Source organism: Myxococcus sp. CA051A, from assembly GCF_013336705.1.
Classification (GTDB): domain Bacteria; phylum Myxococcota; class Myxococcia; order Myxococcales; family Myxococcaceae; genus Myxococcus; species Myxococcus llanfairpwllgwyngyllgogerychwyrndrobwllllantysiliogogogochensis.
Map to the genome: position 1 here is coordinate 56,143 of NZ_JABUMS010000017.1, position 114,466 is coordinate 170,608.

The window sequence follows — 114,466 nt, forward strand, 5'->3', positions numbered from 1 at the left end:
GTCAGGTACTTCACCAGGCTGTTGTGCTTGCCCAGGTACGTGTCGAAGCGGTTCACCCCGTCCTCGAGCATGCCCGCCTTGTCCAGTTCCTCGTGCATGACGGGCAGGTTGTAGAAGGGCACGGACGGGAAGGCGTGGTGCGTGAGGTGGTAGTTGCAGTTGAGCGGCGCCACGAAGAAGTTCTCCAGCAGCGTGCCCTTCACGTCGCGCGTCTCGCGCGTCTCGTCGCCCTTGATTTCGGCGTCCAGCGGGTGCTCGCCGAGCGCGCGCATCCGGAAGAAAGCCATCATCACCGTCGTCGTCGGCAGCACCCACAACAGCAGCCAGTGCAGCCACGCGCCCGTCATCACCAGCGTGGTGAGCAGCGCGGCGACGTAGATGACGTAGCGCACGTGCTCGGCGGCGGAGACCTTGGGCTTCGCGCCGCCCAGGAGCCGGCCCCAGTACGTCCAGGGCAACACCACCTTGAGGTGGTTGGGCGCGTACAGTCCCAGCGCGTCGCCCATGAACACCGCAGCGGCGCGCATCGGCGTGCGCGGGAAGTGCCAGGACGGGTCCTGCTGCATGGAGGCCCAGTACGGGTCCTTCGCCGTGTTGACGTGGCGGTGGTGCTCCATGTGCTGGTGCCGGTAGCCCGCGGTCGTCATGTTCAGCGGGAAGGCGCACAGGAAGTCGGCCACCACGTCACCCACCTTCCGGTTCGACAGGAAGTGGTAGTGCGCCGCCTCGTGCATCAGCGCGAGCATCGCGTGCTGACGCGTGGCGATGACCAGGGCCGCGATGGGCCAGGCCCACCACCGGTCCACCCACACCACCGCGGCAAACGCCGCGACAATGACGAGCCATTGCGTGCCGAGCGCCCACAGCGCCCTCACGTTGCTCACACGGGACATCTCCCGGGTCATTTTCGCCAGCGCCTGCCGGTCGACGCGCCGCGCGAACTGCACATCCGCTTCGTCTATGACCTCGGCGTACATGGGGGGCTCCTTCGTCTTTACGAGCAAGCAGGGTATTCCAGGACTCTTTCTCGCAAGAACGGCCAGTATGGCAAGAAATTTCTCTCTGTAACGTACGCACGCCCGTTTCAAACAGCCAAGTGAAGTCCGCCGAAACCCCATGAGGGTCGACAGTGACTCCGACTCTGGCCGGAAGCCGGGTGCGAGTGGACCGCTTGTGGGAGGCACGGGTCCACTGAAGTCAGAGCCCAGACATGCGCCGGGCCCTGGAGACCGATGAAGGTCCGCAGGGCCCGGCTCATGACATGGATGGGGAGGCGCGGGAAGCGCCGATTTCCCGGAGGCGGTGGCTACGGGATTGCCGGAGACGGTGTCCACTCCACCTTCAGGTGCCGCATCTGGCGCAGGACGATGCTCTGCCAGGTGCCGTGGTCCTGGTTGGGGACCATGCGCGGGTCTTCCAGTGCGTCCAGGAGGACGTTGGTGGTGATTTGCGCCTGGAGCCGGGCCAGGGGCGCGCCCAGGCAGAAGTGCGTGCCACGGCCGTAGGTGAGGTGCTGGGGCGGCTTCTCGCGGTCCACGTCGAGCTTGTTCGAGTGGGGGCAGAGCGACTCGTCCCGGCTGGCGGCGGCGTACAGCATGAGGAGCCGTGAGCCCTTGGGCAGTTGGACGCCGCCGACCTCCACGTCCTCCAGGGCGGTGCGAATCATCGCGTGCTGGACGGAGTCGTAGCGGCAGCCCTCCTCGATGAACTTCGGGACGAGCTCGCGGTTGTCCCGCAGGCGCTTCCAGAGGCCGTGCTCCAGGGCGAGCTTCCAGGTGTTGGACATCATCGCCGTGGTGGACTCGTGGCCGGCGGACAGCATGGACGCGCCAATGGCCATCACCAGCTCGTGCAGCGTGAGCGCCTCGCCGTCGGCCTCGATTTCCACCAGGTAGCTGATGAGGTCTTCCTGGGGTGCCTTGCGCCGCTCCTCGATGAGCTGGATGCAGTAGCGCTGGAACTCAATCACGCCGCGAGCCATCTCCGGCTGCTTCTCCGGCGGGACGTGCTCGAAGGTGAGCTGCTGCCAGTCCGCGCTCCAGCGTTTTATCTTCCAGACATCCTCCTGCGGCACGCCCATGACGCCGAGGATGACGTGGGCGGGCAGCGGATAGGCCAGCTGCTCCACCAGGTCCGCGTGACCTTCCTGCGCGAAGCGGCCCACCAGCTGGCGCGCCATCTTCTCGATGAAGGGCGCCATGCCGGAGATGCGCTGCGCGGTGAAGCCCCGGTTCATCAGCCGTCGCAGGCGGGTGTGCTCCGGCGGGTCCATGCCCAGCAGCACGTGGGCGATGGGAAAGCCCTGCGCGAGGATGCCCTTCGCCTCCTCCGTGAGGTGGGTGCCGCTCACCAGCATGTCCCGGTTGGAGAAGCGCGACGTGTCCTTGAGTACCTGGAGGACGTCGTCGTTCCGACTCACCAGCCACATGCCCAGCATGGGGCTGAAGCTGACCGGCTCTTCCTTGCGCAGCTTCTCGAAGAAGGGGTGGGGGTTGTCGACGTGCGGCCCCGCGAAGGGGTTGTACTGCGCCCCCAGGTGAGGGCATCGCGAGGCGGGGGCGTGGGCCGGAACACCGGTCTCTTCCTGCTTCTGAACCGTTACGGGCATGGCGTCACTCGTCAGTTCGAGCGCGGGCCCCCCCAGCTCACCGCTCGGACAAAGGATGGTTGAGGCATGGGGCACAGCCGGCTTCCGGAGCCCTGACTTGGAATACCGGGCGCGATGGGGGCTCCAGAATGACCGCCTATACCTCAATTTCCCGGGTTTATGCCAGTATGGTGCGATTTTTTTAGTGAAACTGGTCTCTTGTGACACCACGAAGGTTTAGTATTTATAGAATCCGCCTGATTCCGGAGGGTTGGCCGGACGCACGGACGTCGCATCGGCTTGGATTGTGAGAAATCCAGCAGGCACCAGGGGTACGGGGAGCGCGTCCTCGGAGAGGAAACAGCGCTCAACCCGGTTACAGGCGCGAGCTGGGCCCGGGGGGGCGGCGGGGCCCCGGAAAGGGGCCACCGCGAAGGTTGAAGCAGACGACGGAAAAGGCGGACCGGGTGCGCTCAGCCGCTCTTGCGGAGGTTGGCGCGGCGCTGCTGTTCCACCCAGGCGTGGGCCTCGGCCATCGTCTTGACGAACTCCGTCTTGAACTCCGACTTGCCCGTCAGGAACATGCCCAGCGAGATGACCTTGCCAAAGGTCTGCTGGACCATGTCCGCGCCGACGTAGACGCAGCCCTTGAACCACTCCGCCTTGCTGTTGTCGGACAGGTACCGGCGGGCTTCCGCCTGGAGCTGCGAGTTGCCGATATCGGCAATCATGTAATAGCCGCCGCTCTTGGCGACCTGGCCGTAGATTTCAACGGCCCGCTTCATGTCCTCCAGATTCAGCATGCCGCTGAACACGGCCACCACCAGGTCCGGGGCCTCGTGGCGAATCTGGTGGGCACCGAACTTCCATTCCTGTTGCTGCATGGGCGCTCCCTTGGGCTGACGACACAAGCATACCGCCCGTGGCAACAGGGAGCGAGAATCCAGTCTTCCCTCCCAAACCAGGACTTTCGGAGGGGGCCTGGGTCTGGAAGGAGACAGCGGGGGTGTCAGACTTCACACAGCCCGTGAAGTGAGACTCAGCCGGCCTTTCGCTGGGAGCGAGCGCGGTTCTGCTGGACCCAGGCGCGGGCGTCGTCGAGCGTCTTGACGAAGGTGGTCTCGAAGCTGGACTTGCCGGTGAAGAGCATGGCGAGGGAGATGGCCTTGCCGAAGGTCTGCTGGACGATGTCGGCGCCGACGTAGACGCAGCCCTTGAACCACTCGGAGCGGTTGTTCTCGGACAGGTAGCGGCGGCCGGCGGCCTCAATCTGGGAGCGGCCGATTTCCGCGAGGATGTAGTAGGGGCCGAGGACGGTGAAGACCTCCTTGTAGATTTCGGAGGTGCGCTTCACGTCGTCCATCGTGATGGGGCCCTCGAAGGTCGCCACCGCGATGTCTGGCGGCTCGATGCGAACCCGATGCGCGCCGTACTTCCACTCCCGAGCCTTCTCCACCATGTCATCCCCCACCCAGAGGTCCAGTCTGTCGGAAGGATAACGCCCGTTCCCGGGGTGAAGGCAAACGGACGCCCTGGGTTTGGTCCCTGGAGTTCCAGAGGGGCGTTTTTCTCCAAATGGGCACGAATTACCCGACGTGGGGCCTCCGAGGTGCTCGTGGGGGTGTTGGGGTGAGAACCGTGGGTCGTCGGAGTGGGTTGACGGTGGCGTGGAGGGTTGGAGACATGCCGGGCACCCATGGTCCGCTCGTTCTTCGTCGTGTTCGTGTTGGGTGTCGCGGTGCTGTCGGCGGGGTGCCGGCGGGGCGGCTCGGGCTCGGACGAAGGGCGTGAGGGGGCGGGGGCCACGCGGCTGGTGCTGAAGTACCAGCCGCTGTGGGGGCCACCGGAGCCCTTCCGGGAGTTGCTGGCGGGCTTCGAGCGGGACAACCCCGGGGTGACGCTCGTCACGGAGGCGCTGCCGAACTCCTCGGATTTGGCGCACCAGTTCTTCCTCACGTCGTTGGAGGGCGGGGCGAAGGACTTCGACGTGCTGGTGGCGGACGTGGTGTGGGTGCCGGAGTTCGCGCGCGCGGGGTGGATAGCGGACCTGTCCGCGGAGTTCCCGCCGGAGCGGCTGCGCGCGGAGTTCCTGCCGGGTCCGGTGGAGGCGGTGGTGGTGGAGGGGCGGACGTACGCGGTGCCCTGGTACCTGGACGTGGGCGTTCTGTACTACCGGACGGATTTGGTGCCCCGGGCGCCGCGCACGTACGCGGAGCTGGAGCGCTTCGCGCTGGACGCGAAGGCGAAGGTGCCGGGCATCCAGGGCTTCGTGTGGCAGGGCCGGCAGTATGAGGGGTTGAGTTGTAATGTCTTTGAAGCGCTGTGGGGGCACGGCGGGCACGCGATGGGGGAGTACGGGCGCGTGTTGTTGGAGACGGAGGCGGCGCGCGAGGCGCTCGCGTATCTGCGCGGGTTGCTGGTGAGTGGGGTGTCACCGGAGACGGTGATGGGGTTTGGGGAGGAGGAGGCGCGGCGCATCTTCCAGGAGGGGCGCGCGGTGTTCATGCGCAACTGGCCGTATGCGTGGAGCGAGGCGCAGAAGGAGGGCTCGCCCATTCGCGGCAAGGTGGGGATGGCGCCGTTGCCGACGGTGAGTGGCGAGCCGGGATTCGGGACGCTGGGTGGGTATCAGCTCGCGGTGAACGCGCACGTGTCGCCGGAGCGGCGGAAGCTGGCGGCGAAGCTCATCTCACACCTGACGTCGCCGGAGGCGAACCTGGTGCTGGCGGTGCATTACGCGCGCAATCCGCCCCGGGCGTCTGTGTATGACGATGCGAGGTTGAAGGAGAGCTCGCCGTTCATCGCGGGCCTGCGGGAGATGGCGGAGCGCGCGCGGCCGAGGCCGGTGACGCCGTACTACAACCTGATTTCAGATGTGTTGCAGAGCGAGTTCTCCGCGGCGGTGGCGGGACTGCGCTCGCCCGAGGCGTCGCTGAAGCGCGCGCAGAAGCAGGTGGACCATTTGATGGGGGAGGGGCGATGAGCGCGGGGGCATCGGGCGGACGGGTACGGGGCTTCGAGGAGGCGGCGCGATGACCTCCGAGGGGCGAGGGGCGCGTGCGAGGGGCTCGCTGGAGCGGGAGCGGAGGCAGGCGTACTGGTTGGTGGCGCCGGCGGTGCTGGTGCTCGCGGCGGTGGCGCTGTATCCGATTCTCGCTGCGGTGTGGCTGAGCCTGCACCGCTTCATCCTCGTCTTCGGTGAGCGGCGTTTCGTGGGGTTGGGGAACTACGCGTACCTGCTCGGGGACGCGAGGTTCTGGGCGGCGCTGGGGAACACGGCGTACTTCACGGGGGTGGCCGTGGGGGTGGAGCTGTTGCTCGCGGTGCCGCTGGCGCTGTTGCTGCAACGCGCGTTTCCGGGGCGAGGGTTGCTGCGCGCGGCGGTGCTGGTGCCGTGGGCGATTCCCACGGTGGTGAGCGCGAGGCTGTGGGCGTGGATGTTCAATCCGGACTACGGGCTCATCAACCGCCTGCTCCTGGGGAGTGACATCAACTGGCTGGGCGCGCCCGGGTATGCGCTGCACGCGGCCATCCTCGTGGACGTGTGGAAGACCACGCCCTTCGTGGCGCTGCTGGTGCTGGCGGGGCTGCAAGGCATTCCGGAGGACCTCTACAAGGCGGCGCGGGTGGACGGTGCGTCGTCGTGGCGGACGTTCCGCTCCATCACCTTGCCGCTGTTGAAGCCGGCGTTGCTGCTGGCGTTGCTGTTCCGCTCGTTGGATGCGTTCCGGGTATTCGACGCCATCTACGTGCTGACGGAGGGAGGGCCGGCGAACACGACGGAGACGCTGAGCATCTATGCGTACAAGACGCTGATGCGCTCGGGAGACTTCGGGTACGGGAGCACGCTGTCGGTGGCGACGTTCCTGTGCGTCGTCGTGCTGGCGGCGGTGTGGCTGCGATTGCTGGGGCGGCAGGAGGAGGCGCGATGAGACAACGCGCGGGCCTGGGGACGGCGCTGGCGGTGGTGGCGTTCCTCACGTTCTTCCTGGGGCCGTTCTTCTGGCAGGTGCTGACGAGCCTGTGGCCGGATGGCGAGCTGACAAGGCCGTGGCCTTCGCACCTGACACTGGAGAGCTACGTGAGCGTGCTGTGGGGGAGGCCATTCTTGCGAGTGGTGTTGAACTCGCTGGTGGTGGCTGCGCTGACGACGGTGTTCTGTCTGGTGATTGGCTCGGCGGCGGCGTTCGCCCTGGCGAAGCTGGAGTTTCGAGGCAAGGGGTTGCTGTTGAGCGCGGCGCTGGCGGTGAGCATGTTTCCGCCGATTGCCACGGTGAGCCCGCTGTATCTCATCCTGCGCGCCGTGGGCCTGAGGGACAGCCTGGTGGGACTGGCGTTGCCCTATGCGACGTTCGCGATGCCGTTGACGCTGTGGGTGCTGACGTCGTTCTTCCAGCAGCTCCCGGATGAGCTGTATCGGGCGGCGCGGGTGGATGGCTGCACGCCGTTCCAGGCGTTCCGCCGCGTGTTGTTGCCCCTGGCGGCGCCGGGGCTGGCGACCACGGCGATTCTGGTCTTCATCTTCGCGTGGAACGAGTTCCTGTTCGCGCTGACGTTCCTGACGACACCGGAGAAGAGAACGGTGCCCGTGGCCATCAGCCTGTTCGCCAGCGAGTACCGCGAGCCATGGGGCGAGATTGCCGCGGCGTCCGTGGTGGCCACGCTGCCCCTGGTGGTGCTCACCGTGCTGTTCCAGCGAAGAATTGTGTCGGGACTCACGGCGGGCGCGGTGAAGGAGTAGGTGGAGGCTCTCTCGTGACTGGTTGGCGGACTCCTTGCAGTCCGGTGAGGACCGAGGCTGGAGAGCCACATCCATGGAAAGACACACATACCGGGTCGCCCTGGGCGTCATCTTGTTCCCTGGCCTGTGCTGGGCAGAGGTGCTGGACAAGCAGCTGGCCCCCTGGGAGCCCGTTCCGGTCATTGCGACTGTCATGATGTCCGCGCTCTGTGCGCTGCTGGTGCTGTGGCGCCGAGACGGACTGTGGCGCGTGGCCTGTGCACTGTCGGTCCTCTGGGTCTTCGTCTGGCTCCAGAACGACTTCTTCAGCGCTGACGTCGGCCCGATGCTCCGGGCCGAACTCTCTTCGCCCGAAGCGCGGGCGTACCTTGTTCTCTTGCTCGTCGAGACACTGCTTCCCTTCATCGTGACGCTGGGGGGACTGATGCGACGGCGCCTGCTCCCACGGGTGGGCTTGAGCTTGTCAGCATGCAAGCCTCGCATGTGACGCCGCCAGGGGAACACTCGCGACGTCAGTCCACGATGAAGAGTCTGGCCCCTGTCTCTGTCGATGAGCGGTGGGCCCCGTCGTCGTCCGCGACCTGGTAGCTCATCATCGGCCCGAGCTCGAAACGCCGTCCGTCCTTCAGCTCCGTGAGCAGCGTTCCCTCGAGCACGAGGAGGATGTGGCCGCGGCTGCACCAGTGGTCCGCCACGTATCCGGGTGTGTACTCAACGAGCCGGACCCGGATGTCTCCCGCCTGGAGAGTCCGCCAGAGCGCCTTCCCAGAGACCCCCGGGTGCTCCGTTGGCTGGAGCGCGCTCCAGTCCGTCGTGCAGAAGGGAATGTTCGAGATCTTCAGGAACGGCTCCTTTCAGAAACAGGGCTCGTGCGGCAGGGGGGCGGCTGGGCCTTCACTCTACAAGGTGTTGGACGGACGGCTGCTGCCGAAAGGCGTTGAGCACCGGCCCACGGTGCAACCCCTGCAACACCGAGCAGCACTTGCACGGACCTCCTCGTGAAACAGTGCAAGACCTGCATCATCCCTACGTCACGGTGCCCCCAATCCCTTGGCACCTGAGTTGCTCTGCGTATCCCCGCTCCGCGATGACACAGGTCCGCACCCCGCGGCCCGCGTCACGGGGACACCGTCGGCGTGCCCTGCGCATATCACCGCGCTCCAGCACGTCGCAGCGACTCACTCACAAGGAATGGGCCCACTCATGCACTCGATGTGTTCACGACAGGCCGTGCGCAACCTGCTGTTCGCACTGCCACTCACCGCCCTCACTGTCGGCTGCGGCGGCGAGCCCCTGGAGCAGCCCACGGACACCGCACCCGTCGCCGGTGACGAGTCCCCGGCGCAGGTCGAGCAGGGCGTCGCCCTCGGCGGCACGTACTGGTGGGGCACCTCCACCAACGGCTTCACCTCCACCGCCATCGGCACCGCCACCAACCGCACCTGCTTCCTCTCTGGCGTCCAGGGCAACCTCGTGCCGCGCGTCACCGGTAGCTGGAGCGGAACCGGCACGTTCATCAGCGGCGGCAACTGGACCGTCTACGTCAACCAGAACAACAGCAAGGCGCTCTCCACGGGTATCCAGTGCCTCGCCACCGCCGCCAACCGGACGGCCGTGGTGTCCTGGTACCAGGGCTCCGCCGCGAAGCTCCTCGGCGCCGCCACCGCGCAGCGTCGCTGCTTCCTCACCTCCATCGAGGCCTCTGGTGGCTTCAACTCCAACTCGGACTATGTCCGCGTCTGGAGCGACGGCCTCAACTGGTACCTCGGCGGAAACCTCGCGGGCGATGGCGGCGGCAGCGCCGTGTGTGTCGACGTGCCCGAGAACCACGGTGGCTGGCTCTGGGTCGCCGGAGATCCAGGCGGCTTCACCGAGAACCTCGCCTACAACCCCGACAGCGTCGCCTGCCTCCTCTCCGGCATCGGCGGCCACTTCAACACCAGCAGCTACACGGACGGCGTGAGCATCGACTACAACGCCGGTACCCGCTTCTGGGAGATGACCGTCGTCAATGGCAAGCGCGGCTGGGGCAACTGCGTCAAGTAACCCCTGCCCACGACTCCAACCCACGCAACGCCCGGCATCCGGAGCTCACCGCCGATGCCGGGCGTCCTGCCCGCGACTACTTCGCGTCCAGCGCCGCCGCCCAGATGTCCTTCACTCCGCCGATATCGTCGAACACGCAGTGCCCCGCTCCCGCGATGACTTTCTCCACCAGCGGCACCTCGAACCTGCGGTACTCCGTCATGCTGGCCCGGATGTCCGGGAGATACTCATCCTGGTCGCTGTACAAATAGAACAGCTTCGTCGGTCCGCGCAGCTCGGGCCGAGTGCTGTCCCAGTCCAGCGCGCCACTCCACGGCGCCTCGCCGCCACACCCCAGCGCGTAGATGCCGCGATAGCGACTGCCGTACTTCGGCAGGAAGCTCGCAGTGAGGAACACCGAGCCCCCCGAAGACCCGCCGAACAGGATGGGCTCGTTGTTGAGGTCCCAGCGCTTGCGCAAGGTGTCGATGACCTCCGTCAGCGCCCGCGCATTGTCTCCCGCGACATCCCGGTCCGCGGCTGTCGCGGTGTCCGTACACGTCGTCAACGAGGGCTTCGTCCACCACGCGCACTTGTTCGGCGCGAGCGCTGACACATAGAGCGTGTCGTGGTCGAACGCCCACGGCGCCTGCAGGCGCGGCGCCGTGTTTCCCGTGTGCGCCCGAGCCCCGTCGCCATGCAGGTAGATGGCCAGGTTCAGCGGCACGGGGACGATGCCCGCGCGAGGCTCGACAATCTTCAGCTCGACGCCCGCCACCTGCGCGACACAGAACGTATACGTCTGGTTGGTGTCGTCCACCACCGTGCCCGTCCTGTCACACGGCAGCTTCCCCGTGCCGTGCGAACTGCCCGCATCCGTCCAAGGCCCAGGCCCCGCATCCGAGCCCGCATCCGTCCCGGCATCCGAGCCCGCATCCGTGTCATCCGGAACGCCCGCGTCCGCGCCGGCATCCGTCGGCGGAGAAGGGTCGGGGTCATCCGAGCATGCAGCGAGGGACAGCGAGAGCAGGGCGGCGATGAGGAGACGATGCATGGGGTGTCTCGATCGAAGAATGAGCAGGGGCCCACGCTACCGCGTCCACGTCAAAACGGCGCCCAGACCCGCCACTGTGTTACCCATGCCATGTTCGGACAACACTCAGCGCGCCCGTGATGTCGTGCTCGCCGCGGCCTGTTCCACCAGGAAGACGGTGGGCGTCGCGAGCAGGAGGGGCGAAGCGCGCGGCCACTGTGCGGCCAACCACAGGTCCACGGCGCTCGCGATGGTGCCTGGGGCTGATCCATGGATGTGCGGTTCCGCCGCGAGGCCATGGCGCGAAGGCGCCGCCGAGGACCTCGATGGGCCGCCCGCGCATTACAGCGTCGCCGGCCTCGAACCGTGAGGTGGTACCGGGAGGAACTCCGGGTGGGTGCGGGGTTCTTTCTCTCGAAGAAACCGCAACTGGGAACACCGGGTGCGCGATAACCCAGTCACGTCGTTGTTTTCCCTGGAGACCACACCCCATGGTTGCTCCGCTTCAGCGCTTTGTTCAGAACACCCTCCTGCGTCCCTTCAGGTCCGAAGAGCCGCGTCCGCCTCCGCCGCCGCCCCAGCCGACGGCGGGCCCTACGCCGAAGCCGGTGGACAGCTTCGAGCAGCCGAAGGCCGCGCGCCCCACGCCCTCTCCGAGCCCGGGCCCGTCCCCCACGCCGCCGCCCGCGCCCGCGGCGCCGCAGCCGCTGACGCCCATCTCCACGGACCCCACCAACCCGACGCCGGAAATGGTCGTCCGCCCCTCCAAGAACTTCAATGACAGGCCCGCGGGACAGGACATCGACTCCATCGTCCTGCACCACACCGCGGACCCCTCGGATGAGAGCAGCCTGGAGACGCTGACGGGCAAGCCCACGTCGGTCATGGGCTGGCTCGAATCCAAGTACAAGGACCTGACGGGCCGGGGCGACGTCAGCTCGCACTACCTGATTGGCAAGGACGGCACCATCTACCAGCTCGTCGGCGACGAGAAGCGCGCGTGGCATGCTGGAGAGGGCTCGCTGCCGGGCAAGCCGGGCGATGTGAATGATCGCTCGATTGGCATCGAAATCGTCAACGAGGGCGACGGCAAGGACGGCTACACCGAGGCCCAGTACAAGGCGCTCGAGCAGCTCGTGCCCTACCTGGCGAAGCGCTACGACGTGCCTGGGGACAACCTGGTCGGTCACAAGGACATCACCGACAAGAAGCAGGACCCCTCGCCCAACTTCGACTTCGACCGCATCCGCCGCGCCACCGAAGCGAAGAACTGACGCGCGACTTCGACGAAGTCACCTCGGGTCCGGGCGGAGTCTCCGCTCGGGCCCTTGGTGTTTCTGGAGGCGCGCGCGGCGGGCACTCTGTTAGGGCCCCTACGTTTCGCACTGCGAATCCGTTCGCCTGGTTGGTTTGATGTGGCTCCCAGAATTCTGGTGAGACCATTCCGTGGGCAGGCGAAGCCCACATGTCAGACATTGCGGGGTGCCTGGTTTTCACCGCGTGTCGCTGCGAGGCGTTGCTGCGCGTCCCTGCCAGTCTTTGCTCTGCATGCGGGCAGGCCTGTTGGTATCTAACGCCTGTTTCCGGATAGGACTCATTCAGCAACTATCCAGACCCTCAGGAGTGTCGGAGGAAATCGTTTTCTCATTCCTCCGATAATGAGGTGTCGGTTCTGACGAAAAGGGGATGTTCCATGGGCGGTCTGTCACCTACGGGTGGTGGTTCTGGAACTTCGAGCGCTGCAGCGGCCGAGGCCGCGCGTCGCGCCGAGGAAGCTCGGCAACGAGCAGAGGAAGCGCGCAAGGCCGCGGAGGCCGCGCGCAAAGCCGCCGAAGCCGCGCGCAAGGCCGCGGAGGAAGCACGCAAGGCCGCGGAGGCCGCACGCAGACAGCAGGCCGCCGCGCAGAAGGCCGCCGCCGACGCGCAGAAGAATGCGCAGAAGCCCGGGCAGAAACCGGAGGATGCCCAGAAGACGAAGACGGCCGCCGCCAACGCCGAGAAGGCGAAGCAGGCCGCCGCGCAGAAGGCCGCCGCCGCGGAGAAGCAACTCCAGGCCGCCGAGGAGAAGGTGGCCCTCACCGCGAAGAAGGCCGAGGAGGCCATGGGCAAGGCGAACACCGCCGCCACCCAGGAGAAGAAGACTCCTCCCTTCACCCAGAAGGACATCGACAGCGTCAAGCCGAAGAAGAACGAGCTTGTCTCCGCGTTCGAGGGCTCCAGTCGCACGGCCGAGCTGGAGAAGCTGCTCGGCACCACCGCTCCCCCGAAGGCGGAGGTCCCCGCGCCGAAGCCCGTGGACGGGTCGCCCGCCTCGCTCGACGCGGTGGATGCGAAGGACGTCCAGGACGCCTCCAAGCTGGCGGACGGACAGAAGTTCACCGACCCGTCCTCGGGCGCGAACTACGACGTGAAGAAGAACGCGTCCACCGGCGAGACGGTGCTGTCCGACGCGAAGAGCGGCAACACCGTCACCATCAAGCCCGATGGCAGCTACACGTCCACGGTGACGGCGAAGGAGTCACCGAAGGAAGGTGGCACGAGCGAGACGACGTGGACGAGGTCGTCGGATGCGCAGGGCAAGACCACCAGCCTGGAGTCGCGCAAGAGCCAGACGACGCAGAGCCCGGAGACGGGCGCCACCACCACCACGTCCACCACGAAGTACAACCCCGCTACGGCACTGCCCCAGTCGCGCTCCGAAGAGGTGCGCATGGAGAAGCCCTCGGCGGCGCTGGTGGGACGGCCCAACACGCCCCAGGGCCCGACGACGGTCACGACGGACACGGAGTTCAACGCGCAGGGCCTGCCCGCCAAGCAGGTGAAGAAGACGGAGATCCACACTCCGGGCTTCGACGCGAACGCCGTCAGTGACTTCGAGGCGAAGCAGGGCAAGGCCCTGAACGACGCCTCCAAGGGCGAGGACCACCACGACACGAACCGGGACCCCACCACCCTCAAGCCCGGCGAGTCCAGCCTCACGCTGACGGAGGAGACGCGCTTCAACGCGCAGGGCGAGCCCGCCACCTCCACGCAGAAGACGGAGTCGGTGTCCACGCAGCCGCTCGCGTCGGACAAGAACGGCAACGGCGTGCAGGTGGCGCGCAGCCAGCAGGAGGTCACCTACGGGCCCAAGGACGCCGCGTCCACCGACTCGCTGCCCGCCCTCACCAAGCAGACGCAGGGCAACATCACCAGCAACACCACCGTGACGGGGTATGACCCGGACGGCAGCCGCTTCGACGACGGCTACGCGAACCGGACGCAGACGGTGTTGAACTCCTCCGGCACCGTGGGCCCCGACGGCCAGCTCCAGATGAAGCACGAGCCCACGCAGGTGAAGAGCCTCCAGGAGGCGGACGACAACCGGTGGAAGTACGACCACGTCGAGTTCGAGACGGGCGCCGACGGCAAGGTGGCGTCGGGCGCGAAGCCCAAGGAACTCGACAAGGAGCGCCAGCTCCCCTGGTACCAGGACGCGAAGGACTTCGTCACCGAGGGGCTCGGGGACCTGGCGGGCGCGGCGGGAGACTTCGCCAAGGACGCGCTGGGCTTCGCCAAGGACGCGGTGCTCAAGCCGATTGATTACGTCATCGACCAGGTGACCGCGCCCATCGAAGGCGCGGTGGCGGACGAAATCAAGAAGCTCAACAGCCCGGGCGACACGCTGACGTTGAGCGGCAACCTCGACGTCAAGGTGGGCCTGAAGGCCGGCATCGAAGGCGAGGTCGAGGTCGAGAAGACGGCCGACGGGAAGTACCAGCTGTCGGCGGAGGTGACGGGTGATGTTGGCGTGGGCCTGGTGGGCTCGGCGTCGGTGTCGGCCGGTGGCCGCATGGAGATGACGTTCGACACGCCGGAGGAGGCGGCCAAGGCGGCCGTCATCCTGGGCAAGGGGCCCGCGGCGCTGGCCTCCGGTGGAGAGGACCACAAGTTCCTCCTCGACCACCTGTCGGCGATGGAAGTGAACATGGGCGCGGAGGCGGAGGCGGGCCTCGGCGGGAAGCTGGGTCCGGCCAGCGCGGAGCTGTCGGCCAGCATCGGCGCGACGGCGAGCTTCCGGGTGGAGTTCGAGAACGGCAAGCCCACGCATCTGGTGCGGTCGCTCGAAATCGAGGGCTCCGGCGCGGCGAGCATCGCCGGAGGACTCAAGGGTGACGCGGGGCTCAACATCGGCGGAGAAGTCACCGGCTCCGTGAGCCTGGAGACGAAGATTCCGCTGGATGCCAGCAAGCTGGACGCCAAGGACGTGCTGGCGTTCATCGCGAGCCCCGCCACCGCGGCGTTCGCGGGGCCCGCGGAGACGAGCATCTCCGTGTCGGGCTCGGTGGACGCGGGGCCCGAGGGGAAGTTCTTCACCGCGGAGATCAGCGGGCTGAAGGGTGAGCAGCTCCAGCAGGTGACGAAGAACCTGATGGACGGCAAGTTCGACAACGCCTTCGACGGCCTGGACCTGGAGGCGAAGTTCACCTCGGGCTCGTTCAAGGACCGCGAGCTGGGCGTGGGCGCGAAGCTGGGCGTGGTGGACTTCGAGGTCAACGCCCGCCACCGCGACGTCACGGCCGAGGGCGCCAACGGCGGCGCGGGCACCACCGTCAGCGTCGGCGGACGCAGGCGCGACGGGACGTCGGGGAGCAACGGCTCCAACGGGTCGAACGGTACGAATGGCTCGGATGGCACCAACGGCTCGACGGGCAATACCGGCACCACGGGCGGAACGGACCGACCGGGCACGACGACGACGGGCACGAACAATCGACCCGGCACGACGACGCCGGGCACCGACACCCGGCCCGGCACGACGGGTGGACCCGAGCAGACCGGGCGGCCTCCCCAGAACACGGTGGAGAATCGTCCCGCGCCCACCGAGTACCGGGTGAACCCCGCGACGGGACAGCTCATCCCCGTGCCCCCGACGGCAGGCCCGTCGCGCACGGACCGGCCGGGCGCCACGACGCCCGCGCAGACGCCCGAGGTGGGAACGGACAACACGGGACGCCCCCCCGTGCCCGTGGTGCGCAACCCCGAGCTCCAGGGCCGCACGACGCACGTGCGCTACGACGACGGCAGGGTGCGCATCGAGGCGGGCCCGGAAGCGACGGCCGAGGACATCCAGGCGCACATGGAGACGGCGCGGGTGCTCCAGCGCTACGAGGGCGCGGTGGGCAAGGCGCGCCAGCTCATCGATAAGGTGAAGCAGGCCATCACCGGCATGCCGGGCTACGGCAGCCAGGGCTTCGAGTCACGGCTCGAGGTGCAGAAGCTCTCCAACATCCTCCGGAGCCTGGAGGCCGCGCAGGCGACGCTCAATCAGGGCATCGCGGGTGCCACGGGCAATCAGACGCCGACCACGGCCGCGCAGCTCGCGGACATGGAGCGGCAGATTGCCAGCGTGGAGAGCCAGCTCAACGCGCATGCGGCGCAGGTGGACTCCCTGACGACCGGCCGTGGATACGTGGCGCGCGAGGATGCGCCCACGTCCGCGAACGGGCGCCCGCTGCCGGAGGGCGTGCAGCAGGCGGTGAACACGGCCTGGAACAACCTGGGCCCCGAGGACCGCAGGACGTTGCAGACCGTGCTCGACAGCCAGGGGTTCGCCGGCCTCCAGGGCAACGAGCAGGAGGCGCTGGTGCGCCTGGCGGGAGGAAACAATCCGCAGCTGTCGCAGCCCATGCGGCAGTCGCTCTTCAACAACGTCAATCGTGGCTACCTGGACCCCAACGAGCAGAACGCCACGGAGCAGACCGACTATCTGCGGAGGTTCCTGTCGAGCCCCACGGGCGGTGACCGCGCCGGTGTTCCCCGACAGGTGCCCACCGTCCCGGAGCAGGGTGAACCTCGGCCTCTGGAGAACCCGACGAAGCTCCTCGGTACGCGGCCGTCGGGCACCACTGACCACCGCGTCACCGTGGGTGGGCGCGACTACATCGTGACCATGCCGCCCCCCAATCAGGTGCCTGCGGGAATGCACCTGCCCACCCTGGAGGAGGTCGCCCGGGGAATCGAAGCGCTGCCGCCCTGGGCTCGGGAAAACCTCAAGAATGTGACGGTGAGCAACCAGCCGCACAAGGATGACGCGAAGAACGCCCGGGCCACCGGCAATCCCAACTTCCGCGCGTACATGACCGCTGACCAGAATGGGCAGGTGTCCATCCATCCCGTGCCCGACAAGCGCACGCAGGACCAGGTGAATGGAACCCTCGTCCACGAGCTGGCTCACACCATCTCCAAGAAAGAGTGGGGGGGGCCGAGCAGTCAGCAGTGGCAGGACTGGGCCGCCGCCGCCGAGCGCGACGTGGTGATTCCGTCCAACTACGCCACGGACTCCGCCGAGGAGGACTTCTCCGAGACGGTCAAGCTCTACGAGCAGGTCCGCGGCACGCCCCACGAGGAGGAGATTCGGGCCCTGATGCCGGAGCGGTTCCGGCTCCTCGACCAGTACTTCCCCAAGGTGACGGGCGAGACGCGCTGAGCGCGAGGCCCTGGCTCCAGGCCGGCACGTGGAGAACTCACGCGCCGGCCGCCGCCACCTCCTGCCACAGACTGTCCCCTTCGAGCACCGTGTTCAGCGGTGCTCGCTTCTGGGCGACATGCAGCAGCACGGCGGCCAGCTGGTCCAGGTGGATGGGCCGCAGCCCGCCCAGCAGCGGCAGCTTCGAGAGCGTGCGCAGCAGCGCGGGCGGGCGGTGGTACTCGCCCTCGAACGCGGGCGGGCGCACCACCGTCCAGGGGATGCCGCTCTCGCGCACCAGCCGCTCCGCTTCCGCCTTCGCCTTCAAGTAGGCCCCCACCGGCCGGCCCGCGCCCACCGAGCTGAGCAGGACAAGGTGGTCCACCCCCGTGCGCTTCGCCGCCTCCACGAGCTGCCGCGTGGTGCCGATGTCGCTCGACTCATACGTGTCCCCCGACGCGAAGCGCTTGCGCATCGTGCCGATGAGCTGGAGCACCGTGGTGCTCCCCTTCATCGCCTCGGCCAGCGGCTCGCCGCTCGCCAGTTCGACGACGGCCTTGCGCGGCCAGCTCCGCGCCGGCTCGGTGTCCGCGCTCTTGGGGCGCACGTGTGCAATCAACGGCACGTCGCGCGCCAGGGCCTGCTTCACCACGTTGCGCCCCGTGGCGCCCGTGGCTCCGGCGACGAAGAGAAGGCGGGATGGCTGCGTCATGGCGGCGGCTCCAGCGGCGGGAAGGGGTGGCCCCTCTTCAGCACACTGTCGCGAGGCTGCCCAGTCCGCCCACGAAGCGACGCCGCCTATCGGACGTGTCGCGCTTGCTCAGCGCCGCGCCTGCCCGGAGTCACCCACCTCGCGTGCGTGTGTCAGGTCCTCCAGGAAGAAGGCCTCCATCTGCTTCGCGGCGTCCAGGTCCTCCAGCACCAGCGAGCCCTCCTCCAGCACATTGAAGGACAGCGGGTCGTAGTTGATGGAGCCCACCAGGACGAGCCGGTCATCCACGAGCATCGTCTTCGCGTGCATCATCGACGGCTGGTATTCCCAGACGCGCACGCCCGCCTCCAACAGCGAGGAGTACGTCGCGCGCTGCGCCACGGTGATGATTTCCTGGTCGTTGAGGTCCCCCGGCGCCAGCACGCGCACGTCCACTCCCGCGCGCGCCCGCTCCTGCAAGAGCTCCGACAGCGGCCCGTTCGGCGTGAAGTACGACTGGGCAATCCACAGCCGCTTCGTCGCCGCGCGCACCATCAACTGCGTCAGCCGCTCCGCTCGCGTCACCTCGGGGTTCGCGGTGCTGCCCACGAAGGCCGCCCAGCCCGCGCCCGCGTCGTCGAGCCCGGGCACCGGCTGCGCCAGTGTGGGGAAGTCGCTCACGGGCAACAGCTCTCCCGTCGTCTCCTGCCAGTTCTCCGCGAACGCTTGCTGCATCTGCTCCACCACCGGGCCCACCACGCGCGCGTTCGTGTCGCGCCACTCCTCCTCACGCAGGCCCTCGCCCAGCCACTCGTCCTGAATCGCCAACCCGCCCGTGACGCCGACGCGGCCATCCACCACCAAGAGCTTGCGGTGGTTGCGCGCCAGGTTCTCGTCCGCGGGCAGCGGTCGGAACAGGTGCGCCCGGCAGCCCGCCGCCTCCAGGCGTGGCTTCACGTCCGTCTCGAAGCCCGCGCTGCCCAAGGGGTCCACCATCACCCGACACGCCACCCCCGCGCGCGCCCGCTCGGCCATGGCCGCCACCATCCGGTCCGACGCACGCCCCGGTCGCCAGATGAACATCACCAGGTGCACGGAGGAGCGCGCCTTGCGAATCTCCTCCTCCATCACGTCGAACACGGCGCCGTTGTTGGCCCACGTCAGCCGGTTGCCCGGCGCCATGCGCACACCCACCGTCTGATACAGCGCCACCGCGAAGTCCGGCCCGTGCGAGCCCACCTCACCCGTGAGCTGGAACGGCTTCGGTCGCTCCTCCGTGCACGCGACGGGGCACCCCGTCAGCACCCACGCCGCCACCACCCAGGCCACCCACCCGCGCATGCGCCTTCGAGATAGGCACGCGCACTCCCTGGGTCATCCCCGAGGACGAGACAGATGTTCACCAGTGGATGTTTCAGTTCCCGCGAATTCGGCAACCTGCCGGATGCGGAGCGCGGTGTCCTGTGTCTAGCATCCGCCCGCCTTGGACACCCGCGAGCCTCTCGTCTTCCCCCAGAGCTTTGAAGGCCTCATCCGCGCGCTGGGAGACCAGCTCGATGAGCGCTGCGTCGGCCGGCTCAAGCAGGTGGGCATCGACACGAACGGACGGCTCGCCCCCGCCTATCCGCTGGAGGTGTGGCTGGGCGCGCTGAAGGTGGCCGCGGACACGCTGGCGCCGCAGATGCCGCTGGAAGAGGGCGCCGTCGTCGTGGGCCGCCGCTTCGTCGAGGGCTTCGGCTCCACGCTCATCGGCAGCGCGCTGCTCACCACCGTGCGCCTGTTGGGGCCTGAACGGATGCTGGCGCGGATGACGCGCAACCTGCGCACGGGCACCAACTACCTGGAGGCGTCGCTGGAGCCTCGGGGGCCCGGGCGCTACGCGCTCACCTGCCGGCCCGTGGTGGTGGCGGGCTTCTATGTGGGCCTCTTCCTCGCGGGACTCGAGGCCAGCGGCGCTCGTCACCCCTCCGTACAGGTCGTTCGTCGGGAGGGCGAGGAGGCGGTGTACGACATCGCCTGGAGCTGACCACGGGCCGGCCGGTCGTGGTAGTCAGCGGGCGTCCATGTCCACGCCCTCGTCGTCCTCGCCCTCCGCTCAGTTCTCCGACACCCAGACCCAGTTGTCCGCCACGTTGCGGTCCCTGGCCGCGCGGCTGCCCGAGTCGCTCACCGTGCGCGAGCTGATGCAGTCGTGTGGCGAGCAGGGCCTGCTGCTCTTCTGCTGCATCCTCACGTTCCCCTTCCTCCTGCCCGTGTCCGTCCCGGGCGTCTCCACCGTGTTCGGCGCGCTCATCGTCCTCATCGGCGTGGGCGTGACGTTCAACCGCGTGCCCTGGCTGCCGCGCAAGCTGATGGACAGGAAGCTCGCGCGCGCGTCGCTCCAGCCCGCGCTGGAGAAGGGCGCCGACGTGTTCACCAAGGTGGACCGCTTGAGCAAGCCGCGGTTGCTCGCGCTCACCCACGGCGCCAGCACCAACCGCTTCAACGGCTTCATGCTGTTCGTCGCCGGCGTGCTGCTGATGGCGCCGTTCGGCCTCGTGCCGTTCAGCAACACCCTGCCCGCGCTGGCCGCGCTGTTCTTCGCCATCGGCATTCTTCAGCGTGACGGTTACGCCATCCTGGCGGGCCACGGCATGACGTTGGGCACCATCGGCTACTTCGGAGCCCTCATCTTCGGCGCCATCCAGGGCGGCCGGGGCCTGGCGAGCCTCATCGGCCGCTGAACATTCCGGCAGGCGGGCCCTCCTACCCCGGAGGGCAGTAGGAAAGGCGCCCGGTGCCGGGTGTGTAACAACCCGTGTATCACCCGGGTGAAAGCAACCCCCCGGATAACCTGAATCTTCGTTATCATGCCGGCGGGCGGCCCCCCGCACATGCGTTCAATCCCACTGGATGCGACACAGCCTCGGCTCGAGGACCCGGCGCGCCGTCTCTTCGACGGCGAGGTCGTCGGGGGGCGCTACCGGATTGCCGACTTCCTGGGGCGGGGCGGGGCGGGCACGGTGTGGCGCGCGCAGGACTTGCTGAACGGCCCGGTCGCCATCAAGCGGCTGCACAAGACGGTGGAAGACCTGGTGAAGCCGCCCGTGGGCGAGAACACCCCGTCCTCCGCCGCGCGCCATGAGCTGGCGCTGTCGCTGGCCCACGAGTTCCAGACGCTGGCGTCGGTGAGACATCCCCACGTCATCAGCGTGCTCGACTACGGCTTCGACGCCGAGCACCGGCCGTACCTGGCCATGGACCTGCTGGAGGATGCGCGGCACCTGGTGCAGGCGGGCGTGAATCAGCCGCTCGACGTGCAGGTGGACCTGCTGGTGCAGACGCTCCAGGCGCTCGCGTACCTGCACCGCCGAGGCATCATCCACCGCGACCTCAAGCCCGCCAACGTGCTGGTGGCGCGTGGGCAGGTGAAGGTGCTCGACTTCGGGCTCGCCGTGGGACGCGAGCAGGTGCACCGCGCGCAGCCGGGCGGCACGCCAGGCTATCTGGCGCCGGAGCTGTTCGAGGACCAGCCTCCCTCGGAGGTGACGGACCTCTTCAGCGTGGGCGCCATGGCGTGCCAGATGATTTTCGGACGGCTGCCCTTCGACGGGAAGGCCCCGCCGGCGCCCCCGGACTTCCCGGAGGCGCTGCACGAGGTGCTGGAGCGCCTGGTCTCCAAGGACTCGCGGCGGCGGCCTCGCAGCGCGGACGAGGTGATTGCTGCGCTGTGCGCGGCCACCCATCGCCCGGTGCCCGCGGAGTCCGTCACCACGCGCGAGAGCTTCCTGCAGGCCGCGCGCTACGTGGGCCGCGCGCGCGAGCTGTCGCTGTTGTCCTCCGTGCTGGACGCGGCGCTGCTGGGGCATGGCGGCGGGCTGCTGGTGGGTGGAGAGAGCGGGGTGGGCAAGTCGCGCCTGCTCGACGAGCTGCGGCCCCTGGCGCTGGTGCGCGGCGCGGTGGTGTTGCGCGGCCAGGCGGTGGCGGCGGGCGGCAGTCCGTATCAGGAGTGGCGCCCGGTGCTGCGCTGGCTGTCCATCCTCACGCCGTTGGATGACCGCGAGGCCAGCATCCTCAAGCCGCTGGTGCCGGACCTGGAGCTCATCCTGGGGCGCGCCGTGCCGGACCCCGCGGAGCTGGGCGCGGAGATGGCGCAGGCGCGCCTGCTGCAAGTGGTGGAGGACATCTTCTCCCGGCTGACGCAGCCCACGGTGGTGCTCCTGGAGGATTTGCACTGGGCCCACGGGGAGTCGCTGCTGTTGCTGTCTCGGCTCGCCGCTCGCGCCACGGGGTTGCCGTTGCTGCTCCTGGGCAGCTTCCGCGACGACGAGGCGCCCACGCTGCCCACGCAGCTTCCAGGCCTGGACGTGCTGCGGCTGCCCCGGCTGGACGCGGGCGAAATCGCCGTCCTCAGCGAGTCGATGATTGGCCCGGCCGGTGGGCGGCCGCACCTGGTGGAGCTGTTGCGCCGCGAGACGGAGGGCAACCCGTTCTTCCTGGTGGAGGTGGCGAGAGCGCTGGCGGAGGAGGCGGGCGGGTTGGACCGGCTGGGCGACATGCCGCTGCCGGAGCGCGTCTTCGCGGGCGGCGTGCGACGGCTGGTGCGGCGGCGCCTGGAGAAGGTGTCCGCCAGCTCGCGGGACCTGCTGCGCGTGGCCGCCATCGTCGGGCGACAGGTGGACGTGGCGCTCTTGAGGCACGCGGCGCCCGGCGTGGATGTGGAGCGCTGGCTGTCGTACTGCGCGGCGGCGGCGGTGCTGGACGTGGCGGACGGACACTGGCGCTTCGCGCACGACAAGCTGCGCGAGGGCGTGCTGGAGGAGTTGGCCGCGGCGGAGCGCCCGCTGTTGCACCGCCGGGTGGCGGAGGCGATGGAGGCGGCGCACCGCGATGGCTCGGAGCGGACGGCGGCGCTCTGCTACCACTGGGGCGAGGCGGGCGACTCGACGCGCGAGGCCGAGTACGCGCAGCGCGCCGGTGAAGAGGCCCTGCGGGTGGGTGCCTGTCGCGAGGCGCTGCCCTTCCTCGCGCGTGCGCTGGAGCGGGTGCCCGCGCGCGACGCGCTGCACCTGGGCCACCTGGAGGCGCTGCTGGCCGAGGCGCGCTTCCAGTTGGGCGAGCTGGCCGCGTTCCGGGGACACGCGGAGCGGGCGCTGCGGCACTTCGGCTGGCCGGTGCCCACCACGCGCATGGGCTGGGCCCTGGGCACGCTGGTGCAGGTGGGCCTGCGGCTGGCGCAGAGCGCGCGGCCGGACGCGTACGACGTGGAGACGGAGGAGCGGCGGCGGGTGCGTCGCGTCGCTGGCCGCTTGTTGATGCGGCTGACCGACGCGTTCATCTACGGGCAGGAGGCGCTGCCCGTGCTCTGGGCGGGCCTGCGCATGCTCAACCTGTGCGAGCCCGCCGGCGCGTCGTCGGAGCTGGCGCGCGGCTACACCAACATGGCGGTGGTGGCGGGCACGGTGCCGGTGCGTCCGGTGGCGGAGGCGTGGGTGGGGCGGGCGCGCGAGGTGGCCGAGCGCATGGGCAACCCCGCGGACCTGGCCTACGTGCTGTGTCGCAACGCCGTGTACTCGACGTACATGGCGCGGTGGGCGGAGGCGGAGGCGTGGCTGGAGCGGGCCATCGGCATCGTCGACTCGGTGGGTGACCTGCGGCTCGCGGAGGAGTGCCGCGCGCTCCTCACGGTGGTGTCCTGCTACCAGGGGAAGTTCCACAAGGGCCTGCCGCTGATGGACTGGCTGGAGCACTCGGCGCGGCGGCGCGGGGCGCTCCAGACGCAGCACTGGGCGCTGCACTACCAGGGGTACATCCATCTGCGCCTGGGGGAGCACGCGCGCTCTCGCGCGGCCCTGGAGCAGACGGTGGTCTGGACGGAGGCGCAGGGCGGCCTCACCGACCGCATCATCCTGGATGGCTCGCTGGCGCTCCTGCGGCTGCGCGAGGGAGACCTGGCCGGCGCGCGGGTGGCGGCGGAGAAGGCCCTGGCGAAGCTGGTGGCCGGAAAGTCGGTGGCGCACTTCATCTACTTCCCCGTCACGGCGGTGGCGGAGGTGCTGCTCACGCTCTGGGAACTCGAGGGGGGCCGCGACGTGTCGCTGCTGGAGAACGCGCGGGCGGCGTGCCGCGCGGTGGAGAGCTTCGCCAAGGTGTTCCTCTTCGCGCAGCCCGCGGCGAAGCTGTGGCGCGGGTTGGAGGCGTGGCTGTCGGGTGACGCGCCTCGCGCGTACGAGGCGTGGCGCGAGTGTGTCGCCATGTCGACGGCGAAGGAGACGGCGTACGAGGAGGCTCGCGCGCGGTTCGAGCTGGCGCGGCACCTGCCGCCCGAGGACCCGGCGAGACGTCCGCACCTGACACGCGCACTGGAGCGCTTCGAACACATGGGCGCGCAGGACGACCTGGCCCGGGCGAGGGTGCTACAAAGTCCGGGTGCGTAGCGGATTGGAAGCAGGGGACGTCGCGTTGCTGGCCTGCCCGGCCTGCGCCGGGACACTGGTGTTCCACGGCCAGCAGGAGGAAGGCCGCCTGTCGTGGGGCTGGCTGCGCTGCGGAGGGTGCGGTGAGGCGTGGCCGGTGAAGCGCGGACTCGCGCGGCTGTATCGCGAGGAGTCGGTGCGCGGCACGGACCGGCTGATGCGCGTCATCTACGACGGGCTGCCGGCGCTGCATGACCCGCTGACGAAGGTGCTGACGCCGCTGCTCCAGTCCGTCACCGAGTCGAAGATGCGCGCGGGCTACATCCGGCGCCTGGAGCTGGGCGCCTTGCCCCCCTCGTCGGACGATGGAGCGCCCCTTCGCATCCTGGAGGTGGGCGTGGGCGCCGGAGCGAACCTGCCGCTCATCCGTCGCGAGCTGGGCGCGGGACAGGAGGTCCAGGTCTGGGGCGTGGACCTGAGCGAGGGGATGCTGGGCCGCTGCCAGCATCGGCTGCGCAAGGGGAGCTACCCGGGCGTGCGGTTGATGATGGCGGACGGGCACTCGCTGCCGTTTCCCTCGGGCATGTTCGACCGGGTGCTGAGCGTGGGAGGAATTGGCGGCTATCGAGACCCGGCCGCGGGACTGCGAGAGCTGGCGCGCGTGGCGAAGCCGGGCACGCCGGTGGTGGTGGTGGACGAGCAGCTGGACGCGGCCCACCGACCCTCGCTCCTCCAGCGCGCCGCGTTCCGAGCGATAACGTTCTACACGCGCGACGCGCACTGTCCCCGGGAGCTCTTGCCCTCCCGCGCGACGGACGTGCTGGAGGAACAGGTGTCGCCGTTCTTCTACTGCCTGCGCTTCCGGATGCCGAAGCTCGCGGTGGTTCCCGTCACGGGTTGAGCACCAGGTCCAACAGACGCAGCGTCATGCCGCCGGTGAAGTCGATGGTGGCGCCGTTGAACCAGCCCGCCTCGTCACCGGTGAGCACGCCGACGAAGTTCGCCACCTCCTCCACCGTGCACATGCGTCCCGCGGGATTCATGCGCGCGTGGGCCGCCTCCAGTCGCACCAGGGCCTCGGGTGAGTACACGTGTTTCAGCGCGGGCGTGAGCACCGTGCCGAACTTGAGCAGGTTCACCCGGTGCCCCTTGCCGCCCAGCTCCATCGCCAGATAACGCACGTACATCTCCAGCGCCGCCTTCGACGCGCTGATGAGCGCCGTGTTCGACAGGTGCGTCTCGTCCAGCGAGTTCTGCAACCCCAGGAGCCGCGCGTCCGGCGCAAGCATGTCCTCGGCCACCAGCGCCTGCGCCCAGTACACGAACGAGTGCGCCATCGTGTCGAACGTCCTGCGCATGCGCCGCGCGTGGAGCCGGTCCTCGCCCTCCGACAGGAACCGCCCCACCGATGCGCCTGCAATCGAGTGGACGAAGAGCTTCACCGAGCGCGGCCCCGCCACCTCGCGCAAGGCCTGCACACCCGCCTCCGCCGCCTCGGGCGTGGACGCGTCCGCCTGCCACAGCAGCGCGCGTCGTCCGGCCTCCTTCACCTGACGTTCCACCAGCGCCGCGTTGTCCACGTAGCGGCCCCGGTGGACTCCAAACACATCCAGCCCCGGCTTGCGCGCCACCGCGTTGGCAATCGCCGCGCCGGTGCCCGAAGAGGCCCCCAGGATGAGCGCCCATGGTCGCTCTCCCTTGCCTCTCTCCTCCTCCGAGTCGCTCATCGCCCCTCTGCCTTCCCTGCCTCGCTCAGTCCATCGCCTCGGGCCGCCGGCCGCGTGCCCGGTCCAAGAGCGCCTGCACGGCGCCCGCCACTTCCTGGTGTGCTGCCAACATCGACTCTCGCTTGCCCGCGTCGAAGCCCGGCTCCAGATGACGCGTCAGCGGCTCCCCCACCCACTGCGTCATCTTCACGGGAAAGGGCAGCGACAGCGGCCACACCCCCGTCGCGCCCAGGCCCAGCCACAGCGGCAGCCGCGCCGGCATCCCCATGCGTCTGCCCAGCGCGTACCCGTCATTGAGGCCCAGGTATGCGTCATCCATGCCGCTGCCTCCCACGGGGACGATGGGCAGCCGGTAACGCACCGCCAGCCGCAGGTAGCCCAGCCGCTCGCCCCAGCTCACCTGGTAGCGATGCCGGTAGCTGCGACATCCCTCGCGCGTGCCTCCAGGTTGCAACAGCACGTGCTCGCCTCGCGCCACCGCCTCCGCCAGCCGGGGGTCATCTCCGGTGACGAAGCCCAGCCCGTCCACCACCGCGCGCATCCCGGGGATGCGCTCGAAGGCGCCGTGCGCCACGCCGTGTGGCAGGTAGCCCAGGTGCTCATGCAACGTCACCGTCAACATGCAGAGGTCCACCGCGAGGGGGCGCCCGTGGTAGCCGACGATGAGCTTGGCGCCAGGACGCAAGAGCGGCTCCAGGTTCACCACCTCGTAGCGGTGGTAGCGCCGCAGCCACCCGAAGGCGCCCAGCCACGCGGCGAGAGGCAGCCCACCGGCGCGCGTCATCCTCCCACCCGGTACAGCACCGCGCCGTGCGCCACGCCCGCGCCCACGCCCACCATCAGGACGCGGTCCCCGGCCTTCACCGGCCGCGTGCGCCACAGGCGGTCCAGGCTCGTGGGCAGCGACGCGGAGCCCACGCTGCCCACCGTGTCCACGACGCGCACCCCGCGCGCCGCCTCCACGCCCATCGCATCCAGGACGACCTCCAGCATCCGCCCGTTGGGCTGGTGTGTCAGCACCCACTCCACGTCGCGCAGGGCCACCTGGGCCTCCTCCAACACCGTGCGCGCGGCGCGCAGCAGCGCGTCCAGCGCCACGCGCGTCATCTCCTTGCTGGGCGTCAGGAAGCGCATCCGCTCCGGCTTACCCGTCGCGTGCGGGTTCTCCAGCACCACGTCCGTCGGCAGCGAGCCGTCGTTGCCCAGCGCCACGCCCAGCACGCCTTCCCCGGGCCGTCCGGCCCCGAGCACCGCGGCGGCGGCGGCGTCTCCCAGCACCAGGTAGGGCCTGGGGTCGTCCGGCGTCGTCGTGCGCGACAGCAGCTCCACCGAGACGACGCCCACCGGCCCCAGCCCCGTCGCCACCGAGCGCGCCGCGAGGTCGAACGCGCTCAGGAAGCCCATGCACGCGTTGCTCAGGTCCATCGCGTCACAGCTCCCCGACAGGCCCAGCGCCGCGGCCACCCGGTTCGCCGTGGCGGGCGTGGTGACATCCCCGCCCATGGACGAGACGCAGAAGATGCGCCGCAGCGCCTTCGCCTCCAGTCCAGCCGCGACGAGCGCGCCGTGGAGCGCCTCGGCCGCGACGTCCGCCGCCTTCGTCCCCGGTGGCGCGAAGTGCCGCGAGCGGATGCCCGTCTTGCGCAGCACCTCCGTCGCGTCACGGCCCACGCGCGCGCACAGCTCCTCGGTCGTCACGGCCGGGCCGGGCTGCAGGCTCGCCGTTCCCAGGATTCGCACGGGAATCATGCCGCCTGCTGTCCTCCACAGCGCCGCCCGTGGGGACCGCAGTGCAGGCGCATCTGCTCCCAGTGGGCGCGCAGCTCCGTGAGCTTCCAGGCCAGCGCTTCATCCGACGCGGCGCGCTTCAGGATGTCTCGCGCCTTGGTGAACTCCATCGCCGTTCTCAGCGGAGTGTCCGCTGACTGGATGTCGTAACTCACGTCCGCCATCAAGCTCTCCGCGTCACCGCTGCGATGCAACAGCAACACACCGCTGGCAACAAGGTCCAGCGCCCTCGATACAGGATTGAGACCCGCGAGGAATCGGCCCACCCGGCTCTCCGGCATCCAGGCTGTTTCACGCAGGCCGAAGGGAAAGATGTTGCTGGAGAACACCAGGTCCGCGCCCGCGCTCACCAACACGCTCGCGGGCACCATGCTGGTGAAGGCTCCGTCCACGTAGCGTGCGGGAGGCACCAGCGTGGGCGCCCAGAGTCCGGGCGCCGAGCCACTCGCGCGCACTCCCCGTGCCACGGGGCCGCGCTCCAGCGCCACGCACTCGCCGCTCGTCAGGTCCGTCGCCACCGGCAGGAAGCGGATGGGCAGCTCCTCCAGCCCCACGGCTCCCAAATCTTGCGTCACCAGGTGCTCCAGCGAGTACGTGGTGAAGACCGCCGCCATCGCCGCCAGCGACAGCCGGTGGCTCATGGCCCGCTCCTCCAGGCGGTGCAGGCCCTCCAGGCCGCTGTGGCCATCCAGCGCGGTGCCGCAGAAGTAGGCCCCCACCAGCGAGCCCATGCTGGAGCTGCTGATGAAGTCCACCGGCACGCGGTGCTCCACCAGCCAGCGCAGGATGTGGACATGGTAGAAGCCCCACACTCCGCCGCCGCTGAGCGCCAGTCCCACGCGACGGTGGGTGATGGCCCGGGCCCAGCGTGACAGCGCGTCCCGCTCCGCGGGGCTCAGGCCCACCTCCGTCAACGGCCTTGCGTCCACCTTCAGCGTCGCCAGTCGTCGCAGGTCCATCCGCAGGCGACAGGGCGGCAGGACATGCGCGTCCGCGCGGGGGCCTTCATGGGGTCGGCCTCGCAGCTCGGCTTCCCGCGTCGGATGTCTCGGGTCGATGACCACCGTGGGCAGCACGCGGTCCTTTCCAGGGCGCGGCACCCGGGTGTTCTCATGGTGTGTCACCAGGAGCACGTGCTTGTCCACGAGCGGCGCGCTGCCCGTCACCTGACAGCCGTCCAGGAAGACGTAATGCGGGTCGTGCTCCCGGGCCAGCTCCCGCAGGCGCGCCACGCTCAGGCGTCCCGGCGCCCCTGGTTCGGACGCCGGCACCGTGGCGCGCAGCACTCCGTCCGCGCCCTTCACCGGCAGCTCGTCCGAGCCCGACTCCGCCGTGCGCACCAGCAACACCCGGTCCTTGAAGTCGTGGGTGATGACCTTGGCCACCAGCTCGATGAGCTCGGACAGCGGCGTGTCCCGCACCTCGCTCGCGAACGTCACCACCTCCACCTGCGGCAGCGGGTCCTCCTGCTTCGGTGGCTCCGCGTGAGCCAGCAGTCGCTTCAGGTCCTGCCTCAGCCCCGCGCGTGCCTGGACGAGCGTCCACACGCCATCGCGTGGAAAGAAGAGGCCCTTGCAGGCGGTCGCCGCGCGCGCGGTGACGGAGTAGTGGCCGCCCATCAGCGCCTCGAACCCGAGTGGGGTTCCAGGACGCAGTGTCAGCAGCAATTCGCCGTCACGGTGTGCCTCCAGCTCTCCTTCGAGCAGCAGGAAGAAGCCGTGGGCCTCCTGGCCTTCCTCGCACAGCACCGTGTCCTTGGCCCAGGTGACATCCCAGGCCACATCCAACATCTGGAGGAGGACGGTGTTGCTGGTGTGCCGCAATGCGGGAGCGCGCTTGAGCGCGTACAGCCGACGACGCTGGACGTCGAGGGGCATGGAGCGGGCCATGAATCGCCGGAGGATAGCGAACCCTCCGGCTTGGGATATTGGGTCGTATCGGCCCCGCCACGTGGCTCAGGCCGGCTGTGGACGCGGCGGCTCGTTGGGCGGTGGTGTTCCTCCGCCATCGGGCCGTGCGTGTTCGTGCCGCTTGAGGAGTCGGGAGCGCGTGGACTCCACCACCGCGTACAGCACGGGGATGAAGATGAGGTTGACGAAGGTCGACAGCAACATGCCGCCGAACACGGTGGTCCCCAGGGACTTGCGCGCCGCCGCGCCCGCGCCCGAGGCGAGCACCAGCGGCACCACGCCCATGAGGAAGGCGAACGACGTCATCAGGATGGGACGCAGGCGCGTGCGCGCGGACTCGGTCGCGGAGTCCATCACGCTCTTTCCCTCGTGACGCAGCTGCTCGGCGAACTCGACGATGAGGATGGCGTTCTTGCTGGAGAGTCCGACGAGCATCACAAGCCCCACCTGGCAGAAGACGTCGTTCTGCAGGCCGCGCAGATTCTGGAACCCGAGCGCACCCAGCATGGCCACCGGCACCCCGAGGAGGATGACGAAGGGCAGCGCGAAGCTCTCATACTGCGCGGAGAGGACCAGGAACACGAACACGATACCGAGTCCGAAGATGAGGAGCACGCGCCCACCTGCCTCCTTCTGCTCCAGCGACAGGCCCGTCCACTCGTAGGTGTACCCCTCCGGCAGCACCTCGCGCGCCGCGCCCTCCATGGCCTCCAGCGCCGCGCCGCTGCTGGAGCCCGGGGCCGCCTGCCCGTTCAATTCCGCGGAGCGATACAGGTTGTAGTGCTGGATGTTCTGCGCGCTGGTGATGGGCTTGATTCGCACCAGGGCCTCCAGCGGCACCATGTCCCCGCCCGCCGAGCGCACATAGAGCGCGCCAATGTCCCTGGGCTCGCTGCGGAAGGGCATCGCCGCCTGCACGTACACGCGATACACGCGGCTGGAGAAGGTGAAGTCGTTGACGTACTGGCTGCCCAGGTACACCTGGAGCGTGGAGAAGAGCGAGTCCAACGGCACGCCGAGCGACAGCGCCTTCTCCCGGTCCACCTGGATATCGAGCAGCGGCGTGTTGGCGGTGAAGGAGGAGAACACCCCGCGCAGCACCGGGGCCTGGTTGGCCTTGCCCACCAGCGCCTCCGTCGTCTTCGCCAGGTCCGACAGGGAGCGTCCGCCCAGCTGGTCCTCCAGGACGAACTCGAAGCCGCCCACGCTGCCCACGCCTCGGATGGCCGGAGGCTGGAAGGGCAGCACGCGCGCGCCGCCAATGCCGATGAGCGGACCGCGCAGCCGCTCCACCAGGCCCGCCACGCTCTCCTCGCGCGTCTTGCGCTCGTCCCAGGGCTTCAGGTTGACGAAGAGGGTGCCGTAGTTGGCGCCGGTGCCCAGGAGCGAGAAGCCGCCCACGGTGAAGATGTCCACCACTTCGGGCTGCTTCTTCAGTACGTCCTCCGTCTGGAGCAGCACCCGCCGCGTGTAGTCGAGCGACGTGCCCTCCGGGCCCTGCACGGCGACGATGATGTAGCCCTGGTCCTCGTCCGGGATGAAGCCGGAGGGCGTGGCCCGGTACACCAGCACGGTCCCGACGAGGCACAACGCGAACACGATGACCACCGGCCACTTCAGCGGGCCGATGAGCTTCTCCAGGAGCCGGCCATAGCTGTCGCGGAAGCGGTCCATGCCCTTGTCGAACTTGCGGAACGCCAGCCACTTCTGGCCCTCTTGAGGCCGCAGCAGCCGGGCGCACAGGGCGGGGGAGAGCGTCAGCGCCACCAGCGCGGAGAGGCTGATGGAGAAGGCGAGGGTGAGCGCGAACTGGCGGTAGATGGAGCCGGTGGTGCCCGGGAAGAAGGACACCGGGACGAACACCGCGGACAGCACCAGGGCGATGGCCACCACGGCGCCGGCCACCTGCCGCATGCCCCGCTGCGTGGCCTCGCGCGGCGAGTAGCCCTCCTCCATGGTGCGCTCCACGTTCTCGATGACGACGATGGCGTCGTCGACCACCAGACCCGTGGCCAGCGTGAGGCCGAAGAGGGTGAGGGTGTTGAGCGAGAAGCCGAACGCGCTGACGAAGAGGAAGGTGCCAATCAGTGACACCGGCAGCGTGGTGGCGACCACCAGCACGCTGCGCCAGCCGTGCAGGAAGATGAAGATGACCAGCACGACGAGGAGCACCGCCTCGCCCAGCGTGACGAGCACCTCTTCAATCGACGCCTGCACCGCGACGGTGGTGTCGAAGGCTGCCTCGTACTTCATGCCCGGGGGGAAGCTCTTCTGCAGGCGGTTGAGCTCCGCGACGACGCCGTCGCGCACCTCCAGCGCGTTGGAGCCCGGGAGCTGGAAGATGCCCAGGCCCACGGCGTCCCGGCCGTTGAAGCGCAGCAACTGCGCGTAGTTCTCCGCGCCCAGCTCCACCCGGCCCACGTCCCGCACCCGCACCAGCGAGCCATCCTGGCCACGCTGCACCACGATGGCCCCGAACTGCTCGGCCGTGGCGAGCTGCCCCTGCACCTGCAACGTGAACTGGAAGTTCTGCCCCGGAGGCGCCGGCTCCTGGCCCACCTGTCCGGCGCCCACCTGCACGTTCTGCGTGCTCAGCGCCGCCACCACGTCGGAGGCCTGCAGCCTGCGCCGCGCCAGCTCCGTCGGGTCCAGCCACAGCCGCATCGCGAAGCGCCGCTCGCCGAAGATGCGCACATCGCCCACGCCCTTTACGCGCAGGAGCGCGTCGCGGATGTAGACGTCCGCGTAGTTGCTCAGGAAGCCCGTGTCGTAGCGGTTCTCCGCGTCGAACAGGCCAAAGGCCATGAGCAGCTGCGTCTGCGCCTTGTTGACGGTGATGCCCAGCGCGTTGACGGCGGCGGGGAGCTGCGGCGACGCGGTGGCCACGCGGTTCTGCACGTCCACCGCCGCGATGTCCAAATCGCGGTCCTGGTCGAACGTCACGGTGATGCTGCTCTGTCCCGTGTTGCTGCTGGTGGAGGAGATGTAGCGCATCCCCTGGACGCCGTTGAGCTGGCGCTCCAGCACCGTCGTCACGGCGCTCTCCACCGTCTCCGCCGACGCGCCGATGTACGTCGCCGTCACCTGCACTTCCGGCAGCGACAGGTCCGGGTACTGCTCGATGGGCAGCGAGGGGATGCTGATGGCCCCCGTCAGCGTGATGAGGATGGACAGCACGCTGGCGAAGATGGGCCTGCGGATGAAGAAGTCAGTGAACATGCCGTCCTCTCACTGGCCCGCGTCGGAGGCGCCGCCCACACCCTGGCCCTCGGGCTTCGCGGGCGTGGGTTTGATGGGCTGGCCATCGCGCAGCAACTGCAACCCCGTCACCACCACCTGGGCCCCGGCGTCCAGCCCTCCCGTCACCTCGTAGTCGTTGCCCGTGACTTCTCCCACGTCCAGTGGCGTGCGCTGCGCGACGGTGCCTCCGTCGGCCGAGCCCACCAGGTACACGAAGGACTGGCTGCTGATTTGCGTCACCGCGACGGTGGGCACGGTGAGCGCCTCGCGCGATGCGTACACCACGCGCGCGCGCACCAGTTGCCCCGCGCGCAGCCTGCCCGTGTTCTCGAAGGCGGCCTTCACCTCCACCAACTGCGTCGTCGCGGCGGGCGTGGGCGCCACGAAGAAGGCGGGCGCGGACACCAGCACCTTGCCTTCCGTGTCCAGCACCTCCAGCGGTGTCTTCCCCACCTGCACGCGCTGGGCGCGGTCCACCGGCACCTGCACGGACAGCTCCAGCACCTTGCTCTGGTCCAGCGAGGTGAGCCGCGTCTGCGGCGTGACGTAGTCGCCCACCTTCACCGGGATGTCTCCCACCACGCCCGCGAAGGGCGCGCTCACCTCGTAGAAGCCGAGCTGCACGCGCTGCGACTGGATTTGCGCTTCAATCGCCCGCGCGCTCGCCTCCGCCTGCTGCGCCTGCGCCACCGCCTGGTCATAGTCCTGGCGGCTCTGGAGCCCTTCCTTGAGCAGCTGCGCGCTGCGCTCCCGGGTGCGCCGGGCGAACTCGCGCTGCGCCAGCGCCGACGCGCGCTGGGCCTGGGTGGCGCGCAGCCCCGCCTGCTCCCTGCGTGGGTCCACCACCAGCAGCACCTCGTTGCGCTGCGCACGAGAGCCGGGGCGCACCGGAATCGCCTGCACGTAGCCGGCGACCTGGGGATACAGGGAGATGCTGCTGCGGGAGATGAGCGTGCCCACGTACTCGCCGGCCTCCTGCACTTCGCCGGGCGACAGCGCCAGCGTCTGCACGGACAGGGCCGTCCCCGCGCCGGCCTGCCCGCCCTGGGGGGCGTCTCCCTCCTTCGAGCCCTTGCACCCCGCCAGCGCCAGCGCCACCGCGCACCCCGCGCCCCATGTCCTCACCAGTCGCATGCCGCCTCCGCAAGGAATGCCTCGACGCGCGCCTGCTCCAACTGGAACTCGCGCACCACCAGCGCCAGCTCCGCCTGTCGCAGCGCCGCCGCTGTCTGGATGAGCTCCAGGCTGGTGCCCGTGCCCACCTCGAAACTGCGTCGGGTGAGCCTGTCGTTCTCCTCGGCCAGTACCCGCTCCTGCGACGAGATGTCCCGCGAGGCCTGGGAGACCTTCACGCCACGCCGCGCCTGCGTGACTTCCACCGTGACGGAGCGCTCCAGTTGAACCACCTGCTGGCGCGCGACCTCCGCCTCCGCGCGGGACTGTCGCAGCAGTCCCTCGCGTGCCCCGCCGTCCCAGAAGGGCAAGAGCAGGCTGGCTCCGATGTTCCAGATGGGCACGTTGACGAAGTCTTCCTCCACGGTGAGGGCAATGGTCGTGCTCGTCAGCGATATCGAGGGCGCGTACTGCGCCTTCACCGAGCTGACCTGCCGCTGCGCCACCCTGAAGCGCGAGCGCGCCGCCGCCAGGTCCGAGCGCCCCTCCAGTTCTGGAAGCTGGCGGCAGTCCTTCCGCGCGCTCTGGAGCAGTTCGTCCACGCGCACGCCCTTCGCCAGGCCCACCGCCTGCGGCAACCCGAGTGCGAGCCCGAGCGCCTCGCGCGCCTGTCGCAGATTCTCGTCACCCAACACGACGAGGGCGCGCGCGGACTCGGCGTCCTGCTTCACGCGCACCACGTCCAACCGGGTGCCCGCGCCCAAATCCAACCGACGCTGCGCGAGGGCGAGCCGCTCCAGCGCGGTGCGCAGGTTGACGCGGTTGACCTCGGCCAGTCGCTCCTGCGCGGCCACCTGCACCAGCGCCCGGGCGAGCGCGCCGCTGAGCTGACGCCGCGTCTCCGCGAGCGACCACGCCGCGGCGCGCTGGGCCTCCCGCGCCGTGCGCCGTGCGTCAATGGCCTGCAGGTCGAACAGCGGCACGGAGGCCGAGAGGATTCCCGCGAACGGCGGCTGCGTGGGTCTCAGGGCGCTGTCCGTCCCCGTGCCCCCGCCGACACCGCCGCCAATGCCTCCCCCCACGCCACCGCCCACGCCACCCCCCGTGCCGCCGCCGATGAAGGTCGTCGAGTCGGGGTCCAGCACGTTGTACTGCACGCCCACCGTGCCGGTGATGACGGGCAGCAGGCCCGCCAGCGCGATGCGCGCCTGTCCCGCCGCGGACTCCACCTGGGCCAGCGCGGTCCTCAAGTCGGTGGAGCTCTGCCGCACCATGTCCAGCGCCTCCTCCCAGGACTTCACCTGGATGGGCGCGGGCGGCATGGGCGTCAGCAGCGGGTCCGACACTTCGGGCTGCGGTGGCTCCGGCGGGTCGTCGCTCGTCCCGGTGTCCTCACCGGGCCCTGGGGCGGACGTGTCCCATTGCCCCTGGGGAGGGGTGCCCCGCCGTGGCGCGCCGGGCGCCTGTGACGGCGCTCCCGGGGGCGTCACGGGAATGCCCTGTCCCTGGGCCGACTGTGGCCTGGGATTCTGGATGGGCAGCACCTTGGGCGCGCCGTGTCCCTGGGGCCGCTGTCGCACGGCGGACGGCGGCCGGGCCTGGGCGAGCGGCACCCCTGGCTCGGAGCCAGGGTGCGAGAGGAGGAGGGCGAGCAGCAGGGCGTTCATATCGGGTGCCCTGAGGTAGGGGAGGCACCCGATACCGGCCACGTACCCCGGGGCCGGTCCCCGCCTGTCTGACAAAAGGGACGAGAGCCTGCTCAGCAGTGGATGGAGCGCCAGCGGGCTCGCGTCCTCCGCTCAGCGACCCTGTTTGAGCATGGACAGACGCTGCTTCGCCGCGCGGCTCTGTGGGTCGAAGCGCAGCGCGTCCTCGAGCCGCTCCTTGCCCTTCTCCACCTGTCCCTGGACGACATAGAGGTCGGCCAGGCGGACGAGCGCGTCGGCGTTGTAGGGCTGCAAATCCAACGCCCGCTCGAACTCGCGGATGGCGGTGGTCAGGTCCTTCCGACGCACGGCGAGCTGCCCGAGCATGATGTGCGGTTGGACCAGCCCGGAGGTCTCCGGCCGCGACGCCAGCGCCTCCACGGCCGCGGTGCCGCGCGCGTCGCCGAAGCTCGCCAGCGTCAGCGCCGCGGACTGGCGCACCCACGTGGAGCCATCCTGGAGCAGCGCCGCCAGGTCCTCGGTGGCCTCCTTGCCACCCACGGCGCCCAGCGCCTCGATGACGTCCGCGCGCAGCAGGCTGTCCTGCGTCCCCTTCAGCGCGGCGCGCAGGGCGGGCACGGCCTCGCGCTTGTATCGACGCCCGAGCACCTTCGCCGCCACGCCACGCAGCGACGCGGCTTCCTTCGTGTCCGCGAGCACGGCCTCCAGCGCGGGCCGGCTGGTGTCCGCGGTCTTGTCGTCGAAGGCGTCCGCCAGGCGCACGCGCCGCTCCTGCCGCTTCGCGGAGTCCGGCCACATTTTCGCCAGGGCCTGGTCCATGGCCTCCGGCGTCTCCTTCGTGTGACATGTGTTGCAGGCATTGGGGATGCCGTGGCGCGTGGTGTTCTTCGGCGCGGGCACGTCGAGCGCATGGTCCGCGAACTTGTCGAGCACGCCGGAGACGACGGGCGGCATGTGACAGGCCACGCAGTCCTGCGCGGCGCGCCCGGTGTGCTTGGAGTGTTTCGCGCCCGCGGCGAACAGGTCCGCGTGGCATTGCTGACAGGTGGCCGAGCCCACGGAGATTTTCGCGGCCGTCTTCTCCGGCAGGTTCAGCTCGTTGGGCGCGTGTGGCTCGTGCGGCGCGGTGTGACAGGTGAGGCAGGTCGCATTGCCCTGCAGATGGCACTGCGACTGGATGAGGGCCTGGTACTCGAAGCTGGAGGTGCTGGGGCGGCCGTCGGTGAAGTAGTCGCCGGAGCGCTCGTTGCCCACGAAGAGGACGATGGGTTGGTAGAAGTCTTCATACTTCTGGCCCGGCTGGAAGCGGTGCGCCAGGTCGAGGATGGGGAAGAGGGGACGGCGCGGGCCATGGCACTGCGCGCACACCGCGAAGCCCAGCTCCGAGGACAGCTTCGACGGCTGGACGATGTCCTTGGGGTCCTGCGTGTCGGCGTGCCTGGCACCGGGCCCGTGGCAGCTCTCGCACGCGACGCCCGCGTCGGTGAAACGCGTGGTCCACGTGTGGGTGGCGCGGTCGTGGCGCGCGTCGAGTCCGGTGACGTGACAGTCCAGACACGCGTGCTGCGCGCTGCGACGGAAGTTGGCCCAGAAGAACGGGTGGTCCGGCGTGAGCGCGCCCTGCTTCGTCTCCGAGTAGTCCACCCACTCGCCCTTGCCGGTGACGTGGTAGTAGACGGGCAGCACCTGCCAGCGACCGTCTGCGAGCACCGTGACGGGGTCCTGCATGCGCTTGCCGCCCACCACCCACTGCACCGGGAACTCCGCGAGCTGCCCGTCCGCGCCCTTCGTGCGCATGAAGTGGTGCTCACCGTCGCGACGCATCCACGCCTCGCTGGAGTCTCCCTTGAAGTGCGTGTTCTTGCGGTAGTCGCCCACCACGAACTTCGACGTCGCGGGGGACAGCGCGCGCGAGTGCCAGCCCTTGCTCCATTCGGCGTGCTCGTCCTCGTGGCACTCGCCGCACGCCTCGGCGCCGGCGTAGACGCCGCGCGGCGGGTGCCCGTCCTTCACTTCGGCGGGCGGTGGCGTGGCCTGGGCCACGGGCTTGGGCGCGGTGGGAGGGGAGGCGCTCGCGGTGGCCGGTGTGGAGGCCGGGGGGCGCAGCGCGTAGGTGACTCCCGCGGCCGTGCCAAGCAATGCGAGGAGGACGAGGGCGAGCAGGGCGGGACGAGCAGGGCGCATGTCGGAAGTGCCCTGAGCCTGCCTGTCGCGCCCTGTCGTGACAAGCCGGGCTCCCGGGGATGGCGGGACTGGGCCGTCCTCCCGGGTTGGGCGGGCCGTCACTCCGCCCCGCGTGCGAGCCGCGGAGCGGGCGCGGCCGGTGGGTCGCTACTCCTTGGCGGAGTAGAACTCCGGCGGTCCGGCGAGCCACACGCTGGTGCCCTCCGTGCGCTCCAGCAGCTCGTCCGCCAGCTTGCTCCAGTCCTCGGAGGGGCCCATGGCCTCCATGCTGGAGGGCACGAAGCCGAGGAACTGCTGGGGACCCACGGCGAGGACCGTCGCGGTCGGCGCGCGGTACGAGCCCTCGTGGTGGTAGCCGAAGAGGCCCCAGGTCTTCCAGGAGCGGCTCAGCGCGTCGTAGCGCAGCGGCGCGCAGCTCGTCTCGGCGATTTTCTGGGCGTCCTCGTCGCTCTCCCCCGAGCAGACCTGAAGGCTGTCACCGAGCTTCACATCCTGGAGAGGACAGGAGACCTGAAGGGAGTGCTTGCAGTGGCCAATGGGGTTGGGCGCGCCGCGGTCGCTCCAGTAGGCCTGGACGAAGGCCGCCGCGCCCTTCGGGTCCTCCCACTGGATGGACTCGCCCATCCCTTCGAGGAAGACCCAGGGGACGGAGGTGGCCTCCACGAGCGCCTCGGCCAGATGCTCCTTCTGCTCGGCGTGTCCGATGGGCTCCAGGCTGAAGGGGACGAACGCCACATAGCCCCCCGACTCCACGGCCGCCAGGGTGCCGGCGCCGCCGAGCGAGATGCCGCCATTCGTCGAGCCCCCTGGGCGCCCCGCGACACCGCCGTTGTTGTTGCCGTTGCCGGCCCCCGGCGAGTCCTTGGCCGCCCTCGCACAGAGGTTGGTACAGGAGTTCAGCGCGTCCCTGTCAGCCCACGCCTGGCTCTCGTTGGAACAGCCCATGGCGGAGTCGAAGTTGGCGACGGTAGGGGGCGGGCAATGACAAGGTTTGTAGACCGCCGTGTACTTGCAAGCCGTATCGACCCAGGGCGGCGGGCCTTGATGGTCGTAATACCCGACGCCGATGACGCCCCCTGGCGTCCGCGCCTGGGCTGGCGTGCTCCAGGTGACGGCACCCAGGGCGGCCAGGAGCGCGAGCAATGAAATCCTCGAAGTGAAACGAATCAGGCGCGGCTGCGGGGACATGAGTGACCTCCGTCAATGCGTTGCACCAGCAGCCTGACTGTCTCAAGAATTGTTCACAATGGGTGTTGATTGACTTCTCCGAGAGTAGCGTTTTGTGTCACAGGCAGGGTTGACCCTGGCGTGTCCGAGGGGGAGGCTGGTGGACGATGCTCAAGCTCCAGTGGCTCCAGGTCCACCAGTTCCGCTCCGTGAACCCCGGCACGCGGCTGTCGTTCAGTCCGTCCTTCAACGTGCTGCTGGGCCGCAACGGCACGGGGAAGACCTTGCTCCTGGACCTCCTCGCGGCCGTCGCCAGCTCGGACTTCACGGCCATGGCCCTGGAGCCCTTCGAACTGGAGTACGCGCTGAGCGCGGACACCGGCCGAATCACGGTGCGGGTTCGGAACGTGCCCGTGATGCCCCAGGACGGGCCCGCGGGCTCCGGGCTGTCCATGGACATCGTCGTGTCGCCGCGCGACATGGCGTGGCCGCTGGTCATCCGTCGCGAGGGGCTCCAGGTCACCGTCTCGCGCGAGGGTGACACCTCGCTCGTCGTCCAGGAGCGACTGGCTCCCGAGGTCGCCGGCCGGCTGTGGCTGGTCCTCATGTCCGGAGGCATCGCCTGGGTGGAGAAGACGGGCGAGGGCACGGCCACGGTGGAGCCGCTGCTGGCCATGGCCCGCGAGGTGTCCGCCCTGGCGGGGCTGAGCCGCTTCGACGAGGGGCTCGCCTACTTCGAGCAGCTCTACCAGGTGGAGCTGCGCCTCTCCCGGCGGGCGGAGGGTGTGCTCGCCACGGGCACGGGGCTCGCGTCGGAGGCGCTGCTGGACGGGCTGCGGCGGCTGGCGGCGGCGCAGTGGGGCTCCGCGCGGTATGTCGTCCCGTCGGACGCCGTCCCCTTCCTTCGCGACGCGTCGCGGTTGCTCGGCTTCACCTCCGCGGAGGCCAGCCTCGTTCCCCTGGAGGCGTCGCCCGAGGGCAAGTACGAATCCCTCACGCTCGGGGGCCTGGAGCTGGACTTCCTAGGCCCCGGAGACACGCGGGTCTCCGCGCGTCAGCTGGGTCATGGCCAGAAGCGCCTGCTCGCCCTCCAGCACTACCTGGCCCGGGCGCGCGCGGTGGTCGTCGTGGATGAGGTGGCCCACTCCCTCCACCCCCAGCTCGTGCGGGCCAGCGTGGAGCCGCTCAAGGGGCGGCAGAGCTTCTTCACCAGCCAGAGTCCCGTGCTGATGGACCTGCTCGCCTTCGAGTCCGCGGAGCACGTGCGCGCGAGCCTGGTGGTGTGTCGTCGCGAGGAGGACACGGGCCTGCTGACCTGGGAGGACCCGTCGCCGGAGGTCGCCGAGCGGCTCTTCACCGCCAGCGCCGCCGCCCCCGGACAGATGGGGGCCCTGCTCCAGGCCCAGGGGCTCTGGTAACCCGGGCACGTCCGTTCTCCCACGGCGTCCGCGAGTCGACAGCCGGCGCACCGCGGCAAGACGGGTGCCGTGTCGCGTCACGAGCTGGCCTATCCTGCGGGACGTGGGGAGGGAACCGCCATGCCGATGTTGACCGTGAATGGAACCGAGTTGCACTACGAGGATACGGGTGGCTCGGGTGAGCCCATCCTGTTCAGCCATGGGTTGTTGTGGAACTCGCGGCTGTTCGACCCGCAGGTGGATGCGCTGCGGAGTCGCTATCGCTGCATCGCGTATGACCACCGGGGGCAGGGGCGCAGCGCGGTGCCCGAGGCGAGCACCATCGACATGGAGACGCTGTACCTGGACGCGGTGGGGCTGATGGAGAAGCTGGACCTGGGGCCGTGTCACTTCGTCGGCCTGTCCATGGGAGGCTTCATCGGGATGCGCATCGCGGCGCGCCGGCCGGAGTTGTTGCGCTCGCTCAGCCTGCTGGATACGTCGGCGGACGCCGAGCCGCTGGCCAACGTGCCGCGCTACACGTTGCTCAACCTCATCGCTCGGATGGCGGGGTTGCGGCCGGTGGTGGACCCGGTGATGCGCATCATGTTTGGCCGGACGTTCCTGACGGACCCGAACCGCGCGGAGGAGCGGGCGCTGTGGCGGGCGCGGCTGCTGGAGAACCGTCGGGACATCTGGCGCGCGGTGAACGGTGTCATCCGTCGCAACGCGGTGTCACACGAGGTGCCGAACATCCGCGTGCCCACGCTCATCGTCGTGGGGGAAGAGGACGTGGCCACTGTTCCGGCGAAGGCCGAACGGCTCCACCAGTTGATTCCGGGCTCGCGGCTGACGCGGCTTCCGCGCGGGGGGCACTCCTCCACGGTGGAGGAGCCCGCGCTCGTCAACGCCGCGCTCGGCTCCTTCCTGGAGTCGCTGGTGAGACCGCACGTGTCGTCACGCGTGGGGTGAGTTGGGGCTGTGCGGTGTTCGCGCCGGGGACTGAGTGCGCGCCCCGGCGCGGCGTTGGCCTGCACGGCGTTGCGGCTAGGTCTTCACCCCGAGCGTCTTCTTCGCCTGACGTGAGAGCGTCTTGTCCCCGGCGGCATCGGGGATGTCGAGCAGTGCCGCCGCCACCACCTTGCCCGCGCCGTGGATGTTCTCGTTCGCGAGTTTCAGGTACGTCCCGAAGCGCGTGAGCCGCTCGGGGTGCGCGCGCGCCGCCTCCACGTGGGCCAGCAGCACCTTCGAGAGCGCGTCCGCCGGGAATCGCTCGAACAGGTTGCGCAGCGCTTGTCGCTCCAGCGCCTCCGGCCGCGTCTCCGCCAATCGGACGGCCGGCTCCAGCATCGCCAGCCCGAAGGTCTTCAGCGAGTCGGACACGACGCCCGGCTTCCACCCGTCGACGAACGCCGCCAGGAGTGTCTCCGCGCCGCGCACGTCACCCAGCACCCCCAGCGCGTACACCGCCGTCTTGGCCTCCTCGTCGTCCGTGTCGCGCGCCTCCACGCTGTGCACGTACTTGTCCAGCACCTCCGAGTCCCCCAGCCACGCCAGGGCCATGGCCGCGCGTCGCCGCACCTCGTTCGACGGGTCTCCGTAGAACACCTGCCGCAGCACCGGCCACGCCTGCGTGAGCCCCAACCCCTCGAGCTGATCCACCGCCGCCAGCCGCGCTTCCCGAGTCGGCTCCGACAGCGCCCGCTGCGCGAGCGGCCGAATCCTCCCCTGTCGCACCTTCGCGAGCGCCGCGATGGACGCGGGCCCCGTCTCCCGGGCCTGCACATCGTTCAACACCTCGCGTGCATGGAGCCGCAGGCCCGCGTCGTGGCCCTTGCGTGTCATGCCGTCCAGCAGCACTCGCGCCGCATGGACCTCCAACTGCCCCAGCACCTGGATGGCGGTGCGGCGCACCATCCGGCTGTGATGCTCGGACAGGGCCTGCTTCACCACCTCCAGCACGCGCTCCTTCGGACGTGCCGCCACCGCCCGGGCCACGAAGGTGCTCGCCGCGCCGTCGCTCCACGCGGGATACAGGGACTCCAGCAGCGAGTCCGCGTCCAGGCTCGCGTAGTAGTGCGCCGCATGGGCCGCGGCCTCGTAACGAGACAGCTCTCCTCGAGCCCGCTTCAACAGCGCCTCACCCGGAGGCAGCGGCGCCGCGGGCTTCCGGATGTGGATGCTCGGGTGCGTGGGCACCGGCTCCAACGTGTCCCCCTGGACCTGCGCCGCCCCCGCCAGCCGCACCAGGGCGATGCCGAGCACCTGGTACACCTTGACGAAGTCATCCAACCGCTCCGCCGCGTCGGGACGCTGCGCCAGCGCTTCCAGCAGCGCTCCGGGCTTCTCCAGCCCCAGCTCCCTCAGTCGGGCCACCAGCGGCTCCACCGCGCGCGGAGACAGCGAGGACAGCCCGTTGGAGAACTTCTCCGCCAGCTCATCCCGCACCTCGGCCAGGGCGATGGCCGCGCGAGACGCCCCCGCTTCGCGCGCCGCGTCCGCCCATCCGCTGCGAGGCACCGCCACCGGCGCCTCCGGCTTCGCCCGACGACGCCGACGCCGCGTGGGCTCCTCCGTTGCCTCCCGCAGCCCCAGTCCGCGCAGCTCCAGCCCCTCCGGTGTCTCCACCACCACCGCGAGCGGGAACAGCGTGGGGAGCGCCGCCTCCAGCCCCACGTCCCCCAGCACCACCTTCAACGTGGCCCCTTCCAGTGCCGCGGCGAAGGGCTCCTCCAGCCGCGAGTCCGCCGGGAGGAACAGCCCCCGGTCTCCCGAGTCCACCAACTGTGAGCGCTGCCCGCTCGCCAGGAGCGTCTGCACCCGCAGCGCCACGGGGAGCAGCTCCGGCGCGAAGACGTCCTTGCGGTGCTCCTGGAAGGCCGCCAGCGCCGCCCCCACGTCCGGCAGCGCCATCTTCACCAACAGCCGCAGCGCCGAGTCGTCCTGCGGATGCGTCGACTTCGCGTCCTCCAGGTCCAGTCGCCGAGGCGGGAAGCCCGGGTACTGCCCACCCTTGGCCTCCTCCAGCACCACGCCCGCGTGGCTCTTCTTCGGCTCCACCGTCTTGAGGAAGGCGGGGAGGATTTGCTTCTCCGTGTAGTGGGCTCCGGTGCCCAGCTCCAGGAAGCGACTCTCCCGGACGAGGAAGTTGTCGGGCGTGGTGCGCGTGGTGAAGGCGTACTCCACCAGCGTCAGCCCCTCGATGGGAGCCCGGTCCTTCTTCGTCCACGTCTTGCCAATCAGCTCCTCGACGTAGCGGTCCTCCAGGGGCTCACCGCCCAGGTGCTTCTCCACCTTGCGCGCGGTGAGCAGCATGTCCGCCACCAGGTCGGTGAAGACGGGGGGCTCGAACGTGCCCGTGCGCGCCGCCGCCTGCTCCAGCAGGGCCGCCACCTCCACCGTGCGCGCCGCCAGCCGGCGCAGGCCATTGGCGCGCAGCGACTCACCCAGGGCGCGCACCTGCTCGGCGCGGTCCTCGGACAGGGACGTCACGCCCGACAGGCCCAGCTCCCGCACCAGCGTGGACACCTGCGCCACGCCCGCCTTCATCAGCTCGCCCGTCTCCGTCTTGCCCTTCTTCACGCTCTTCTTCGCCGGGCCTCCCGCGCCCGCCGGGGCCGTATCGGTGGTGACGAAGGCTTCCGGCGCGCGAGCCCACGCCACCAGCAGCGCCGCCGCGTGTTTGCAGAAGGGCCGCGAGCGCGCGGCCACGCAGGAGCACTTCCCCTTCACCTCACGCCCGTCACCGAACACCAGCGACACTTTGTAGGGCGACGCCCCGGAGCCCAGCGCATCCGCGAACAGCCGGTTCTCGAAGCGGGACAGGTGGGTGATTTGCTTGTCGTCGAAGATGCGAGTGCCCTTCGCGACCTCCGAGGGGTCTCCGATGATTTCCGTCAACCCTCCGCTGCTGGCAGCCACCTTGCGAGGCTCAGCCATGGTGCGTCTCCTTGTCGGCGGTCAGCAGCGGTGTCAGGTCCTGGTTGCGCATCACCCGCTCCACCACATCCACCAGTCGTTTGGGCGTACACCCGAAGCAGGGAATGCCCAGCGCGGTGAGCCTCTCCGCCATGGCGTGGTCGTACGTGGGCTTGCCTCCGTCCGACAGCGACAACAGGCACAGCACCTTCGCCCGCGAGTCCACCAACTGACGCAGCCGCGCCACCAGCTCCTCCGCGTCACCGCCTTCATAGAGGTCGGTAATCAGCAGGAAGAGGGTCTTCTCCGGCCGTTGCACATGGTTCGCCTGCGCATAGGCCACCGCGCGGTTGATGTCCGTTCCGCCGCCGAGCTGCGCGGTGAACAGCACCTCCACGGGGTCCGTGAGCAGGGGCGTCATGTCCACCACCTCCGTGTCGAACAGGATGAGGCGCGTGCGCAGCACATCCAGTGACGCGAAGATGGCCGCCATGACGGAGCTGTACACCACGCTCTGCGCCATGGAGCCGGACTGGTCCACCACCAGCGTCACATCCCACTCGTGATGCTTGCGCTGGTTGGGCCAGAAGTAGAAACGCTCGGGCACCAGTCGCTTGTGCTCCGCGTCCCAGCCCTTCAGGTTCTGCCGAATCGTGCGCTTCCAGTCGATGTTGCGCGCAATCGGCAGCGGGCTCGTCCTGTCCCTGCGCAGGGCGCCGAACACGGCCGTGCGGACGGAGGACTCCAGCTTCTTGCGCAGCTCCTCCACCACCTCGCGGACAATCTGCCGGGCAATTGCCTTCGCCTCGTCGGGGATGAGCCCGCGCGCGCTGACCAGCGTCGTCACCAGCTCCACGTTCTTGTCGAGGAAGGGCAGCGTCTCTGGCTCGAAGAGGAGCTGGGTGAGCCCCTTCTTCTCGATGGCGTCCTTCTGGACGAGCGCAATCACGTCGTCGCGGAAGAAGCTCCGCAGCGCACCCAGCCACTCGGGGATGTAGGGGCGCGAGCCGGATGAGCTCGCGCGCTTTTCCCCGTAGACGAAGGAGAGCGCGTCATCCAACGCCTCCAGGTCTCCGCCGCCCACGCCCACCGAGCCCGCCTGGGTGCTCAGGGCCCGCAGCGAGGGACAGGCTCCCGTCTTCTCCGCCGTCGGGCCGAGCGCGAGCCGCCAGCGCAGCAGGGCATCCCGGTCCTTCTCCGCCAGTTCCTTGGGGTCCACGCTCATAGCAGGTCGTCCAGGTCGTCGAGCACCTTGCCCAGCTCGGCGCTCATGTCCTTGAGCTTCGCTGTGTCCTTCTCTTCGAGCACCGTCTTCACGGCCCGGCCCTTTTCTCCGAGCTGCCGCACCGCCACCACGTTCTCCATGAGGTAGCGGCGCTCGGTGGTACCCAGCACGCCCAGTGCCCTTCTCAATACCGGCAGGGTCTGACGGAAGCGCTCGGGGTCGATGCTGGTCAGGAAGTCGTCCAGGGCCTTCACCACTTCGCGGTTCTTCACCAGCACCAGCGCGTTGACGCCCAGGAAGCCCTCCAGCCAGGACGCGCCTTCCTCGGGAGCCACCGCCAGCGACAGCCGCAGTCCGACGATGAGCGCCACCTCCGCCTCGCTCAGTTCGTGCGCCAGATACAGCAGGCCCGTGGCAAGGCCCGACGTCGCCGGGTGCACGGTGGTGCTGTCCATCAGCTCGCGGGCCTCCGCCAGCCAGCCGGCCTTGTCCGCGAGCGGCTGGGCCAGCGCCACCTCGTGCAGGGTGCGCAGCGCCTCCACCACGGAAGGCAGGGCGTCCGGTGCGCAGGCACAGGCCTCGCGCACGCGCAGCAGCGCGCGGGAGTACGTCTTCTGGCAGAGCACCGCCACCGCCTCGTCGCCCACGTCCGTGTGCGCGCGCGAGGTGCCATAGGCCACCAGTCCGGACAGCGCGCGCGCCGCCGAGGCGAGCGAGGGCAGGTCCACGTCCGTGGCCGCGTGCGTGTCACAGGCGCGCAGGGCCGCGGCCATCGTCTGCGGGCAGCCGGTAATCACCGACTCCAACAGGACGTTCGCGGCGGCACCCGTGGTCTTCGCCGCGTCCAGTTGCTCCTGGAGGACGCGGGTCGTCACGGCTTCCAGCGAGTCGCCGAGGACGATTTTCTCCACCAGCGCCACGTCCGTGGACGGCGTCCACTGCGCCTGCCACGACTCGCGCACCCGCGTCAGCGCCGCCTGTCCGCCAGCCTCTTGCGGCGAGGCGCGCTGCTGTCCCGTGGCCGCGAGCGTCGCATAGGGAATCCCCGCCACGCGCAGCCGGTGGAGGAACACCGAGGAGCCGACCTCCACCGTGTTGGTGAGGCGCAGCGTGAAGGTCTCCGCGCTGTCGGTGCTCGGCAGCCGGCGCGTGTCCAGCTCCCGCCAGAACTCCGCCTGGAGCGAGTTCTTGCCGATGCGACTGGCCACCCGTCCCACTTGATGACCGACGACGCTCTTCCACAGGAACGCGTCGACATGCGTCGCGTCGCCCCGGCACAGCGTGGCCACGGTGGCCTCGCGCAGTTCGTCCAGTCCTGGAGCGCTCTTCTCGCGCAGGTCCGCCAGCGTCATCGCCAGTCGGTAGGCCTCCAGCACGTCCGACAGCGACGCGGTGAAGCCGCGCATGCGCAGGTGCGCGGCGAAGTCGATGAGCACCTCCAGCGTCGCGCGCCGGAAGTCGCACTGGGCCTCGTGGGCCTTCTGGTAGAAGTGCGGCGCCCGATTGCCCGCGCCGTAGCCGAGCTGCTCGGACAGCCGGGGGAAGCTGTACGGAATCACCGTCACCGCGCAGGGCACCGCCTTGGGGAGCTTCGCCTCCAGCGCGGGCTCCACGTCCCGGGCCAGGAAGGCCGCGATGTGCGCGGCGCCCGCCACCACGGCGACCTTCTCCGGCGCGACGCCGCTCGCCACCACCTCCAGCACCTTGCGCGCCATGAACGCATCGCGCCAGCGGTGGTAGTCCTGGCGAGGCCCCGCGTTGAGCACGTCCGCCCAGGCGAGCAGCACGGGGCGGAAACCCTCGGGCGTCCAGTCGGGCGCCTCGAACAGCGCCTCCCACAGCTCCTCGAAGGAGCGGTAGCCCTGCTCGCGAGCGAACCGCTCCGTGAGCGGCTCTTCGTCATGGAGGTGCTCGTGACGCTCGCCCTCCGGGACCTCCTCGCTCTCGACACCGGCCGTCTCGTCATGGCGGTCCATGCCGAGGCTGACGCCGACGGGGATGTCGATGAACAGCGCGCGGGCGCGATTCACCTTCGCCCAACGCAGGGCGGCGTACTCGGGGGAGTAGTCCGCGAAGGGCCACAGCGCGGAGCCCGGCGTGTCATCCGTGCGGTAGCCGAGCAGCGCGATGGGCGGCTTCGTCTCCGCGTCACACAACACGTCAATCAGGTCGGAGGCATCGCAAGGCCCCTCGATGAGCACGACCTCCGGCTTCACGCGCTCCAGCCAGCGCCCGAGCACCGCCGTGGTGCGCGGCGAGTGGTGGCGCACCGGGAACAGATGCACCCGGGAGAGCAGGTCCAGGTCCATCAGCCCCTCAGGAGCTTCTTGCTGGCGGAGTACAGGTCCTTCCACGCGCCGGTGCGGCCCTTGGCGACGGTCTCCATGTATTCGCGCAGGGCCTTCACGTCGTCCTCCTGCTCCTTCACCACGGCGCCCACCAGTGACGCGGCCAGCTCGTGGGGGGTGACCTTCCCGCCGCCGAACTGCTCCGCGAGGATGGAGCTGTTGAACAGCACGCTGATGGCCTCCGCGGTGGACAGCACGGCGCCCGGGGTGCGGACCTTCGTCTTGCCGTCCTTCGTCACGCCCTTGCGCAGCTCCTGGAAGAGCGTCAGCAGGATTCGCGACAGCTCCTCCGGAGGCGGCACTCCGACCTGGTAGTCATTGCGCAGCTCCGCCTCGCGCTTCGTCACAATCTGTATTTCCTGTTCCAGGTCCTCGACCACGGGGACGGTGACGAAGTTGAAGCGGCGCTTGAGGGCGGCGCTCATCTCGTTGACGCCCCTGTCCCGCGTGTTCGCGGTGGCGATGAGGTTGAAGCCGCGCTGGGCGCTGACCACCTCGCCCAGCTCCGGGATGGAGACCTGCTTCTCCGAGAGGATGGAGATGAGGGCGTCCTGAATCTCCGGGGACGTGCGGGTGACTTCCTCGAAGCGGGCGAACTTGCCGGAGCGCATGGCGCGCAGGACGGGGGAGGGGACCAGGGCCTCGGGCGTGGGGCCCTGCGCGAGCAGCAGCGCGTAGTTCCACGAGTACTTGAGGTGGTCCTCGCTGGTGCCGGCGGTGCCTTGGACGATGAGAGCGGAGGTGCCGCTGACGGCGGCGGACAGGTGCTCGGACAGCCAGCTCTTCGCGGTGCCGGGCTCGCCCACGAGCATCAGCGCGCGGTCCGAGGCGAGGGTGGCGATGCAGACCTGGATGAGCCCCTTGTCGCCGACGTACTTGGGCGTAATCGTCACGCCGCCGACGGGCTTGGACCCGCCGAGGATGTACGTCTCCACGGCGCGAGGCGACAGCGCCCATCCAGGGGGACGGGGCTTGTCGTCATAGGCGGCGAGGGCTTCCAGCTCAGTCTTGAACTTCGCTTCGGCGGGCAGTCGGATGTCCGGCATGCATGCAAGCTACCGGTTCGGTCTGACACGCCGCAATCCGAGGGGTTGTCTTGGATACCCCTCGCAAAACCGACCTTGAAGGGCGCATGCCTCCGGGTGGGCGGCGCATGGAGGCAACTCACTCCGCGCACGGAAACGCGGTGTCCAGCTTCTTGCTCCCGTTGACGCCCGGGCCCGACAGCGTGGCGACCACCTTCACGGTGGAGGAGCACTCGTAGGGCATCAGGAATGGCACCACGGTGACGCCGCCCTCCGCGAGCACGTGCAGTTCGCGCGTCTGCGTCACCTTCCACGCGCGCCGCTCACCCGCCTCCGACTCCTCCTTCGGCGCGCTCACCACGAGCTTCAGCTTCAGCGGCTTGTCCCCCTCGTACTTGCCCTGCACCTTCACCAGCAGCAGCGCGTCCACGTTCATCCCATACGGGTCCGAGGCCTCCTCCACCGTGACGATGGAGCCCTTCTGCCGGTCGAAGACGCGCAGCTCGACTCCTCCCAGCGACACGCTCGGAGCGCTCGCGCTGCCAGCGGTGGAGGACAGCAGCAGGACACCACCGACGAGCAGCGAGCGCAGCTTCGTTCGCGACGACATCTCCACCTCCGGAATCTTCGGGGAAAATCCGCCGCGCGACTGTACGCCAGCCTGGTGTCCTCCCGCGCCAGGGTGGCGGGCGTGAGGGCGGGCCCTGGCTTGGGGCTTCGTCGCTTCCTCTGCAATTCCTCCCACCCATGACCAGCCTGCGGAGGAACCCTGTCCGGCGCGGGACCTCCGCCCGCGAGGAGTCATTTCCATGAAGACCTCCGTTCCCTCTCAGATGAAGGCCGCCGCCATCGACCGCTTCGGCGGACCGGAAGTTCTCGGCACCAAGACCGTCCCCGTTCCCCAGGTAGGCCCCGGCGAGGTGCTCATCCAGGTGGAGACCGCCGGCATCGGCCAGTGGGACCCCGCCGAGCGCGCGGGCGAGATGGAAGGCTACAAGCCGGGCAGCAAGGCCTCCTTCCCATACGTGCTTGGCACGGATGGCGCGGGCACCGTCGTGGCCCTGGGCGAAGGCGTCAAGAACCTCAAGGTCGGCGACAAGGTCTACGCCTTCGGCTTCCTGAACGAGAAGGGCGGCTTCTACGCGGAATACACCGCGGTGAGGGCCGCGGACACCGCGCCCGTGCCCAAGGGGCTGAGCGCGGAGCAGGCGGGCGTGCTCGCGGCGGACGGAATCACGGCCCTCCAAGGCGTGGAGGACACCCTCAAGGTTGGCCAGGGCACCACGCTGCTGGTGTACGGCGCGAGCGGCGGCGTGGGGCACCTGGCGGTGCAACTGGCGAAGCGGCTCGGAGCCAAGGTGCTCGCGGTGGCCTCGGGCGCGGACGGCGTGGAGTTGATGAAGAAGCTCGGCGCGGACAAGGCCGTGGATGGCCGCTCCGACGACGTCGTGAAGGCGGTGCGGGACTTCGCTCCGGACGGCCTCGACGCGGCGCTGGTGCTCGCGGGCGGAGACAAGGTGAACGAGCTGCTCAAGGCCGTCGTGAAGAAGGGTGGCCACATCGCGTTCCCCAACGGCGTCGAGCCCGCGCCCAAGGGCCCCGAGGGCGTCAAGGCGACCGCCTACAACGGCGAGGCGAACCCCAAGGTGCTCGGCCGCCTCAACAGCCTCATCGAGTCCGGCCCCTTCCACGTCGAGGTCTCGAAGGTCTACCGCCTGGATGAAGTCACTCGCGCGCACGAGGCCGTGGGCAAGCACCACCTGGGCAAGCTGGCCCTGCGCATCCACTGAAGCCTGTCGCTCAGGCCGCGGCGCGGGCCTGCTGAATCTCCTCCGCGCCCGGCCGCCACAGCACCTTCCAGCGCGCCTCGGGGAGCTGGGGTGGAGGAGGCTTCCCCTCCGATACCCCCGCCACCTCGACGTGCATCCCGCCACCCCAGGCGAGGATGCCCGCGAACAGGCCCAGGACTCGCATCGCGGGATGGAGGGGCCCCTCGTAGCGCCGCGCGCGCCAGTGACGCAGGCGTGGCGCCGAGGGACCTCGGGCACTGGGCTGCAGGGAGAGCTTGCCGGGCGCCGGGGCCCCGGGGACCGGGAAGAGCGGCACGATGAGCAGGCCCACCTCTCCCGCCTCCAGGTGGACCGTCGTCTCTCGCGGATAGCGCAGCCGCGACTCGGGAGGCCCGGACAGCTTCAGCGTCAGCGCCCGCTCCGCGTCCACGCACCCCTGCGCCATCAGGTGCAGCTCCAGCGGCGCGGACCCCTCTTCCGTCACGGCCAGTCTCACGGCGAAGTGCACGCCGTCGACCTCGAGGATGTCCTCGGCCGGCGCCCATTCGAGCAGCACGTTGGGCAATACCTCCGCCCGCCGCCAGTCCTTCCACATCCGGACCCCGATGAACGTGGTCACCGCCGCGCAGCCCAACGCGAGCCAAGGAGGAAGTCCGCTGAAGTCGGAGGAGGCCACCATCCAGATGCCCAGTACGACCGCGGGCATCCCGAAACAGAACAAGAGCAGCCTGGCCGCGCCGTCGGCGTCGCGCTTCCAGAAGGCCCGAGCGCTCCACGTCGCGAGCAGCAGCCCTCCCACGAGCCACGCCAGGGCGGGAGCCGGCGGGGCCCGATAGCGCAGCGTCACCCCGGCGATGCCCGCGGCCGTCAGCCCCACCAGCACCAGAAGCCCCAGCAGCACATGTCCGCGTGTCGCTCTCATGGCACCACCCCGTCCCGCCTCGGCTCATGGCGAGGGGGCCCAAGGTAGTCCACTCCGCGTGCCTCACGGGTTGGGAAACCGGAGGCCGCTGTCGCCCGCGCTCCGGCACGGCGCCGGAGGCGGGTTGTCTTTGGGGACTACTCGGCGCGGCAGACGGCCGGCGCGGAGAGGTTGGGGCGAATCATCTTGAACGGCTGGAGCAGGTCCGGGACGCGGAGCAGCGCGTCACGGCAGCCCGTCTCGTCGTTGCCGGAGATCTCCACCTTGAAGCTGCAGTCCTGCGCGCCCTCGCAGACCGTCTTGGCCAGCCGCGCATAGCAGTCCACGGCGCGGGCGCAGGTGCCCTCGCTCAGGTTCACCGACGCGGAGGAGGACGTCGTCGTGGCCGAGGCCGTGTTCGTGTTCGTCGACACCGACGCGCCGGCCGTCACGGTGTCCGCCGAGTTCGCGCCAGGGGCGTTCAGGTTGATGGTGACGTTCGTCTGGGAGGGCTCATGGGCGGGGGCGGCCACGAAGCGCGGGTTGATGCGGTCCTGGGCGCAGAGGTACAGCTCCTCGCCCTTCTTGCGCACCGTGGTGAGCTTCGTCTCCAGCTCCGCCGGAGGAACCTGCTTGTCGTCCACGGAGACCTGGAAGGTGTACGCGTCGTTACCATTGTAACGGTAGTACATCGTGGAGGTCGCATCGTAGGTGACGGCGATGGCCGTGTTGTCCACGGAATGCGACTCGAGGCCACTCTCCAGGGCGCAGACTCCGATGGACGTCTTGGTCGCCGAGGCATCGTTCGCCGCGACGGGGAGCGTGTAGAACTTGCTCGCGCCACAGGCCACCAGCGAGAGACACAGAGACGTCAGGGACAGTCCCTGGATGAGCCGCTTCATGAGGTTTGCTCCTAGGATGGGAATGGGTCCGCGCTGGGGAAGCCCGGCGGAGTGGCGCATCGACGCGTGCACCGGTTGCACATTCAATCCTGACACGAAACAGCCCGCCCCCGGAAATCACGGGGACGGGCCTGTCGCGGGGTGTTTCTCGAAGCTTGGGACTCGTGCGGTGTCCGCGGCTCAGGTCGTCAGCTTGGAGGTGATGTCGATGGATGCGGGGCTCGTCGGCACGGCGAAGGTCTTGCCGTTGGCGCCCTTGAAGTCGAGCGTCTTGAGGTTCACCGAGTAGATGAGCAGGTCCTCGTAGAAGCGCACGTTGAGGACGGTGTGGGTGAGGTCCTTGACCACGGTCCACTGGGTGTAGTCGTCCTCTTCCTTGAGGGATTTCTCATCGAGCGAGCGGACCGTGCCGCGAGGGATGTCGACGGTGTTGAGCAGGTGGAAGGCGAGGCTGGTGGCCTCGGTGGCGTTGGCGACGGGCCGGGCGAACTGCTTGAGGTACGCGGCCCGCACGAAGCGGGAAGGTGGCATCGGGTCCCCGGGCAGGCCGCGCAGGCCGCTGCCGTGGCCGGGCTGGGCGAAGGTCTCCGAGCCCAGCTCCACCCGCTTCGCGTCCCAGGGGGACAGGCCCACGTAGTCGCGCAGGTTCTGGAGTTGGACGGGGAAGGGCGGCGCGTTGGTGAGCACGGCGACGGGGTTGTCGTGCAGGTGCATCTCGCCGTCGAGGAACTCGACGACCAGGCTGTTGCCCTGTGCGTCGTGGATGGGGAAGTGCAGGGGCAGGTATTGGGCCAGCCAGTCGCTCTCCCAGACCTGGGCCTCGCCTTCCTGGAGGGCGGACTTCACCTCCGCCACGGTGGCGAAGTTGCCGAGCACCCAGCCGGGGAACTGCGCCAGGGTGAGGGCCTTGGCGTTGTCGGTGACCTTGGGGTAGCGGGACTCGGGCAGCCACAGGCTGCCGGTGGACAGGCCGGCGGTGTTGAGCCCGTCGACCATGATAGGGAGGCTGCCCTTGGCGGTGAGGCCGACGTAGCCGTAGGTGGTCGTCCACGTCAGGCCGTTGAGTCCCTTGGGGGAAGGGGAGACGAACTTCTCACCGGGGGCTCGGACCAGGAGCTTCGAGTCGAGGTCGACGCCGAACTCCATGCTGCGGCCATTGACGACGCTCTTGTCCGAGGCGACGACGAGGAAGTCGGTGCACATGTGACGGCTCCTTGTGTGGGGTTGGCGAGGGCGGCCCTGTGCAGCCGCCGCGCCATCCGCCGTCCTGTCAGCGATTCCCAGCGGTTGAAATCGCACGCGGGTCTCGTGCCCCCGGGCGTGTTGCCTATCGCACGCGAGCGGCCAAGGCGTGCGTTCTCGCGGAAGGCACGTGCGTCCCCGATAAACGCGGCGCCTCCGGGGAATTTCCCACCAGGCGGGCGTTTGTGATGTTCATGTCGCCCATGTCGAAAGTTCCTCGGGTGGTGGCCATCGACCACCGTGATTCCGCGCTGCAAGCGGCCTTCTGTGAGTACGTGCCCCAGGTCTTCCGCACGGTGGACTTCCGCCGCTGGTGCGCCTGGGGCGAGTGGACGGACGACTACCGCGCGTTCAGCGTGGTGGACGAGGGCCGGGTGGTGGCGAATGCCTCCGTGATGCGGATGTGCCTGCGCGTGGAGGGGCGCGAGGTGGTCGGCTATCAATTGGGCGCGGTGGGGTGTGTGCCCGAGCGTCGGGGGCAGGGCCTGGCGCGGGTGGCGATGGAGGCGGCGATGGAGGCGTGTGGGGACGCGCCGGTGGTGCTGTTCGCGAACAAGAAGGTGCTCGACTTCTATCCGCGCTTTGGCTTCGAGCCCCGGGAGCAGACGTTGTTCGGCGTCACGTTGGAGGTGACGCCGAGGGGGGAGCCTGCGCCGGTGTTGGATGTGTCCGAGGCGTCGGTGCGGGCGAGGCTCGTCGCGTTGGCGGAGGAGGGCGTCCCGGTGACGGAGCGCTTCGGTGCGCGCCGGCACGGACACATCGCGACCTGGTACGCGGCGGCGAACTTCGCGCGGCCCTTGCGCAAGCTGAGCGAGGACGCGTGGGTCTTCGCGGGCGTCGAGGACGGCACGCTCTACATCGAGGATGTGTTCGCGCGCGAGGGCTTCGATTTGCGTCCGCATTTGTCACGATTGGTGGACGAGCCCGTGAAGGCGGTCCAGTTCGGCTTCACGCCCGAGCGGTGGTGGCCTGGGGCGGAAGTGATTGGCGAGGACATGGAGGCGGACCTCTTCGTGCGCAACCTCTCGCTGCCCGCGGGAGCCAATCGCTTCCCGGTGATGGCGCGGACGTGATGGGCTTGGCCCATGCGAATCCCTTATGTCCAATGGCTTGCGTTGGTCGCGGTGTCCTGGCTGGGCTGTTCCACGGTTGAAAAGCCACCCGTGCAGCAGGCCTGGGACGAGGCCGAGCTGGAGTGTCAGGCACCAGAGGAAGACCAGTGTGTAACCCTGCTGTGCCTGGGTGACACCTGCGGCTTCTATCGCTGCGAGGACACGCCTGTAGCCGTGGAGCTGGCGCGCTTTCCTCCGTCGAGACCACCCGCTGCAGCGGCGGCACCGGGCAGTGGTCCTCGGAGAAACTGGGGCGGAGCGCAGAAGCTCCCTCCGGGTTCCATCATGACGTTCCCCAACTGGAACGGTGCTCCGGACCGAGTCATCCCTCCGTCACGCCAGCTCACGGCGGGGCGTTGGGAGAAGCACCACATCTTTCCGCAGGCGAATGACCTGGCCGCGTGGTTCGAGCGTCAGGGTGTCAAGATTCATCACTACACGATGCCCATTCCACTCTCCGTCCACCGGCGCATCCATGATGGCACGGGGCGTGGAGGTGCCTGGAACGATGCGTGGCGAGCATTCCGGAAGGCGAACAGTGGTGCCTCTCCCGAAGAGATTTTCAGGCACGCGGGCGAGCTTATCCACCGCTTTGAGCTGATGGGTGGTCCTATCCGTCCGTACTACTCCCGCCCAGGAGCGTAGGTGCGCATGAGCCGTTTCTTCTTGTTGGACGAAGACAAAGCCGCAATGGCGAAGCACGGCAACGAGCTGGATGGGAGCCACAAGTGGGGGCTGCCTGGCTTGCGATGCCACTCCTGTGGCGCGACCTGGAGCTCCGTGGGGCACGACTACCCGTCCGTCGATCTCTCCGGGCTCCCAGAGCACGACGAGTTTAAAAGGCCCAGGCCCGAGCCCTTCGCTGAGTTCGTGCGCCTGCGCGAGCTGGTGCGTCCCCTGGTGCCTCCAGACGTGTCCCTTCCTCCTGGGACAACCTTCGGACCTCTGGTGGGGCGTGCCTCTGGGAGCTTCGGGTCCATTGACTGGCTGGGAGGCATTCGCCTGCTGATGCGCCGTGAAGCACTGGAGCTCCTTCAGGCGGAAGGACTGCGAGGCTTGCTCGGCTGCCGCACGGAGCTGCGGTTTCGCCAGAAGGCCCCGCCCGAGCTGCTGGAACTCCAGGTGGCTCCTCGAGGACGGCTTCATCCCGACTGCATGCCGCCAGGACATCCACCGCCGTGCCCGACCTGTGACCGGTTCAGTCTCCGATGGCCCGATGAGCCCATCCTGGACGCGGCCACCCTGCCCACGGACCTGGACCTGTTCCGACTGGGCAACTTCGCCACCATGGTCATCGGCACGGAGCGGTTCAAAGACGCCGTGCTCCGCCTGGAACTCGACGGCCTCACGTTCCGCGAGCTGCCAACCCGCTGAGCCCGAGTTCCCCCACTTCCGCCGCGGGCCGTGCGCTCATGCTCAGGTCTCGTTGACGGAGGGCCACCACGAGACATCGGAGCCATCGCATCAAGGAAGGTCAATCCAGAGCGCCGAACTCGCGGTGTCCGCTGTCACAGTGACGGCGCCCTCGCCGAGCACGGCGCCTTCGCCGAGCGCCAGGTCCACACCCGAGCCTCCTTGGAGCGCCTCCACCCGGAGCGGTCCCGTCGTCGCGAGCAGGTATCCGTTACGGGCGCGGTCGAGCGTCAGCCGCTCGGGCCGGCCCGCGACGAGCGGGAGCCACCAGACCCGCACGTCGGCGCGCAAAGGCATCCCTTCGTCGCCCGCGATGAGCTGACGCCCGTCATCCGAGAGCTGGCGCGAGTAGTAGGCAGGGGGGCCGCCGTAGGTGTGTGGCCGGAACCACAACTGGAGCATCCGCGTCGGCCGGTCTGTGTCGTTTCCTTCGGCGTGCATCATCCCGCTCCGCGCGGAGATCAACTGCGCGGTCCTTGGTCCCATCGTCGCGCCGTGCGCCTGGTCTCCGTGATGCGAGAGCGTCCCGTCCACGACGATGCTGAGGATCTCCATCTCCTCGTGAGGGTGAAGCGGGAACCGCGATTTCGGCGCGAATGTCGCATCCGCGAGGACGAGCAGCGGCCCCAGCGGTCGACCCTGGCCGGAGTGGGGTCCCACCGTCGCGACGAAGTGGTCCCGGAGCGAGAGCCACGAAAGCGTGGTGCGAGGCAGCGATGCGAGCGTGCGGTGTTCGAGGCGCGGCATGGGCAGGTTCCTATCGGTATGACAACCGGAGAGGGCCACGGCACTTCCGGCGACGAACGTGCGACGTGAGAGCTTCACGACGTGGGCCTCGTCAGCGGCGGCGAGAAGCGAGTCGTCGGCGTTGAGCCGGAGGAGCGCATCGACGTCCTCGCCTTGAAAGGGGCGGTCCCGGTGTCTGCCCATGTTCGTCTCCTCCCGCGCTGGGATGCGCGGTGAAGGAGTTAGCCCGGCCCGGCTCGTTTGACACCTCCGGATGGATGCACAGAAGATGTGCGAGAATGCACATCTCCTGGGACGAGCTTCAGACCATCGAGGCGCTGGTTCGCACTGGCAGCGTCGAGGCCGCCGGACGCGAGTTGTCGCTCCGACATTCTTCGGTGTCGAGGCGGGTCGCGGCGCTGGAGGCACGCCTCGGCACGGCTCTGTTCGCGAGGGGCGCGCGACTGGTGCCGAGCGCGCTGACGCTGCGAATCGCGGAGCGGGCCGCGGCGATGCGCGTGGCCGCGAGGGACATCGAGGACTTCGTAGGGGCGGAGAGACGGGGCCGGGAACGAACCGTGGTCATCACGACGAGCGACGTGCTGGCCCCGCTCTTGTTCCTCGCGCTCGCGAAGGCCAGGCCCGCGCAGGCGGTCGAGGTGCTCGTGAGTGACGACGAACTGGAGCTGCTGCCAGGTCAGGTGGACCTCGCGCTGCGTCCCGGTCAAAACCCGAGCGGGGCGCTGCGCGGTCGACGGCTTGGACGGTTGAAGGTCGGAGTCTATCGCGCTCGCGGCGGAGCGCCGGATTGGCTGCAGCCGAGCGTTGAGCTGCGCGCCAGGGCCTCGATGAGCTGGTGGCGCGAGGTCCCCAAGGACGTACCGGGTGCCGTGACGTGCAGCTCACTGCTGGCCATGCGCGATGCGTGCTCCGCTGGCCTGGGACGGGCCGCGCTCCCGGCCTTCCTCGCGCACGGAGACGCCCGGCTCCAGTTCGAGAGGGAGCTCGACGCGGGGCCACCGCTCTGGCTCCTCGCGCCGATGGCCCGTGGCATCCCGAAGGAGCTTCGCGAGGTTCAGCGGGACCTCTTCGCCGCGCTGCGCGCGACGGAGGGCGCCTTCGTCGAATGAGTCCTTCTCACGAACCCGAGCGCGCCCGAGCAGGCATCCCGAACCGGCTCGGAGGTTGTCCCGTCCACCGCCGGAACGCGCGGGTGAACGTACTCACATCAGAGAAGCCCAACAGATACGCAATCTCACTCACCGAACGCCCCGGCTCGGAGAGATACGACAGGGCCAGCGTCCGGCGAGTCTCCGCGAGCAGCTCGCGAAACCCCGAGCCCGAGTCCACCAGTCGCCGCTGAAGGCTGCGCGCGCTCATATGCAGCCGCTCCGCCACCTTCTCTTGCGACGGCTCTCCCTGGGGCAACAACTCCAGCAGCACCGCGCGCACCCGAGCCACCACGTCCTGCCCCGCCTGCCGGGCCAGGTGCCGGGTGATGAGCTCATCATTGATGCGCGCCAGCTCCGGGTTCGCTCCCGGCAACGTCACCTCGAACGGTGGCCGCTCGTACACCAGCACGTCCGCGTTCGCTCCAAACGTCACCTTGCAGCGGAACAGCTTCGCGTAGGGTGTCAGGTCCGAGGGCTCCGGACGGCGCAGCAGCACCTCGCGCGGTGACAGCTCCTTGCCGTACACCACCCGGCAGAAGCGCACGAGCAGGTACGCCACCGCGTCCGTCTCCTCCTCGCACAGGTGCGGCCCCTCGCCCCCGTCGTAGAGGATCACCTGATAGCAGTCCCCATCCCGGGTGAAGGCCGGCCGGAGCGCGTCGGAGACCAGCGCCACCGCGTGCACCAGTCGCTCGAAGGCCTCGCGCAGCGTGCTGGAGGCATTGAGCCGGTAGCCCACCGCATGGAACGTGGTGGGACTCACCTGCCGCGCCATCGCCAGTCCAATGGCCGGCTCTCCCGAGCGCTCTACCGCCAGCCGCCACAGCCGAGTCATCCCTTCCTGCGGATAGCGCGCGTTGGCGTCTCCCAGCAGCCCCGGGTTCAGTCCCGCCTGCACGAACAGCGCATGCGAGTCCACGCCACGCAGCTCCAGCGTGCGGTGGAGCGCCAGCGCCCAGCTCGTCAACATGGTCGCCGGAGAGCTCATGTTGTCGCCTTTGGTCAAAGGAATTGGCGGAACGGAGCAAGCACCCAAGGCGCCTCCCCCAGTACCTTGTCTTCCTGGGAATCCTGCCATGTCGGAGGTGAGGATGCTTGCCCTCGCATCGTGTGCCCTCCTCGTGACGCGTCGCATCATGTCTGTCTGTAGACCGCCTCAAGCGTAGCGGTTCAAAGGCTCCACGCTTTTCCACCCCGCTCACATTCTGGCTTCACCCCTCCGTCGGCAGATGCCCCGCCGCGCCCTGGTCGGCGTGTGCGTCGTCCCCCTCGTCATACCCAGAGGTCTGGCCTCCCCATGACTCCCCCGAGACTCAGAAGCATCCAGAAGTCCTTGCTGGCGGCGCTGTCGCTGCTCGCCGTCATGTCGCCGGCCTTCACCCCGGCGCACGCGGCGACTCCGTCCTTCATCGCCTTCGAGAGTGGCCATGTGCGTCCGCTCGCGCTGTCACCAGATGGCACGCGGCTGTTCGCGGTGAACACGCCGGACAACAGCCTGTCCATCTTCACGGTGGGGGCCTCCGGGCTCGCGCTGCAGGCGAAGGTTCCCGTGGGACTGGAGCCGGTGGCCGTGGCGCCGCGAGGCAACAGCGAGGTCTGGGTGGTCAACCACCTGTCGGACAGTGTCAGCGTCGTGTCTCTCTCGGGGACACCGCGCGTGGTGCGCACGCTGCTGGTGGGTGACGAGCCGAGAGATATCGTCTTCGCGGGCACGGGGGGCCGGGCGTTCATCACCACGGCGCACCGTGGACAGCACCGCACGCACGCCTCGATTGCGGGCGTGCCGGGTGCGGGAGATCCACAGCTCACCACGCCGGGCGTGGGGCGCGCGGACGTCTGGGTCTTCGACCCGGCGAACCTGGGCACGACGTTGGGTGGCACGCCGGTGCGCATCCTCAACCTGTTCGGTGACACGCCTCGCGCGCTGACGGTGAGCCCGGATGGGCAGACGGTGTACGCGGCCGTGTTCAAGTCTGGCAACCAGACGACCTCCATCATGGAGGAGGCGGTGTGTGAGGGCTTCAATCCCTATCTGCCCTGTCTGGTGAATGGCTCCATCTACCCTGGCGGCAGCCCGGGCCCGGCCACCAACCACCAGGGCGTGCCCGCGCCCGAGGTGGCGCTCATCGTGAAGTACAACAACCAGTCCAGCCAGTGGCAGGACGAGCTGGGGCGCAACTGGAACAACGCGGTGCGCTTCCGGCTGCCGGACCAGGACGTCTTCGCGCTCGACGCGAACACGCTGGGCCAGAAGGCCGCCTATCCGCACGTGGGCACCACGCTGTTCAACATGGTGACCAACCCGGTGACGGGCACGGTGTACGTGTCCAACACGGAGGCCTTCAACCACGTCCGCTTCGAGGGCCCCGGCAACTACGGCGGCACCACGGTGCAGGGCCACCTGGCGGAGACGCGCATCACCGCCATCCTCGGGGGCAGTGTGTTGCCCCGGCACCTGAACAAGCACCTGGACTATTCGAAGCTGGCGAACGAGCCCGGGTTCGACCCGGCGGCGAAGGCGCACAGCCTCTCCATGCCGTTGGACATGGTGGTGAGCCGCGATGGCCGGAAGCTCTACGTGGCCGCATACAGCTCCAGCAAGGTGGGCGTGTTCGACACGCAGGCCCTGGAGGCGGACAGCTTCAACCCGACGTTGAACAGCGCGGCGTACATCCCGGTCAGCGGTGGTGGGCCCAGCGGCCTGATTCTGGATGAGGAGCGCAACCGGCTCTATGTGATGACCCGCTTCGACAACGCGGTGAAGGTCATCGACCTGGCCACGCGCGCGGAGCTGGGCAAGCAGGTGCTGGCCAACCCGGAGCCCGCGGCGGTGGTGCAGGGGCGGCCGGTGCTCTACGACGCCACGACGCTCTCCGCCAACGGCGAGGCCTCGTGTGCGAGCTGCCACATCTTCGGCGACATGGACGACCTCGCCTGGGACTTGGGCAACCCGGATGAGGACGTGGTGGAGAACACGATTCCGGGGCGCCTGCTGGGGGCGGCGGAGCTCTTGAAGCCGCACATCAACGGCTCGGGCAACGTGGAGGACTTCCACCCGATGAAGGGCCCCATGACGACGCAGACCCTGCGCGGCATGGTCAACTCCGGAGCCATGCACTGGCGAGGGGACCGCTCCAACGGCTTCTTCGGCGTGGGGCAGCTGGACCCGAACCTCTCGTTCATGAACTTCATCGTCGCGTTCGAGGGGCTGCTGGGCCGGGCGAGCATGCCCACGGTGGCGGAGATGCAGCGCTTCACCGACTTCCAGCTGCAAGTGCAGTTGCCGCCGAACCCGGTGCGCAACCTGGACAACTCATTGACGGCGGCGCAGCAGCGGGGCCTGAACTTCTATTCGGGCTCGCGTCGCGCGGACGGCATTCCGTTTGGAGAGGGGTTGGGCTTCACGTGTGAGGGGTGCCACCGCATCGACGCGTCCCAGGGTTTCTTCGGGACGGATGGTCGGGTGAGCTTCGAGAACATCCCGCAGATTGTGAAGATTCCGCACCTGCGGAACATGTATCAGAAGGTCGGCATGTTCGGGAATCCGACGACGCCCTTCTTCCTGGCGCGGGACAGTGGTTGGACGGGGGACCAGGTGCGAGGCTTTGGCTTCGTGCATGACGGCGCGGTGGACACCGCGGCGCGGTTCCTGTCGGCCATCGTGTTCATCCCGAGCATCGGCGTGGGCTTCCCGTTGAACAACCCGGATGCGACGCGGCGGGATGTGGAGCAGTTGTTGCTCGCGTTCGACACGGACCTGGCGCCGATTGTCGGTCAGCAGGTGACGTTGACGAACACGAACTCCGCGAGCGTGGGTCCGCGCATCGACCTGCTGTTGCAGCGCGCGCGCACGCCGTTCACCTCGAAGGTCCTGGGGGGAGCGGTGACGGAGTGCGACCTGGTGGCCAGGGTGGCGCTGGGGGGGCGTGTGAAGGGCTTCCTCTTCAGTCCGGCCGCGAATGCCTTCACGCCGGATGACGGGACGGCGGCGAACGTGACGGACGCGACGCTGCGCAACTACGCGAAGACGGCGGGCCAGGAGGTGACCTACACCTGCGTGCCGCCGGGCTCGGGTCCGCGCATCGGCCTCAATCGCTAGCAGTCCGAGGGCCCCCCCGCGAGGAGACTGTCGGGCTCCTCGCGGGGCTTCAAAGACGGACGCGTTGTGTGGAAGGCCGCGCACAGGACGTGGATGGGAAGGAATGCTGACGGCGCCTCGTGGAATAGTTGCGTGAGGAAAGGATTCCGCGGGGCGCGTGTCTGGGTCTTGGGACGCCAGGAGTTGGCTGTGCCATCCTGTGCGGCATGCAAGCAAAGCATGTTCATGCGGGGATGGGGCTCCTGCTGCTGGTGATGGCGGCGGCGTGTGGTTCCTCGAGTTCGAAGGATGAAGGGAAGCGGGACTCTGGGCCGGGCGTGGTGGAGGACGGAGGGGGAGATGGTGGCCACCGCGAGGATGGAGGAGAGACCTTCACCGACGGTGGACTGGATGGTGGCGGGGGAGGGGATGGTGGCACTCCCGAGCCAGACGCTGGCACCCCCGAGTCGGATGGCGGTGTGGAGCCGCTGGCATGTGAGAAGACGCGCGGCGTCTGCGCGGGGGCCAGGCGGGCGTGGGTGGACGGTGCCTATGAGGCGGTGTGTACCGGGCGCTCGTATGGCGCGGACTATGAAGACGTGTCCGAGACGCGCTGCGATGGACTCGACAACGATTGCGATGGCGTGACGGACCCTCCGAGCTGGTCGCGCGTCACGAGTCTGGAGACGGCGTTCGGGCGCGTCTCCAGTCTGAAGACGGACAGCGGCGTGTTCGTGAGCATTGGTGACAGCAACAGGGTCCTCATCCTGAGGTTGAACTCGGAGCTGGCCATCCAGGGGACGGCGAGCGTGTCGATGCCGTGGATTCGGACGGAAGCCCCTGAAGGGAGTCTCCAGAACGCGCAGCTCGTGCGCACGCAGACGGGCTTGGCGCTGCACTACGCCACCGTGGCGCGCAATGGGTCGGCACCGCTCCGGGCTTACCTTGTTCCACTCGACGCCCGGGGCGCGCCGACACCGCTGCCCGAGGGAGGGTTGGTGGAGTACCCACTGCTCGACAGGGAGTTCGACAGTGGGAGCACTCGTGCGGCGACGTCCGTCGCGGATGGCCGGGTGGTGGTCATCTGGCGCGCGGGTTCCGCGCAGTCCCCTCCGATACAGGTGATGGGGACGGTGACGGATGCGCAGGGGCAGGTGCTCACGGCGCCCAAGGTGCTCTTCACGAGCGTGGGGGACGTCACGCAGAAGCTGGCGAATGTCCTGTGGCTGCGCAATGGGGAGATTCTGGTCGCCATGAGTGATGAGAAGTCGGGGCTCGCGGGCGACACGGTGCGCCTGCGTCGCTTCGATGCCAACCTGGACCCGGTGGGCGACGAGCGCTCCTTTGAAACCCCCTATGCGGCGATGCCCTTGCTGGTGGACCTGGGCTCCGCGCGCGGTGGGCCCCTGGCGTCGCCCGTGCTCATCCTGCGAGTGGGGACGGCGCGCGTGATTCAGGTGGTCCAGAATCTCTTCGGTGGAGGGGTACCGGAGACGTGGGCGGAAGCCCCCTCCCCGGCTGAGGTGCTCTGGTACGGCGCCCTCGCGGACGAAGGAGTGCTCCGCCTGGGATGGATTGCTGAGTTCAAGGACCATCAGGCGCCGCCGCCGGGAGGTGTTGACTATCTCGGGTGGAATGGGCGGCTATGGACCTTGGACGAGGGGCAGGCCGCGGTGGACCGGTCTCCGGGCTCCGAATACCTGCCACTGCATCGGTATGCGCAGTGGGTCCTGATGGAGAAGCTCGCGCCCCGCCGCGTGGGGGCCATGTACATGACGACCACGCTGGACGGCAGCTACCTGGACTCGGTGCGCTACTGCACGCCGTGAACCTCATGGGCTCTATCTGGGTTTGTTGAAGGGGCCGTGAGTTCATTCCCCGCGAGGCAGGTTCGCTCGCTCCTCGCGGGGGTTCTGGTGAGAAACATTTGTTAGGGGTCGCGGATGGCGATTCCGTGCCACGGTATGAGACATGACAGCAAAGTGGCTTTCGGCGGGAGTGGGACTCCTGCTGGTGGTGGCGTCGTCGGGGTGTGAGTCCTCGGGCCCGAAGCATGAGCCGGTGCCGGACTCGGGGACGGTGGAGGACGGGGGGCCGGGTGGTGAGGATGCTGGCTCGGACGCAGGCGTGGACCCGCTGACCTGTGAGAAGCAACAGGGCGTCTGCGCGGGAACCAGGCGCGCGTGGGTGGACGGCGCCTATGAGCAGGAGTGTACCGGGCGCTCGTACGGCACCGACTTCGAAGCCGCCGAGACGCGCTGCGATGGGCTCGACAATGACTGTGATGGCGTGACGGACCCCGAGGTCCGGTCTCGCGTCACGAGCCTGGAGGCGGGGTTGTTCGCGGGGTACGCGTCGAGCATCCAGACAGAGCATGGCGTTTTCATGGCCGTGGGCAGCCCCGATGATGTCCGCATCCTGCGGCTGGATTCGAAGCTGGTCCTCCAGGCCACGACCCGCGTGCCGATGCCGTGGGTGCGGACGGGAGGAACCCCTGAGGCGCTCCAGCGCACCCAACTCGTGCGCACCGCGAATGGACTCGCGCTGTACTACTCCACCGTGGCGCGCGATGCGGGGGCACCGCTCCGTGCCTATCTCGTTCCACTCGATGACCTGGGTGCGCCGATACCTCTGCCCGAGGGTGGACTGGTGGAGTACCCGCTCCTCGACAGGCCGCTCGACCAGGAGTCCACGCGTGTGGCGACTTCTCCCTCGGGTGACCGGCTGGTGATTCTCTGGCGCTCGGGTTCCGCGCAGTCCCCGCCGATGGAGGTGATGGGGACGGTGACAGATATCGAAGGGCAGGTGCTCACCGCGCCCAAGGTGCTCTTCAAGAACGTGGTGAACATCAGCCCACGACTCGGGAGTGTCATCTGGCTGCGCAATGGAGAGGTGCTCGCCGCCATGGTTGATGTGCGGCATGGGAATCTGGGGGAGGCCGTGCGACTGCGCCGCTTCGACGCGAACCTGGACCCGATAGGTGAGGAGCGGTCATTTGAAACGTCTGCGCATTTCCCGGCGACTCCCTTGCTGGTGGACCTGGGGGCCGCGCGGGGCGGACCCCTGGAGTCGCCCGTCCTGGTGATGCGCATGGCTGGCGCACCCGATTGGATTCGCAGGATTCAGGTGGTCCAGAACCTCTTCCACGGAGGAAGCCCGGAGGACTGGGTTACAACTCCTACGCCCCATGTCGCCTGGTTCGGTGCGTTCGCGGATGAAGGGGTGCTGCGACTGGCGTGGCTCTCGTATTTCAAGGACTTCAGTGCGCCGTCGCCGGGGGGGAACATCAACCTCGGGTGGAGTGGGCGCCTGGGGACGCTGGACGAGGGGCACGCTCAGGTGGAGCGGTTCGCGGAGTCCGAACCCCTGCCGCTGCACGGCTATTCGCAGTGGGTCCTGATGGAGAAGCTCGAGCCCCGGCGCATGGGAGCCCTGTACATGACGGCCACCACGGACGGTGTCTCGCTGGATGCCGTGCGCTACTGCACTCCGTGAAGCGGACGAGCCCGGACCCTGTCTGGGTTCGCCGCACCGTCAGTGAGATTGTTCCTCGTGAGGAGTCTGTCGCGCTCCTCTCGATGATGCTTGTCGGGACTCAACTGTTGTTGGCCGCGGAGGGATGCTCCGTGCCACTGTATGAGTCATGACAGCAAAGTGGCTTCAGGCAGGAGTGGGGCTCCTGCTCGTGGTGGTGGCGTCGGGGTGCGAGTCCTCGGGCGCGAAGGACGAGCCGGTGCCGGACTCGGGGACGGTGGAGGACGGAGGAGCGGAGCCGAGCGCCTGTGAGAAGCAACAGGGCGTCTGCGCGGGAGCGACTCGGGCGTGGGTGGACGGCGCCTACGAACCGGAGTGTACGGCGCGCTCGTACGGTGCGGACTACGAAGCGGCGGAGACGCGGTGCGACGGGCTCGACAATGACTGTGATGGAGTGACGGACCCTCCGAGCCGGTCTCGCGTGACACGTCTCACTCAGCCGCTGAACGGGGCCACTGTCGCGAGCCTCCGAACGGACAGCGGAGTCCTCGTGGCGGTGACCGAGTCGCTCGATGAGGTTCGTATCCTGCGGTTGGACTCGAAGCTGGTGCTTCAGGGTTCCTCGACGGTCCCGAGTCCATGGGCTCGCACGGGCGAGCCGCCGGGGGTCTCCTACAACCTTCGACTCGTAGACACGAAGGATGGGCCCGCGCTGTATTACGCCACGGGGTCGAGGACCTCAGGCCCACCGCTTCGGGCATACCTCGTGCCGCTCGACAGCTCGGGCGCGCCGCAATCGCAGCCCGAGGGCGGCGCGGTGGACTCCCTGGTCTTGGACAGGCCGCTCGATTCCGGGAGCGCCCGGATGGCCATGTCGCAGGACGGGGAGCGGCTGATGGTGGTCTGGCGCTCGAGTCCTGGGCCCGACCTCCCAGCTCAATTGCTGGGAACGGTGACGGATGTGCACGGACAGGTGCTCATGGCTCCCAAGGCACTCTTCACGCTCCCCGCGGATTCCAATTCACATGCCGAGAGCATTCTCTGGCTGCGCAATGGTGACGTGGTGGTGGTCACGACAGAGCAGTTGCCGCCGGCCATGGGCGATACCGTGCGACTGCGGCGCTTCGATTCGAACCTGGAGCTCCTCGGAGACGAGCGCACCTTCACGACCAACAACGGGTCGATGCCCGTGTTGGTGGACCTGGGCGCCACACGCGGTGGCCCCCTGGAGTCACCCGTGCTGGTCCTGCGAAATCGCAATCCACCGGACTGGCGCCACGAGATTCAGGTCGTGCGAAATCTGTTCGGAGGCGGAGTTCCAGAGTTCCTCGCGGAGGCCGCTATCGCGCCGGAGATCGCCTATTTCAATGCCTTCGTGGACGAGGGTGCATTGCGGCTGGCCTGGCTTGCCGTGTCCAAGGACACCTCGTTGCCCTCGGATGGCTCCATGCTCGGAACCCAGGGGCGGCTGTGGACGCAAGACGAGGGACACGCGCCCGCGGACAGGAGTCCTGGTCCCGAGCGGTTGCCACTGCACGCCTATGCGCAGTGGGTCCTGATGGAGAAGCTGGAGCCCCGTCGCATGGGCGCGCTCTACATGACGTCCACGCAGGAAGGCAGCTCGCTGGACGCCGTGCGCTACTGCACGCCCTGATTCGCGACGCGCGCCGTCCGAGGGGACTTCAGCCCTCGGCGGCGCGGACGCGCTGGGAGCGGCGTCGGAGGTAGTTGTTGAGGAACGCTTTCACGGCGGGGTGTTGGGATTCGCGGAAGGAGTCGGGCGGGCCGTACTCGACGACGCGGCCCTCGTGCATCAGCGCCAGGTGGTCCGCCATGCCGAAGGCAGAGGCCACGTCCGGCGTAATCACCAGCGAGGTGGCGCCGAGCTGCTGCTTGCCGGTGAAGATGATTTCGTTGACGGAGGCCGTGGTGAGCGGGTCCAGACCGGCCGTGGGGTCGTCGTAGAGGAGGATTTTCGGCTGGAGGATGGCGGCGCGCGCGAAGCCCACGCGCTTCTGCATGCCGCCGGAGAGCTCGCCCGGAAAGCGCGTCGTGGCGTGGGACAGCCCCACCATGGCGAGCGTCTTGTCCACCGTCTGGCGAATCTCGTCCTCGGACATCTGCGTCCGCTCGCGCAGCGGAAAGGCCACGTTGTCGTAGACGTTGAACGAGTCGAACAGGGCATTGGCCTGGAAGAGGACGCCCTGCTGGCGGCGCAGCTGGTTCAGCGCCTTCTCGTCCAACTCGGCCACTTCCTCGCCGTTGACCTTCACCGACCCCCGGTCCGGCTTCATCAGCCCCATCAGGTGCTTCATCAGCACGGACTTGCCGGAGCCGGACACGCCCATCAGCACGCAGGTGGTGCCCTCGGGCACGACGAGATTCGCCCCGCGCAGCGCCGCGTTGTCACCGAAGGACTTGTGAAGGTCCTTCACCTCGATGGCCAGCTTCGCCGCCACCTGACTGCCCGATTCGCTCATCGCTCCTCACCATAGTGCGGGCCCCGCCGCTCCGCCCCTCCCAAGACGCGAACCCGCGGCAGCCCACCACCGAGCGGCAACTCGCCCCCTCGCTCGGCACATCGCCACCTGCCCCCCCACGTCCCTCGACGAAACCACCAGTCGGCCTGGATAAATGCCGCCACCCGGTGGGGCCCGCGCCGCGCTCCTGCGCCCGAGCGCTCGAAAGGAAACGTCCCCTTCACCTCGGCATGCACTGTCTTGTTTTCCTGGTTAAGAGGACTTCGGGGTCAGGCCGTGGGCGGGCCCCGAACCCCTCACCCCCGAGCACAATGAAAACCAAGAGACTGGGTGTTGTTGCCGGTGCCACGTTGTTGGCGTTTGGGCTGGTCGCCGAGGCGGCGTCCCTCTTCCGCAACACGGGCACGTTGTCTGGCTGGAACTCCATCAGCCGGGAGCACCGAGGTTCGGTGAACGAGGTGACGAACGTCACCTACGAGGGGCCGACGGGCCTCAAGATGACGCAGATCTACGATGCGGCCTACGGCGGCCGGTACCACTCGGAGGTGATGCGAAGCAACGTGTACCGCCGAGGGGACACGGGCTTCTACGGCTTCGCGTTCCGGCTGCAGGCGGATTGGCAGTTCCAGCCGCAGTCGTACAACATCGCGCAGTTCATCGCGGACTTCTCCGACACGGGCTGCGACGATTACATGCCGTCGAGCATGGTGTGGATTTCGGGCAACCAGCTCTTCACTCGGGTGAAGCAGGGCACCATCTGCAATCAGAAGACGGTGACGTTCGGCAATCTGGCCACGGTGACGGCGGGGGAGTGGCACAAGATTGTGATTCAGGCGAAGTGGGCCACGGACGGGACGGGCTTCTACAAGCTGTGGTTCGACGGGACGAAGGTCCTGGAGCAGTACAACCTGAACACGACGATAGCGGACGACCGCTACTTCCAGTTCCGGGTCGGGCTGTATGCCAATGGCTGGTACGACAACGGATACATGCAAGGCAGCCAGGGGACACGGAGCATCTGGTTCGACGAGATTGGCGTGGGGACCACCTTCGCCGACGCCGACCCCGCGCAGTGGTAGAGAGGCAGTGCGCTCAGCGGGCCTGACTCGAGCAGGCCCGCTGTGAGGTGGGCCCTCCAGACATGTCCCTGTCGAAGGAAGACGTGAAGGAGGCTCAGCGCCTGGCGCGTCTTCCCGGGCGTCTCCACCTCAGGACGTCGTGCTCGCGCAGCGCTCGATGATGGCGCGAAGCTGTGTCTGCACGCCGCTGAGCGCGCTGCGAAGTCGCGCATGTCTCAGCGAGCCGGCCAGCGCATTGGACAGGGCCTGAAGCACCGCGCTCTCGGCCGTGGGCCACGCGCGCTCCGTCCGGCAGTCGTCGAAGCCCACGAAGCCCCACCACTCGCCGCCCAGCGTGATGGGACACACCAGCAGCGAGCGGATGTCCTGGCTCTCCAGCAACTCGCGCGCGGGGGACGCGAAGTCGCGGGGATGGCCCTTCACCACCTGGCCCGAGGACAGCGGCGGCACCCAGGACGGCAGCACCTCGTCATACGGCACGTTCTGTAGCTCGGGGTTGTCGAGCTGCGCGGAGGTCGAGGCCGCGGTCCACTCGTATCGCTGACTGCACAAGAGCTTCCCATCGGCGGCCTTGCTGTTCTCGAAGATATAGACACGGTCGACGTCGAGCGCGACACCCACTTGTCCAAGCGCCTCCGAGACGTTCTGGGGCTCGAAGCCCTTGTCCAACAGCAACTGCGACACATTCATGATGGCGGCGTACGCCTTCGAGGCCATGAGGGGGAACTCCAGGTGGGGGACGGGCCTGTCGCGCCGGGGGGAGCGCGAAGAAGAAGCGTCGCATGGCACGACACCCTCGGGTCAAGCCATGCTCCTGGACGTACCAGGTCCATACGCTCCGTTGCTTCCGAGCCGCCCGCGTCATTTTTCCCGAGGAGACCATGCCCCTTCATCCCCGCACCTTTTCCCAGACGTGGGCCCGCGCCCTGGCCACAGCCCTGTCACTCGCGAGCCTCACCGGCTGCGGCCCGGAGCACGCCACCTCCGCGCCCACTGTCACCACCACGTCCGCTTCGCTCATTCCCCTCCAGGGAGATACCTCCTGTGTCTGGGGAAGCCCGGACTGCAACCTCTGCGTCCCCGACGTGCCCGCGCGCTTCAATGAACTCAGGGACCATGGCGAGGTGCTTGGCTTCCGCCCCGGCTCGTTCAACTTCAACGTGGCCTATCCCGGTGACAATCACTGGCAGGGAATTCAACGCCTGTCACTCGGCTCCGGGCGCTACCTCGTGGTGTCCAAGCGAGACGGCAACACCAACGGCAACGTGGGCCACGTCGTCCACCTCCCCTCGCGCAACGGTGAAGGACTGCGCCTTCGCTCCAACCGCCTGTCCCCCTCCATCTCCCAACCCGAGGACACTGCGCCACCGCTCGAGGACCGCGCGGTGACGGCGCTCCCCGTGCTCAATGGCTACGCCCACGGCGGAGGCATGCAGGCGGTGGGCAACATCCTCGCGCTCCCCATGGAGCAGGGCCCTGGCGCCGGCCGCGTCGCGCTGTATGACTTCAACCAGGGCCTGTCCCCCGAGCCCTTCGCCTTCATCCCCGGCGCCTCCGCGAACGCGGGGACGGCCTCGCTGACGCGCCTGTCCGACCGGCGCTACCTGCTGCTGCTCGGCCAGTACGACGCGAAGGTGCTCGAGGTCTTCCTCTCTACCTCCACGGACCTCCGCTCGCCGACGAACGCGTGGACGCGCGTGGACCAGTGGGCACGCGAGGAGCTGGCCTCCGACACCTGGGGCCCCTTCCAGAACCTTAACTTCGTCACCGACTGTCAGAACGGTCAGCTCTACCTGGTGGGCACGCTGCTCGGCGGCCTGCGCTGGGGCCCCGTCAGCGACGACTACGCCCACCTCTACCGTGTGAGTCTGGACGGCCACCTGCGCCTGGAGCACGTCGCGGCGAAACACCTGTACTGCAGCAACGACGGCGCGCGGCAGTGCAACCTCGACGCGGCCGGCGGAGTCTTCGTGGGCGCGGACCGCAAGCTCATCCTCTACGCCACCGAACACGCCGACGACGGCCCGTCGGGTTCCGTCAAGATGGTGGAGTTCCGGAGCATCTGGGCGAACGACGGCTGCGGCGCCGACGTCTCGCGCGCCTTCGTCGATTTCTACGACGACTCCGACTTCACCGACCGGGGGTTCATCTTCGACTTCGCGGACCGGGGCTCGAAGAACTGGGCCCGCTTCCACGACATCGACGGGCTCAACGACAAGGTCTCCGCCGTGCGCTGGTGCCTTCCGCCCGGACACCGCGTGCGGCTCCACGCCGACGCCAACTACAGCGGCAAGACTCAGGACCTCATCGGAGACGGTTCACTGCGAGAAGTGAATCTCAATTCTTGGGGATTTGGAGACAAGGTCTCCTCGGCGCGCTGGCTCGCGGACTGAAACATTCCGACACATGGCTTCAGGGGGTGGGGTGGAAATCAGCAGGTAACTTCCTGATACATTCTAGCGATAACTCTTTAGCCACCTCGTACGGAGTTCTGAGACCCATGAGCATTCGCCGCACTGATGGTTCGAAGCCGACGGTCCTCCCCACCATTTCCGCTGAGGCTCAGCCGAAGAACACCGCGAAGACCCGGACGGCTCCGAACGTCATCAAGGACGGCTTCGGTCCCGCTGCGAAGACCACCGACCTGGCTCGCGCCGAGCAGACGCTGAAGCCGCTGCCGGCGCCCGTGGGCCGCCTGTCGCTGGAGAGCAAGGAGGCGCAGTCCGCCATCCAGACCTCGCTGGAGCACCTCACCCCGGCCACCAGCAAGCCCGCGACGCAGGGCCTCCGGGGTGGCATCCAGTACCCGGCCTTCGTCCCGAAGAACGTGGAGCGCGACGAGCTGGGGATGACGCACGTGCGCCTGGACCGGCAGCACGAGGGCGTGAAGGTGTACGCCGAGCAGGTGGTGTCTCACCTCGGCAAGGACGGCAAGGTGAGCAGCGTCACCGGTGACCAGTCCACGATTCCCGCCGGCCTGGGCACGCAGAAGCCCCAGCTGTCCCACGCGCAGGTGCTGGACATCGCGCTGAAGGACTTCGCGGGCAAGCCGGACCGCCAGCCGAACTCCGAGCGCGTCATCTACAAGGACCCGTCCGGTGAGTACCGCTCCGCGTACCGCGTCGAGGTCGCCAATGTGAATGGCACCGACAACCCGCGCCGGATGAACTACCTGGTCGACGCGAACACCGGCAAGATTTACGAGAAGTTCAACACCATCGACGGCTTCAAGAACTGCCCCTGCGCCACGCACGGCACGGGTGACGCCGCGGCCACCAAGGGCACCAAGGGCACCAAGGGCACCAAGGGCGCCGCCGCCACGCCGCCCGCGGACGTGAAGGTCTCCACCTCGCCGAACGCGGCCATCAAGGACAACAGCACCGTCACCTCCAAGGTGAAGGTGGCCGACGACGTCACCGTCGACAAGCTCAAGCTGTCGCTGGACATCAGCCACACGTACAAGGGCGACCTGACCGTCACGCTGACGAGCCCCTCTGGCAAGAGCGCCGCGGTGCACAACCGCACCGGTGGCAGCACCGACAACGTGAAGGGTGACTTCGACCTGAGCGTCTTCGCCGGCGAGACGGCCAAGGGCGAGTGGACGCTGACGGTGAAGGACAACGCGAAGGGCGACAAGGGCAAGCTCAACAACTGGGGCCTGTCGATTTCGCCCAAGGCCACCCAGCCGCCCACGGAGCCCCCCACCGAGCCGCCCGCGCCCGGCACGGCGGATGACACCTCGCTCTACAGCGGCAAGGTGGACCTGAAGACGAAGCAGAACGCGGACGGGACGTACTCGCTGGAAGACACCACGCGCGGCAAGGGCGTGTCGACGTACGACGCGAAGAACCAGGAAGAGGCCAGCGGCACCACGCCCTTCAAGGACGACAACAACGTCTGGGGCGAGGCGACGGACCCGAAGCGCAACCAGGCCGCCGTGGACGCGCACTACGGCGCGGCGATGACGTACGACTTCCTCAAGGACGTGCTCGGCCGCGACTCCATCGACGGCAAGGGCGAGAAGCTCGTCAACTACGTGCACGTGAGCGAGAACTACGTCAACGCGTACTGGGACGGCGAGAAGATGAGCTACGGCGACGGCGACGGCGTGGACTCCGGTCCGCTCACCGCGCTGGATATCGCGGGCCATGAAATCGCCCACGGCCTCACCGAGCGCACCGCCGGTCTGGTCTACCGCGGCGAGTCCGGTGGTCTGAACGAGGCCATGAGCGACATCATGGGCGCCGGCGTGGAGTGGTACGCGTCCACGAAGAACTCCGCGGTGAAGTTCAACTGGACGGTGGGCGAGACGGCCTGGACGCCGACCAACGGCGACGACACGGACGGCCTGCGCTACATGGACGACCCCACGAAGGACGGGTACTCCATCGACAACTACAAGGACTACCCGAAGCAGACGGAGGTCCACGGCTCCAGCGGTATCGCCAACAACGCCTTCTACCTGCTGGCCAACGGCGGGACGAACCGCACGTCCAAGCTCGAGGTGAAGGACGGCGTCGGCATGGACAAGGGCCTGAAGATTTATTACCGCGCCCTGGCCCACTACATGACGCCGAGCACCACGTTCGCCCAGGCCCGCACCGCCACCATCCAGGCGGCCACGGACCTCTACGGCGCGGACTCCACCGAGGTGGCGAAGGTGAAGGAGAGCTGGACCGCCGTCGGTGTGAAGTAACCCTGACGTTCAGGACCCGGGCGCGAGGTTGACTTCGCGCCCGGGGGACTGACGCAGCGGCGGCGACGGGAGGGGCGCCGCCGCGCCGGTCCGTTTCAACGTGAGCTCCGCCGCGTCACCCTTCCGGGGGCGGACAGGTGATGGGGCACGTCCCGCCCAAGGGGAGGCACACGCCGCCGCAGCAGTTGGAGTTCCAGGAGCAGCCCGACTCCCCGTTACAGGTGGTCGAGGTCGTCCCGGAGCAGGCTTCGGGCTGGCATTGGTTCTGGGTGCAAGTTCCGCTCGTGCAGGAGCCGCAGTTGCCAACCGCGCGCCGGACTCCGCAGTTGTCCGCGGCCGCCTTCTGGCCACAGCTGGCGTTGAGCCGCGTGCAGAAGGCCGCGTCGGATTCGGCGACACAGGTGGTGCGCTCAAGGGCGACCTGGGCCGTCATGGACGCGTCCGGTCCCTGCGCCGCGACGACGAGCGTGCCCGTGAAGGAGTCACCGCTCAGGGTCCCGGAGACGGTATCCCCTCCGCTCGTCCACTGCGCCGCGGTGCCCGTCCGGGTGCCTGTCAGGGTCCCCGTCTTGATGAACTGATTCCGGCTGGGCTCCAGGTCGAAGGCATTCCCCGACAGTTGCCCGTTGTTGTCGGTGATTTCGTAGCGAATCGACGCGGACGTGGAGCCGGCGATGGCCATGGTGCCGACCCAGATGCCCGTGAGGCTGTCGGTGAGAGGGGCCTGTGCCGTGGCGGCCGGTGGTGGTGGATTCGAAGAGGCTTGAGGCCGCTCGGAACATCCGGAAGCCAGCGCGGTCACGAAGCAGGTGATGAGAAGTGTGGGTGCGTGGAAGTTCATGAGGAGACCTGTGGAAGAGGAGGGCCGGACGCGAAGGCGTCGACTCAAGGGCAGCAAATGCAGGCCTTCTTCTGTGCGTTCTCGTAAGGGGTACCGCCAAAGAGTCTCACCGCCCAGTGATACTCGGGGGCAATTCTCAGGCAGCGGGTCATATCAGTGGCGGTGGCGGGGGTGTTGAACGCGCTCCGACACGCCGCCTCGACGCCACTTCTCAGGTTGGTGTCGCAGGTGGCCTTGTCGCTGTTGCAGGTGCCGTAGCAGGAGTCATGCACGTTGCAGGACGGCAAGAAGTTCGCGGTGCCGGCGGGGGTGGAAAAGGAGTCGGGAACGTCGAAGGCCGAGTCCTCGGTGCCACAGGCGTTCTGGTTCGTGCCGGCGTTCGGGTCCCAGCCGGGCCGCGGCGAGCGGCCGGGGCAGTCATCCAGGTCCTCGATGACGAACTTCGAGCGGATGTCCTCATTGTCCACACAGCACTGATTGGCGGGGTTGTAGGGCGAGCCGTCACAGAGCGGGAGGCACGCGTTGTTGACGCACGCCTCATTCGCCGCGCAGCACCTGTCGCCGCAGGTTGGAGCGGAGGGGCCGGCGACACACGCGGTGGGCGTCCCGCTGCTCCCCGAGGAGGGCGGGGTATAGACGCAGCTTCCCCCACAGCCATTGGTCGCCGTGCAGCTCTGGCCCGGGGTGCAGGCCCACTGGTAACAGCTGTTGGTCGAGTGGGGGTAGGTCTCCCACGACGCGCAGTGGTTGCCAATGTTGTAGCAGGCCGCCCCCATGTTCGAGCCGTACTGGGGCGGGGGGGCCTGGGGCGAACCGTCACACGTGCACATGTGGATGGCCCCGTTCGGGTAGCCGAGGTCACCCGGTCCACAGTCGAAGTAACAGCCGGGGGTCCCCGGCTGGGAGAAGCAGGTGTACTGCGCCATCGCCGGGAGGGGGAGGGTCGTCAGCAGGGTCGCGAGGAGGACGGCGGGTCGCCATCCTCCGGGATGAGGTCTCTGGGGGTTGGGTCGGGTCATGGTGAGCCCTTGGGGGGCTCACGGATACTAGGCGGGAACCCAAAGGCTGGTCATGAATTCCAGTCGTTGTGTCTGCCTTTTGGCTGCATGGTAGAACTACGTTGGCGTTGTGGCTTGCAAGGCCAGGATGCCTAGAGCCTGCACAGCGTTCCGGCCGTCGTGTTGCCGTTGCAGCCGCCGAAGTAATGGTCGGGGGTGTTGGTCTGGTAGCCGCAGTGTGTCCAGTTGCACTGGTTGCCCAGGGCATCTGTCCCAGCCGGCGTGCACAAGCGCATGGGCTGGTTCGCGTTGCAGGCCGTGCCGGACGTGGTCGACACCGCGCAGGCGGAGGTGCCCGTGCCCAGATACCGCAGGTTGTCGCTGGTCCAGTAGTTGTACCGAGGGGCCGCGAGGCCATGCTGACTGGTCCAGGTGCTCGCGGTGCTCGCCGTCCAGCCCGGGGCGCACAGTTGATTGCGGTTGGGCCACGTCACCACGCCCGAGCAGCCCACGAGGTTGCTCGTGAAGACCTGCTCGACGGAGCCATCGGCGCAGCCCCGCGTCGGCACGCAGAGCGCGCCCGCCGTGGGGTTGCCCGCGCACCCGCCAAAGTATTGGTTGGGCGGAGGGAGCGCGCCGTACCCGCAGTTGACCCAGTTGCACGTGTTGCCTTCGGCGTCGGTGCCCGTGGACCGGCACACGCGCATCGGCTGGCCCGCGGGGCACGCGCTCCCCACCGTCGTGCTCACGTAGCACGCCGCCGCCGAGCCGCTGTACTTGAGGTCGTCGTTGGTCCAGTAGTGGTGCGTGGGCACGCTCGTGCCATGGAGGCCGACCCACTCGGCGGCGGTGGCCACCCGGTAGCCGGGGGCGCACAGCGCGGCGCGATTCGCCCAGTTCATGCTTCCGGCACACCCCACCATGCCGTTGGCGAACGTCTGCTCGACGGTGCCATCCGCGCATCCCCGAGGAACGCAGAGCGTGCCCGCGGTGGTGTTGCCCGCGCAGCCTCCGAAGAACCTGTTGGGGGTGTTCGCCAGCAAGCCGCACCCGGTCCAATTGCAGGCGTTGCCTTCCGCGTCGGTGCCGGCGGCCGTACACACGCGCATGGGCTGACCGGCGGGACAGGCGGTGCCCGTCACGTACGAGACGCTGCAGGCCCCCGACACGCCGCTGTAGCGCAGGTCATCGTTGGTCCAGTAGTTGTGCGCGGGCGAGAGTCCATTGAACAGCGTGTCCCATTCACGCGCGCTCGCGGGGCGGAAGCCTGGCGCGCAGAGCGAGGCGCGGCTGCCCCAGGTGACCTTGCCCGCGCACCCCGCCATGCCTCCCGAGAAAATCTGCTCCATGGTTCCGTCGGCGCACGGAACGCCGGGAACCAGCGGTGACTCCAGGGATGACTCCTCTTGCGACACGAGCTCCCCTGTCTCTTCTTCCGCTTCGATGGGCACGTTGCATGCCGTCATCCACAGCAGAGACCCCAGGGCCAGCCCCTTCACGAACACGCTGAATCCGACGCACTTCATGGACAGCCACTCCGATGCGACAAACCCGCTCCATGCGGCGCCGGCAGCCTCGCCGCCCCTGCTGCTGTATCACCAGCCCCCCGAACGAAGGTTGTCCGGGGGGCGACGGCGCGCACGGCCTGTGTTTCATTATGGGCGGGCCGTTGGCTCGGGGGTCGAGCCGCGAGCCCTCGCCGTGCGGGGTGGATTGAAACCTCGGGCTCCTGCGTGCTCGAGGTCGTCCATTCCCCTTGCTACAGCTTGCTCGGGTCGTCGACGCGGTAGTGAGACAGCCAGTAGTCGTCGGCGAAGCCCGGCAGGTCGATGTTGATCTTCTGCATGTGGATTTGTCCCCGAGCACCCAGGCGCTGGTCCGCGTCCAAGTCCCACAGGTCCAGGCCCTCGAACTCGTCCGAGGAGCCGTAGGGCACGTAGTAATACGTCTGCACGAAGCCGTTCACCACGTCGACCATGTAGATGCCGGACGTCTGTCCGCCGCCGCCCACGCTGATGTACAGGTTGCCTCGCGCGGAAATCTTGCCGCCCTGAATCCAGGCGCCCACGGGGATGCTGCTCGACAGCGTCAGCGTGCGCTTGTGGGTGACGGTGACGGTGGTCCCAGACAGGCCAATGGAATACCCGCGCAGCGAGGTCGCCCCGAAGGCGTTCGTCGCCGCGTAGAACAGCCCGTCACGCGGGTTGTACGCGAGGAACGCCACGCCACCAGACCAGTTCGGCAGCGACGCGTAGCCGATGTACTGCATGCTCGTGTTGAAGACGCCCACGGCGCCGCCCTGGCTCGGTCCATCCATGGCGATGTAGAGGTAGCCATTGACGTGCACCAGGTCGCCGTAGTGCCGGAAGCCCGCGTTGTACCAGGGCGTCGGCATGTGGAAGCGCTCCGGCGGGTCGTCGTTGATGGCCGTCATCGCCTGCTTCGCGATGATTCCGTTCGTGGCCTCGTCCTTCCAGAAGTTGGTGGTGTTTCGCGTCAGGAACCAGTGCGTGGAGTTGTGGGTGATGCCCTGGATGTTGTCGGCGAAGTTCGGGTAGCTGCGGTCGGCCGGGAGGTCCCCTGCGCTGCCGATGATGTTGGGGATGGCGTAGCGGTAGCGCGCCACGAAGAGCGCGTTGGCCGTCGCGTCCAGGCCGGAGCGGTACTGCGCCGCGCCCACGCCCCACACGCACGTCCACCACCACTTGGGCAGCGTGGCGGTCTGCAGGCGCTGCCACGCGCCGCTCGCCCACTTGTCCATCCACAGCGAGCCCGTGGCCTCACCCGTCGTGGCGCAGGCCTGGTAGTACTTCTGCACGGGCCCCCAACCGGTGTGCGCCCAGCTGTAGACACCCAGCGGGCACCAGAGTTCGTCGTACTCGGTGTTGAGGCCCTGGCAGAAGTTGGCGGACCACCAGGCGGTGTCCGGCACGGCCAGCTGACTCACGCCGTCTCCTGAAGGCCCCAGGGAGGTCTGCGCCTTGCCCTCGGGCGCCATCGCCTCGCGCACGGGCGTCTGCGCCAGGGCGGACGGCACGCGGCGGGCGGCCTCCACCAGCGCGGCGGGCGGCTCCTGGCCCCCCGACAACTTGCGGTAGATGTCCGGGATGGGCATGCCGTCGAAGGCCGCCGCGTCCGGCATCGGCGTGCCTCGCGGGCCCTTCACCACCGTGACGATGCCGTAGTCGGGCACCTCGTAGAACGTCACCGCCTGGCCGTCCGCCAGCTTCACGCTCGCCAGCCGCGTGCCCGGGTCGCTCTCCTGCTCGAAGTCCTCGTCCGTCTCCGAGCCACCACACGCCGCCAGCACGCCCACACAGCACAGCAGCCTGAACATCCGTCGCACGGTTGCAGCCTCCTGATGATTTTCCAGGAGAACGCCCCTCGTGGGTTTGCTTCGGTGCCCTTCGCTCGGGGACTTCCGCGCGAGCCCACCCGGGATGGTGCTTCACGCCTCCCAGGCGCCACACCCGCCGCGTCCTTCCTAAGTCAGACGCAAAGCGTCAATAGTAGCAAATCGAGCTAATCGTGAAAGTCACGATTGTGAAAATTCTTCGTCACGGAGGGCGCGTGACGGTGTGACAGGACATGGGGAGAGCTACGTGATGCGAAACATCCGTCGGTATGACGTGGTGCTGGTGGGCGGAGGCGTGACGGGGCTGATGGCGAGCCACAAGCTGGCGCGGCTCGGACTGCGGTTGTTGTTATTGGAGAAGCAACCGACGCTGGCCAGTGGGCCGTCCACCCGGAACGAGGGCTGGTTGCACCGGGGCAGCTATCACGCCGGCTCGGTGAAGGACCGGCAGGCGGCCATCCAGGTGGCGCGGCGGTGCATCTACGGGCACGAGCAGATTCGAGCCTTCGCGCCGGAGGCCGTGGAGGATGCGGACCGGCCGCCGCTCGTGCTGGTGCGGGACGCGGACCGGCTCCAGGAGCTCGTCTCGCGCTGGGAGGAGGCGGGCGTCAGCCATCGTCCGCTGACGCACGCGCAGGCCCAGGCGCGCTTCTCGTCGGCGGACCTGTCTCGCGCGTCCGCGGTGTTCGAAGTCGCCGACGTCAGCATCAACACGCGGATGCTGTATCGCAAGCTGTACACGTCCGCGCAGCAGGGCGGCGCGGAGGTCCTCACCGGCTCGCGGCTGGAGCGCGTGAGCGGCTCGGAGGCCACCGTCATCACCGCCGAGGGGGAGACGCTGCACATCGAGTCGCGGCTGTTCGTCTACTCGACGGGCTTCGGGGCGCGAGATTTGTTCCGCCAGTTCTTCGGGCTGGAGCTGCCCATTCGCTACTGGAAGAGCCACCTGGTGGTGGTGCCGCGTCTGGGCGGGCACGGGCTGTTCTACGTGGACCCGCACGAGGCGGCGATGATGCACCACGGTGACTACAGCGTCGTGGGACTCAACGAAGACGCGCTCCTGTGCGCCAATCCCGACTACCACGTGGTGCCCGAGCGGGCGGACAACCTCCACCGCGCGCTGGAGCGGCTGGTGCCGGGCTGGCGCAACGCGGGGCCGCACAGCGACGTGGCCTGCACCAAGGTGGACTTCGCGCCCGATGCGGGCTCCGCGCGCTCGCTCAACATCGCCATCCACGAGCCGGTGCCCGGCCACATCTGCATCCTGCCGGGGAAGATGACGGAGGCGCCGTTCCTCACGGACGTGCTGACGGCGCGGCTCTACGAGCGACTGGAGGATGGGCTCATCGCGAAGCGCCCGTGTGACGTGCTGCACGCGAGCCTCTCGTCCGTCGTGCGGGAGGCCACCCATGCGGCTTGACCTGCTCGCGGCCCTGGATGCGCCCCGGCGCTCGGCGGGCCTGCTCACCGTGGAGGAGGTCCTCGCGCTCGCGGACACGGGGAACGTCATCTATGACCCGTTCTCCGTGCTCATCTCGCGGCACCTGCGCATCGGCGAGGGCAATGTCATCCATCCGTGTGTCACGCTGACCTGCGCGGCCTCGGCGGAGTTCCAGTTGGGCAGCCGGAACATCCTCCACACGGGCACGCTGCTGGCCGCCGAGACGGGCAGCATCCTCGTCGGTGACGGCAACCAGTTTGGCGAGGGCGGCTTCACCGCGAAGGCCAATCGCGCTGGCGCCCGTATCACCGTGGGCGACGGGGGACGGTATCTGGGTGGCGTGTCCGTGTTCGGAGAGAGCGTGCTTGGCTCCGGGACGCAGGTGCTCGGGGCCATCACCGTGGACGGTTGTCAGCTCGCGGCGGGCGCGGCCTTCAGCGACCCGGACCCGGACGTGCGCGCGGCCGTGTTGAAGGGCTCGGGCACGGCGCGGGGCCTGGTGCTGGGCGTGGGACAGGTCATCCTGGGCAACGGTGGCTTCCGCGCCGAGGACGTGAAGCCGCAGGCGTTCTATCACCCGAAGGTGAAGTCATGAGTGGGACGAGGCCCGTGGAGCTGGGGCTCGGACTGCTCTCGCTCGGGCGCAGGTGGGGCTACCGCGCCGAGCCGCCTCCGTCGGAGGCCGACGGCAGACGGCTGCTCGACACCGCCCTCGAACTGGGGGTCCGCTGCTTCGACACCGCTCCCGCGTATGGCTCGAGCGAGAAGCGCTTCGGTGCGTTCCTGTCAGGGCTCGGCTCCGCGCGGAGCTCCGTCTTCGTGGCCACCAAGCTGGGTGAGCATTGGGACGCGGTGCGGAACACGTCCTTTACCGACCACTCGCCGGACGCGCTTCGCCGGAGCCTGGACGAGAGCGTGCGGCTGCTCGGGCACATCGACCTGCTCCAGGTCCACAAGGCGACGGCCGCCAACGTGGGCTCGCCCGAGGTGTTGCGCGTGCTCGAGTACGCGGGGACGCTCGGGGTCTCCCGCGTGGGCGCCAGTGTGAGTGATTGCGCCGGCGCCGAGGCCGCCTGTGCCGCGGGCGTCTATTCCTTCCTTCAGTTCCCCTACAATCTGCTCCACCGGACGCTGGAGCCGGCGTTCGAGCTGGCGGCCCGACACGGGCTCCAGGTCCTGGTCAACCGCCCCTTCGCCATGGGCCAGTTGCTCCAGGAGGAGGGAAGGGACGCGCGGCTGTCCATGCGCGAGTCATTGACTCACATCCTCGGGCAGCGCTTCTCCGGCTACGTGCTGACGGGCACGAAGTCTCCGGAGCACCTGCGTCAGACGTTGGACGCCTTCCGCTCGCTCGAAGGCTGACGGGAAGACTTTCTCGCCGGCGGGGCGTGTCGCTCCGCCGTGCTCCCGACTCGGGCCTCGCGAAGCCGTGGGCCCGAGCGGGCACCTCTTTGCCTCGAAGACCCTCAACCATGTGGATTGCGTATGGCCTGGGCGCGGGCGTGATGCTCGGCCTCTATGATGTCTGGACGAAGAAGGCGATGACGGGCAACAGCGTCATCCCCGTCGTCATGTGGTCCTCTCTCTTTGGCGCGCTGTGCTGGGTGCCGGTGTTGATTCCGGGCGCGCTGCCCATCCACGTCGAGCCGTTTGGATTGACATGGCGGGAGCAGGCGTGGCTGTTGCCCAAGGGCGTGGCGATGACGGCGTCGTGGATTCTCGCGTACTACGCGGTCCGCGAGCTGCCCATCTCCATCGCCGGAGCGGTGCGCGCCTCCGGTCCGCTGTGGACGCTGGCGGGCGGCTTCCTGATGTTCCGCGAGCTGCTGACGCCCGTGCAGTTCCTCGGGCTGATGCTCACCGTCTGCTCGTACTACGTGCTCTCCATCGTCGGCCGGAAGGAGGGGCTGGTGCTGGCGAAGAACCGCTCCGTGTGGTGGATGTTGTCCGCCACCGCGCTGTCGGCGGCGACCACCGTGTATGACAAGTTCCTCGTCTCGCGGCTGGGCCTGCCCGTGCTGGAGCTGCAAGCCAGCTCCGCGTTCCAGCGCTGCCTTCTGTCCGCGCTCGTCTTCGTGCCGTACATGCTGCGCAACGGCGGACTGGGCCTGGGCCTCACCTGGAGCTGGGGCATTCCGCTCGTGGGGTGTTCCTGGGTGGCGGCCGAGCTCATCTACTTCGTCGCCATCACCGAGCCGCAGGCGATGGTGACGCACCTGTCCGTGTTGCGCAGGACGAGCCTCATCGTGGGCTTCATCCTGTCTGCCCTCTTCTTCCGCGAGGCCAACGTCCTCTTGAAGTCCGGGATGATTGCCGTGCTCATCCTCGGCATGGCCATCCTCATCCTGGGGGGATAGCGGGTTGCTCCCAGGGGAAGTGCGTGGCACCCAGGGCGGGCTTCAAATCAAACAGCCACGTCGCCTTCTCGTCGTACTTCGCGAAGAAGGGCTTGCCGACCCACTCCGCCTCCCGGGCCTGGATGAAGTGCAGCATGAAGACCTTCTCGCCCCCGATTTCCGTCACGCCATCCACGCACACCTTGCCGGGCGTGGCGGACATCGACGGGCCACGCACCGTGCGCGCAAGGCCGGACACCTGCCGGTAGGCGCTCCGGAAGATGTCGTAGGCGGAGGCGAGCGGGACGGCGAAGTAGTCCTGCGGTCCCGTGTCCCGCTCGATGAACATGTAATACGGCACCATGCCGTGGCGCAGGTGCGTGCGCCACATGCGCTCCCACGTCGCCGCGTCATCGTTGATGGTGCGAATCAGCGGCGCCTGGGTGCGGATGACCGCGCCCGTGGAGCGGATGCGGCGCACGGCCTCCTGCACGATGTCCGGCACCATCTCGTTGGGATGGGAGAAGTGCGCCATGAACGCCAGGCTCTTGCCGGAGGCGACCACCTTCTCGAACAGGCGCAGCGTGTCGTCGGCGTCCGGGTCCGTGACGAAGCGCTGCGGCCAGTACGCCAGCGCCTTGGTGCCGATGCGGATGGCCTCCAGGTGCTCGATGTCCAGCAGCGGCTCGATGTAGCGCGCCAGCACCGCCTCGCTCATCACCATGGGGTCGCCTCCGGTGAACAACACGTTGGTGACCTCCGGGTGCTCGCGCACGTAGTCGACCATGGGGGCGATGTCGCGCGAGGCGAACTTCAAATCCGCGTCCCCCACGAACTGCGCCCAGCGGAAGCAATACGTGCAGTAGGCGTGACACGTCTGTCCCTGCTTCGGGAAGAAGAGCACCGTCTCCTGATACTTGTGCTGGAGCCCCGGCAGCGGCTCCTCGTTGGCGAGCTTGGGCACGTTGAGCTGCATCTGCCCGGCGGGATGCGGATTGAGGCTCGCGCGGATGTCTCGCACCACACCCGCCAGCTCCAGCGCGGGAGCCCCCGAGCGCATCAGGTCGACGATGCGCGAGACGTCGGATGCGGGCAGCATGTCCGCCCGCGGAAACACGAGCCGGTAGATGGGGTCGTCCGGCGCGGCGGACCAGTCGATGAGCTCGTCCACCACGTACGTGTTGACGCGAAAGGGGAGCACCTGGGCCACCGCCTGCACGGCGAGCCGCTCGTCCGACGACAGGCGTGCCCTCGCCGTCAGCTCGTCCAGGTTCCTGTGGGTATAGGCACGGTATCGCTGTCCCAGGGACAGGGGCCGCACCGCGTTGGATGTAGCGCTCACGCGGTTCCTCACTTTTGGGCATGGCAGGATCCTCCGCGATGGCTCCACGGAAACGGCCCTGGATGGGTTGGTGTCAGTAACCAGACGTACTGTTTGAACACCAACGAGGTGGTCTTTCGGGGTAACACACGGCACGTGGACCTGTCACTCCGTCCGAGAGAAGAAACGTCGAATGACGCTGCCGGGTGAGGGGAGACCCTGTCGATGTGTCCGGGTGCCAGTCGCGGGCCCCACGGGGAACTCGCGTCCATGACGTCCTGCGCAATCACGCATCGTCTGTGTTTGTTATTGAGACAATATTCTGGGTTACCCTGGACACCCCCTTTTCCAAGGAGTCGCCCATGAAGTCTCGTCTGTTGGTCGTCGTGGCAAGCCTGACGCTGGGGCTCTTCTCCGCGTGTGGCGAGTCGTCGCCCGACTCCCGCGTGGTGGAGCCGGGACAGGTGGAGGCCGGGCTGGAGCAGTGTCCGTGCGGGGGCAGCTGGCCGTCGTGCGAGGTCTGCGCCTACATCTGTGGCGACCACTTCTGCGACACCGCCAACGGGGAGAGCAGCTCCACGTGTCCCGAGGACTGCGCGACGCTGCCTGCGTGCGGCGACGGCTTCTGCAACAACGGCGAGACGACCTCGTCGTGTCCCGCCGACTGCACCGCGTCACCCTTCTGCGGAGATGGGTCCTGCAACAACGGCGAGACGGTGTGGTCGTGTCCCAGCGACTGCGGCAGTCCCGGGTGTGGGAATGGCATCTGCGGCGTCGGTGAGGATGCGTGGTCCTGCCCCAGCGACTGCCCCAACACGCCTCCCTGCGGTGACTTCATCTGCTCCGCGGGCGAGCCGACGTGGTGCCCCCAGGACTGCCCGCCCATGTGCCCGTCGTGCCCGCAGGAGCCCAAGGGCTGAAGGTTGGCTTTCGCCGAGTGAGAACCTCGCCGTGCCCGGAGTGTGGCCGGGCGCGGCGGGGCGGATTTTCCCGGGACACCGCCGCGGGGGCGGCCTCTAGGATGCGGGGCTCCCGCCCGCAGCCCGTGAGACTCCATGAACACTCCTCGCCGTCACGACTCCCCGCTGACAGCCGTGTCCCCGCCGCCCGCCGCCGTGAGCCCTGGTGCTCCGGGCGTCCTCGACTGGCTCGCGAGGGCCGTGGGCCTGGTGGTCGCGTGGGTGGGGGTCGCTGGCGCGGTGTTCGGGGTGATGGGGCTGGCGGTGGGCGTGGTGGGAATCGTTTCGCCGGATGAAGGGAAGAAAGCCTCGGACGGGTGGTTGGTTCTGGCGCTGGCGGTCGTGTTCGTGGGTGTGGGGGTCTTCCTGTGGAAGAAAGGCATGGCGCCGTCCCGGACGGCTCGGCGCCGGGAGCAACTGCGTGGCTTCATCCGAGCACAAATCCGGCTCCGCGCGAGCGACGCGGCCCTTCACCTCAAGGTGTCCGAGGACGAGGCGGATGCGCTGCTCACCGCGCTCATCGCCCGTCACGAGGTGGACCTCGTCTACCTGGCGGAGTCGCGCGAGTACGTCCACCGGGACGCGCTGGAGCGGGCGCAGAGTGTCGGCAGCAGGTGTCCCTCGTGTGATGCCCCGGTGGGCGCGGACAATGTTCTTCCAGGAGACAAGGTCGTCTGCTCCTACTGCGCGGCCCCCTTCATGGTGGCCTAGAAGTCGCCAGCACGTCCTCGCAATCGATGGTCACAGCTCGCCGTAAGGGTCGGCGTCCTTCGACGCATGGCCAGGTCCCTGGGAGGGGTCGATGAGAAGAGTGTTCGGAGCGGTAACAGCCGCCGCGTTCCTCGGGTGCGCGGCATCACACGAAGCCCAGAAGCCCGAAGCCCCACCTGCGCCCGCCGAGGCTCCCGCGGTGGCGGCCCCGGCCCCGGCTCCCGCCGAGACGCCCAAGCTCCAGGTGCCGGTGGACTACTTCAAGCTCGATAACGGTTTGAAGGTGGTCCTCTCGCGAGACACCACGGCGCCCAAGACGGCGATTGGCGTCTATTACAACATCGGCTTTCGCATCGAGCCGAAGAACCGCACCGGCTTCGCGCACCTGTTCGAGCACATGATGTTCCAGGGCTCGACCAACCTCGGGAAGATGGAGTTCATCCGGCTCATCCAGAAGAACGGCGGGGTGCTCAATGGCTCCACGCGCTTCGACTTCACCAACTACTTCGAGATTGTCCCCTCCAACGCGCTGGAGACGATGCTCTGGGCGGAGGCCGACCGGATGCGCGGCCTGGAGGTGACGCAGGAGAACCTCAAGAACCAGCAGGGCGTGGTGTCGAACGAGGTGAAGGTCAACGTCCTCAACCAGCCCTATGGCGGCTTCCCGTGGCTGGACATGCCGCAGGTGGCGAACACCAACTGGTACAACGCGCACAACTTCTACGGCGACCTGAAGGATTTGGAGGCCGCCACGCTGGACGACGTGAAGTCGTTCTTCAAGACGTACTACGCCCCGAGCAACGCCGTGCTGGTGGTGGTGGGCGACTTCGAGCCGGAGCAGGTGAAGGGCTGGGTGAAGAAGTATTTCGGGCCGCTGCCCACGGTGGCGCAGCCCCAGAAGCCGGACATCTCCGAGCCGCGCCAGGAGAAGGAGAAGCGCCACGACAAGCCGGACAAGCTGGCCGAGCGCCCGGCGCTCGCGGTGGGCTACCACATGCCCGCGGTGGGCACGCCCGAGTACTACGCCATGGCGCTGGTGGACGAGGTGCTCCTGAAGGGCAATGACAGCGCGCTCTACCAGCAGCTCGTGCAGAAGAAGGGCCTGGCGGGTGAGCTGCAGGGTGGGGTGAACGAGCTGGGCAACCAGTGGAACTACAACGGGCCCATGCAGTGGACCGCGTATCTGTTCCACGACGCGAGCACGTCGCCGGAAGCGATTCTGAAGGAGATTGACGGCGTGGTGGCGCAGCTTCAGGAAAAGCCCATCGACGCGGCGACGCTGGCGCGTGCGCGGGTGAAGGCGCGCTCGCGGTTGTACGAGCACGTGGAGTCGTTCCTCGGCTTCGGCCGCGCGGACCTGCTGGCCTCCTTCGCGCTCTTCTTCGACGACCCGGAGCGCATCAACCGGCTGGAGGACGAGCTGATGAAGGTGTCACCGGAGCTCATCCAGAAGACCGCGCGTGAGTACCTGCGCCGTGAGAACCGCACGGTGCTCACGGTGACTCCCGCCCCCACCAAGGCCCAGGCCCGCTGAGGACATGCGACCCATGAACACGCGCTCACTTCGCAGCCGTCTCGTCGCTCCCGCGCTGATGGTGTTCGGGCTTCTGCACGCGCCCGCCATCGTCGCCGCTCCCGCCAAGGAGGCCCCTCCGGCTCCCGCGGCGCCCAAGCCCTTCAAGGTCCCCGTCCGCACCGAGTTCAAGCTCGACAACGGGCTGGAGGTCTCGCTGCTTCCCTATGGCGACATGCCGAAGGTCGCCATCCAGCTCGCCATCGACACCGGCAACATCCACGAGAAGTCCAATGAGGTCTGGCTCGCGGACCTGACGGGCAAGCTGCTGGTGGAGGGCACCACCACCCGCTCCGCCGAGCAGGTGGCGCAGACGGCCGCCGGGCTGGGTGGACAGCTCAACGTCGGCACCACGCCGGACCAGACGTTCGTCGGCATCGAGGTGCTCTCCGAGTCGGCGCCCCAGGCGGTGTCGCTCATCGCGGACGTCATCCAGAACCCGGCCTTCCCTCCGACGGAGGTGGAGCGGGTGAAGGCGAACCTGCTGCGTGACGTGGCCATCTACCGGAGCCAGCCGCAGGTGCTCGCCGACGAGCTGCTGGCGCAGTCCGTCTATGGCGACCATCCCTACGGCCGCCTCTTCCCGACGGAGGCGATGCTGAAGGGCTACACGCGAGAGGGTGTGCGCGCGCACTACGACGCGAACATCGGCGCGGCCCGCTCGCGGCTGTACATCGTCGGCCGGTTCGACGCGGCCTCGGTGGAGAAGGCGGTGCGCGAGGCGTTCACCGGCTGGAAGCCGGGCCCCGCGCGCGTCCAGAACCCGCCGACGCAGCAGGTGGCGAAGTCGGTGCAGTACCTGGACCGGCCCGGCTCGGTGCAGTCCACGGTGCGCGTCGCGGTGAAGGCGCTGCCGCCCGCCAGCCCCGACTACGTCCAGCAGGAGGTGATGAACACGCTGCTCGGTGGCTACTTCAGCTCGCGCATCACCGCGAACATCCGCGAGAAGAAGGGCTATTCGTACTCGCCCTACAGCGAAATCTCCGTGCACGTGGGGGATGCGTCCTGGGTGCAGAACGCGGACGTGACGACGGCCGTCACCGGGGAGTCGCTGAAGGAGGTGCTCAAGGAGGTGGACACGCTGCGCAGGACGCCGCCCTCCGCCGACGAGCTGCGCGAGGTGCAGAACTACCTGGCGGGTGTCTTCCTGCTCCAGAACTCGTCGCGCAACGGCATCATCAACAAGCTGCGCTTCGTGGACCTGCACGGACTGCCGGACTCGTACCTGCGCGACTACGTGCAGACGGTGATGGCCGTCACCCCGGAGCAGGTGAAGCAGATGGCCACGAAGACGCTCACGCGCGAGTCGATGACCATCGTGGTGGTGGGTGACCTGAAGGTCGTGAAGCCGCAGCTCAAGGTGCTTCCGCCGCCGGTGCGCTGACGGTGTTGTTGGGGACGGAGGCCGAGTCCAGGGCCTCCGTCCTGTCCGTCAGAGGTGCTGTTTGAAGTAGCGCATGGTGTGCTCCCACAAGCGCTCCGTCACCTGCGGGTCGGAGTACACCATGTGCGTCATGCCGGAGAGCGGCAGGAACTCGTGGGACTGGCCCGCCCGGAACAACGCGTCCGACAGCTTGAGGGCGTGGAAGAAGAAGACGTTGTCATCCGCGGTGCCGTGAATGACGAGGAGCTTGCCCATGGGCTGGCCCGCCTTCACGTGGGTGAGCAGTGAACTCTGGGCGTAGGCGTCCGGGTGCTCGTCGGGCAGGCCGAGGAAGCGCTCCGTCAGGTGTGTGTCGTAGTCCCGCCAGTCCGTCACCGCCGACACCGCCACCGCGGCCTTGAAGACGTCCGGTCGGGTGAGCACGGCGAGCGCGGACATGTAGCCGCCGTGGCTGCCTCCGGTGATGCCCACGCGGTTCAAGTCCAGCTCGGGGACCTCCGCCGCGAGCGCGCGCAGCGCCGCCACCTGTTCATCCATCAGCACCTTGGGGAAGTCGTACTTCGGCTTGCGCAGCTTCGCGTCGGCCGTCGGCGAGGCGCCGCGTCCGTCGAGCCGCACCACGAGGAATCCCTGGTCCGCCATCCACTGCGCGGTGAGGTGCGACGCCATGCTCTGGCGGACCATGGCGGTGCCGGGGCCCGCGTAGATTTCCACGATGACGGGCAGCTTCACCCCGGGCTTCGCGTCGCGCGGGCGCACCAGGGATGTCTGGAAGCGCTCCTTGCCCACCTGACGCACCTCCAGCCGGGGCTGGAAGGGAGGCTCCTTCGCGATGGAGGGCAGCTCGCCCACGCGCGTGCCGTCCGCCTTGAGGACCACGGTGCTCCGCATGCTCTTGGGGCCCTCAGACGTCACGACGAGCAGCCCTCCCCGGGGGGAGAGGCGGGCCGACTCCAGCGCCGGGCCTCCCGTGGTGACGCGGGTCGGCTTGTCTCCCCTTCGCGCGCGCCACACGTAGCGCTCCGCGGAGTTCGTCCCTCCGACGAAGTAGACGGTCTCCTCCTTCTCCACGTAGCCCACCAGTCCGCCGAAGCCCGCGTCAGGCGGGACGAGCGAGCGCACGAGCTTGCCGGTGGCGTCGCGCAGCTCCAGCTCGGGTGCGCCGTTGCGCTCGGTGCCCCAGAGAAAGCCGCTGCCGTCTTCCAGCCAGTGGGGGAAGGTCTGGTCCAGCTCCAGCCAGGCGTCGTCCTTCTCCACGAGCAGGGGCGTGGTGCGCCCGGTCTTCACGTCCACGGCGAGCAGCACCTCCTCCGTCTGGTGGCGGTTCTGCACCAGCAGGGTCAGCGGGCCCTTCGCGGGCCAGCGCACGGTGGCGAGGTAGGGGTACTTCTCCGCGTCCCAGTTCACCCACGTCGTCTTTCCGCCGGTGACGGGGATGACGCCCAGCCGCACCCTGGCGTTGGCCTTGCCGGCGCGAGGGTAGGAGAGCTGCTGCGCGCCCTGCGCGGGGTTGCCGGTGTCCGAGATGGAGAGCTTCTCCACGCCGCTCGTGTCCGACTCCGTGTAGGCCAGGGCCTTGGCGTCCGGGCTCCACCAGTAGCCAGAGAAGCGATACATCTCCTCCTGGGCGATGAACTCCGCCAGCCCGTGCGTCTTCTCCGCGGTGCCACCCTTGGTGACGCGGCGCTCGGTGTTGGTGGCCAGGTCCAGGCGGTACACGTCGTGCTCGCGGACGTAGGCCACCTGGGTGCCATCCGAGGACAGTCGCGGGTCGATGACGCCCGGTCCCGTCTTGAGCTCGGTCACCTTTCCGGACGCTCGCTCCACGAGGAACAGCTTGCCGGACAGCCCCATGAGGAGCTTCTTGCCGTCATCGGACAGGGTGTAGTTGGAGAACCCGCGCGAGTTCATCCGCATGCGCTCCCGGCGCGCCTTCTCCTCGGGCGTGAGGGTCTCCTCGGCGCCTTGCAGGAGGCTCTCGGGCGTGAGCAGCTCTCGCGACTGGCCGGTGGCCACGTCGAACGCATGGAGGGAGAGCGCGTTGGAGGTGGCGGAGTTGCGCAGGAAGAACAGCGTCTGCTCATCCGGAGTGACAGTGGCGCCCACGGGACGGCCGCTGTTGAAGGAGCGTGTCTCCTGGAGCTGGCGGAAGAAGCTGGTGGGTTTGGGGACGGACTCGGGCTTGGGTGGGGACGGGGGTTGAGCGAGGACGGGTGCGCTCAAGAGGACGAGTGCGGTGAGGAGGATTCGCATGGGGGTGTGGGGAGCCCTCGGCATGACGGCTCTGAGTCCGTGGAAGATGCCATGGCGATGTAAACGGGAGATGAAGCGCTTGTCGCCATGGGGAGGACCCGTGGCGTTGGGGATGCGCTGTTGACCATGACAGTCCCATGGCACTCGCGCCGGGCCGGGCCGCCTTGGGCGCGTCATCCCCCGACGTTATGCTTCAGCCATGAGTGAGCATGTGTCCCGAGTCATCGTCGCGCGGCGGTTGTCGCCAGAAGGCTTCGCACCGTTTGGCGATGTGGTCTCCGCGGGGCTCGCGCCGGGGGCGCTGGCGAATCAGGGGACGGCGGTGCGGTTCGACTGGTCCGCGAGGCTGGAGAACGCGCGGGACTCGGCGAAGCCGAACCTCGCGGTGTTCCGCTCGGTGCCCCAGGGGCTGCCCTTCACGGTGAAGCTGCTGGAGCATCATCCGTATTCGAGCCAGGCGTTCCTCCCCATGCGGTGCGAGCGGTACCTGGTGTGTGTCGCCCCGAGCGCGCCCGAGGGTGGGCCGGACGTGGAGAAGTTGGAGGCCTTCGTCTGTGGGCCGGGGGAGGGCGTGAACTACCACCGGGGCGTGTGGCACCACCCCCTCATCGCGTTGGATGCGCCGGCGGAGTTCGCCATGCTCGCCTGGGAGGACGGGAGCGAGGGGGACTGCGTGGTGCGGCAGTTCGCGGAGCTGGCGAGGGTGCGGGTCCAGGTCGACGACTGAGGCTATCATCCGGCCTCCCTTGGGTTTTGGGACTGGAGGCTCCGGATGGGACAGCAGACGGATGTCATCGTCGTGGGCGGTGGGCTCGCGGGGCTCGTCGCGGCGACGGAGCTCGCGGACGCGGGCAAGCGCGTCACGGTGGTGGACCAGGAGGGTGAGCAGAACCTGGGGGGACAGGCGTTCTGGTCCTTCGGTGGGTTGTTCCTGGTGGACTCGCCGGAGCAGCGGCGGATGGGCATCAAGGACTCGCATGCGCTCGCGCTCGAGGACTGGATGGGCACCGCGGGGTTCGACCGCGAGGAGGACCACTGGCCCCGGAAGTGGGCGGAGGCCTTCGTCGACTTCGCGGCGACGGAGATGCGCCCGTGGCTGCATGCGCAGGGCATGCGCTGGTTCCCCGTGGTGGGCTGGGCGGAGCGCGGTGGCTACGGCGCGGTGGGGCACGGCAACTCCGTGCCTCGCTTCCATGTGACGTGGGGCACGGGGCCGGGAGTGCTCGCGCCTTTTGTCCGGCGCGCGCAGGCGGCGCGGGAGAAGGGGACGCTGACGTTCCTGTTCCGGCACCGGGTGGACGAGCTGCTCGTCGAGGCGGGGGCGGTGGTGGGGGTGCGGGGGATGAAGCTGGTGCCCTCGGACGTGGAGCGTGGGGTGAGCAGCTCACGGGAGACGGCGGGGGACTTCGAGCTGCGGGGCTCGGCGGTGGTCGTCACGTCGGGAGGCATTGGCGGCAACCACGAGCTGGTGCGCAAGAGCTGGCCCGAGCGCATGGGGCCCGTGCCGAAGTTCATGGTGCAGGGTGTACCGGCGCATGTGGATGGTCGGATGATTGCGATTACGGAGGCGGCGGGTGGACGGCTCATCAACCGCGACCGCATGTGGCATTACACGGAGGGGTTGAGGAACTGGAACCCCATCTGGCCTCGGCACGGCATCCGGATTCTTCCGGGGCCCAGCTCGCTGTGGCTGGACGCGACGGGCAAGCGGCTGCCGCCGCCGTTGTTCCCGGGGTTCGACACGCTGGGGACGCTCGAGCACATCCTGAAGACGGGGCATGAGTATTCGTGGTTCGTGTTGAACCAGTGGATTTTGAAGAAGGAGTTCGCGCTCTCGGGCTCCGAGCAGAACCCGGACCTCACGGGGAAGGATTGGAAGGGCGTGCTCAACCGGGCCGTGGGCAAGAAGGCGATGGGGCCGGTGGAGGCGTTCAAGGAGCACGGCGCGGACTTTGTCGTGGCGAACGACTTGCGGACGTTGGTGGAGGGGATGAACGCGAAGACGGAGACGCCGGTGCTCGACTTCGCGACGGTGGAGCGTGAGGTGCTCGCGCGGGACAGGCAGTTGGACAACCCGTTCGGGAAGGATTTGCAGATTGCGGCGATTCGACAGGCGCGGGGGTATCGCGGGGACCAGTTGGTGCGCACGGCGAAGCTGCACCGCATCCTGGACCCGAAGGAGGGGCCGCTCATCGGCGTGAAGTTGAATGTGCTGACGCGCAAGACGCTGGGAGGGTTCGAGACGGACCTGTCCGGCCGGGTGTTCGGGACGCAGGGACAGGTGATTCCCGGCCTCTATGCGGCCGGCGAGGTGGCCGGGTTCGGTGGAGGAGGGGTGCACGGGTACCGGGCGCTGGAGGGCACGTTCCTCGGCGGGTGCATCTTCTCGGGGCGGGCGGCGGGCAGGGCGCTGGTGAAGACTGTGTAGACCGTGTGGGGCCCGCGGCGGTGTCTCCGCCGTGGGCCTGTCAGGCGGTGTCGTCTGGGAGGAGGGTGCGGAGGAGTTCGTCGTCGTGGCTGAGCGGGCGCCAACCGGCGGGTGGGGGATTGGCGAGGAGCGCATCACTGGCCTGCCGGACACGCTCTTCATGAGTCAGAGGGCTGTAGGCGGACCATCGGCCCAGTGCCATGGCCGCCTCGAATCGATTCGCGTCGTCCAGCACCCCGGGCCAACCGTCTGGGAAGGCTTCGGCGAGTTCTCGCGCGAGGACATCGCGCACGAAACGAGTGACCTGCTTGCGCTGCTCTGCTTCGCCGAGCAGCCCGCTGAGAATCTGCACGGCGGCAACGTCCTCCTGTCCCAGTTCATCGGCCAGTTCGTGAAGGGGAATGGCTGGGCGTGCCTCGGCGAAGGCGGTCAGGGTGTCGTAGCCCTTCGCACGGACTCGCTCATAGAGGCGCGCCTTCACGTCGCCCCGCCATGCTGCTCCGCCGCTCATCTGCCCCTCCCTGGAGTGAAGTTCATCGAGATTCTATAGTCCCGCATGTCCTTCGCGACGAGCTTCAGGATTTCGTTTCGAGTCAACAGTCGACGAGTTCTTGTTTCCGCATCGAACAGGGTTTTCATGACCAGCCTGTTCCATTCACCCGGCCAGATGCGACCCAGTTTCCAATTACCACCGCCGTGAATGGCCTCGTGATGGGAGCGCTCCAGTCTCACGCAGAACTGGTCGATGTTCATGTCTCCCGTGAAGCCGCGCTTCTCGAACCACTCCCGGTGCTCTTGCGGCAGGACGTGATGTTTCGGCGCCTCGGACATGCCGGCCCCGGTCCTGTTCGTCACGTGCATGCCGCGCACCTCGGGTGAGTCTCCCAGTGCCTCACGCACGCCCTTGGGCAGTTCCTGGTTCGTCTGCGCCATCCACACGTGTCCCGCGCTGGTGCGGACCGCCGCGCTCACGACGGGCGCGGAGATGACTCCCGCCTGGACGAGCCTTCGCATCATCTCCACCCACTCGGCGGAGACGACGAGTTGTTGGCCGGCCATGATTCCGCCAGGGCCCATCACCAGTCGCGCTCCCAGCGCGACGGGCGCAGCGGGCGGTAGCCTGGGAAGTGACATCTTCAGCGCGGAGACGAGCGCGAGCATCTCGATGAACTGCGCCGTCGCCACCACTTGCCCTGTACGCTCCATCGCCATCCGCGCACCCTCGCGAATGGAGTGGAACTCATGGGTCAGTTGCCCCATCAGCACGGGCATGGCTGTCGCCGTGGCCTCCACGCGCGCCTGCTCCCGCGAGGCGAGAGCGCCCAAGGCTGGCTCCAGCAGGTTCCACACGCGGTCCATGTCCACGAGCAACTGCTCCACGCTGTAGTAAGGGCATTGCTGGAGCACGACGCTCACGAGGTTCAGGAAGTCGAGCCAGGTGGCGAGCAGCATCGTGCCGGACAACGCGGCCTGGAGCCGAGGACCCGTCATCCGGAGGATGCCAAGCTCCATGTCCGCGTCTTCCACCAAGCTGGATTCAGCTGTGAGAGAAGTGATGCTCCCGAGTGCCCCACGGAGCCAGGGCAACTGTCTTGCCCCGTGGTCGAAGTAGCGGATGAAGAGCCTGCCATGCCCACCCAGCTCTCGCGTGCTCGTGGCGAGCCTGGAGATTGCTCGGGCTGTGTCTTCCGTGGAGCTCCGCACTTCGTCGACCGCGGCCAGGACCGCTTGTCGTGTCAGTGCGGCGTTCTGCTGCCCACCACCCACGGCTCCTGACACGGTGTTCGAATCTGTTCCACCCTCGCGGTGCCGCACGGCGTCCAAGCCCAAGCCCATCGAGGCGGGTGGAGGCCCGTTCAGCGCTGTGCGACGTGCATGGAACGCGTCCAACTCTCTCTGGGATGAGGAGGACTGGGAAGCGCAGCTCGTGGTCAACAGGACTGCGCTCAACATCAGGGCAAGAGTGCGCATGGGCACTTCGACCCTATCAACTCGGAACGACACGCCTCCCTCCGGCCGAGCAGCGCACGTGGTTCGAGCCCGGCATCAGTGCCCTGGGGAGATGCCCTCGTGCTCCCGGCAGAGCAACTGGCTGTCCTCGCGCGACAGCGGGTCCTGCGTCAGGCCGCAGCGGAAGCGCCCCGCGCCTTCTCGCTGGAAGTGCTTGCAGGTGCCGCACGCGCCGAAGCTGCGCTGGGCATTCGCGGCCTGCAACGCGCGCAACAGTTCCGTGAGGGACTCATCGAGCGCCGCGCCATCACCGGGCAGCCCCGCGAGGGCCCGCTTGAAGAGCTCGGGTGGCAGGGCCTGCTTCAGCACCGCGCGGCCGGCTTCCGTCAACAGCAGGTGGATGACGCGCCGGTCCTCCGTATCTGCCTGCTTTCGCAACAGTCCCTTCTCCTCCAGCAGCAGGAGCGTCTGGGACACGGTGCCCTTGGTGAGCCCCAGGTACTCCGTCAGCGCCGCGGGCGTGTTGCTGTAGCGGTTGCACGACTGCAGATAGCGCAGCGCCTGCAGGTGCACCGGCTGAAGCCCGTGTGGCAGCCCCGCTGCCCGTTCCTCCGTGCGGAGCAGGTTCCCGAGTCGCTCGAGCAACACGTAGAGGCGGTCGGCGGCCATGGATACAAAGGTATCGTGTCGATACCGACTTGACAAGCAATGAGGGCGGGCGCATTTAGTATCGAGTCGAAACCAATAGACCTGCCGCACAACCCGTTGTCCCCAGGAGCACCCCATGACGACGCCCCTCATTGCCCCTGTTGGCCCCGCGAATACGCCTGCTGCTTCCGAGCCCACGCTCGCCGCCCTGAAGGCGAAGTTCGGGATGGTCCCAAAGATGTTCTCCACCTTCGCTCACTCCCCCGCGGCGCTCGATGCCGTGGCGGGCTACTTCAACGCCATGGGCGGGGCGAAGCTGTCGCCGCGTACGCAGGAGGCCATCGCCATCGCGGTGGCGGAGCTGAACCGTTGCACCTACTGCCTCTCCGCGCACACGGCGCTGGCGAAGGGGCACGGCGTGAAGGCGGATGAGCTGACGGGCTTTCGCACCGGCCGTTCGGCGGACCCCCGCGAGCAGGCCATCCTGGACCTTGCCGTCGCCATCGCTCGCACGCGGGCAGCGGACGTGGGCCCGCAACTCGCGCAGGCACGCAAGGTGGGGCTGAGCGACGCGGAGTTGGTGGAGGTGGTGGCCGCCGTCGCGCAGAACGTGCTCACCAACTACCTCAACGTGGTGGCCGGCACCGAGGTGGATTTCCCCCGCGTCGCCTGAGCCGTCACTCACCGGGCGCTGGCAGGGTCGAGGCGCCCGGGGCTTCCGCCACGTTGAGTCTTTCAAGCTCGCGGTGCAAAGCGCGTCGCCCGTGAAGCCAGACCTGTATGCTGATGGAATTGACGCACTGCGAGCGCCGCTTTGCTTGCCATCGGGACGCAGGTCCGTTGTCTCCGAACGTACCTAATGCCATGTCAGGTCTCTCCTCGAGTGGTCCGCACCCGTGAGCGCATTGCCTCGACTGCGAGAATGAGGTCAGGCCTCGCGAGCGCGGACGAGTCGCCAGGCGAGAGACGAGACCAGACCGGCGAGGGCGGCCTTGAGCAGCCCTCCAGGGATGAATGGCACGAAGCCCTTGTGGAAGGCCGTGGCGAAGTCGAGCGAGGCCACCACATGGAGCCAGCACACGCCGATGACCAGGATGACGAGCTGTCCCCCGAGGAAGAGGGGCACCGCTGTCCTCGGGCGCCGGTCGTAGGCTCGACGCGCCGCGAGCCCCACGAGGAAGGCCGCGGGCAGGAAGCCCACCAGATAGCCGCCCGTCGGACCGACGAGCGCCCCCCAGCCGCTGGCCGCCTTCGCGTAGAAGGGCAACCCCACCGCCCCCAACAAGAGATAGGCGAGCTGCGCGGCCACGCCACGTCCAGGCCCGAGCGCGGCGGCTGTGAGGACGACGGCGAGCGTCTGCCCCGTGATGGGCACCGGTGAGCCCGGCACCGAGATGGCGACCTGCGCGAACAAGGCGGTGCAGAGCGCCGCGCCGAGGACGAGCGCGGCCTCCTGGGCGCGCGTGCGCACGAAGAGGTCTGCCAGGACGCGGTTCGGTGGAGGACTGGCGTCCGCGCTCACCGCCGACCCACCAGCGAGGAGTGCGAGCCGCGTGACGACGCGGAGGGGAGTGGAGACACGGACCGATGCTCGGTGAGGACGGACGGCGATGCAAGGAGGCGAAGCGTTCCGCGCCCGATGTTTCAGGGCGTGCAACCCGAGGCGAGGGGCACCCTGGTCCTCTCGATTCGGGGCGACGCGTTTCTTATGGGCCCGCGGCGGGCCTACTTGCCGTAGCCCGCGCTGCGCACGTCGGTCAGCTTGCCGTCGGTGAAGACGGCCACCTGCATCAGCCGGTTGGGCCCGAAGTTGTATGTCCATTCCTCCACCTGGACCGTCACCGTCTGCGTGGTGGAGGACTCCTCCTTGCCTTCGCGCACCCTGTTCCGCGTGGACGTCGACTCCTCCCGCGTGTGCTTGCTCATGGGCTCCCCGCACTTCATGAGCGCATCGGACTGAGAGGCGCCATCCGAGATGAGCTTGTTGCCACAGCGCAAGGTCGCCGCTTCACCAGAGAAGGGCACGATGAGGCAGGCGAGGACGAGGCCAGCGAGGAGGGTACGCATGCGAGGCGGCTCCAACAATCGGGGGGTGCGCGACCGACGCCTGCGTCCGGAGGATATTCACGGCCGCGCGGAGATTTCGCGCGAGGCCGAGCTTCGCCCCCGTCCCGTCATCTTCTTCGGCGTGGTCCGAGAGGACGCTCCCGCCGGCTGGAGATAGCCCTGCATCAACGCGCACAGCTCGTCGAGGAACGCCTCATTGGTCAGATAGTCGGGACGGTCCGCCACCGCCTTGATGCAGAGCGTCTCCACCGAATGCACCAGGACGAAGACCGCCATGTCCAGGTCCTTGGGACGCAGCTCCTCGGCCCTTGGCGCGAGGAAGGCTCTCACCAGGCGGAACAGCCGCTGCTCGTGCGGGTCCACCTGCCCCAACTGCCGCATCCTCGGCGCCAGTTCGTGCAGCACCTGGTGCAGCCGGGGGTTCTCCAACTTCGTGGTCAGCAACTGGCGGACCAGCGCCCGAATCGCCTGGGGCAATGGCTGGCTCGCGAGTCGCACCAGCTCCGCCTCGAAGCCCGCGAGCGAGCGCGTGCGATGCCGCTCCATCACCGCCATCACCAATCCCTCCTTGCTCGGGAAGTATTGGTAGAGCGAACCGATGCTCACCCCCGCCTCGCGGGCGATGCGGTTGGTGCTCGCGGCCTCATAGCCATTCTTGACGAGAACGCGAGCCGCCGCCGTGAGGATGGCCTCACACGTGGCCTGCGCCCGGTCCTGATGGGGCTTCCTCCGACGGGAAACAGGGGGACGGCGCGGCATGATTCCTCCTCCACGAATGTGAGCACCGACGCGAGTTGCGAACGTGAGTCCTAGCTCACATTCTGGACCCATGCACATCGCTTCGACATCCCCCGCTGTCTCCCCCGCGCCCACCTCGGGTCCCTTCCCCTACGAGGGCCGCCGGGCGCTCATCACCGGCGCGTCCTCTGGCATCGGCGAGGCCTTCGCCCGCCTGCTCGCGGCGCGGAAGATGAACCTGGTCCTCGTGGCCCGCTCGGAGGACAAGCTGCGCGTCCTGGCCGCCGAGTTGATGAAGCAACACGCCGTCCAGGTGGAGGTGCTGAGCATGGACCTCAGTCACGAGGGCGCCGCGCGCCAGCTCCATGGCCAGTGTCGCGAGCGCGGCCTGCACGTGGACCTGCTCATCAACAACGCCGGCTTCGCCACCCACGGCGCCTTCGAGGCCGTCCCCCTGGCCCGACAGCATGAGCAGGTGATGCTCAACGTCACCGCGCTCGTGGATGCCACCCATCTGTTCCTGCCGGACATGGTCGCCCGAGGACTCGGAGGCGTGCTCAACGTGGCCTCCATCGCCGGCTACCAGCCCCTGCCGTACATGGCCATCTACGGCGCGACGAAGGCGTTCGTCCTGTCCTTCACCGAGGCGCTCTGGGCGGAGAACCGCGAGCGGGGCGTGCGCGTGCTCGCGCTGTGCCCAGGGCCCGTGGAGACGTCTTTCTTCGACGTGGTGGGCACGCGCCAGGTCGCGGTGGGGCCGACCGCCACCGCCGAGCAGGTGGCCCTCGCGGGACTCCGAGGCCTGGAGCAGGGCAGGCCCTCGCTCATCGCCGGCTGGCGCAACTGGTTCCAGGCCAACATGCCTCGCTTCGCGCCGCGAGCCTTCACCGTGCGCGTGGCCGCGGGGATGCTGAAGCCCCGTGACGTCGCCGCGCTTCCTGCTCGCTCCGTCTAGGGCTGACGCGGACGCAGTCGCAGGCGCAGCAGTTGCTCGTCTCCACGGTCGATGACCTCGGAGACCTCGAACACCTCGCCCGCCACTTCCACCCTCTGGCCCGCGCGCACGCGCACGTGCTGCTGCTCTGGCGGAACGACTCGCGAGTCGTAGATGAAGAGGGCGGCGGTGGGCTCACGCGCGCCCGCATCGGTGTCCTCGGGCCAGAAGTTGCCCGTGGCCAGACTCAGGTGCGGCGTCACCTGGAGCGGGCCGTGATTCTTCGTCAGGGTAATGGTGCCGGGCTGCTCCGCCGGGGAGGGCGCCACCGCGGGCGTCTCACGCGCGCACCCGGACAGCACCAGCCCCAAGGCCAGTGCCAGTCCGGTCCACCCGCGCGTGCCCGGCGCCCGTCGAATCACTTCGTCGGGTTGCTGTTGGCGTACTGGAAGGACTCACGGAACTGCGCCTCCGTGAGGACGACGTCCGGCGTGCCGGCGCCCCACGGGTTGCGCAGCGTCACCGTGCCCGCCTTGGTGTCCACACCCGAGACGAAGTACTCGTGGTCCGCCACCAGCGTGCCGTTCTTGTAGAGCGGCTTGTCGGTGCCGTCCGGCAGGTCGATGAGGCCGAAGAGCTTGATGTCGTCGTGCGTGCCCGCGGTGATGGCCTCTCCCGCGTTCAGCCGCTTCTCCAGGTCCGCCAGCGTGGCGCCGCCGACGTCGAGGCTGCTGCTCTTCTTGCCCGTCATCGCCTCCATCGCGTTGGCGCTGTTGCCGTGGACGATGTTGGGGTAGCCGCCCTTCCACTGGGCATAGGCCTTCTCCACGAGGGCCGGCCACAGCTCCGCCTTGCCGTTCTCCTGCGGCGTCGCGGCGTAGGCCGGGTTGCCACCGGAGTTGAGCGGCAGGTCCGGGGTGACGGTGATGGTCACCGGCTTGCCCTTGTCCTGGAAGGTGACGTTGTAGTTGCCGGACGCGTCCGGGCCCTTGACCATGTTCTCGATGAGCGCCGGGTTGGCGCGCGCAATCGCGCCCATGGAGGTCATCAGGTAGCAGTCACCAATCTGCCCCTGCTGCACGTCGTTCCAGTGCGCCTTGGTGCCGTCGGTGCCCGCCTCGAAGACGCTGCCGTTCTTCACCGGGCCGTAGGTGACGTTGGTGTCGAGCGCCTTCGGGTCCTTCGTCTTGGGGCTCTCCGCGCCGCTCGCCTGGCTCGTCTGGCCGAGCGCGGTGGCGAACTGCTCACGGCGGCTGGGCGGCAGCATGCCGTCCTGGGTCCGGGCGCTCGCCCATGCGGGCTGCTGCTCACGGACTTCCTGCGTCTTCGCCTGCGGCCGGACCGTCTCGGTGGCCTGCGGGACGGGCTGGGTGACGCGGGACCCTTCATTCCCAATCTTGAAGCTCATGGATGCTCCCCCTCGGAACAGCGGAATCTGAAGATGGACTGTCGCCCCCCAAGGGCGTCAGTGGATGTCTGGATTGTCGCGGCGGCGGCGCCAGAGTTGCGTCGCGCCCGCACTATGCGTGTGGCACTCAGCGGACCTTGAGGTGGATGGCGGGCTCCTTGCCCTCGGCGCCGCTGACCTCGAGGATCTCCAGCGAAGCCCCGTCCACTTCCACCACCTGGGACGCATGGACACGCACATGGTCCTGCTTCGAGGGAGACGTGCGGGTGTCGATGATGAAGAGGCCCGCGGTGAGCTGCTTCTCGCGGCCCCCCTTGGCCTCCACCTCCTCGGCCCAGAAGTTGCCGCTGGCGAGGCGCAGGTGCGGCTTCTCCGGCAGCGGAAGGGGCCCCTGGCCCTTGATGAGTGTGATGGTGTCGGATGCCATGACTGTTTCCCCCGTTCGTCAGGGCGCGCGGCCCGCACGCAGCGGTCCTCGCGCTGGATGATGTCCGTGGACGCTACCACGGGCCCCTGCGCGGGCCGTATGGTCTTGACTGTGAGTATGTGTGGTTTGGGGTGGCCCCAGGGCGCGGTGCGTCATGCGTGGGGCACCGCCCGCCTCAAGGTGCGGAGACCTTCAGGTGCTTGCGTGAGTAGTCGATGAAGGCACGCAGCTTCGGCATCGCCTGGAGGCGACTGGGGAAGTAGAGGAAGAGGCCCGGCGTGTCGGGGCAGAACGATGCGAGGACGCGTTCGAGGCGACCTGCCCGGAGGTGCTCGGCCGCGAGCGGCTGGGCCGCATAGGCGAGCCCGAGTCCCTTCACCGCTGCGTTCAAGTTGAGCGCGGAGTCATTGACGATGACGGTGCCCTGCACGGCGATTTCCAGCGGCTGTCCCTTGCGCTGGAACTGCCAGCGGTACAGCGAGCCGTCGCCGGAGCGGTAGTTGATGCACGTGTGCGCGCGCAGGTCCTCGGGCTTGCGAGGGCGCCCATGGCGCTCGAAGTAGGCGGGGGCGCCGAACACCGCGAAGCCGAAGGGCGGCGTCAGGCGCACCGTCACCATGTCCGCTTCGACGAACTCGCCCAGCCGGACGCCCGCGTCGAAGCCCTCGTCGACGATGCGGCTCAGGTGGTCCGCCGCGTGGATTTCAATCCGCACGTCCGGATGGGCGGCACAGAAGCCCGCGAGGATGGGCTCGATGACGTGAGGAATGACGGCGCGAGGGATGTTGAGTCGGAGCAGGCCGCTGGCCTTGCCGCCCAGCGAGCGCGCGGAGTCGAAGGCGGCGAGCAGCTCGTCGACGGCGGGTGTGGCCCGTTCGAGGAAGCTCCTGCCCGCCTCGGTGAGCCCGACACTGCGAGTCGTGCGCGTCAGCAACGCCACGCCCGCGCGAGCCTCCAGCGCGCGCACAATCTGGCTCACCGCGGAGGGAGAGATTCCCAGCTCCGTCGCCGCCGCGCGAAAGCTGCGCAGCCGCGCGACGCTCAACAGCGTCATCACGCCGTCGAGCTGGTCCTTCTTCATTGTGAAGCCTGGATGCATGACCTGTGCTGGTTAATGTGGATTATCCAAACAGTCCAGCGTTGCTACTCGTGAGGGCCTCACCAGGATTTTCCTTGAGAGGTGACGATGACGACGCGGGATTCGAAGGACTCCGTGCGGTTGGAGCGGAGGACGTTTCTGACGGCGGCGCTGGGGAGTACGGCGGTGCTCGCGGCGGATGTGGCGTGTGGCTCGCCGGTGGGCGTGGCGCCCGTGACTGGCAGGAGGCGCTTCGAGAACAAGGTGGTGCTCGTCACCGGCGCGACGTCCGGAATCGGCCGGGCAGCGGCCATCGCCTTCGCGGCCGAGGGCGGCAAGGTGGCCTTCTGCGGTCGCCGGGAGAACCTGGGCCAGGAGGTGGAGCAGCTCATCCGTCAGGCGGGCGGTGAGGCCACCTACTACAAGGTCGACGTGAGAGATGCGGACGCGGTGCGGACGTTCGTGGACACGGTGGTCCAGCACTACGGCGGGCTGCATGTCGCGTTCAACAACGCGGGCATCAGCATGGCCAAGGGGCTGCACGACATCTCCCTGGAGGAGTGGAATGACCTCTCGGACACCAACGTGCGCGGCGTCTTCGCGGCGATGCGGGCGCAAATCCCTCACATGCTGAGTGGGGGAGGCGGGAGCATCGTGGTGACGTCCTCGGTGCAGGCGTTCGCCACGCGCAAGGGCAGTTCGGCGTACACCGCGAGCAAGCGCGCGCTGGTGGGCATCATCCAGGCGGCGGCGCTGGAGTACGGCACGCAGGGCATCCGGGTGAACGCGCTCTGCCCGGGCACGGTGGACACACCGCTGGTCCGGCGGCAGATGGGCGCGGAGAACATGCCGGAGGAGCAGTTCCAGGAAGCGGCGGCCGCCTGGGCTCGCGTCAACGTGCATGGACAGCAGCGGCTCGCCACGGCGGCGGAGGTCGCGGACGCCGCGCTGATGCTCGCCTGCGACGACCATCCCTATCTGACGGGCTCCGCCTTCGTCATCGACGGCGGCATGACGCTGGCGCTGTAGGCGCGGGCTGTCAGCGGGTGCACGGCGGCGCGACATCGCGCTTGCCGTGCCCGGTGACGAGGGGCTTGGCTGCCTCCATGCGCATCCGAGAGACAGCTTCGATGAAGAGACGCCGCGCGCGATGGGCCCGAGGCTCGGGCACCGGGGAGGGCTAGTCGCGTGGCGACGGTGTCCCTGGAGGACGTGCGCAAGGTGTATCGAGGGGGCGTGGCCGCGGTGAAGGGCGTGACGCTGCACATCGCGGACGGTGAGTTCGTGTCCCTCGTCGGCCCGTCCGGCTGTGGCAAGTCCACCACGCTCAACATGATTGCCGGACTGGAGGAGCTGTCCGGCGGCACGCTGCGCATCGATGGCGAGGTGGTCAACGGCATGTCGCCGAAGGAGCGCGACATCGCCATGGTGTTCCAGAGCTACGCGCTCTATCCACACCTGGACGTGGCTCGCAACCTGGCCTTCCCGCTGGAGGTCGCCGGGCTGTCGCGCGCGGACATCGAGGCGCGGGTGCGCGAGGTGGCCTCGGTGCTCGGGTTGGAGGCGCTGCTGTCGCGACGGCCGAAGGAGCTGTCCGGTGGGCAGCGGCAACGCGTGGCCCTGGGACGCGCGCTCGTGCGACGGCCGAAGGTGTTCCTGTTCGACGAGCCGCTGTCCAACCTGGACGCCGCGCTGCGCACGCAGATGCGCGGTGAAATCAAGAAGCTGCACGAGCGACTCCAGGCCACGTTCATCTACGTCACGCATGACCAGTCGGAGGCGATGACGCTGTCGGACCGGGTGGTGGTGATGAGCCAGGGCGAGGTGCAGCAGGTGGCTCCGCCGCGCGAGCTGTATGACGCGCCCGCGAACCTGTTCGTGGCGGGCTTCTTCGGCTCTCCGCGCATCAACCAGGTGAAGCCCGGGACCCTGGGCCTCGCGGCCGAGGACGTGGTGCTGGGGCTTCGTCCCGAGCACCTGGTGGTGACGGCTCAGGGCGACGAGTCACCGGGGGCGCTGACGGGGCTCGTGTATCTGGTGGAGCCGATGGGCGCGGAGAGCTGGGTGACGGTGGACGTGGCGGGTGAGCAGCTCGTGGCCCGTGCACCCGGTGACTTCCGCGCCGCCTCGGGCACCCCCGTGTCCCTGCGCTTCGATGCCTCGAAGCTGCGGCGGTTCGACGCGAAGACGGGGCGTGCGCGGGCTTCGGAATAGGTGCCTGGCGCAGCTCACCCGGTTGACGTCGAGCGAAGGGGCTGTGCCTGGTGCAGCTCCAGGACGACGTCCCCTCGCTCGTTGATGACCGCCAGCGAGCCATCCCCTCGAATCACCCGGGATTGCCCATTGTAAAAGGGCTCCACCGCCACGAAGCGAGTGGCATAGAGAGGCTCGCCGGCCCTGTCCACATGGTGCCACCCACGAAGGTCCCTCGCCCGCGCGAAACCCTTGTGGAACACATCCAGGTCCTCGAACCTGTGGCCGTTCAACGGTCGGCCATCCCGGTCAATGTGCAGATGCAGGCCAGAGTCCTCTCGGACGACCGCGAAACCCTCGCGGAAGTCTCCGGCGTAGCCGTACCGCTCGCGATAGACAGGGCGGGATTCTTCGTCGAAGTGGAAATAGCGTCCCTGGCGCTCCCTCACCGTGCAGCGACCTTCCTGGAAGTTTCCGCACCAGGAATAGCGCGCTTCCGTCAGCGCGGAGCCATCCACGCGAACATGGAAGGCGCCCTCGGGAGACTCGACAGCGGCCCGTCCTTCGTAGAAGCCAAACGTGCGCTGGAAGCGATGTGCATAGGTCGCGCGTCCGGTGAGGTCGATGTGGAACGCGCCAGTCTCATCGCGCACCGCGGCGAGCCCTGGTGCATGGAAGGAGAGCACTTCCGTGAAGCGGACCGAGTAGAGCGGCAGATTGTCCTGGATGTGATGGGTTCGCTCTGGCGCGACGCGGGTCCGTGTCCAGTCGCTCATCGCGCCGCCTCGGCGGGTTGGCGCATGTTGCACCCTTTGCACAGAGCATGGTCCTGATAGGTGGCCAGCAGTCGCTCGTAGGCGCTCCCGGACCAGATGTCGTGCAGCGTGGCTTGATGCAAATCGCCGAATGCGCCGAGCGTCCTTCGCTCCTTGTCTGGGGCACAGCAAGGGTCGAAGCGACCGAGCGCGCTCACCCAGGCTTCTTTCCCCAGGAAGGGGCAGCGTGCTCCTGGCGCGAGGTCCACGACGGCCGCGGGGTCGAGCCTGTGGAAGTTCTCCAGGAGCACCGTACTGCCATCCGGCAGGGGATTCTCTCGGGCCGCGTTGATGGCGTCGCGAACGGCTTCATTCCACCGTGAGATGGAGTCCGGGCTTCGACGGAGCGAAAGGGGCTTGAGTTGCTCGAAGTGGGCCCACAGATGATGCCCCTTCACGCGATTGACCCCCAGGCTGGCCGCAAGTCGAACGATGTCGGCCAGTTCCCCTACGTTGGTTTCGAGGAAGGTGAGCTGGAGCGTCACCCGGCACGAATGCCCTCCGTTGCGGACATGTTCATCCCGGACGGCGATGAAGGCCCGGACGTTCTCCAACACTCGCTCCCAACGAACCCCCGGCATCACCGCTTCCTGGGTCCGCTTCGAGGCTCCATTCCACGAAATCTTCACATCGGAGGTGATGGGGACCAGCCGCCGCGCCCACTCACGAGCGCCCCTCCGGGGGAAGGTTCCATTGGTAGTGAGGTTCAGCAAGACGCCGTGCTCCATGCACGAGTCGATGAGGTCGTCGAAGTGCGCGTACAGCAAAGGCTCCCCCATGGTGGACGGAATGACTTCACGCAGTGGGGTGTCCCTGCTGTCCTCCAGGATGCGGCGAAGCAGGTCGATGGGCATGCGCCGTTTTGGAGTGCCCGCCCGTTCGCGTTCTTGTTGGGTTTGGCTGTAGGGCGAGTGCTCTTCGCACATGATGCAGTGGAGGTTGCAGTCGTCCGGGTTGGTGTCGAAGGTGATTCTCCAGGGACCCGGCCGCGTGGGAGTTCGTGCCGCACGCTGTTGCCGGATGACGCCCGCGTACAGGGCTTCAATTTCCTGGGCGTGTTCCCGCATGTCGGGCACATCGCCGTGCTGGGACTGAAGGTACCCTCGCGCCCCAAGACGATGCGCCAGGTCGGGCTCATCGACCATGCGTTGCAAGGCCCGTGCGAGTGATGCGGGGTCTCGATGCGAAAAGAGCAACCCATTCAATCCATCCTGGACGTACTCACGCATGCCACCGGTGTCCGCGGTGACGACCGGGACACGAGCTTGGAGAGCTTCGTGGATGACGAGCGGAGAGTTCTCCACCCAGATGGAAGGCACCACGATGGCATCCACGTGGTTGAAGACATCGCTCACGATGTCCGCATTGCGGTACTCGGGACGCCATTCCACCCGAGAGGACAGGTCTCCTGGGAGCGAGCGGGCGATGGCTTGGAGCGCCCCTGTGTTCGCTCCGCGTGGTCGGCCCCAGATGCGCAGCCGGACGCTGCCCTGGAGCCGACCAAAGGCTTCGAGCAGTTGGTGGATGCCCTTGGCTGGGATGTGCGTGCCGATGTAGCCCAGGACGAAATCTGGCTCAGCCCTCCTCTGGCGATTCCGAAGACGCGAATGGTCGAAGCCATAGTCAAGGTAGGTGAGCTTCGAGGCCGGAATGCCGAACTCGTCGCGGAATCGCGAGAGCAGATAGCGGGAAGGCGCGATGAAGCGGGCAACGTCAGAGACTCGCTTCCGCACATGCTCCATGCGGCGGTGTACCCAGCCCTCCCAATAGTGAAGGTCCTCTTCCTGCTCTTCGGGTGCGCCCGAGATGTAGCGGGAATAGCACCGCGCGGCGCACTTCCGGTCCTCCTGCCCATCGCATGACGCCCAAAGGTTCGAGGGGTCTTTGGGATGCATCTGCATGAACTGCCCACGAGGGCACATCAGCCAGTAGTCATGCAGGGTGTAGACGATGGGAACCTGCTGGGTGGCTGCGACCTGAATGAGCGAGGTGGAAAGGTGGTTGAGGTGACCCACATGGATGACGTGGGGCCTGAAGTCCTCGACGACCTCCTGGAAACGCTGGTCGACCCCCGCGTGCTGGTAGCGGTCTCGGCTGTTGGGCATGTTGACGAGGTGGAGCCGGATGCGCGGGTCATCGGGGTCCGACTCGCTCGACATCACGTAGTCTGGCGCGAAGGGGTTCTCCTGGCGCGTGAACACTCGAACTTCATGGCGGCCCGCCAATGCGTGTGCGAGAGCCTGGGTATACACCTCAGAGCCCGCGTTGAACCGCATGGGATAACCATGGATGACTTGCAGAATGCGCACGGCAGCTCCTTCTGGGTGCCGCCGGCATTGCGCGTGGCCCTCAAGCCTTACTTCGGGCAGTGCGTGGGGCGCGAGCAGGGGTCTTCGCCGGCTTGACGGACGACCCGCACACGCTCGTCACGAGCGACCACCGACCCAGTGGTTGTCGTGCGAGTCGGATACCAGCCCAAGGCTACGCCGGTGAGAGGCGTTGCCTCGCTGTCGGCATGGGTAGATGTTGTGTTCCGGATGGTTCTGGCGCGCGCAACGCGTCAGGAATTCATGAGGGCACGCCCATCAGGGCTGCAGCGAGAAGCTGTCGTTCTCGATGCTCAACTGCTCGCGCTGGCGGTCATGGACGATGATTCCGGTGAGCGGGGCCTCCACGTTCTCGAAGTCCGCGAAGCGCAACTCCAGGGCCTCGGCGTGGGAGCCCGCGCGGAACAACAGGTGCTCCGCGTGGCGCAGGTGCTCGTCCACCACCACCGGGATTCCATAGAGCCTTCCAAACGGCGGCTCCGCGCCGACCTCACACTCGGGAAAGAGCGGGGCGAACTCGGACTCCTCGGCGAGCCGCAGGTTCTTCGCGCCCGTCACCGCCGCGACGCGGTCCAGGTTCACCGTGTCCGGCGCGCTCACCACGCAAATCCACAGCGAGTCATCCGAGCGGAGGATGACCGACTTGGCCACCTGGAAGCCGCTGACATGCAGTGACGCCGCGAGCGCCTGCGCGGTGATGGCTCGCAGGTGCGGCCTGCGGTCGAAGGGAACGTTGTGACCTTCCAGGTACTGGATGATGTTCTCCGGAATCATGGCGCGGCCTCCCTCGTGCTCGCGGAAGAAGGTGCGCCCGCTCGCGTCCGCGCACCACGCCCACTTCCGCGCGCGCCCGCCTCACGAGCCGCCGCTCCGGCGCCTTGCTCCCTCGCCTCGTCCGCCCGGCCGATGCGCGCGGCCCCACTTCAGGCGTAGACCTGACTGCCCTCCAGCGACAACTCCAGGCGCCGGTTGAGCTGCTCCAGCCGGTCATACCGCTCACGCAGCAGGTCGCGGTACGCGCGCTGGTCCGTGTGGGAAATCTCGGTGAGCAGCTCGAGCAACGCCGTGTCCAGCGCCTGCTTCAGCTCGCGGGCTTCCACCGCGGACAGTTCCAGCAACATGCGGCACCTCCTGTCGCGAATGTTAGGCACTCCACTCCGCGCGAGCCTCCCCACCCGCCCCATCGCCTCCCTTCGCCCCCACCAGGAAGACGGACGCTGCCCTGCCTGCCCCGTCGGACTGTCGTCACGCGCGCCGGGCCCGCAGGTTCTTGCTGACAGAGGTGCAGCCGCGAGGAGGTCGTGATGATTCAGTCCGGCGAGGTGCGCGAGGGAATGACGGTGAGGACCGCGGACGGACGCAAGGTGGGACGCGTCGCCGCCGTCGGCGATATCCACTTCGAGCTGGAGCAGGGCATGGTGCCCATCCCCCGCCACGACTACCTGGTGGAGTACCGCGACGTGGACCACGTCAGCGACGAAGACGTGTACCTGTCCCGCGCCGACCACCCCCTGCTGACGCTGGAGGTGGATGACGACGGCGGTGCGCTGCCTCCCCGCCACTCCAATGGCATGGACGCGGAGCCGGTGAACGTCTCCGCCCCGTCGGACGAGGACTCCGTGCGCCACTGAGCACCCTTGTGACTCGCGCTCCCACGTCGCGAGTGCGGGCTCCTCGCGAGTGGGGGATTTCCGACCCGGCACGCGGGGCAAGCGTCCGGAATCATTCAGGTCGGACATCCCAGGAATGTCAGACCGTCAGGGTACACGGGCTCTCTTCGACCAGCGAGGCGAGTGGGTCCCATGCGACGTGTCCAGACATCCTTTCTCGGCGTGGCGTTCTTCGCGCTCGTGTTCTCGTGCAACTCCGGTCCGCGCGCGGACGGGGGCACGTTGGACACGGGCGTCGAGCCCCTGAGGCTGGTGACGCCGCGCAAGCTGCTGCCCCTCGTTCCGCTGGAGGACGGGCGCGTGCTGGCCGCTGGAGGCCATGACGGACAGCGCACCCTGTCGAGCTGCGAGGTGTTCGAGCCGGAGACGGGGATGTGGAGCCTGACGGGCTCCATGCACAAGGCGCGTCGCAACCACGCGGTGGTGCGGCTCCTGGATGGCCGCGTGCTGGTGACGGGTGGCACGCAGGTGGTGGCGCCGGGCGCGCTCGCGGACGCGGAGGTGTACGCGCCGGCGTCGGGCCTCTGGACGCAGGTGGCGCCCATGTTCGAGGCCCGGAATGATCCCTCCGCGCTGCTGCTCCCCGATGGCCGCGTGCTCGTGGCGGGTGGCACCGACGCGGACCGCAGGCCGTTGCGCTCCGCGGAGCTGTTCGACCCGATGACGGGCACGTGGGCTCCCGCGACGCCGCCGGGCTTCGTGCGGGGCGGCGCCGGCACGGCAGTGATGCTGGCCCAGGGCAAGGCGCTCTTCGTGAGCGGCCTTCAGGCGGAGCTGTACGACGTGGCCACCGGGCGCTGGGAGAAGGCGGGCTTCGCGGGGGGCGCGGCGGGGACGCATCGACAGGGGCACTCGGTGACGCTGCTGCCGGACGGACGCGTGCTGGTGGTGGGCGGTGGCACCGCGCGCGCGTCGAGCACGGCCGAGGTCTACGACGCGCTGACGGGCCTGTGGACGCTGGTGGCGGCGCCGTCGGTGGCTCGCGAGCACCATGCCGCGGTGGTGACGCCCGAGGGCCAGGTGCTCGTGCTGGGCGGCGAGCATCCCATGGCGGGCGCGCTCGCGTCGGTGGAGCGCTTCGACCCGATGACGGGGCAGTGGGCCTCCGCTCCCGCGCTGATGGAGCCTCGCGGCCTGCCGGGCGCGCTGACGCTGCGGGACGGCTCGGTGCTGCTCGTGGGCGGCGCCAACGAGGTGGCGGGCATGCTCGACACGAGCGAGCAGTACCTGCCGACCGGCTGCGTCCCGGTGACGTGCGAGACGCGGGAGGCCACGTGTGGCGCGGTGCCGGACGGCTGTGGAGGAATGCTCGAGTGTGCACCGTGCGTCGTCGAGGGCTGTGACGCCCAGCAGTGCCGCGCCGAGGGACTCACTCGGCGCTGAGGCCGTCCCGTCCCGCGGGTGACAGGCCGGCCGATTCCCGGTGAGATGTGGCCATGCGGTGGCTCCTGTTGTTCGCGATGTCCGTGGCGTGGCTGGGATGTGGCGGCGAGGACCCCTCGCAAATCACCTATGACGAGTGGGCCGAACGCGCCGCCACGGTGCAGTGCTCCCACGAGGCGCGGTGCGAGGGGTCCTCGCTGGACGAAGCGGCCTGCATGGCCCAGGTCCTCGAGCGCTACCGGCAGGTGGAGCCGGAGCTGGAGGACGCCACGGGCGCCAGGACTGGCTGCGTGCGGTGCATGCGCATCCGGACGGAGGTGCTGACCGCGTCGCTCGACAGCGAGTGCCAGCAGCCCGTGGACACCTCGCGCATCGACGCGGCCTGTGGCGCCGACCAGCAGGCGTGCGCCGGCGCTCCCTGACCCGGCCCGCGCGCGCCTTGGCGCATCGCGCCAGCCCGCCCCCCGCGCGAAACCTCCTGTGACTGGCTGAGCACCACCGCGCGGAAAGCCTCGCAAGTCACGAAGCCCCCGGCCCTCGGCGCGCCACACGGCCGAGACGCCCCTGTCCGTGCGTGCCAGACTGCGCGGCCATGCGAACCCGCCTCCGTCTCCTCGCACCGCTCATGCTGAGCACCGCATGTGCCTCCGTCTCCTCGCAGTCTTCGGACGCCCCCGCCGTCGCGACGGCGAAGGCCTCCGTGCCGGAGCGTCCCTTCGGCACCCTGCGTGAGCAGGCCGACCGTCAGCAGGCCTGGCTGCGCGAGCGCATGGACACGGCGCTTCCCCAACTCATGCGCAAGTACGGCATCGAGATGTGGGTCGTCCCCATGCGCGAGTACAACGAGGACCCCGTCTTCAAGGCGCTCGTGTCTCCCACCACGTTCGCCGCGCGCCGCCGCACCATCTACGTGTTCCATGACCTGGGCCCGGAGAAGGGCGTGGAGCGACTGGCGCTCGGCGGTGGACCGCAGGGCGGCGTCTATGTTCCGCGTCGCGCCCAGCAGCAGGTGAGCCACGGCGGCGAGGGCCTGCGTCAGGCGGAGCTGTGGGGCCCGGACCAGTGGCTGGTGCTCAAGCAGGTGCTGGAGGAGCGAAAGCCCCAGAGCATCGCGCTCGACATCTCCCGCACGTTCGCCTTCGCCGACGGCCTCTCCCATGGCGAGTACGAGGGCATGGCCCAGGCGCTCGGCCCCGACTGGGTGAAGCGCTTCAAGCCCGCGGAGGGCCTGCCCGTGGACCTCATCGCGTGGCGCATCCCCGATGAAGTCCGCTTCTACGAGGACGAGACGAAGCTCGCCTGGAACATCATCGAGACGGCCTTCTCCAACCAGGTCGTCACCCCCGGCGTCACCCGCATCTCCGACGTGGAGTGGTGGATGCGCCAGCGCCTGGCGGACCTGGGCCTGGACACCTGGTTCCAGCCGTCCGTGGACGTGCAGCGCCAGGGCGTCACCGAGGAGCAGCTCGGCGAGGACCCCGTCATCCAGCGCGGCGACGTGCTCCACTGCGACTACGGCGTCACCGCGCTGCGGCTCAACACCGACACCCAGCACATGGGCTACGTGCTGCGCGAGGGTGAGACGGACGTGCCCGCGGGCCTGAAGGCCGCGCTCAAGACGTCCAACCGCCTCCAGGACATCGTCTTCGAGGAGCTGCGCCCCGGCCGCACCGGCAACGAGGTCCTCAAGAGCTCCCGTCAGCGCATGACGTCCGAGGGCATCGACGGCACCATCTACTCGCACCCCATTGGCCTGCACGGCCACGGCGCGGGCGCCATGGTGGGCCTGTGGGACCGGCAGGAGGGCGTGCCCGGCAACGGCGACCACAAGGTCATGGCGAACATGTGGTACTCGATTGAGCTCCAGGCGACGAGCCCCGTGCCCGAGTGGAACAACCAGCGCGTGCGCTCCGCCCAGGAAGAGGACATCACCATCGACGCGGAAGGCCGCGTGCACTGGGCCTGGAAGCGGCAGACCGACTTCCACCTGGTGCGCTGAAGTCGCTGCTCGCTCGCGGGCTCCCGTCCTTCCGTCCTCACAAGGCGCGGGAGCCCGTCGGTGCGCCGGTCAGCGCGGGGTGCCCGTCAGCGACTTGAGCAGCTCCACCAGCGCGCGCTTCTCCGCGTCCGTCAGCTCCAGCGGGACGATGGTGACGGTGCGCTTGCCCGTGAAGGAGCCCTCCGGGTTGCCGCCGTCGTTGTAGAAGTCGACGACCTCCTCCAGCGAGGCCTGCGCGCCCGTGTGCATGTACGGCGCTGTCAGCGCCACGTTGCGCAGCGACGGCGTGCGGAACGCGCCCTCCAGCTCCTCCTGCTTCGCCTGGGAGCGCAGCGTGCGCAGCCGCAGCGCGTCCGCGCCGTTCGGGTCGTCGCTGTGCCTGCTCGAGGCGTTGAACTCCCAGTCCAGCAGCGCGTTGAGCACCGCCCACTGTCCGCCCGCGCCGGGGCCCCGGTCCTCCAGGCCCACGTTGTGGAACAGCTCGTCCGTCAGTGAAGGCCCCTTGTGGCAGACGATGCACTGCCCCTTGCGCACGAAGGTCTTCAGCCCCAGGTACGCCGGGTCGCCCTCCGCCGAGCCGGCCTCCGCCGCGGCGATGAAGCGCTTCACGTCCGTATCGAAGGGCGCGTCCACCTGCATCAGCACCCGCTCGTACGCCGCCATCAGCTTGCCCACGTTGGCCATCAGCACCGGCGCGGCCACGCCCGAGGGCTCCACGCCGAACAGCGTCTGGTAGCGCGTCCGGTAGGACTCCTCCGCCTGGAGCCTCGCCCGCACCACCTCCGCGTCCGAGTCCATCTCCACCGGATTCGTCAGCGGAAGAATCGCTTGCGACCAGAGCGAGTCCGCCCGCCCGTCCCACATGAACCAGCGGTTGTGCCGCACGTTCAACACCGTGGGCGGGTTGCGCTCCGTGCGCTGTCCACCGCAGCCCTCCGCCGTCGCCGTGTCCACCGTGCGACCATCGCCGGAGTGGCAGCTGTCGCAGGACACCGTGCCGCAGCGGGACAGGCCCGGGTCCCGGAACAAGTCATGTCCCAGCTCCTGGGCCACCGGCAGGCCGTCCACCTTGTTGGTGGCGTCCAGGCGCGGGTGGCTCGACAGCGAGTGCAGGCTGCGAAGCTGGTCCAGCTCGTCGAGCGTGGGGAACGGTTCTTCCGACTCACACGCCCACCCCAGCCCGCCCAGGCTCAGGGCAAGCGTGGCGGCGCGCCAACTGCTTGGAATCTTCACCGGGTCGTCCTTCTTCGCATCCATCGCGGCCCGGTTCACTCCGGTACCTCGTGCCGCTCTGCGGGCGGTCTCCCAGAAGTCTCGCGCCCCTCAGAGCGCGAAGCAATCCGGAATTCCTGGACGTCCCGAGGGCTGCCCGGCCCCTCCGCTCGAGTTGGGAGCGGAGGGTTCCGGACGTCAAACCGAACTCAGGCGCCGCAGCTCAGCGTGAAGTCCTTCGTGCCCGTGCCGTAGTTCGCCATCTTGATGGTGGACGGCTCCGGGGTGATGGTGGGCACCGACCCGTTGTCGCACTTCAGGCT

At 68.5% G+C, this 114,466-nt stretch carries 94 protein-coding genes (2 of these 94 running past the window's edge); 43 read left to right on the forward strand and 51 right to left on the reverse strand.

Annotation, left to right across the window (positions count from 1 at the left end; translation table 11 throughout):
- From HUA74_RS35880 to HUA74_RS35895, 4 genes are all read right to left on the reverse strand, one after another.
- Positions 1-977: the 5' portion of a fatty acid desaturase family protein gene (locus HUA74_RS35880; RefSeq protein ID WP_174458177.1), read on the reverse strand. Its footprint begins 91 nt before the window's first position; only the first 977 of its 1,068 coding nucleotides appear in the window; it begins with the start codon at positions 975-977; its stop codon lies beyond the left edge, outside the window.
- A 329-nt stretch (positions 978-1,306) separates the two neighbouring features.
- Positions 1,307-2,608 carry a cytochrome P450 gene (locus HUA74_RS35885; protein WP_174458178.1) on the reverse strand — a complete coding sequence of 434 codons (1,302 nt, stop codon included), beginning with the start codon at positions 2,606-2,608 and terminating at the stop codon, positions 1,307-1,309.
- 452 nt (positions 2,609-3,060) lie between these two features.
- Positions 3,061-3,471 carry an STAS/SEC14 domain-containing protein gene (locus tag HUA74_RS35890; protein ID WP_141642806.1) on the reverse strand — a complete coding sequence of 137 codons (411 nt, stop codon included), beginning with the start codon at positions 3,469-3,471 and terminating at the stop codon, positions 3,061-3,063.
- 155 nt (positions 3,472-3,626) lie between these two features.
- Positions 3,627-4,046 carry an STAS/SEC14 domain-containing protein gene (locus tag HUA74_RS35895; RefSeq protein ID WP_141642807.1) on the reverse strand — a complete coding sequence of 140 codons (420 nt, stop codon included), beginning with the start codon at positions 4,044-4,046 and terminating at the stop codon, positions 3,627-3,629.
- Positions 4,047-4,283: 237 nt separating this feature from the next.
- On the opposite strand from HUA74_RS35895, the gene HUA74_RS35900 reads away from it, so the two are divergent.
- The 4 genes from HUA74_RS35900 (at position 4,284) to HUA74_RS35915 (ending at position 7,815) form a co-directional block, all read left to right on the forward strand.
- Complete coding sequence (locus tag HUA74_RS35900) at positions 4,284-5,570, forward strand: ABC transporter substrate-binding protein (RefSeq protein ID WP_174458179.1); 1,287 nt, start codon at positions 4,284-4,286, stop codon at positions 5,568-5,570.
- 49 nt (positions 5,571-5,619) lie between these two features.
- Positions 5,620-6,519: a carbohydrate ABC transporter permease gene (locus HUA74_RS35905; RefSeq protein WP_141645859.1), complete on the forward strand. Its 900-nt coding sequence runs from the start codon at positions 5,620-5,622 to the stop codon at positions 6,517-6,519.
- Positions 6,516-7,328 carry a carbohydrate ABC transporter permease gene (locus HUA74_RS35910; RefSeq protein ID WP_174458180.1) on the forward strand — a complete coding sequence of 271 codons (813 nt, stop codon included), beginning with the start codon at positions 6,516-6,518 and terminating at the stop codon, positions 7,326-7,328. The genes HUA74_RS35905 and HUA74_RS35910 overlap by 4 nt, the downstream gene beginning before the upstream one ends.
- Positions 7,329-7,401: 73 nt before the next feature.
- On the forward strand, positions 7,402-7,815 hold the full coding sequence (locus HUA74_RS35915) for a hypothetical protein (protein WP_174458181.1): 414 nt from the start codon (positions 7,402-7,404) through the stop codon (positions 7,813-7,815).
- Positions 7,816-7,840: 25 nt separating this feature from the next.
- On the opposite strand, the gene HUA74_RS35920 is transcribed toward HUA74_RS35915, so the two are convergent.
- Positions 7,841-8,170: a DHCW motif cupin fold protein gene (locus HUA74_RS35920; RefSeq protein ID WP_174458262.1), complete on the reverse strand. Its 330-nt coding sequence runs from the start codon at positions 8,168-8,170 to the stop codon at positions 7,841-7,843.
- Between the two features lie 361 nt (positions 8,171-8,531).
- On the opposite strand from HUA74_RS35920, the gene HUA74_RS35925 reads away from it, so the two are divergent.
- A complete protein-coding gene (locus HUA74_RS35925) occupies positions 8,532-9,374 on the forward strand; it encodes a hypothetical protein (protein ID WP_254625411.1) in 843 nt (280 codons plus the stop codon).
- Positions 9,375-9,450: 76 nt separating this feature from the next.
- On the opposite strand, the gene HUA74_RS35930 is transcribed toward HUA74_RS35925, so the two are convergent.
- Complete coding sequence (locus HUA74_RS35930) at positions 9,451-10,407, reverse strand: hypothetical protein (RefSeq protein ID WP_174458138.1); 957 nt, start codon at positions 10,405-10,407, stop codon at positions 9,451-9,453.
- A 470-nt stretch (positions 10,408-10,877) separates the two neighbouring features.
- Here HUA74_RS35930 and HUA74_RS35935 point away from each other — a divergent pair, with 470 nt between their 5' ends.
- Together HUA74_RS35935 and HUA74_RS35940 are read left to right on the forward strand one after the other, a co-directional pair.
- The gene (locus tag HUA74_RS35935; RefSeq protein WP_174458182.1) at positions 10,878-11,660 is read left to right on the forward strand and encodes an N-acetylmuramoyl-L-alanine amidase; all 783 of its coding nucleotides are present in this window, start codon (positions 10,878-10,880) and stop codon (positions 11,658-11,660) included.
- 419 nt (positions 11,661-12,079) lie between these two features.
- On the forward strand, positions 12,080-16,855 hold the full coding sequence (locus HUA74_RS35940; RefSeq protein WP_174458183.1) for a hypothetical protein: 4,776 nt from the start codon (positions 12,080-12,082) through the stop codon (positions 16,853-16,855).
- A 37-nt stretch (positions 16,856-16,892) separates the two neighbouring features.
- Here HUA74_RS35940 and HUA74_RS35945 read toward each other — a convergent pair whose 3' ends face one another.
- Both HUA74_RS35945 and HUA74_RS35950 read right to left on the reverse strand, forming a co-directional pair.
- The gene (locus HUA74_RS35945) at positions 16,893-17,546 is read right to left on the reverse strand and encodes an SDR family oxidoreductase (RefSeq protein WP_174458184.1); all 654 of its coding nucleotides are present in this window, start codon (positions 17,544-17,546) and stop codon (positions 16,893-16,895) included.
- Between the two features lie 108 nt (positions 17,547-17,654).
- Positions 17,655-18,866 carry a phosphatidylserine/phosphatidylglycerophosphate/cardiolipin synthase family protein gene (locus tag HUA74_RS35950; protein ID WP_217442073.1) on the reverse strand — a complete coding sequence of 404 codons (1,212 nt, stop codon included), beginning with the start codon at positions 18,864-18,866 and terminating at the stop codon, positions 17,655-17,657.
- Between the two features lie 142 nt (positions 18,867-19,008).
- Here HUA74_RS35950 and HUA74_RS35955 point away from each other — a divergent pair, with 142 nt between their 5' ends.
- The 4 genes from HUA74_RS35955 (at position 19,009) to HUA74_RS35970 (ending at position 24,821) form a co-directional block, all read left to right on the forward strand.
- The gene (locus HUA74_RS35955; RefSeq protein ID WP_141645851.1) at positions 19,009-19,551 is read left to right on the forward strand and encodes a DUF2378 family protein; all 543 of its coding nucleotides are present in this window, start codon (positions 19,009-19,011) and stop codon (positions 19,549-19,551) included.
- A gap of 37 nt (positions 19,552-19,588) precedes the next feature.
- Positions 19,589-20,248 (forward strand): exopolysaccharide biosynthesis protein, encoded by a 660-nt coding sequence (locus HUA74_RS35960; protein WP_141645850.1) that lies wholly within the window; start codon positions 19,589-19,591, stop codon positions 20,246-20,248.
- Positions 20,249-20,398: 150 nt separating this feature from the next.
- Positions 20,399-23,941 (forward strand): serine/threonine-protein kinase, encoded by a 3,543-nt coding sequence (locus HUA74_RS35965; protein ID WP_174458185.1) that lies wholly within the window; start codon positions 20,399-20,401, stop codon positions 23,939-23,941.
- Positions 23,934-24,821, forward strand: coding sequence for a methyltransferase domain-containing protein (locus HUA74_RS35970; protein WP_371745644.1), 888 nt, complete (start codon positions 23,934-23,936; stop codon positions 24,819-24,821). Before HUA74_RS35965 ends, HUA74_RS35970 begins: the two co-directional genes overlap by 8 nt.
- On the opposite strand, the gene HUA74_RS35975 is transcribed toward HUA74_RS35970, so the two are convergent.
- The 9 genes from HUA74_RS35975 to HUA74_RS36015 form a co-directional block, all read right to left on the reverse strand.
- Entirely contained in the window at positions 24,811-25,647 is an 837-nt protein-coding gene (locus HUA74_RS35975) for an SDR family oxidoreductase (protein WP_141645848.1), read from the reverse strand. The genes HUA74_RS35970 and HUA74_RS35975 overlap by 11 nt on opposite strands.
- Positions 25,648-25,672: 25 nt before the next feature.
- Positions 25,673-26,431, reverse strand: coding sequence for a lysophospholipid acyltransferase family protein (locus HUA74_RS35980; RefSeq protein WP_174458186.1), 759 nt, complete (start codon positions 26,429-26,431; stop codon positions 25,673-25,675).
- Positions 26,428-27,396 carry a 3-oxoacyl-ACP synthase III family protein gene (locus HUA74_RS35985; protein WP_141645846.1) on the reverse strand — a complete coding sequence of 323 codons (969 nt, stop codon included), beginning with the start codon at positions 27,394-27,396 and terminating at the stop codon, positions 26,428-26,430. The genes HUA74_RS35980 and HUA74_RS35985 overlap by 4 nt, the downstream gene beginning before the upstream one ends.
- Positions 27,393-29,312, reverse strand: coding sequence for a patatin-like phospholipase family protein (locus HUA74_RS35990; RefSeq protein ID WP_141645845.1), 1,920 nt, complete (start codon positions 29,310-29,312; stop codon positions 27,393-27,395). The genes HUA74_RS35985 and HUA74_RS35990 overlap by 4 nt, the downstream gene beginning before the upstream one ends.
- A gap of 78 nt (positions 29,313-29,390) precedes the next feature.
- Positions 29,391-32,564, reverse strand: coding sequence for an efflux RND transporter permease subunit (locus HUA74_RS35995; protein WP_174458187.1), 3,174 nt, complete (start codon positions 32,562-32,564; stop codon positions 29,391-29,393).
- Positions 32,565-32,573: 9 nt separating this feature from the next.
- The gene (locus HUA74_RS36000) at positions 32,574-33,719 is read right to left on the reverse strand and encodes an efflux RND transporter periplasmic adaptor subunit (protein ID WP_174458188.1); all 1,146 of its coding nucleotides are present in this window, start codon (positions 33,717-33,719) and stop codon (positions 32,574-32,576) included.
- Positions 33,707-35,365 (reverse strand): TolC family protein, encoded by a 1,659-nt coding sequence (locus HUA74_RS36005; RefSeq protein WP_174458189.1) that lies wholly within the window; start codon positions 35,363-35,365, stop codon positions 33,707-33,709. The genes HUA74_RS36000 and HUA74_RS36005 overlap by 13 nt, the downstream gene beginning before the upstream one ends.
- Before the next feature lie 132 nt (positions 35,366-35,497).
- Positions 35,498-37,549 (reverse strand): HEAT repeat domain-containing protein, encoded by a 2,052-nt coding sequence (locus HUA74_RS36010; protein ID WP_174458190.1) that lies wholly within the window; start codon positions 37,547-37,549, stop codon positions 35,498-35,500.
- Positions 37,550-37,696: 147 nt separating this feature from the next.
- Complete coding sequence (locus HUA74_RS36015; RefSeq protein WP_174458191.1) at positions 37,697-38,737, reverse strand: hypothetical protein; 1,041 nt, start codon at positions 38,735-38,737, stop codon at positions 37,697-37,699.
- A 146-nt stretch (positions 38,738-38,883) separates the two neighbouring features.
- On the opposite strand from HUA74_RS36015, the gene HUA74_RS36020 reads away from it, so the two are divergent.
- Positions 38,884-40,134: an AAA family ATPase gene (locus tag HUA74_RS36020; protein WP_174458192.1), complete on the forward strand. Its 1,251-nt coding sequence runs from the start codon at positions 38,884-38,886 to the stop codon at positions 40,132-40,134.
- Positions 40,135-40,254: 120 nt separating this feature from the next.
- Positions 40,255-41,085: an alpha/beta fold hydrolase gene (locus HUA74_RS36025; protein WP_174458193.1), complete on the forward strand. Its 831-nt coding sequence runs from the start codon at positions 40,255-40,257 to the stop codon at positions 41,083-41,085.
- 75 nt (positions 41,086-41,160) lie between these two features.
- On the opposite strand, the gene HUA74_RS46730 is transcribed toward HUA74_RS36025, so the two are convergent.
- The 5 genes from HUA74_RS46730 to HUA74_RS36050 form a co-directional block, all read right to left on the reverse strand.
- Positions 41,161-44,052 (reverse strand): HEAT repeat domain-containing protein, encoded by a 2,892-nt coding sequence (locus tag HUA74_RS46730; protein ID WP_174458194.1) that lies wholly within the window; start codon positions 44,050-44,052, stop codon positions 41,161-41,163.
- A complete protein-coding gene (locus HUA74_RS36035; RefSeq protein WP_174458195.1) occupies positions 44,045-45,256 on the reverse strand; it encodes a VWA domain-containing protein in 1,212 nt (403 codons plus the stop codon). Before HUA74_RS36035 ends, HUA74_RS46730 begins: the two co-directional genes overlap by 8 nt.
- Positions 45,253-47,565, reverse strand: a complete 2,313-nt coding sequence (locus HUA74_RS36040) for a DUF5682 family protein (protein WP_174458196.1) — start codon at positions 47,563-47,565, stop codon at positions 45,253-45,255. The genes HUA74_RS36035 and HUA74_RS36040 overlap by 4 nt, the downstream gene beginning before the upstream one ends.
- Complete coding sequence (locus tag HUA74_RS36045; RefSeq protein ID WP_174458197.1) at positions 47,565-48,650, reverse strand: AAA family ATPase; 1,086 nt, start codon at positions 48,648-48,650, stop codon at positions 47,565-47,567. Before HUA74_RS36045 ends, HUA74_RS36040 begins: the two co-directional genes overlap by 1 nt.
- A 118-nt stretch (positions 48,651-48,768) precedes the next feature.
- Positions 48,769-49,239 carry a hypothetical protein gene (locus HUA74_RS36050; RefSeq protein WP_141643041.1) on the reverse strand — a complete coding sequence of 157 codons (471 nt, stop codon included), beginning with the start codon at positions 49,237-49,239 and terminating at the stop codon, positions 48,769-48,771.
- Positions 49,240-49,438: 199 nt separating this feature from the next.
- On the opposite strand from HUA74_RS36050, the gene HUA74_RS36055 reads away from it, so the two are divergent.
- Positions 49,439-50,419 (forward strand): NADP-dependent oxidoreductase, encoded by a 981-nt coding sequence (locus HUA74_RS36055; protein ID WP_174458198.1) that lies wholly within the window; start codon positions 49,439-49,441, stop codon positions 50,417-50,419.
- 10 nt (positions 50,420-50,429) lie between these two features.
- Here the strand turns inward: HUA74_RS36055 and HUA74_RS36060 are convergent, their stop codons facing one another.
- From HUA74_RS36060 to HUA74_RS36070, 3 genes are all read right to left on the reverse strand, one after another.
- Positions 50,430-51,341, reverse strand: a complete 912-nt coding sequence (locus HUA74_RS36060) for a hypothetical protein (protein ID WP_174458199.1) — start codon at positions 51,339-51,341, stop codon at positions 50,430-50,432.
- Between the two features lie 137 nt (positions 51,342-51,478).
- Complete coding sequence (locus HUA74_RS36065) at positions 51,479-52,222, reverse strand: hypothetical protein (RefSeq protein ID WP_254625412.1); 744 nt, start codon at positions 52,220-52,222, stop codon at positions 51,479-51,481.
- A gap of 180 nt (positions 52,223-52,402) precedes the next feature.
- Positions 52,403-53,425: a linear amide C-N hydrolase gene (locus HUA74_RS36070; RefSeq protein ID WP_141643043.1), complete on the reverse strand. Its 1,023-nt coding sequence runs from the start codon at positions 53,423-53,425 to the stop codon at positions 52,403-52,405.
- 242 nt (positions 53,426-53,667) lie between these two features.
- Between HUA74_RS36070 and HUA74_RS36075 the strand changes: the two genes are divergently transcribed.
- From HUA74_RS36075 to HUA74_RS36085, 3 genes are read left to right on the forward strand one after another with little or no spacing between them, the layout of a single operon-like run.
- Complete coding sequence (locus HUA74_RS36075; protein WP_141643044.1) at positions 53,668-54,537, forward strand: GNAT family N-acetyltransferase; 870 nt, start codon at positions 53,668-53,670, stop codon at positions 54,535-54,537.
- Between the two features lie 12 nt (positions 54,538-54,549).
- Positions 54,550-55,221, forward strand: a complete 672-nt coding sequence (locus HUA74_RS36080) for a TIGR02269 family lipoprotein (RefSeq protein WP_174458200.1) — start codon at positions 54,550-54,552, stop codon at positions 55,219-55,221.
- A 6-nt stretch (positions 55,222-55,227) separates the two neighbouring features.
- On the forward strand, positions 55,228-55,950 hold the full coding sequence (locus HUA74_RS36085; RefSeq protein WP_141643046.1) for a double-CXXCG motif protein: 723 nt from the start codon (positions 55,228-55,230) through the stop codon (positions 55,948-55,950).
- Positions 55,951-56,040: 90 nt separating this feature from the next.
- On the opposite strand, the gene HUA74_RS36090 is transcribed toward HUA74_RS36085, so the two are convergent.
- Positions 56,041-56,919, reverse strand: coding sequence for a pirin family protein (locus HUA74_RS36090; protein WP_254625413.1), 879 nt, complete (start codon positions 56,917-56,919; stop codon positions 56,041-56,043).
- Positions 56,920-57,014: 95 nt separating this feature from the next.
- Here HUA74_RS36090 and HUA74_RS36095 point away from each other — a divergent pair, with 95 nt between their 5' ends.
- Positions 57,015-57,845 carry a LysR family transcriptional regulator gene (locus HUA74_RS36095; protein ID WP_174458201.1) on the forward strand — a complete coding sequence of 277 codons (831 nt, stop codon included), beginning with the start codon at positions 57,015-57,017 and terminating at the stop codon, positions 57,843-57,845.
- 7 nt (positions 57,846-57,852) lie between these two features.
- Here HUA74_RS36095 and HUA74_RS36100 read toward each other — a convergent pair whose 3' ends face one another.
- Positions 57,853-58,875, reverse strand: a complete 1,023-nt coding sequence (locus HUA74_RS36100; protein WP_174458202.1) for an AraC family transcriptional regulator — start codon at positions 58,873-58,875, stop codon at positions 57,853-57,855.
- Positions 58,876-59,184: 309 nt separating this feature from the next.
- On the opposite strand from HUA74_RS36100, the gene HUA74_RS36105 reads away from it, so the two are divergent.
- From HUA74_RS36105 to HUA74_RS36120, 4 genes are all read left to right on the forward strand, one after another.
- Positions 59,185-61,986: a hypothetical protein gene (locus HUA74_RS36105; protein WP_174458203.1), complete on the forward strand. Its 2,802-nt coding sequence runs from the start codon at positions 59,185-59,187 to the stop codon at positions 61,984-61,986.
- A gap of 206 nt (positions 61,987-62,192) precedes the next feature.
- The gene (locus HUA74_RS36110; RefSeq protein ID WP_174458204.1) at positions 62,193-63,794 is read left to right on the forward strand and encodes a putative metal-binding motif-containing protein; all 1,602 of its coding nucleotides are present in this window, start codon (positions 62,193-62,195) and stop codon (positions 63,792-63,794) included.
- A 142-nt stretch (positions 63,795-63,936) separates the two neighbouring features.
- A complete protein-coding gene (locus HUA74_RS36115) occupies positions 63,937-65,460 on the forward strand; it encodes a putative metal-binding motif-containing protein (RefSeq protein ID WP_174458205.1) in 1,524 nt (507 codons plus the stop codon).
- A 148-nt stretch (positions 65,461-65,608) separates the two neighbouring features.
- Positions 65,609-67,093, forward strand: a complete 1,485-nt coding sequence (locus HUA74_RS36120; protein ID WP_174458206.1) for a putative metal-binding motif-containing protein — start codon at positions 65,609-65,611, stop codon at positions 67,091-67,093.
- A gap of 28 nt (positions 67,094-67,121) precedes the next feature.
- On the opposite strand, the gene HUA74_RS36125 is transcribed toward HUA74_RS36120, so the two are convergent.
- Positions 67,122-67,919, reverse strand: coding sequence for an ABC transporter ATP-binding protein (locus HUA74_RS36125; RefSeq protein WP_174458207.1), 798 nt, complete (start codon positions 67,917-67,919; stop codon positions 67,122-67,124).
- Between the two features lie 311 nt (positions 67,920-68,230).
- Between HUA74_RS36125 and HUA74_RS36130 the strand changes: the two genes are divergently transcribed.
- Entirely contained in the window at positions 68,231-68,998 is a 768-nt protein-coding gene (locus HUA74_RS36130) for a polysaccharide lyase (RefSeq protein WP_141643053.1), read from the forward strand.
- Between the two features lie 129 nt (positions 68,999-69,127).
- On the opposite strand, the gene HUA74_RS36135 is transcribed toward HUA74_RS36130, so the two are convergent.
- On the reverse strand, positions 69,128-69,715 hold the full coding sequence (locus HUA74_RS36135; RefSeq protein ID WP_141643054.1) for a GAF domain-containing protein: 588 nt from the start codon (positions 69,713-69,715) through the stop codon (positions 69,128-69,130).
- Positions 69,716-69,879: 164 nt separating this feature from the next.
- On the opposite strand from HUA74_RS36135, the gene HUA74_RS36140 reads away from it, so the two are divergent.
- Together HUA74_RS36140 and HUA74_RS36145 are read left to right on the forward strand one after the other, a co-directional pair.
- Positions 69,880-71,391 (forward strand): hypothetical protein, encoded by a 1,512-nt coding sequence (locus tag HUA74_RS36140; protein WP_174458208.1) that lies wholly within the window; start codon positions 69,880-69,882, stop codon positions 71,389-71,391.
- 107 nt (positions 71,392-71,498) lie between these two features.
- Complete coding sequence (locus HUA74_RS36145) at positions 71,499-73,694, forward strand: M4 family metallopeptidase (RefSeq protein WP_174458209.1); 2,196 nt, start codon at positions 71,499-71,501, stop codon at positions 73,692-73,694.
- 115 nt (positions 73,695-73,809) lie between these two features.
- Here HUA74_RS36145 and HUA74_RS36150 read toward each other — a convergent pair whose 3' ends face one another.
- The 4 genes from HUA74_RS36150 to HUA74_RS36165 form a co-directional block, all read right to left on the reverse strand.
- On the reverse strand, positions 73,810-74,535 hold the full coding sequence (locus tag HUA74_RS36150; protein WP_174458210.1) for a hypothetical protein: 726 nt from the start codon (positions 74,533-74,535) through the stop codon (positions 73,810-73,812).
- A gap of 44 nt (positions 74,536-74,579) precedes the next feature.
- Positions 74,580-75,554: a hypothetical protein gene (locus tag HUA74_RS36155; protein WP_174458211.1), complete on the reverse strand. Its 975-nt coding sequence runs from the start codon at positions 75,552-75,554 to the stop codon at positions 74,580-74,582.
- Between the two features lie 131 nt (positions 75,555-75,685).
- Positions 75,686-77,059, reverse strand: coding sequence for a hypothetical protein (locus HUA74_RS36160; RefSeq protein ID WP_174458212.1), 1,374 nt, complete (start codon positions 77,057-77,059; stop codon positions 75,686-75,688).
- Between the two features lie 233 nt (positions 77,060-77,292).
- Positions 77,293-78,879 carry a hypothetical protein gene (locus HUA74_RS36165; RefSeq protein WP_174458213.1) on the reverse strand — a complete coding sequence of 529 codons (1,587 nt, stop codon included), beginning with the start codon at positions 78,877-78,879 and terminating at the stop codon, positions 77,293-77,295.
- Between the two features lie 259 nt (positions 78,880-79,138).
- Between HUA74_RS36165 and HUA74_RS36170 the strand changes: the two genes are divergently transcribed.
- From HUA74_RS36170 to HUA74_RS36185, 4 genes are all read left to right on the forward strand, one after another.
- On the forward strand, positions 79,139-80,308 hold the full coding sequence (locus HUA74_RS36170) for an FAD-binding oxidoreductase (RefSeq protein WP_174458214.1): 1,170 nt from the start codon (positions 79,139-79,141) through the stop codon (positions 80,306-80,308).
- A complete protein-coding gene (locus HUA74_RS36175; RefSeq protein ID WP_174458215.1) occupies positions 80,298-80,924 on the forward strand; it encodes an AraC family transcriptional regulator in 627 nt (208 codons plus the stop codon). The genes HUA74_RS36170 and HUA74_RS36175 overlap by 11 nt, the downstream gene beginning before the upstream one ends.
- Positions 80,921-81,691 carry an aldo/keto reductase gene (locus HUA74_RS36180; protein WP_174458216.1) on the forward strand — a complete coding sequence of 257 codons (771 nt, stop codon included), beginning with the start codon at positions 80,921-80,923 and terminating at the stop codon, positions 81,689-81,691. Before HUA74_RS36175 ends, HUA74_RS36180 begins: the two co-directional genes overlap by 4 nt.
- A 110-nt stretch (positions 81,692-81,801) precedes the next feature.
- Positions 81,802-82,686, forward strand: a complete 885-nt coding sequence (locus HUA74_RS36185) for a DMT family transporter (protein WP_141643065.1) — start codon at positions 81,802-81,804, stop codon at positions 82,684-82,686.
- Here HUA74_RS36185 and HUA74_RS36190 read toward each other — a convergent pair.
- The gene (locus HUA74_RS36190; protein WP_174458217.1) at positions 82,670-84,007 is read right to left on the reverse strand and encodes a KamA family radical SAM protein; all 1,338 of its coding nucleotides are present in this window, start codon (positions 84,005-84,007) and stop codon (positions 82,670-82,672) included. The two genes, HUA74_RS36185 and HUA74_RS36190, sit on opposite strands and share 17 nt — an antisense overlap.
- Positions 84,008-84,348: 341 nt before the next feature.
- Here HUA74_RS36190 and HUA74_RS36195 point away from each other — a divergent pair, with 341 nt between their 5' ends.
- The 4 genes from HUA74_RS36195 (at position 84,349) to HUA74_RS36210 (ending at position 88,613) form a co-directional block, all read left to right on the forward strand.
- On the forward strand, positions 84,349-84,906 hold the full coding sequence (locus tag HUA74_RS36195) for a tenascin-X (RefSeq protein ID WP_174458218.1): 558 nt from the start codon (positions 84,349-84,351) through the stop codon (positions 84,904-84,906).
- Positions 84,907-85,041: 135 nt separating this feature from the next.
- Positions 85,042-85,656 carry a hypothetical protein gene (locus tag HUA74_RS36200; protein WP_254623847.1) on the forward strand — a complete coding sequence of 205 codons (615 nt, stop codon included), beginning with the start codon at positions 85,042-85,044 and terminating at the stop codon, positions 85,654-85,656.
- 91 nt (positions 85,657-85,747) lie between these two features.
- Positions 85,748-87,190 (forward strand): pitrilysin family protein, encoded by a 1,443-nt coding sequence (locus tag HUA74_RS36205; RefSeq protein WP_174458219.1) that lies wholly within the window; start codon positions 85,748-85,750, stop codon positions 87,188-87,190.
- A gap of 13 nt (positions 87,191-87,203) precedes the next feature.
- Positions 87,204-88,613 carry a pitrilysin family protein gene (locus HUA74_RS36210; RefSeq protein WP_174458220.1) on the forward strand — a complete coding sequence of 470 codons (1,410 nt, stop codon included), beginning with the start codon at positions 87,204-87,206 and terminating at the stop codon, positions 88,611-88,613.
- A gap of 48 nt (positions 88,614-88,661) precedes the next feature.
- Here the strand turns inward: HUA74_RS36210 and HUA74_RS36215 are convergent, their stop codons facing one another.
- Positions 88,662-90,866, reverse strand: a complete 2,205-nt coding sequence (locus HUA74_RS36215) for a DPP IV N-terminal domain-containing protein (protein ID WP_174458221.1) — start codon at positions 90,864-90,866, stop codon at positions 88,662-88,664.
- Between the two features lie 211 nt (positions 90,867-91,077).
- Here HUA74_RS36215 and HUA74_RS36220 point away from each other — a divergent pair, with 211 nt between their 5' ends.
- Both HUA74_RS36220 and HUA74_RS36225 read left to right on the forward strand, forming a co-directional pair.
- On the forward strand, positions 91,078-91,593 hold the full coding sequence (locus HUA74_RS36220) for an ureidoglycolate lyase (protein WP_371817359.1): 516 nt from the start codon (positions 91,078-91,080) through the stop codon (positions 91,591-91,593).
- 45 nt (positions 91,594-91,638) lie between these two features.
- The gene (locus tag HUA74_RS36225; RefSeq protein ID WP_174458223.1) at positions 91,639-93,294 is read left to right on the forward strand and encodes an FAD-binding dehydrogenase; all 1,656 of its coding nucleotides are present in this window, start codon (positions 91,639-91,641) and stop codon (positions 93,292-93,294) included.
- Between the two features lie 40 nt (positions 93,295-93,334).
- On the opposite strand, the gene HUA74_RS36230 is transcribed toward HUA74_RS36225, so the two are convergent.
- The 3 genes from HUA74_RS36230 to HUA74_RS36240 all read right to left on the reverse strand — a co-directional run bounded on the left by HUA74_RS36230 (position 93,335) and on the right by HUA74_RS36240 (position 95,913).
- On the reverse strand, positions 93,335-93,805 hold the full coding sequence (locus tag HUA74_RS36230) for an NUDIX hydrolase (RefSeq protein WP_174458224.1): 471 nt from the start codon (positions 93,803-93,805) through the stop codon (positions 93,335-93,337).
- On the reverse strand, positions 93,802-94,806 hold the full coding sequence (locus HUA74_RS36235; RefSeq protein ID WP_371817360.1) for a DUF2380 domain-containing protein: 1,005 nt from the start codon (positions 94,804-94,806) through the stop codon (positions 93,802-93,804). The genes HUA74_RS36230 and HUA74_RS36235 overlap by 4 nt, the downstream gene beginning before the upstream one ends.
- A 534-nt stretch (positions 94,807-95,340) precedes the next feature.
- Positions 95,341-95,913, reverse strand: a complete 573-nt coding sequence (locus HUA74_RS36240; protein ID WP_174458226.1) for a MarR family winged helix-turn-helix transcriptional regulator — start codon at positions 95,911-95,913, stop codon at positions 95,341-95,343.
- A 115-nt stretch (positions 95,914-96,028) separates the two neighbouring features.
- Here HUA74_RS36240 and HUA74_RS36245 point away from each other — a divergent pair, with 115 nt between their 5' ends.
- Positions 96,029-96,565, forward strand: coding sequence for a carboxymuconolactone decarboxylase family protein (locus HUA74_RS36245; protein WP_174458227.1), 537 nt, complete (start codon positions 96,029-96,031; stop codon positions 96,563-96,565).
- A gap of 255 nt (positions 96,566-96,820) precedes the next feature.
- On the opposite strand, the gene HUA74_RS36250 is transcribed toward HUA74_RS36245, so the two are convergent.
- From HUA74_RS36250 to HUA74_RS36260, 3 genes are all read right to left on the reverse strand, one after another.
- Entirely contained in the window at positions 96,821-97,414 is a 594-nt protein-coding gene (locus HUA74_RS36250) for a biotin transporter BioY (protein ID WP_174458228.1), read from the reverse strand.
- Positions 97,415-97,617: 203 nt separating this feature from the next.
- Positions 97,618-97,959, reverse strand: a complete 342-nt coding sequence (locus HUA74_RS36255) for a DUF2845 domain-containing protein (RefSeq protein ID WP_141646765.1) — start codon at positions 97,957-97,959, stop codon at positions 97,618-97,620.
- 57 nt (positions 97,960-98,016) lie between these two features.
- Positions 98,017-98,718, reverse strand: coding sequence for a TetR/AcrR family transcriptional regulator (locus HUA74_RS36260; protein ID WP_174458229.1), 702 nt, complete (start codon positions 98,716-98,718; stop codon positions 98,017-98,019).
- 70 nt (positions 98,719-98,788) lie between these two features.
- On the opposite strand from HUA74_RS36260, the gene HUA74_RS36265 reads away from it, so the two are divergent.
- The gene (locus tag HUA74_RS36265) at positions 98,789-99,652 is read left to right on the forward strand and encodes an SDR family oxidoreductase (RefSeq protein ID WP_174458230.1); all 864 of its coding nucleotides are present in this window, start codon (positions 98,789-98,791) and stop codon (positions 99,650-99,652) included.
- Here HUA74_RS36265 and HUA74_RS36270 read toward each other — a convergent pair.
- The 4 genes from HUA74_RS36270 to HUA74_RS36285 all read right to left on the reverse strand — a co-directional run bounded on the left by HUA74_RS36270 (position 99,649) and on the right by HUA74_RS36285 (position 102,547).
- The gene (locus tag HUA74_RS36270; protein ID WP_174458231.1) at positions 99,649-100,053 is read right to left on the reverse strand and encodes a hypothetical protein; all 405 of its coding nucleotides are present in this window, start codon (positions 100,051-100,053) and stop codon (positions 99,649-99,651) included. The two genes, HUA74_RS36265 and HUA74_RS36270, sit on opposite strands and share 4 nt — an antisense overlap.
- Positions 100,050-101,039: a C2 family cysteine protease gene (locus tag HUA74_RS36275; RefSeq protein ID WP_174458232.1), complete on the reverse strand. Its 990-nt coding sequence runs from the start codon at positions 101,037-101,039 to the stop codon at positions 100,050-100,052. The genes HUA74_RS36270 and HUA74_RS36275 overlap by 4 nt, the downstream gene beginning before the upstream one ends.
- A gap of 127 nt (positions 101,040-101,166) precedes the next feature.
- Positions 101,167-101,466, reverse strand: coding sequence for a hypothetical protein (locus HUA74_RS36280; RefSeq protein ID WP_141646760.1), 300 nt, complete (start codon positions 101,464-101,466; stop codon positions 101,167-101,169).
- Positions 101,467-101,641: 175 nt separating this feature from the next.
- Positions 101,642-102,547, reverse strand: a complete 906-nt coding sequence (locus tag HUA74_RS36285; protein WP_217443656.1) for a LysR family transcriptional regulator — start codon at positions 102,545-102,547, stop codon at positions 101,642-101,644.
- 105 nt (positions 102,548-102,652) lie between these two features.
- On the opposite strand from HUA74_RS36285, the gene HUA74_RS36290 reads away from it, so the two are divergent.
- Entirely contained in the window at positions 102,653-103,573 is a 921-nt protein-coding gene (locus HUA74_RS36290) for an SDR family NAD(P)-dependent oxidoreductase (protein WP_174458234.1), read from the forward strand.
- Between the two features lie 159 nt (positions 103,574-103,732).
- Positions 103,733-104,758: an ABC transporter ATP-binding protein gene (locus HUA74_RS36295; protein WP_174458235.1), complete on the forward strand. Its 1,026-nt coding sequence runs from the start codon at positions 103,733-103,735 to the stop codon at positions 104,756-104,758.
- A gap of 14 nt (positions 104,759-104,772) precedes the next feature.
- Here HUA74_RS36295 and HUA74_RS36300 read toward each other — a convergent pair whose 3' ends face one another.
- The 4 genes from HUA74_RS36300 to HUA74_RS36315 all read right to left on the reverse strand — a co-directional run bounded on the left by HUA74_RS36300 (position 104,773) and on the right by HUA74_RS36315 (position 109,000).
- Positions 104,773-105,513: a WG repeat-containing protein gene (locus HUA74_RS36300; protein ID WP_141646756.1), complete on the reverse strand. Its 741-nt coding sequence runs from the start codon at positions 105,511-105,513 to the stop codon at positions 104,773-104,775.
- Positions 105,510-107,753: a glycosyltransferase gene (locus HUA74_RS36305; RefSeq protein ID WP_371817361.1), complete on the reverse strand. Its 2,244-nt coding sequence runs from the start codon at positions 107,751-107,753 to the stop codon at positions 105,510-105,512. The genes HUA74_RS36300 and HUA74_RS36305 overlap by 4 nt, the downstream gene beginning before the upstream one ends.
- A 384-nt stretch (positions 107,754-108,137) precedes the next feature.
- A complete protein-coding gene (locus HUA74_RS36310) occupies positions 108,138-108,653 on the reverse strand; it encodes an aminoacyl-tRNA deacylase (RefSeq protein ID WP_141646754.1) in 516 nt (171 codons plus the stop codon).
- 149 nt (positions 108,654-108,802) lie between these two features.
- Positions 108,803-109,000 carry a hypothetical protein gene (locus tag HUA74_RS36315; RefSeq protein ID WP_141646753.1) on the reverse strand — a complete coding sequence of 66 codons (198 nt, stop codon included), beginning with the start codon at positions 108,998-109,000 and terminating at the stop codon, positions 108,803-108,805.
- A gap of 183 nt (positions 109,001-109,183) precedes the next feature.
- On the opposite strand from HUA74_RS36315, the gene HUA74_RS36320 reads away from it, so the two are divergent.
- The 4 genes from HUA74_RS36320 to HUA74_RS36335 all read left to right on the forward strand — a co-directional run bounded on the left by HUA74_RS36320 (position 109,184) and on the right by HUA74_RS36335 (position 112,931).
- A complete protein-coding gene (locus HUA74_RS36320) occupies positions 109,184-109,510 on the forward strand; it encodes a DUF2171 domain-containing protein (protein WP_174458237.1) in 327 nt (108 codons plus the stop codon).
- Positions 109,511-109,681: 171 nt separating this feature from the next.
- Positions 109,682-110,932 carry a kelch repeat-containing protein gene (locus HUA74_RS36325; protein ID WP_174458238.1) on the forward strand — a complete coding sequence of 417 codons (1,251 nt, stop codon included), beginning with the start codon at positions 109,682-109,684 and terminating at the stop codon, positions 110,930-110,932.
- Between the two features lie 53 nt (positions 110,933-110,985).
- Positions 110,986-111,354: a hypothetical protein gene (locus tag HUA74_RS36330; RefSeq protein ID WP_174458239.1), complete on the forward strand. Its 369-nt coding sequence runs from the start codon at positions 110,986-110,988 to the stop codon at positions 111,352-111,354.
- 170 nt (positions 111,355-111,524) lie between these two features.
- Complete coding sequence (locus tag HUA74_RS36335; protein ID WP_174458240.1) at positions 111,525-112,931, forward strand: M24 family metallopeptidase; 1,407 nt, start codon at positions 111,525-111,527, stop codon at positions 112,929-112,931.
- A 69-nt stretch (positions 112,932-113,000) separates the two neighbouring features.
- On the opposite strand, the gene HUA74_RS36340 is transcribed toward HUA74_RS36335, so the two are convergent.
- Both HUA74_RS36340 and HUA74_RS36345 read right to left on the reverse strand, forming a co-directional pair.
- Positions 113,001-114,188 carry a cytochrome-c peroxidase gene (locus tag HUA74_RS36340; RefSeq protein WP_174458268.1) on the reverse strand — a complete coding sequence of 396 codons (1,188 nt, stop codon included), beginning with the start codon at positions 114,186-114,188 and terminating at the stop codon, positions 113,001-113,003.
- Between the two features lie 164 nt (positions 114,189-114,352).
- On the reverse strand, positions 114,353-114,466 hold the final stretch of the coding sequence (locus tag HUA74_RS36345) for a hypothetical protein (protein WP_174458241.1). The gene runs 300 nt beyond the window's last position; the window shows 114 of its 414 coding nt (coding positions 301-414); the start codon falls outside the window, past its right edge — the gene reads right to left on this strand; it ends in the stop codon at positions 114,353-114,355.

Coding starts and splice junctions, on each gene's coding strand:
- HUA74_RS35885 (WP_174458178.1), bottom strand. CDS start 2,608: ATGCCCGTAACGGTTCAGAAGCAGGAAGAGACCGGTGTTCCGGCCCAC.
- HUA74_RS35890 (WP_141642806.1), bottom strand. CDS start 3,471: ATGCAGCAACAGGAATGGAAGTTCGGTGCCCACCAGATTCGCCACGAG.
- HUA74_RS35895 (WP_141642807.1), bottom strand. CDS start 4,046: ATGGTGGAGAAGGCTCGGGAGTGGAAGTACGGCGCGCATCGGGTTCGC.
- HUA74_RS35900 (WP_174458179.1), top strand. CDS start 4,284: ATGGTCCGCTCGTTCTTCGTCGTGTTCGTGTTGGGTGTCGCGGTGCTG.
- HUA74_RS35905 (WP_141645859.1), top strand. CDS start 5,620: ATGACCTCCGAGGGGCGAGGGGCGCGTGCGAGGGGCTCGCTGGAGCGG.
- HUA74_RS35910 (WP_174458180.1), top strand. CDS start 6,516: ATGAGACAACGCGCGGGCCTGGGGACGGCGCTGGCGGTGGTGGCGTTC.
- HUA74_RS35915 (WP_174458181.1), top strand. CDS start 7,402: ATGGAAAGACACACATACCGGGTCGCCCTGGGCGTCATCTTGTTCCCT.
- HUA74_RS35925 (WP_254625411.1), top strand. CDS start 8,532: ATGCACTCGATGTGTTCACGACAGGCCGTGCGCAACCTGCTGTTCGCA.
- HUA74_RS35930 (WP_174458138.1), bottom strand. CDS start 10,407: ATGCATCGTCTCCTCATCGCCGCCCTGCTCTCGCTGTCCCTCGCTGCA.
- HUA74_RS35935 (WP_174458182.1), top strand. CDS start 10,878: ATGGTTGCTCCGCTTCAGCGCTTTGTTCAGAACACCCTCCTGCGTCCC.
- HUA74_RS35940 (WP_174458183.1), top strand. CDS start 12,080: ATGGGCGGTCTGTCACCTACGGGTGGTGGTTCTGGAACTTCGAGCGCT.
- HUA74_RS35945 (WP_174458184.1), bottom strand. CDS start 17,546: ATGACGCAGCCATCCCGCCTTCTCTTCGTCGCCGGAGCCACGGGCGCC.
- HUA74_RS35950 (WP_217442073.1), bottom strand. CDS start 18,866: ATGCGCGGGTGGGTGGCCTGGGTGGTGGCGGCGTGGGTGCTGACGGGG.
- HUA74_RS35960 (WP_141645850.1), top strand. CDS start 19,589: ATGTCCACGCCCTCGTCGTCCTCGCCCTCCGCTCAGTTCTCCGACACC.
- HUA74_RS35965 (WP_174458185.1), top strand. CDS start 20,399: ATGCGTTCAATCCCACTGGATGCGACACAGCCTCGGCTCGAGGACCCG.
- HUA74_RS35975 (WP_141645848.1), bottom strand. CDS start 25,647: ATGAGCGACTCGGAGGAGGAGAGAGGCAAGGGAGAGCGACCATGGGCG.
- HUA74_RS35980 (WP_174458186.1), bottom strand. CDS start 26,431: ATGACGCGCGCCGGTGGGCTGCCTCTCGCCGCGTGGCTGGGCGCCTTC.
- HUA74_RS35985 (WP_141645846.1), bottom strand. CDS start 27,396: ATGATTCCCGTGCGAATCCTGGGAACGGCGAGCCTGCAGCCCGGCCCG.
- HUA74_RS35990 (WP_141645845.1), bottom strand. CDS start 29,312: ATGCCCCTCGACGTCCAGCGTCGTCGGCTGTACGCGCTCAAGCGCGCT.
- HUA74_RS35995 (WP_174458187.1), bottom strand. CDS start 32,564: ATGTTCACTGACTTCTTCATCCGCAGGCCCATCTTCGCCAGCGTGCTG.
- HUA74_RS36000 (WP_174458188.1), bottom strand. CDS start 33,719: ATGCGACTGGTGAGGACATGGGGCGCGGGGTGCGCGGTGGCGCTGGCG.
- HUA74_RS36005 (WP_174458189.1), bottom strand. CDS start 35,365: ATGAACGCCCTGCTGCTCGCCCTCCTCCTCTCGCACCCTGGCTCCGAG.
- HUA74_RS36010 (WP_174458190.1), bottom strand. CDS start 37,549: ATGCGCCCTGCTCGTCCCGCCCTGCTCGCCCTCGTCCTCCTCGCATTG.
- HUA74_RS36015 (WP_174458191.1), bottom strand. CDS start 38,737: ATGTCCCCGCAGCCGCGCCTGATTCGTTTCACTTCGAGGATTTCATTG.
- HUA74_RS36020 (WP_174458192.1), top strand. CDS start 38,884: ATGCTCAAGCTCCAGTGGCTCCAGGTCCACCAGTTCCGCTCCGTGAAC.
- HUA74_RS36025 (WP_174458193.1), top strand. CDS start 40,255: ATGCCGATGTTGACCGTGAATGGAACCGAGTTGCACTACGAGGATACG.
- HUA74_RS46730 (WP_174458194.1), bottom strand. CDS start 44,052: ATGGCTGAGCCTCGCAAGGTGGCTGCCAGCAGCGGAGGGTTGACGGAA.
- HUA74_RS36035 (WP_174458195.1), bottom strand. CDS start 45,256: ATGAGCGTGGACCCCAAGGAACTGGCGGAGAAGGACCGGGATGCCCTG.
- HUA74_RS36040 (WP_174458196.1), bottom strand. CDS start 47,565: ATGGACCTGGACCTGCTCTCCCGGGTGCATCTGTTCCCGGTGCGCCAC.
- HUA74_RS36045 (WP_174458197.1), bottom strand. CDS start 48,650: ATGCCGGACATCCGACTGCCCGCCGAAGCGAAGTTCAAGACTGAGCTG.
- HUA74_RS36050 (WP_141643041.1), bottom strand. CDS start 49,239: ATGTCGTCGCGAACGAAGCTGCGCTCGCTGCTCGTCGGTGGTGTCCTG.
- HUA74_RS36055 (WP_174458198.1), top strand. CDS start 49,439: ATGAAGACCTCCGTTCCCTCTCAGATGAAGGCCGCCGCCATCGACCGC.
- HUA74_RS36060 (WP_174458199.1), bottom strand. CDS start 51,341: ATGAGAGCGACACGCGGACATGTGCTGCTGGGGCTTCTGGTGCTGGTG.
- HUA74_RS36065 (WP_254625412.1), bottom strand. CDS start 52,222: ATGAAGCGGCTCATCCAGGGACTGTCCCTGACGTCTCTGTGTCTCTCG.
- HUA74_RS36070 (WP_141643043.1), bottom strand. CDS start 53,425: ATGTGCACCGACTTCCTCGTCGTCGCCTCGGACAAGAGCGTCGTCAAT.
- HUA74_RS36075 (WP_141643044.1), top strand. CDS start 53,668: ATGTCGAAAGTTCCTCGGGTGGTGGCCATCGACCACCGTGATTCCGCG.
- HUA74_RS36080 (WP_174458200.1), top strand. CDS start 54,550: ATGCGAATCCCTTATGTCCAATGGCTTGCGTTGGTCGCGGTGTCCTGG.
- HUA74_RS36085 (WP_141643046.1), top strand. CDS start 55,228: ATGAGCCGTTTCTTCTTGTTGGACGAAGACAAAGCCGCAATGGCGAAG.
- HUA74_RS36090 (WP_254625413.1), bottom strand. CDS start 56,919: ATGGGCAGACACCGGGACCGCCCCTTTCAAGGCGAGGACGTCGATGCG.
- HUA74_RS36095 (WP_174458201.1), top strand. CDS start 57,015: ATGCACATCTCCTGGGACGAGCTTCAGACCATCGAGGCGCTGGTTCGC.
- HUA74_RS36100 (WP_174458202.1), bottom strand. CDS start 58,875: ATGAGCTCTCCGGCGACCATGTTGACGAGCTGGGCGCTGGCGCTCCAC.
- HUA74_RS36105 (WP_174458203.1), top strand. CDS start 59,185: ATGACTCCCCCGAGACTCAGAAGCATCCAGAAGTCCTTGCTGGCGGCG.
- HUA74_RS36110 (WP_174458204.1), top strand. CDS start 62,193: ATGCAAGCAAAGCATGTTCATGCGGGGATGGGGCTCCTGCTGCTGGTG.
- HUA74_RS36115 (WP_174458205.1), top strand. CDS start 63,937: ATGACAGCAAAGTGGCTTTCGGCGGGAGTGGGACTCCTGCTGGTGGTG.
- HUA74_RS36120 (WP_174458206.1), top strand. CDS start 65,609: ATGACAGCAAAGTGGCTTCAGGCAGGAGTGGGGCTCCTGCTCGTGGTG.
- HUA74_RS36125 (WP_174458207.1), bottom strand. CDS start 67,919: ATGAGCGAATCGGGCAGTCAGGTGGCGGCGAAGCTGGCCATCGAGGTG.
- HUA74_RS36130 (WP_141643053.1), top strand. CDS start 68,231: ATGAAAACCAAGAGACTGGGTGTTGTTGCCGGTGCCACGTTGTTGGCG.
- HUA74_RS36135 (WP_141643054.1), bottom strand. CDS start 69,715: ATGGCCTCGAAGGCGTACGCCGCCATCATGAATGTGTCGCAGTTGCTG.
- HUA74_RS36140 (WP_174458208.1), top strand. CDS start 69,880: ATGCCCCTTCATCCCCGCACCTTTTCCCAGACGTGGGCCCGCGCCCTG.
- HUA74_RS36145 (WP_174458209.1), top strand. CDS start 71,499: ATGAGCATTCGCCGCACTGATGGTTCGAAGCCGACGGTCCTCCCCACC.
- HUA74_RS36150 (WP_174458210.1), bottom strand. CDS start 74,535: ATGAACTTCCACGCACCCACACTTCTCATCACCTGCTTCGTGACCGCG.
- HUA74_RS36155 (WP_174458211.1), bottom strand. CDS start 75,554: ATGACCCGACCCAACCCCCAGAGACCTCATCCCGGAGGATGGCGACCC.
- HUA74_RS36160 (WP_174458212.1), bottom strand. CDS start 77,059: ATGAAGTGCGTCGGATTCAGCGTGTTCGTGAAGGGGCTGGCCCTGGGG.
- HUA74_RS36170 (WP_174458214.1), top strand. CDS start 79,139: ATGCGAAACATCCGTCGGTATGACGTGGTGCTGGTGGGCGGAGGCGTG.
- HUA74_RS36175 (WP_174458215.1), top strand. CDS start 80,298: ATGCGGCTTGACCTGCTCGCGGCCCTGGATGCGCCCCGGCGCTCGGCG.
- HUA74_RS36180 (WP_174458216.1), top strand. CDS start 80,921: ATGAGTGGGACGAGGCCCGTGGAGCTGGGGCTCGGACTGCTCTCGCTC.
- HUA74_RS36185 (WP_141643065.1), top strand. CDS start 81,802: ATGTGGATTGCGTATGGCCTGGGCGCGGGCGTGATGCTCGGCCTCTAT.
- HUA74_RS36195 (WP_174458218.1), top strand. CDS start 84,349: ATGAAGTCTCGTCTGTTGGTCGTCGTGGCAAGCCTGACGCTGGGGCTC.
- HUA74_RS36200 (WP_254623847.1), top strand. CDS start 85,042: ATGAACACTCCTCGCCGTCACGACTCCCCGCTGACAGCCGTGTCCCCG.
- HUA74_RS36205 (WP_174458219.1), top strand. CDS start 85,748: ATGAGAAGAGTGTTCGGAGCGGTAACAGCCGCCGCGTTCCTCGGGTGC.
- HUA74_RS36210 (WP_174458220.1), top strand. CDS start 87,204: ATGAACACGCGCTCACTTCGCAGCCGTCTCGTCGCTCCCGCGCTGATG.
- HUA74_RS36215 (WP_174458221.1), bottom strand. CDS start 90,866: ATGCGAATCCTCCTCACCGCACTCGTCCTCTTGAGCGCACCCGTCCTC.
- HUA74_RS36225 (WP_174458223.1), top strand. CDS start 91,639: ATGGGACAGCAGACGGATGTCATCGTCGTGGGCGGTGGGCTCGCGGGG.
- HUA74_RS36230 (WP_174458224.1), bottom strand. CDS start 93,805: ATGAGCGGCGGAGCAGCATGGCGGGGCGACGTGAAGGCGCGCCTCTAT.
- HUA74_RS36235 (WP_371817360.1), bottom strand. CDS start 94,806: ATGGAGCTTGGCATCCTCCGGATGACGGGTCCTCGGCTCCAGGCCGCG.
- HUA74_RS36240 (WP_174458226.1), bottom strand. CDS start 95,913: ATGGCCGCCGACCGCCTCTACGTGTTGCTCGAGCGACTCGGGAACCTG.
- HUA74_RS36245 (WP_174458227.1), top strand. CDS start 96,029: ATGACGACGCCCCTCATTGCCCCTGTTGGCCCCGCGAATACGCCTGCT.
- HUA74_RS36255 (WP_141646765.1), bottom strand. CDS start 97,959: ATGCGTACCCTCCTCGCTGGCCTCGTCCTCGCCTGCCTCATCGTGCCC.
- HUA74_RS36260 (WP_174458229.1), bottom strand. CDS start 98,718: ATGCCGCGCCGTCCCCCTGTTTCCCGTCGGAGGAAGCCCCATCAGGAC.
- HUA74_RS36265 (WP_174458230.1), top strand. CDS start 98,789: ATGCACATCGCTTCGACATCCCCCGCTGTCTCCCCCGCGCCCACCTCG.
- HUA74_RS36275 (WP_174458232.1), bottom strand. CDS start 101,039: ATGAGCTTCAAGATTGGGAATGAAGGGTCCCGCGTCACCCAGCCCGTC.
- HUA74_RS36280 (WP_141646760.1), bottom strand. CDS start 101,466: ATGGCATCCGACACCATCACACTCATCAAGGGCCAGGGGCCCCTTCCG.
- HUA74_RS36285 (WP_217443656.1), bottom strand. CDS start 102,547: ATGAAGAAGGACCAGCTCGACGGCGTGATGACGCTGTTGAGCGTCGCG.
- HUA74_RS36290 (WP_174458234.1), top strand. CDS start 102,653: ATGACGACGCGGGATTCGAAGGACTCCGTGCGGTTGGAGCGGAGGACG.
- HUA74_RS36300 (WP_141646756.1), bottom strand. CDS start 105,513: ATGAGCGACTGGACACGGACCCGCGTCGCGCCAGAGCGAACCCATCAC.
- HUA74_RS36310 (WP_141646754.1), bottom strand. CDS start 108,653: ATGATTCCGGAGAACATCATCCAGTACCTGGAAGGTCACAACGTTCCC.
- HUA74_RS36315 (WP_141646753.1), bottom strand. CDS start 109,000: ATGTTGCTGGAACTGTCCGCGGTGGAAGCCCGCGAGCTGAAGCAGGCG.
- HUA74_RS36320 (WP_174458237.1), top strand. CDS start 109,184: ATGATTCAGTCCGGCGAGGTGCGCGAGGGAATGACGGTGAGGACCGCG.
- HUA74_RS36325 (WP_174458238.1), top strand. CDS start 109,682: ATGCGACGTGTCCAGACATCCTTTCTCGGCGTGGCGTTCTTCGCGCTC.
- HUA74_RS36330 (WP_174458239.1), top strand. CDS start 110,986: ATGCGGTGGCTCCTGTTGTTCGCGATGTCCGTGGCGTGGCTGGGATGT.
- HUA74_RS36335 (WP_174458240.1), top strand. CDS start 111,525: ATGCGAACCCGCCTCCGTCTCCTCGCACCGCTCATGCTGAGCACCGCA.
- HUA74_RS36340 (WP_174458268.1), bottom strand. CDS start 114,188: ATGGATGCGAAGAAGGACGACCCGGTGAAGATTCCAAGCAGTTGGCGC.